At 68.3% G+C, this 111,425-nt stretch carries 113 protein-coding genes and 1 riboswitch (2 of these 114 cut by a window edge); of the genes, 46 read left to right on the top strand and 67 right to left on the bottom strand.

Translation table 11 applies throughout. From position 1 onward, the window contains the following. The 3 genes in view from WG903_RS11565 to WG903_RS11555 are tightly spaced (at most 25 nt apart) and all read right to left on the bottom strand, a layout consistent with a single transcriptional unit that may run on beyond the window. A protein-coding gene (locus tag WG903_RS11565; RefSeq protein ID WP_340075426.1) for a M20/M25/M40 family metallo-hydrolase crosses the window boundary here: on the bottom strand, window positions 1-1,425 show its 5' portion. The gene continues 117 nt to the left of window position 1, outside the view; 1,425 of the gene's 1,542 nt are visible here — the first part of the coding sequence; its start codon is at window positions 1,423-1,425; the stop codon falls past the left edge of the window. Window positions 1,426-1,450: 25 nt separating this feature from the next. Next, entirely contained in the window at window positions 1,451-2,110 is a 660-nt protein-coding gene (locus WG903_RS11560; protein WP_340075424.1) for a cupredoxin domain-containing protein, read from the bottom strand. 7 nt (window positions 2,111-2,117) lie between these two features. Continuing rightward, window positions 2,118-2,585, bottom strand: a complete 468-nt coding sequence (locus WG903_RS11555) for a COG4315 family predicted lipoprotein (RefSeq protein WP_340075422.1) — start codon at window positions 2,583-2,585, stop codon at window positions 2,118-2,120. A gap of 184 nt (window positions 2,586-2,769) precedes the next feature. Between WG903_RS11555 and WG903_RS11550 the strand changes: the two genes are divergently transcribed. The 3 genes from WG903_RS11550 (at window position 2,770) to WG903_RS11540 (ending at window position 5,534) form a co-directional block, all read left to right on the top strand. Then, on the top strand, window positions 2,770-3,576 hold the full coding sequence (locus WG903_RS11550; protein WP_340075420.1) for a dioxygenase family protein: 807 nt from the start codon (window positions 2,770-2,772) through the stop codon (window positions 3,574-3,576). Then, window positions 3,573-4,181 carry an esterase gene (gene ypfH, locus WG903_RS11545; protein WP_340075418.1) on the top strand — a complete coding sequence of 203 codons (609 nt, stop codon included), beginning with the start codon at window positions 3,573-3,575 and terminating at the stop codon, window positions 4,179-4,181. The genes WG903_RS11550 and ypfH overlap by 4 nt, the downstream gene beginning before the upstream one ends. A gap of 90 nt (window positions 4,182-4,271) precedes the next feature. Beyond that, window positions 4,272-5,534 carry a phospholipase D-like domain-containing protein gene (locus tag WG903_RS11540; protein WP_340075416.1) on the top strand — a complete coding sequence of 421 codons (1,263 nt, stop codon included), beginning with the start codon at window positions 4,272-4,274 and terminating at the stop codon, window positions 5,532-5,534. Here WG903_RS11540 and WG903_RS11535 read toward each other — a convergent pair. Further along, entirely contained in the window at window positions 5,531-6,085 is a 555-nt protein-coding gene (locus WG903_RS11535; RefSeq protein WP_340075414.1) for a histidine phosphatase family protein, read from the bottom strand. The genes WG903_RS11540 and WG903_RS11535 overlap by 4 nt on opposite strands. Before the next feature lie 64 nt (window positions 6,086-6,149). On the opposite strand from WG903_RS11535, the gene WG903_RS11530 reads away from it, so the two are divergent. Both WG903_RS11530 and WG903_RS11525 read left to right on the top strand, forming a co-directional pair. Next, on the top strand, window positions 6,150-7,229 hold the full coding sequence (locus WG903_RS11530) for a glycosyltransferase family 4 protein (protein ID WP_340075412.1): 1,080 nt from the start codon (window positions 6,150-6,152) through the stop codon (window positions 7,227-7,229). Further along, window positions 7,226-9,409: an amylo-alpha-1,6-glucosidase gene (locus WG903_RS11525; protein WP_340075410.1), complete on the top strand. Its 2,184-nt coding sequence runs from the start codon at window positions 7,226-7,228 to the stop codon at window positions 9,407-9,409. Before WG903_RS11530 ends, WG903_RS11525 begins: the two co-directional genes overlap by 4 nt. A gap of 3 nt (window positions 9,410-9,412) precedes the next feature. Here the strand turns inward: WG903_RS11525 and WG903_RS11520 are convergent, their stop codons facing one another. Then, a complete protein-coding gene (locus WG903_RS11520; RefSeq protein ID WP_340075408.1) occupies window positions 9,413-9,634 on the bottom strand; it encodes a hypothetical protein in 222 nt (73 codons plus the stop codon). Window positions 9,635-9,956: 322 nt separating this feature from the next. On the opposite strand from WG903_RS11520, the gene rsgA reads away from it, so the two are divergent. Continuing rightward, window positions 9,957-11,000, top strand: coding sequence for a ribosome small subunit-dependent GTPase A (gene rsgA, locus WG903_RS11515; protein WP_340075406.1), 1,044 nt, complete (start codon window positions 9,957-9,959; stop codon window positions 10,998-11,000). On the opposite strand, the gene WG903_RS11510 is transcribed toward rsgA, so the two are convergent. Genes WG903_RS11510 through WG903_RS11500 form a run of 3 tightly spaced genes read right to left on the bottom strand, consistent with a single transcriptional unit; the run spans window position 10,997 to window position 13,307 of the window. Further along, window positions 10,997-11,386, bottom strand: coding sequence for a RidA family protein (locus tag WG903_RS11510; protein ID WP_340075404.1), 390 nt, complete (start codon window positions 11,384-11,386; stop codon window positions 10,997-10,999). The two genes, rsgA and WG903_RS11510, sit on opposite strands and share 4 nt — an antisense overlap. Further along, complete coding sequence (locus tag WG903_RS11505) at window positions 11,376-12,509, bottom strand: DSD1 family PLP-dependent enzyme (protein ID WP_340075402.1); 1,134 nt, start codon at window positions 12,507-12,509, stop codon at window positions 11,376-11,378. Before WG903_RS11505 ends, WG903_RS11510 begins: the two co-directional genes overlap by 11 nt. A 3-nt stretch (window positions 12,510-12,512) precedes the next feature. Further along, window positions 12,513-13,307, bottom strand: coding sequence for a crotonase/enoyl-CoA hydratase family protein (locus WG903_RS11500; protein ID WP_340075401.1), 795 nt, complete (start codon window positions 13,305-13,307; stop codon window positions 12,513-12,515). A 56-nt stretch (window positions 13,308-13,363) separates the two neighbouring features. On the opposite strand from WG903_RS11500, the gene WG903_RS11495 reads away from it, so the two are divergent. Next, the gene (locus tag WG903_RS11495) at window positions 13,364-13,732 is read left to right on the top strand and encodes a hypothetical protein (RefSeq protein ID WP_340075399.1); all 369 of its coding nucleotides are present in this window, start codon (window positions 13,364-13,366) and stop codon (window positions 13,730-13,732) included. Here the strand turns inward: WG903_RS11495 and WG903_RS11490 are convergent, their stop codons facing one another. From WG903_RS11490 to WG903_RS11480, 3 genes are read right to left on the bottom strand one after another with little or no spacing between them, the layout of a single operon-like run. Continuing rightward, a complete protein-coding gene (locus WG903_RS11490; protein ID WP_340075397.1) occupies window positions 13,733-14,695 on the bottom strand; it encodes an NAD(P)H-dependent flavin oxidoreductase in 963 nt (320 codons plus the stop codon). A 33-nt stretch (window positions 14,696-14,728) separates the two neighbouring features. Then, entirely contained in the window at window positions 14,729-15,097 is a 369-nt protein-coding gene (locus tag WG903_RS11485) for a VanZ family protein (protein WP_340075395.1), read from the bottom strand. Next, complete coding sequence (locus WG903_RS11480; protein WP_340075393.1) at window positions 15,094-15,960, bottom strand: ion transporter; 867 nt, start codon at window positions 15,958-15,960, stop codon at window positions 15,094-15,096. The genes WG903_RS11485 and WG903_RS11480 overlap by 4 nt, the downstream gene beginning before the upstream one ends. A 104-nt stretch (window positions 15,961-16,064) precedes the next feature. On the opposite strand from WG903_RS11480, the gene WG903_RS11475 reads away from it, so the two are divergent. Then, the gene (locus WG903_RS11475; protein ID WP_340075391.1) at window positions 16,065-16,766 is read left to right on the top strand and encodes a hypothetical protein; all 702 of its coding nucleotides are present in this window, start codon (window positions 16,065-16,067) and stop codon (window positions 16,764-16,766) included. Window positions 16,767-16,779: 13 nt separating this feature from the next. Here WG903_RS11475 and WG903_RS11470 read toward each other — a convergent pair whose 3' ends face one another. The 5 genes from WG903_RS11470 to WG903_RS11450 all read right to left on the bottom strand — a co-directional run bounded on the left by WG903_RS11470 (window position 16,780) and on the right by WG903_RS11450 (window position 18,421). Then, window positions 16,780-17,133, bottom strand: a complete 354-nt coding sequence (locus WG903_RS11470; protein ID WP_340075389.1) for a DUF1428 domain-containing protein — start codon at window positions 17,131-17,133, stop codon at window positions 16,780-16,782. 12 nt (window positions 17,134-17,145) lie between these two features. Next, entirely contained in the window at window positions 17,146-17,367 is a 222-nt protein-coding gene (locus tag WG903_RS11465) for a hypothetical protein (RefSeq protein ID WP_340075387.1), read from the bottom strand. 82 nt (window positions 17,368-17,449) lie between these two features. Then, entirely contained in the window at window positions 17,450-17,896 is a 447-nt protein-coding gene (trxC, locus tag WG903_RS11460; RefSeq protein WP_340075385.1) for a thioredoxin TrxC, read from the bottom strand. Between the two features lie 5 nt (window positions 17,897-17,901). Further along, window positions 17,902-18,120: a hypothetical protein gene (locus WG903_RS11455; protein WP_340075383.1), complete on the bottom strand. Its 219-nt coding sequence runs from the start codon at window positions 18,118-18,120 to the stop codon at window positions 17,902-17,904. Window positions 18,121-18,241: 121 nt separating this feature from the next. Continuing rightward, the gene (locus tag WG903_RS11450; protein WP_340075381.1) at window positions 18,242-18,421 is read right to left on the bottom strand and encodes a hypothetical protein; all 180 of its coding nucleotides are present in this window, start codon (window positions 18,419-18,421) and stop codon (window positions 18,242-18,244) included. A gap of 83 nt (window positions 18,422-18,504) precedes the next feature. On the opposite strand from WG903_RS11450, the gene WG903_RS11445 reads away from it, so the two are divergent. Further along, complete coding sequence (locus tag WG903_RS11445) at window positions 18,505-19,644, top strand: NADH:flavin oxidoreductase/NADH oxidase (RefSeq protein WP_340075379.1); 1,140 nt, start codon at window positions 18,505-18,507, stop codon at window positions 19,642-19,644. Window positions 19,645-19,652: 8 nt separating this feature from the next. Here WG903_RS11445 and WG903_RS11440 read toward each other — a convergent pair whose 3' ends face one another. Continuing rightward, window positions 19,653-20,444 carry a hydroxyacylglutathione hydrolase gene (locus WG903_RS11440; protein WP_340075377.1) on the bottom strand — a complete coding sequence of 264 codons (792 nt, stop codon included), beginning with the start codon at window positions 20,442-20,444 and terminating at the stop codon, window positions 19,653-19,655. Between the two features lie 3 nt (window positions 20,445-20,447). Further along, the gene (locus WG903_RS11435) at window positions 20,448-21,554 is read right to left on the bottom strand and encodes an S-(hydroxymethyl)glutathione dehydrogenase/class III alcohol dehydrogenase (RefSeq protein WP_340075375.1); all 1,107 of its coding nucleotides are present in this window, start codon (window positions 21,552-21,554) and stop codon (window positions 20,448-20,450) included. A gap of 319 nt (window positions 21,555-21,873) precedes the next feature. Here WG903_RS11435 and WG903_RS11430 point away from each other — a divergent pair, with 319 nt between their 5' ends. Together WG903_RS11430 and WG903_RS11425 are read left to right on the top strand one after the other, a co-directional pair. Continuing rightward, window positions 21,874-23,400: an AAA family ATPase gene (locus tag WG903_RS11430; protein ID WP_340075373.1), complete on the top strand. Its 1,527-nt coding sequence runs from the start codon at window positions 21,874-21,876 to the stop codon at window positions 23,398-23,400. Further along, on the top strand, window positions 23,363-24,286 hold the full coding sequence (locus WG903_RS11425; protein WP_340075370.1) for a DUF4435 domain-containing protein: 924 nt from the start codon (window positions 23,363-23,365) through the stop codon (window positions 24,284-24,286). The genes WG903_RS11430 and WG903_RS11425 overlap by 38 nt, the downstream gene beginning before the upstream one ends. Before the next feature lie 9 nt (window positions 24,287-24,295). Here WG903_RS11425 and WG903_RS11420 read toward each other — a convergent pair whose 3' ends face one another. After that, on the bottom strand, window positions 24,296-25,486 hold the full coding sequence (locus tag WG903_RS11420) for an aminotransferase-like domain-containing protein (RefSeq protein WP_340078229.1): 1,191 nt from the start codon (window positions 25,484-25,486) through the stop codon (window positions 24,296-24,298). 75 nt (window positions 25,487-25,561) lie between these two features. Beyond that, window positions 25,562-26,278, bottom strand: a complete 717-nt coding sequence (locus tag WG903_RS11415) for an SRPBCC family protein (RefSeq protein ID WP_340075368.1) — start codon at window positions 26,276-26,278, stop codon at window positions 25,562-25,564. Between the two features lie 189 nt (window positions 26,279-26,467). Here WG903_RS11415 and WG903_RS11410 point away from each other — a divergent pair, with 189 nt between their 5' ends. Then, entirely contained in the window at window positions 26,468-27,679 is a 1,212-nt protein-coding gene (locus tag WG903_RS11410; RefSeq protein ID WP_340075366.1) for a YihY/virulence factor BrkB family protein, read from the top strand. Between the two features lie 3 nt (window positions 27,680-27,682). Here WG903_RS11410 and WG903_RS11405 read toward each other — a convergent pair whose 3' ends face one another. Then, entirely contained in the window at window positions 27,683-28,294 is a 612-nt protein-coding gene (locus WG903_RS11405) for a hypothetical protein (RefSeq protein ID WP_340075364.1), read from the bottom strand. 136 nt (window positions 28,295-28,430) lie between these two features. On the opposite strand from WG903_RS11405, the gene WG903_RS11400 reads away from it, so the two are divergent. Genes WG903_RS11400 through WG903_RS11380 form a run of 5 tightly spaced genes read left to right on the top strand, consistent with a single transcriptional unit; the run spans window position 28,431 to window position 30,932 of the window. Next, the gene (locus tag WG903_RS11400; protein WP_340075362.1) at window positions 28,431-29,012 is read left to right on the top strand and encodes a TetR/AcrR family transcriptional regulator; all 582 of its coding nucleotides are present in this window, start codon (window positions 28,431-28,433) and stop codon (window positions 29,010-29,012) included. Window positions 29,013-29,029: 17 nt separating this feature from the next. Further along, a complete protein-coding gene (locus tag WG903_RS11395) occupies window positions 29,030-29,545 on the top strand; it encodes an SRPBCC family protein (RefSeq protein WP_340075360.1) in 516 nt (171 codons plus the stop codon). Continuing rightward, a complete protein-coding gene (locus WG903_RS11390) occupies window positions 29,535-29,948 on the top strand; it encodes a PaaI family thioesterase (protein ID WP_340075357.1) in 414 nt (137 codons plus the stop codon). The genes WG903_RS11395 and WG903_RS11390 overlap by 11 nt, the downstream gene beginning before the upstream one ends. 18 nt (window positions 29,949-29,966) lie before the next feature. Continuing rightward, window positions 29,967-30,698 carry a dienelactone hydrolase family protein gene (locus WG903_RS11385; RefSeq protein ID WP_340075355.1) on the top strand — a complete coding sequence of 244 codons (732 nt, stop codon included), beginning with the start codon at window positions 29,967-29,969 and terminating at the stop codon, window positions 30,696-30,698. Window positions 30,699-30,752: 54 nt separating this feature from the next. Next, window positions 30,753-30,932, top strand: coding sequence for a DUF3606 domain-containing protein (locus WG903_RS11380; RefSeq protein WP_340075353.1), 180 nt, complete (start codon window positions 30,753-30,755; stop codon window positions 30,930-30,932). Here WG903_RS11380 and WG903_RS11375 read toward each other — a convergent pair whose 3' ends face one another. From WG903_RS11375 to WG903_RS11365, 3 genes are read right to left on the bottom strand one after another with little or no spacing between them, the layout of a single operon-like run. Beyond that, on the bottom strand, window positions 30,933-31,355 hold the full coding sequence (locus tag WG903_RS11375; protein ID WP_340075351.1) for a PaaI family thioesterase: 423 nt from the start codon (window positions 31,353-31,355) through the stop codon (window positions 30,933-30,935). Between the two features lie 3 nt (window positions 31,356-31,358). Then, a complete protein-coding gene (locus WG903_RS11370) occupies window positions 31,359-32,966 on the bottom strand; it encodes a gamma-glutamyltransferase family protein (RefSeq protein ID WP_340075349.1) in 1,608 nt (535 codons plus the stop codon). Between the two features lie 3 nt (window positions 32,967-32,969). Next, on the bottom strand, window positions 32,970-33,938 hold the full coding sequence (locus WG903_RS11365; RefSeq protein WP_340075347.1) for a Bug family tripartite tricarboxylate transporter substrate binding protein: 969 nt from the start codon (window positions 33,936-33,938) through the stop codon (window positions 32,970-32,972). Between the two features lie 32 nt (window positions 33,939-33,970). On the opposite strand from WG903_RS11365, the gene nth reads away from it, so the two are divergent. Then, on the top strand, window positions 33,971-34,615 hold the full coding sequence (gene nth / locus WG903_RS11360) for an endonuclease III (RefSeq protein WP_340075345.1): 645 nt from the start codon (window positions 33,971-33,973) through the stop codon (window positions 34,613-34,615). A gap of 116 nt (window positions 34,616-34,731) precedes the next feature. Here nth and WG903_RS11355 read toward each other — a convergent pair whose 3' ends face one another. The 15 genes from WG903_RS11355 to WG903_RS11285 all read right to left on the bottom strand — a co-directional run bounded on the left by WG903_RS11355 (window position 34,732) and on the right by WG903_RS11285 (window position 54,752). Beyond that, window positions 34,732-35,532 (bottom strand): class I SAM-dependent methyltransferase, encoded by an 801-nt coding sequence (locus WG903_RS11355; protein ID WP_340075343.1) that lies wholly within the window; start codon window positions 35,530-35,532, stop codon window positions 34,732-34,734. Between the two features lie 57 nt (window positions 35,533-35,589). Then, entirely contained in the window at window positions 35,590-36,975 is a 1,386-nt protein-coding gene (locus tag WG903_RS11350) for an efflux transporter outer membrane subunit (RefSeq protein ID WP_340075341.1), read from the bottom strand. Further along, window positions 36,972-40,211 carry an efflux RND transporter permease subunit gene (locus WG903_RS11345; protein ID WP_340075339.1) on the bottom strand — a complete coding sequence of 1,080 codons (3,240 nt, stop codon included), beginning with the start codon at window positions 40,209-40,211 and terminating at the stop codon, window positions 36,972-36,974. The genes WG903_RS11350 and WG903_RS11345 overlap by 4 nt, the downstream gene beginning before the upstream one ends. Beyond that, the gene (locus tag WG903_RS11340; protein WP_340075337.1) at window positions 40,212-43,316 is read right to left on the bottom strand and encodes an efflux RND transporter permease subunit; all 3,105 of its coding nucleotides are present in this window, start codon (window positions 43,314-43,316) and stop codon (window positions 40,212-40,214) included. A 10-nt stretch (window positions 43,317-43,326) separates the two neighbouring features. Continuing rightward, complete coding sequence (locus WG903_RS11335) at window positions 43,327-44,967, bottom strand: efflux RND transporter periplasmic adaptor subunit (RefSeq protein WP_340075335.1); 1,641 nt, start codon at window positions 44,965-44,967, stop codon at window positions 43,327-43,329. 219 nt (window positions 44,968-45,186) lie between these two features. Continuing rightward, window positions 45,187-46,677: an acid phosphatase gene (acpA, locus tag WG903_RS11330; protein ID WP_340075333.1), complete on the bottom strand. Its 1,491-nt coding sequence runs from the start codon at window positions 46,675-46,677 to the stop codon at window positions 45,187-45,189. Between the two features lie 36 nt (window positions 46,678-46,713). Next, window positions 46,714-47,370 (bottom strand): class I SAM-dependent DNA methyltransferase, encoded by a 657-nt coding sequence (locus WG903_RS11325; RefSeq protein ID WP_340075331.1) that lies wholly within the window; start codon window positions 47,368-47,370, stop codon window positions 46,714-46,716. 7 nt (window positions 47,371-47,377) lie between these two features. Then, window positions 47,378-47,815, bottom strand: coding sequence for a universal stress protein (locus WG903_RS11320; protein WP_340075329.1), 438 nt, complete (start codon window positions 47,813-47,815; stop codon window positions 47,378-47,380). A 66-nt stretch (window positions 47,816-47,881) separates the two neighbouring features. Continuing rightward, a complete protein-coding gene (cobT, locus tag WG903_RS11315; RefSeq protein ID WP_340075327.1) occupies window positions 47,882-48,913 on the bottom strand; it encodes a nicotinate-nucleotide--dimethylbenzimidazole phosphoribosyltransferase in 1,032 nt (343 codons plus the stop codon). Beyond that, a complete protein-coding gene (locus WG903_RS11310) occupies window positions 48,891-49,670 on the bottom strand; it encodes an ABC transporter ATP-binding protein (protein ID WP_340075325.1) in 780 nt (259 codons plus the stop codon). The genes cobT and WG903_RS11310 overlap by 23 nt, the downstream gene beginning before the upstream one ends. Further along, on the bottom strand, window positions 49,667-50,653 hold the full coding sequence (locus WG903_RS11305) for a FecCD family ABC transporter permease (protein WP_340075323.1): 987 nt from the start codon (window positions 50,651-50,653) through the stop codon (window positions 49,667-49,669). The genes WG903_RS11310 and WG903_RS11305 overlap by 4 nt, the downstream gene beginning before the upstream one ends. After that, on the bottom strand, window positions 50,650-51,450 hold the full coding sequence (locus tag WG903_RS11300) for an ABC transporter substrate-binding protein (RefSeq protein ID WP_340075321.1): 801 nt from the start codon (window positions 51,448-51,450) through the stop codon (window positions 50,650-50,652). Before WG903_RS11300 ends, WG903_RS11305 begins: the two co-directional genes overlap by 4 nt. After that, on the bottom strand, window positions 51,447-52,010 hold the full coding sequence (locus tag WG903_RS11295) for a bifunctional adenosylcobinamide kinase/adenosylcobinamide-phosphate guanylyltransferase (RefSeq protein WP_340075319.1): 564 nt from the start codon (window positions 52,008-52,010) through the stop codon (window positions 51,447-51,449). The genes WG903_RS11300 and WG903_RS11295 overlap by 4 nt, the downstream gene beginning before the upstream one ends. A gap of 4 nt (window positions 52,011-52,014) precedes the next feature. Further along, window positions 52,015-52,830 carry a cobalamin-binding protein gene (locus WG903_RS11290; RefSeq protein WP_340075317.1) on the bottom strand — a complete coding sequence of 272 codons (816 nt, stop codon included), beginning with the start codon at window positions 52,828-52,830 and terminating at the stop codon, window positions 52,015-52,017. A 2-nt stretch (window positions 52,831-52,832) separates the two neighbouring features. After that, window positions 52,833-54,752, bottom strand: a complete 1,920-nt coding sequence (locus WG903_RS11285; protein WP_340075315.1) for a TonB-dependent receptor — start codon at window positions 54,750-54,752, stop codon at window positions 52,833-52,835. Between the two features lie 73 nt (window positions 54,753-54,825). Beyond that, window positions 54,826-55,079: riboswitch (cobalamin riboswitch) on the bottom strand. Between the two features lie 34 nt (window positions 55,080-55,113). Between WG903_RS11285 and WG903_RS11280 the strand changes: the two genes are divergently transcribed. Continuing rightward, window positions 55,114-55,323 (top strand): DUF904 domain-containing protein, encoded by a 210-nt coding sequence (locus WG903_RS11280; RefSeq protein WP_340075313.1) that lies wholly within the window; start codon window positions 55,114-55,116, stop codon window positions 55,321-55,323. Further along, a complete protein-coding gene (locus WG903_RS11275) occupies window positions 55,320-55,643 on the top strand; it encodes a cell division protein ZapA (protein ID WP_340075311.1) in 324 nt (107 codons plus the stop codon). The genes WG903_RS11280 and WG903_RS11275 overlap by 4 nt, the downstream gene beginning before the upstream one ends. 329 nt (window positions 55,644-55,972) lie before the next feature. Here the strand turns inward: WG903_RS11275 and WG903_RS11270 are convergent, their stop codons facing one another. Both WG903_RS11270 and WG903_RS11265 read right to left on the bottom strand, forming a co-directional pair. Continuing rightward, window positions 55,973-56,161, bottom strand: a complete 189-nt coding sequence (locus WG903_RS11270; RefSeq protein WP_340075309.1) for a zf-HC2 domain-containing protein — start codon at window positions 56,159-56,161, stop codon at window positions 55,973-55,975. Continuing rightward, window positions 56,158-56,733 carry a sigma-70 family RNA polymerase sigma factor gene (locus WG903_RS11265; protein ID WP_340075307.1) on the bottom strand — a complete coding sequence of 192 codons (576 nt, stop codon included), beginning with the start codon at window positions 56,731-56,733 and terminating at the stop codon, window positions 56,158-56,160. Before WG903_RS11265 ends, WG903_RS11270 begins: the two co-directional genes overlap by 4 nt. A 107-nt stretch (window positions 56,734-56,840) precedes the next feature. On the opposite strand from WG903_RS11265, the gene WG903_RS11260 reads away from it, so the two are divergent. The 4 genes from WG903_RS11260 (at window position 56,841) to WG903_RS11245 (ending at window position 60,383) form a co-directional block, all read left to right on the top strand. Next, window positions 56,841-57,122 (top strand): hypothetical protein, encoded by a 282-nt coding sequence (locus tag WG903_RS11260; RefSeq protein ID WP_340075305.1) that lies wholly within the window; start codon window positions 56,841-56,843, stop codon window positions 57,120-57,122. A gap of 68 nt (window positions 57,123-57,190) precedes the next feature. Then, on the top strand, window positions 57,191-58,603 hold the full coding sequence (locus tag WG903_RS11255) for an adenylate/guanylate cyclase domain-containing protein (protein ID WP_340075303.1): 1,413 nt from the start codon (window positions 57,191-57,193) through the stop codon (window positions 58,601-58,603). A gap of 27 nt (window positions 58,604-58,630) precedes the next feature. Then, a complete protein-coding gene (locus WG903_RS11250) occupies window positions 58,631-59,431 on the top strand; it encodes a sulfite exporter TauE/SafE family protein (protein ID WP_340075301.1) in 801 nt (266 codons plus the stop codon). 7 nt (window positions 59,432-59,438) lie between these two features. Further along, window positions 59,439-60,383: a methionyl-tRNA formyltransferase gene (locus tag WG903_RS11245; protein ID WP_340075299.1), complete on the top strand. Its 945-nt coding sequence runs from the start codon at window positions 59,439-59,441 to the stop codon at window positions 60,381-60,383. On the opposite strand, the gene WG903_RS11240 is transcribed toward WG903_RS11245, so the two are convergent. Continuing rightward, on the bottom strand, window positions 60,286-61,296 hold the full coding sequence (locus WG903_RS11240; protein WP_340075297.1) for a LysR family transcriptional regulator: 1,011 nt from the start codon (window positions 61,294-61,296) through the stop codon (window positions 60,286-60,288). The two genes, WG903_RS11245 and WG903_RS11240, sit on opposite strands and share 98 nt — an antisense overlap. Window positions 61,297-61,405: 109 nt before the next feature. Here WG903_RS11240 and WG903_RS11235 point away from each other — a divergent pair, with 109 nt between their 5' ends. From WG903_RS11235 to WG903_RS11215, 5 genes are all read left to right on the top strand, one after another. Beyond that, on the top strand, window positions 61,406-61,603 hold the full coding sequence (locus WG903_RS11235) for a hypothetical protein (RefSeq protein WP_340075295.1): 198 nt from the start codon (window positions 61,406-61,408) through the stop codon (window positions 61,601-61,603). 119 nt (window positions 61,604-61,722) lie between these two features. Then, window positions 61,723-62,733 carry a Bug family tripartite tricarboxylate transporter substrate binding protein gene (locus WG903_RS11230; protein WP_340075293.1) on the top strand — a complete coding sequence of 337 codons (1,011 nt, stop codon included), beginning with the start codon at window positions 61,723-61,725 and terminating at the stop codon, window positions 62,731-62,733. A gap of 1 nt (window position 62,734) precedes the next feature. After that, a complete protein-coding gene (locus WG903_RS11225) occupies window positions 62,735-63,244 on the top strand; it encodes a tripartite tricarboxylate transporter TctB family protein (protein WP_340075291.1) in 510 nt (169 codons plus the stop codon). Between the two features lies 1 nt (window position 63,245). After that, the gene (locus WG903_RS11220) at window positions 63,246-64,775 is read left to right on the top strand and encodes a tripartite tricarboxylate transporter permease (protein WP_340075289.1); all 1,530 of its coding nucleotides are present in this window, start codon (window positions 63,246-63,248) and stop codon (window positions 64,773-64,775) included. A 10-nt stretch (window positions 64,776-64,785) separates the two neighbouring features. Continuing rightward, the gene (locus WG903_RS11215) at window positions 64,786-65,619 is read left to right on the top strand and encodes a cytidylate kinase family protein (RefSeq protein ID WP_340075287.1); all 834 of its coding nucleotides are present in this window, start codon (window positions 64,786-64,788) and stop codon (window positions 65,617-65,619) included. Here WG903_RS11215 and WG903_RS11210 read toward each other — a convergent pair. After that, a complete protein-coding gene (locus WG903_RS11210) occupies window positions 65,616-66,224 on the bottom strand; it encodes a Crp/Fnr family transcriptional regulator (RefSeq protein WP_340075285.1) in 609 nt (202 codons plus the stop codon). The genes WG903_RS11215 and WG903_RS11210 overlap by 4 nt on opposite strands. Window positions 66,225-66,319: 95 nt before the next feature. On the opposite strand from WG903_RS11210, the gene oxc reads away from it, so the two are divergent. Genes oxc through fdhF form a run of 5 tightly spaced genes read left to right on the top strand, consistent with a single transcriptional unit; the run spans window position 66,320 to window position 76,009 of the window. After that, window positions 66,320-68,044 (top strand): oxalyl-CoA decarboxylase, encoded by a 1,725-nt coding sequence (gene oxc, locus WG903_RS11205; protein ID WP_340075283.1) that lies wholly within the window; start codon window positions 66,320-66,322, stop codon window positions 68,042-68,044. 18 nt (window positions 68,045-68,062) lie between these two features. Next, window positions 68,063-69,310, top strand: coding sequence for a formyl-CoA transferase (frc, locus tag WG903_RS11200; protein ID WP_340075281.1), 1,248 nt, complete (start codon window positions 68,063-68,065; stop codon window positions 69,308-69,310). A 15-nt stretch (window positions 69,311-69,325) separates the two neighbouring features. Continuing rightward, entirely contained in the window at window positions 69,326-71,458 is a 2,133-nt protein-coding gene (locus tag WG903_RS11195; RefSeq protein WP_340075279.1) for an acetate--CoA ligase family protein, read from the top strand. Between the two features lie 10 nt (window positions 71,459-71,468). After that, entirely contained in the window at window positions 71,469-73,178 is a 1,710-nt protein-coding gene (locus WG903_RS11190; protein WP_340075277.1) for an NAD(P)H-dependent oxidoreductase subunit E, read from the top strand. Next, window positions 73,175-76,009 (top strand): formate dehydrogenase subunit alpha, encoded by a 2,835-nt coding sequence (fdhF, locus tag WG903_RS11185; RefSeq protein ID WP_340075275.1) that lies wholly within the window; start codon window positions 73,175-73,177, stop codon window positions 76,007-76,009. Before WG903_RS11190 ends, fdhF begins: the two co-directional genes overlap by 4 nt. 19 nt (window positions 76,010-76,028) lie before the next feature. Here the strand turns inward: fdhF and WG903_RS11180 are convergent, their stop codons facing one another. The 7 genes from WG903_RS11180 to WG903_RS11150 form a co-directional block, all read right to left on the bottom strand. After that, window positions 76,029-77,219 (bottom strand): sensor histidine kinase, encoded by a 1,191-nt coding sequence (locus WG903_RS11180; protein ID WP_340075273.1) that lies wholly within the window; start codon window positions 77,217-77,219, stop codon window positions 76,029-76,031. Between the two features lie 116 nt (window positions 77,220-77,335). Next, window positions 77,336-78,127, bottom strand: coding sequence for an alpha/beta fold hydrolase (locus tag WG903_RS11175; protein WP_340075271.1), 792 nt, complete (start codon window positions 78,125-78,127; stop codon window positions 77,336-77,338). Then, window positions 78,114-78,320: a hypothetical protein gene (locus tag WG903_RS11170; RefSeq protein WP_340075269.1), complete on the bottom strand. Its 207-nt coding sequence runs from the start codon at window positions 78,318-78,320 to the stop codon at window positions 78,114-78,116. Before WG903_RS11170 ends, WG903_RS11175 begins: the two co-directional genes overlap by 14 nt. A gap of 76 nt (window positions 78,321-78,396) precedes the next feature. Further along, entirely contained in the window at window positions 78,397-79,176 is a 780-nt protein-coding gene (locus WG903_RS11165; RefSeq protein WP_340075267.1) for an enoyl-CoA hydratase/isomerase family protein, read from the bottom strand. Beyond that, a complete protein-coding gene (locus tag WG903_RS11160) occupies window positions 79,173-80,375 on the bottom strand; it encodes a CaiB/BaiF CoA transferase family protein (RefSeq protein ID WP_340075265.1) in 1,203 nt (400 codons plus the stop codon). The genes WG903_RS11165 and WG903_RS11160 overlap by 4 nt, the downstream gene beginning before the upstream one ends. Further along, entirely contained in the window at window positions 80,372-81,337 is a 966-nt protein-coding gene (locus tag WG903_RS11155; RefSeq protein ID WP_340075263.1) for a Bug family tripartite tricarboxylate transporter substrate binding protein, read from the bottom strand. The genes WG903_RS11160 and WG903_RS11155 overlap by 4 nt, the downstream gene beginning before the upstream one ends. 31 nt (window positions 81,338-81,368) lie before the next feature. Beyond that, complete coding sequence (locus WG903_RS11150; protein ID WP_340078228.1) at window positions 81,369-82,598, bottom strand: pyridoxal-phosphate-dependent aminotransferase family protein; 1,230 nt, start codon at window positions 82,596-82,598, stop codon at window positions 81,369-81,371. Between the two features lie 109 nt (window positions 82,599-82,707). On the opposite strand from WG903_RS11150, the gene WG903_RS11145 reads away from it, so the two are divergent. The 4 genes from WG903_RS11145 to WG903_RS11130 are packed head-to-tail and all read left to right on the top strand — an operon-like array spanning window position 82,708 to window position 87,588. After that, the gene (locus WG903_RS11145; RefSeq protein ID WP_340075261.1) at window positions 82,708-83,400 is read left to right on the top strand and encodes a GntR family transcriptional regulator; all 693 of its coding nucleotides are present in this window, start codon (window positions 82,708-82,710) and stop codon (window positions 83,398-83,400) included. Beyond that, window positions 83,397-86,462: an FAD-binding and (Fe-S)-binding domain-containing protein gene (locus WG903_RS11140; RefSeq protein ID WP_340075259.1), complete on the top strand. Its 3,066-nt coding sequence runs from the start codon at window positions 83,397-83,399 to the stop codon at window positions 86,460-86,462. Before WG903_RS11145 ends, WG903_RS11140 begins: the two co-directional genes overlap by 4 nt. A 15-nt stretch (window positions 86,463-86,477) precedes the next feature. Further along, entirely contained in the window at window positions 86,478-86,927 is a 450-nt protein-coding gene (locus WG903_RS11135) for a GNAT family N-acetyltransferase (RefSeq protein WP_340075257.1), read from the top strand. A gap of 10 nt (window positions 86,928-86,937) precedes the next feature. Continuing rightward, on the top strand, window positions 86,938-87,588 hold the full coding sequence (locus WG903_RS11130; protein WP_340075255.1) for a glutathione S-transferase family protein: 651 nt from the start codon (window positions 86,938-86,940) through the stop codon (window positions 87,586-87,588). 7 nt (window positions 87,589-87,595) lie between these two features. Here WG903_RS11130 and WG903_RS11125 read toward each other — a convergent pair whose 3' ends face one another. From WG903_RS11125 to WG903_RS11115, 3 genes are all read right to left on the bottom strand, one after another. Continuing rightward, window positions 87,596-89,011, bottom strand: a complete 1,416-nt coding sequence (locus WG903_RS11125; RefSeq protein WP_340075253.1) for a homospermidine synthase — start codon at window positions 89,009-89,011, stop codon at window positions 87,596-87,598. A 152-nt stretch (window positions 89,012-89,163) separates the two neighbouring features. Continuing rightward, complete coding sequence (locus tag WG903_RS11120) at window positions 89,164-89,349, bottom strand: ribbon-helix-helix protein, CopG family (RefSeq protein WP_340075251.1); 186 nt, start codon at window positions 89,347-89,349, stop codon at window positions 89,164-89,166. Between the two features lie 86 nt (window positions 89,350-89,435). Further along, on the bottom strand, window positions 89,436-89,615 hold the full coding sequence (locus WG903_RS11115) for a ribbon-helix-helix protein, CopG family (RefSeq protein ID WP_340075249.1): 180 nt from the start codon (window positions 89,613-89,615) through the stop codon (window positions 89,436-89,438). Window positions 89,616-89,938: 323 nt separating this feature from the next. Here WG903_RS11115 and WG903_RS11110 point away from each other — a divergent pair, with 323 nt between their 5' ends. After that, on the top strand, window positions 89,939-91,807 hold the full coding sequence (locus WG903_RS11110) for a hybrid sensor histidine kinase/response regulator (protein WP_445263628.1): 1,869 nt from the start codon (window positions 89,939-89,941) through the stop codon (window positions 91,805-91,807). 24 nt (window positions 91,808-91,831) lie between these two features. Here the strand turns inward: WG903_RS11110 and WG903_RS11105 are convergent, their stop codons facing one another. Next, the gene (locus WG903_RS11105; RefSeq protein WP_340075245.1) at window positions 91,832-92,656 is read right to left on the bottom strand and encodes a beta/gamma crystallin-related protein; all 825 of its coding nucleotides are present in this window, start codon (window positions 92,654-92,656) and stop codon (window positions 91,832-91,834) included. 180 nt (window positions 92,657-92,836) lie between these two features. Here WG903_RS11105 and WG903_RS11100 point away from each other — a divergent pair, with 180 nt between their 5' ends. After that, window positions 92,837-93,226 (top strand): hypothetical protein, encoded by a 390-nt coding sequence (locus WG903_RS11100; RefSeq protein WP_340075243.1) that lies wholly within the window; start codon window positions 92,837-92,839, stop codon window positions 93,224-93,226. 9 nt (window positions 93,227-93,235) lie between these two features. Here WG903_RS11100 and WG903_RS11095 read toward each other — a convergent pair whose 3' ends face one another. The 6 genes from WG903_RS11095 to WG903_RS11070 form a co-directional block, all read right to left on the bottom strand. Next, window positions 93,236-94,750, bottom strand: coding sequence for a malonate--CoA ligase (locus WG903_RS11095; RefSeq protein WP_340075241.1), 1,515 nt, complete (start codon window positions 94,748-94,750; stop codon window positions 93,236-93,238). Beyond that, complete coding sequence (locus tag WG903_RS11090; RefSeq protein WP_340075239.1) at window positions 94,750-95,742, bottom strand: Bug family tripartite tricarboxylate transporter substrate binding protein; 993 nt, start codon at window positions 95,740-95,742, stop codon at window positions 94,750-94,752. Before WG903_RS11090 ends, WG903_RS11095 begins: the two co-directional genes overlap by 1 nt. A gap of 34 nt (window positions 95,743-95,776) precedes the next feature. Beyond that, window positions 95,777-97,045: a malonyl-CoA decarboxylase gene (locus WG903_RS11085; protein ID WP_445263593.1), complete on the bottom strand. Its 1,269-nt coding sequence runs from the start codon at window positions 97,043-97,045 to the stop codon at window positions 95,777-95,779. A gap of 8 nt (window positions 97,046-97,053) precedes the next feature. After that, entirely contained in the window at window positions 97,054-97,722 is a 669-nt protein-coding gene (locus WG903_RS11080; protein ID WP_340075235.1) for a GntR family transcriptional regulator, read from the bottom strand. A gap of 66 nt (window positions 97,723-97,788) precedes the next feature. Beyond that, the gene (gene lgt, locus WG903_RS11075) at window positions 97,789-98,625 is read right to left on the bottom strand and encodes a prolipoprotein diacylglyceryl transferase (RefSeq protein WP_340075232.1); all 837 of its coding nucleotides are present in this window, start codon (window positions 98,623-98,625) and stop codon (window positions 97,789-97,791) included. A 4-nt stretch (window positions 98,626-98,629) separates the two neighbouring features. Next, window positions 98,630-99,538 (bottom strand): LysR family transcriptional regulator, encoded by a 909-nt coding sequence (locus WG903_RS11070; RefSeq protein WP_340075230.1) that lies wholly within the window; start codon window positions 99,536-99,538, stop codon window positions 98,630-98,632. A 71-nt stretch (window positions 99,539-99,609) separates the two neighbouring features. On the opposite strand from WG903_RS11070, the gene ilvD reads away from it, so the two are divergent. Next, on the top strand, window positions 99,610-101,295 hold the full coding sequence (gene ilvD / locus WG903_RS11065) for a dihydroxy-acid dehydratase (protein WP_340075228.1): 1,686 nt from the start codon (window positions 99,610-99,612) through the stop codon (window positions 101,293-101,295). 9 nt (window positions 101,296-101,304) lie between these two features. On the opposite strand, the gene WG903_RS11060 is transcribed toward ilvD, so the two are convergent. Continuing rightward, the gene (locus tag WG903_RS11060) at window positions 101,305-101,553 is read right to left on the bottom strand and encodes a TIGR04438 family Trp-rich protein (protein WP_340078226.1); all 249 of its coding nucleotides are present in this window, start codon (window positions 101,551-101,553) and stop codon (window positions 101,305-101,307) included. Between the two features lie 79 nt (window positions 101,554-101,632). Here WG903_RS11060 and WG903_RS11055 point away from each other — a divergent pair, with 79 nt between their 5' ends. Then, entirely contained in the window at window positions 101,633-101,935 is a 303-nt protein-coding gene (locus tag WG903_RS11055; RefSeq protein ID WP_340075225.1) for a c-type cytochrome, read from the top strand. Window positions 101,936-102,024: 89 nt separating this feature from the next. On the opposite strand, the gene acs is transcribed toward WG903_RS11055, so the two are convergent. After that, on the bottom strand, window positions 102,025-104,010 hold the full coding sequence (gene acs / locus WG903_RS11050) for an acetate--CoA ligase (protein WP_340075223.1): 1,986 nt from the start codon (window positions 104,008-104,010) through the stop codon (window positions 102,025-102,027). Between the two features lie 97 nt (window positions 104,011-104,107). Next, window positions 104,108-105,487, bottom strand: coding sequence for a class II fumarate hydratase (gene fumC / locus WG903_RS11045; RefSeq protein ID WP_340075221.1), 1,380 nt, complete (start codon window positions 105,485-105,487; stop codon window positions 104,108-104,110). A 126-nt stretch (window positions 105,488-105,613) separates the two neighbouring features. On the opposite strand from fumC, the gene WG903_RS11040 reads away from it, so the two are divergent. Next, window positions 105,614-105,808, top strand: a complete 195-nt coding sequence (locus tag WG903_RS11040) for a hypothetical protein (RefSeq protein WP_340075219.1) — start codon at window positions 105,614-105,616, stop codon at window positions 105,806-105,808. A 6-nt stretch (window positions 105,809-105,814) separates the two neighbouring features. Here the strand turns inward: WG903_RS11040 and WG903_RS11035 are convergent, their stop codons facing one another. After that, on the bottom strand, window positions 105,815-106,663 hold the full coding sequence (locus tag WG903_RS11035; protein ID WP_340075217.1) for an aldo/keto reductase: 849 nt from the start codon (window positions 106,661-106,663) through the stop codon (window positions 105,815-105,817). Next, complete coding sequence (locus tag WG903_RS11030) at window positions 106,597-107,433, bottom strand: hypothetical protein (RefSeq protein ID WP_340075215.1); 837 nt, start codon at window positions 107,431-107,433, stop codon at window positions 106,597-106,599. The genes WG903_RS11035 and WG903_RS11030 overlap by 67 nt, the downstream gene beginning before the upstream one ends. 158 nt (window positions 107,434-107,591) lie before the next feature. Here WG903_RS11030 and WG903_RS11025 point away from each other — a divergent pair, with 158 nt between their 5' ends. From WG903_RS11025 to murI, 3 genes are all read left to right on the top strand, one after another. Next, window positions 107,592-107,786: a hypothetical protein gene (locus tag WG903_RS11025; RefSeq protein ID WP_340075213.1), complete on the top strand. Its 195-nt coding sequence runs from the start codon at window positions 107,592-107,594 to the stop codon at window positions 107,784-107,786. Between the two features lie 63 nt (window positions 107,787-107,849). After that, entirely contained in the window at window positions 107,850-109,391 is a 1,542-nt protein-coding gene (locus WG903_RS11020) for a fumarate hydratase (protein ID WP_340075211.1), read from the top strand. Beyond that, window positions 109,388-110,041, top strand: coding sequence for a glutamate racemase (murI, locus tag WG903_RS11015; RefSeq protein ID WP_340075209.1), 654 nt, complete (start codon window positions 109,388-109,390; stop codon window positions 110,039-110,041). Before WG903_RS11020 ends, murI begins: the two co-directional genes overlap by 4 nt. On the opposite strand, the gene WG903_RS11010 is transcribed toward murI, so the two are convergent. Both WG903_RS11010 and WG903_RS11005 read right to left on the bottom strand, forming a co-directional pair. Then, a complete protein-coding gene (locus WG903_RS11010) occupies window positions 110,038-111,339 on the bottom strand; it encodes an MFS transporter (RefSeq protein ID WP_340075207.1) in 1,302 nt (433 codons plus the stop codon). The genes murI and WG903_RS11010 overlap by 4 nt on opposite strands. A gap of 37 nt (window positions 111,340-111,376) precedes the next feature. Continuing rightward, a protein-coding gene (locus WG903_RS11005) for a DUF6806 family protein (RefSeq protein WP_340075205.1) crosses the window boundary here: on the bottom strand, window positions 111,377-111,425 show its 3' portion. 578 nt of this gene lie beyond the right edge of the window; the window shows 49 of its 627 coding nt (coding positions 579-627); the start codon falls outside the window, past its right edge; it ends in the stop codon at window positions 111,377-111,379.

Genomic DNA, 111,425 nt, shown 5'->3' with positions numbered 1-111,425 from the left:
CAGGCCGAAGCCCTCCAGCACCGGCTTGCCCGATTGCCCGGCCCACGCGGCGTCGGTGGCGCCGAAGGCGCGCGGGCCGATCTCCAGCTCGCCGCCCAATTGCCGGTTGATCGCGATCACCGTCTCCGCGATGGCGCGCGCCTGCGCGTTCATGTTGTACGGCGGGAAGGCCAGCAGCTCGCTCGCGGCGAGCGAGGTCGACGCGAACTTCTTCTCCTCCACCCTGTCGCGCACGATCTTCGTGAGCGTGGCAAAAGCTTCCGGCGTGGGCACGCGGATGTCGGCGGAAGCGAAGACGTCGCCGCCGCTACCGGCGGGCGCCGGGCCCGGCGTGACTTCCACGGTGACCTGCGCGCCCGGCAGGCCGGGCTGGCTGCCCACCTGCGCCAGGGCGGCGGCTGCCTCCTGCACGTTCGGCGCCGCGATCTCGACTTGCGCCAGGCCCTGGTCGGGAATGATGTTCGACACCTGCCCGCCCGTCAGCGCGCGCCACTGCAGCCGCACGCCCGGCATCGTCGCGGCGGCTTGCGTCACGCGCTTGACAAGGAGCGCGCCCTCGACCACGGCGTTGATCCCGAGGTGCGGCGTGACGCCGGCATGCGAAGGCCGCCCCTTGATGCGCCAGGTGATCGTCGCGGCCGCGTCCTTCAGCGCCGTCGTGTCCTCCACGCGCGCGATCGTCCAGTTCATGCGCGTCTCGGGTACCTGCGTGAACAGCTCGCGCGTGCGCAGCACCGTGTCGGAGGCTTCCTCGACCATGCGGTCGCCGCGGCGGAACACCACGCGCAGGCCGCCCGCCCCCGAGGTGCCGATGACCAGCGTCTCGCGCGGGCCGCTCGATTCGCCGCTCAGGATCACGTCGTGCCGCGACGCCTGCGAGCGGATCAGGTCGCGCGAGCCGAAGCTGCCCTGCTCCTCGTCGCTGTTGAAGACCAGCGTCACGCGCTCGTAGTCCGCGAAGCCGCGCGCCTTCAGCAGCTTCATCGCATGCAGGAACACCGCCACGCCGCCCTTGTCGTCGCCGATGCCCGGCGCGATGGCCCGGTTGCCGTCCAGCCGGAAGGGCCGTGCGGCCGCGGTTCCCGCCACGTACACGGTGTCCATGTGCGCCATCAGCATGATGCGCCGCTGCCCCGTTCCCTTGAAGGTGACCACGAGGTTGGGGCCGATGACGTTGTTCGCGGGCGTGACGCGCTGCACGTCGGCGCCCAGACCCTTGGCAAAGCGCTCGACCTGCTCGGCCACCGCCGCCACGCCCGCTTGGTTGGTGCCGCTGTCGACCGACGTGAGCTGGCGCAGCGTCTCGAGCACGGCCGGCGCCTCGCGCTGCGCCAGCGCTGCGATCTCGGGGTCCAGCGCGACGGCCTGCGCCTGCGCAAACGAAGCGAACGCCAGGCCGGCGATGGGAAGGATGCGCTTGAGCACCCCCCATCGTAGCCCGGCCATGGCCTCAGGTGCGTTTGCGGCGCGGCACGACGGTGAGGTGGACGGTGGTGCTGGCGGGCGTGGCGCCCAGCGTCATCTGCCGCGGCGGCACGTCGATCAGCTGGTCGGCCTGCCACACGCGCACGAACACCGGGCCCTCGGGCACGGCGTCGAAGCTCGCGGTTCCGTCATCGCCCGTGAGCGCGGCCCAAGGCGTGTCGCTCACGTACACGTGGCCCTTCATCGACGCATGCAGGTGGCAGCCGACCAGGACCGGCCCCGGCTTGTCGAAGGTCGCGACCGCCGTCTTCGCCGGCTTGCCATCGGCCTTGCCTTCCAGGCGCAGCTCGAAGCCGCCGCTGCCGCCGTCGTCGAAGCTCTTGATGCCCGCGGCGCTGGCGCGCACGTGGTGCTCCCACGGGTCGTTGTTGACGAAAGTGCCTTTCGCGCCCACGGCCACGAGGGCCACCGCGGGCACGAAGCGCATCTTCTCCTGGTTGATGGTCACCTGCGTGGGCAGCGCCACCTTGGGCGCCGCGGCACGCGAAGGCACCAGCGCCACGACCGCGTCGGGCACGGGCTTGCCTTCCTTGTCCATCACGACGACGTTGAGCGTGCCCGCCACGGCCGCGGCCAGCGGCGCGAGCGCGAGGGCCAGCAGGACGGCCAGCGGACGGCCCTTCATGCGCCGCTCACTGCGGCACGACATGCCAGGCCTTCAGGTAGTTGTCGCCGTACTTGTCGCCCGGCTCCTGGTCCTCGGGCCACGTGTACACGGGCTTGCCCTTGTAGGCCCACTGGCGGCGGCCGTCGTCGCGCGCGACGACGGTGTACGCGCCCTGCGCGTCGTCCGACGCAGCGGCCAGCACCGGCGGCCACTGCACCGCGCAGTCGCCGTTGCAGCTGGAGCGGCCGCTGCCCGCGACGTCCTTGTCGAAGGTGTAGACGGTGATGCCCTTCTTCGTGACGACGAGGCCGTCCTTGACCATCAGCGGCAAGCCCGCAACGACGGGGGCGGCCGCGACCTTGGCGACGGGCGCGGGTGCGGGCGAGCCGTAGTCGGACCCGCCATAGCTGCCGGACGACGCATAGGTCCCGCCGGTCGTCGCGCAGGCGCCGAGCAGGGCCGGCAGTAAGGCAGCGGTAAGCAACTTCTTCATTCGAGTTTCTCCTGTGGGGGTTTCGGGGTGCGTACGGGCGGATGAACACGGCGCGGGGCCGGTCTATTCCCGCGCACCGCCCGAATTGCGTGAAGTCCTGCACGCACGCAGCATTCAGTCGATTGCAACGCTGCGTTCAACGGCGCCGCCCCACGAAAGCCGCGCGCGCGACCACAATGAGCCCATGACCCGCATGCCCTCGCTCTTCATCTCGCACGGTTCGCCGACGTTCGCCATCGATCCCGGCAAGGCCGGCCCCCTGCTCACCCAGCTCGGCCGCGAGCTGCCGCGGCCCAAGGCCGTGCTCGTGTTCTCGCCGCACTGGACCACGCGCGGCCTGCGCGTGGCCACGACGGCCACGCCGGAGACCATCCACGACTTCGGCGGTTTCCCCGACGAGCTCTATCGCATCCAGTACCCGGCGCCCGGCGCTCCCCACGTCGCGGCGCGGGCGCTGGAGCTGCTGAACGCCGACGGCTGGAACGCGGTCGCCGACAACGAATGGGGCATGGACCACGGCGCCTGGGTGCCCGTGCGCCATCTCTTTCCGAAGGCCGACGTGCCCGTGTTCCAGGTGTCGATGCCGCACACGCTCGACGGCGAAGGTGCCGTGAAGCTGGGCCGCTCGCTCGCCCCGCTAGCGGAAGAAGGCGTGCTGATCGTCGGCTCGGGCAGCATCACGCACAACCTGCGCGAGGTGGTGTGGGGCGCCGGCGAGGAGAACGCCGGCCCCACCTATGCCACCGAGTTCGTGGACTGGGCCCGCAAGGCCGTGAAGGCTCACGACGGCGCCGCGCTCGCCAACTACGCGACGTCGGCCCCGCATGCGCGCCGCGCGCACCCGACGCCGGACCACTACCTGCCGCTGCCCTTCGCTTTCGGCGCGGCGGACCCGGACGCGCCGGTGCGCGTCATTGACGGCGGCATGACCTTCGGCGTGCTCGCGATGGACGCCTACGTCTTCGGCGAAACGGCGAAGGTGCCGGCGTGAAGGAGCCCGTCGTCGTTCGCGAAGTGCCCGGGGCACAGCAGCTGATCCTGCTGTTCCACGGCGTCGGCGCGACGGCGGACGACTTGGTGCCCATCGGCGAATTCCTCGCGCGCGCCTTCCCGAACGCCAGCGTGGCGTCGGTGCCCGCGCCCTTTCCCTCCGATTTCGGCAGCGGGCTGCAGTGGTTCTCGATCGGCGGCGTGACCGAGGCCAGCCGGCCCGCGCGCATCGAGCAGGCCATGCCGCTGTTCGTGCAGGCGGTCCATGAGCTGCAGCAACGCTTTGGCGTGAAGCCCGAGGCGACGGTGATCGTGGGCTTCTCGCAGGGCGCGATCATGGCGCTCGAATCGGCGCGGCTCGGCCACGCGCTGGCGGGCCGCATCGTGTCGCTGTCCGGGCGCTTTGCCATCGTGCCCGCCACGCCGCCCGCGAACACGCGCTTCCATTTCCTGCACGGCCAGGACGACGGCGTCGTGCCCGTCTCCCACGCCATCGAGGCTGCGCGCCAGCTGGGGGCCAGCGCGACCATCGACGTCTTCCCCGCCACCGGCCACGGCATCAGCATGCCGATCGCGCAGCGCGTCGTCGAACGGCTGCGCGCGTAGGCGAACCAGCCCATCCGTTCGCAAGCGCCGTCCCGCTGACGCGGCATTGGCTGACTCGGCGCTGCCGCGCGCGGCGGAACAATCCCATCCATGGTGGCATCCCTCTGGACGCTCGGCTTTCTCGCGGTCATCGCCTTGCTGGTGATCGTGATCTGGTCCATCCGCCGGCACCGCGATCCCAAGCTCGAGGTGCAGTGCGACGCGCCGATCGACGACCTGGTGACCTCGCTGGCCGGGATCACCCTGAGCACGCCCGTCGATGGGAATTCCGTGGAACTGATCGAGAACGGGCGCTTCTACGACGTGATCCTCGAGCGCATCGCCGCCGCGCGGCAGCACGTCCACTTCGAGACCTTCCTCTGGAAGGACGGCCAGCTGGGCCGCAAGCTGGCCGCGGCCTTCATCCACCGCGCCCGCGCCGGCGTCCACGTGCGCATCATGCTCGACGACACCGGTTCGCGGAACATGGGCAAGGACGTGCTGAAGCAGCTGCGCGACGCCGGCTGCAAGGTGCGCTTCTTCCACAAGCGGTCGCTGCGCAACCTGGGCGTGCTCAACAACCGCGACCACCGCAAGCTGATCGTGATCGACGGGCGCGAGGCCTTCGTCGGCGGCCACTGCATCGTGGACGAATGGCTGGGCGACGCGGAGGACGGCTGCCACTTCTCGGACCTGAGCGTCTGGCTGCACGGCCCCATCGTGAACAACCTGCAAGGCGTGTTCAGCGAGAACTGGACGGGCGATTCGGGCGAACTGCTCGTCGGCGAGGGTTTCTTCCCGAAGCTGGAGCGCGCCGGCGACGTGACCATGCACCCGGTGTTCGTGAAGCCCGAGAACTCGGCGCCGACCATCAAGATCCTGCACCACACGGTGATCTGCCTGGCGCGCAAGCGCATCTGGATCCAGAACCCCTATTTCATCCCCGAGCCCGAGGCGATCAAGGCGTTCGGCGCGGCCGTGAAGCGCGGCGTGGACGTGCGCGTGCTGATGCCGTCGACCAGCGGCAGCGACAACCCCATGGTGCAGCACGCGGGGCACCGCAACTTCGAGATGCTGATGGAGCACGGCGTGAAGCTCTTCGAGTACCCGCACACGCTCCTGCACCAGAAGGTGATGACGGTGGACGGCATCTGGAGCGCCATCGGTTCGACCAACTTCGACGACCGCAGCTTCGAGACCAACGACGAGATCACGCTGGCCATCCTCGACAAGGACCTCGCGGGCCAGCTCGACGGCGTGTTCGAGAAGTACGTCAAGCGCGCGGAAGAGATCGACCTGGACCGCTGGCGCCACCGCTCTTGGCGCCACAAGGCGATCGACAACATGTTCTACCTGTTCAAGAGCTTCTTCTAGGGCGCCTGGATCGTCCCGGCGACGGCCAGTTCGCCCTTCGCGTCCTTGCGCACCACCACCGCTTCGGCGGACGCCGTGGGCACGCCGGTGATGGCGTGGATGTTGATCTGGTGCGACACCACCACCAGGACGCCCGGGCCGCTCCAGCGCCTCAGCACGTCGCGGGCCTTCTTGAGCTCGCCTTCGCTTTCCACCGGCACCTGCCCGAACCACGAGTTGAACGATGGCTCGTCGCGCGCGGCGATGCCGGGAAACGCGAGCTTCGCCGTGTCGCGGGTGCGGCACCACTGCGAGGTGAGCACCGCGCCGATGCGCACGCCGCGCCGCTTCATCTCCTCGCCGAACCGTCGCGCTTCGGCCCGGCCCGCATCACTGAGGTTGCGCTGCGTGGCGCAATCGTCCAGCTTGAAGCCCGGCGGGTCGCCGACGCCCGGCGCGCTCGCGTGGCGCAACAGCACGATGTCGCCGCTGCGTAGCTCGACGTCGGCCGCGTGCGCGGTGAACGGCGCCAGCGCGAAAACAAGCACAAGTTGAAGAAAGCGGTAGGCCATCGACTACAAGAATGCCAGCAGTGCGGCGATGCAACAAGACTCGGTAAGCAGATAGCTTTGCCGGATGAAGAAAACCCTGAGGATCGCGCAAGTCGCCCCCCTGTTCGAAAGCGTCCCGCCCAAGGGCTACGGCGGCACCGAGCGGGTCGTTTCCTACCTCACCGAGGCGCTGGTCGAGCAGGGCCACCAGGTCACGCTCTTCGCCACCGGCGACTCGATCACGTCCGCCGACCTGGTGTCGGTGTGCGAACACGGCATGCGGACCGCGTCGGCGCGCACGGGCTGGATGGCGCGCCAGACCATGCTCAACGACCTGGTGTTCCAGCGGGCGAACGAGTTCGACGTGATGCACTTCCATGTCGACTGCCTCCACTACCCGATGTCGCGGGTTTGCCCGACGCCCAGCGTGACCACCTTCCACGGGCGCCTGGACGCGCCTTACCTCAAGGCCCTGCACGAGCAGTTCCGCGACCACCCGGTGGTGTCGATCTCCGACCACCAGCGGCAAGCGCTGCCGGATGCGAACTACGTCGCCACCGTGTACCACGGCCTGCCCCTGGGGCTGTACGACTTCTCGGCGCAGCCGCTCGACTACTTCGCCTTCATCGGCCGCATCTCGCCCGAGAAACGCCTGGACCGTGCGATCGAGATCGCCGTCGCCTGCAACACGCGGCTGGTCGTGGCCGCCAAGATCGACGATGCCGACCGCGAGTACTACGAACGCGAGATCGCCCACCTCATGGAGCACCCGCTCGTGAAGTACGTGGGCGAGGTGGACGACGCCGGCAAGAACGTGCTGCTGGGCGGCGCGCGCGCCCTGCTCTTTCCCATCGACTGGCCCGAGCCCTTCGGCCTGGTGGTGATCGAGTCGCTCGCCTGCGGCACGCCCGTGGTCGCCTACGGCATGGGCTCGGTGCCCGAACTCCTGGACGACGGCGTCACCGGCTTCGTCGTGGACAACCAGAAGGCCGCCATCGCCGCCGCGCAGCGCGTCGGCGAGATCGACCGTGCCGACTGCCGGCGCGTGTTCGAGCAGCGCTTTTCCTCGCCGCACATGGCGCAGGCTTATGTCGACGTGTACTCGCGCCTTGCGGGGCATCGCATGGAACGCGAGGGCGACGTCGAGGAATCGAGCCCCGCATGAGCAAGCGCGAGACGCAAGCCATGGGCCTGCAGGCCGACCGCATCCGCATCGGCAACGAGTGGTACGTGTCGGCGAAGGCGGCGCGTGCGGACGAGAGCCCGCACGTGCTCAAGGAAGGCAACAGCTTTTTGGTGAGCGACCGCTATGGCGACGTCGACGGCACCGGGCTGGGCGAGGAAGGCCTGTTCTACGAGGACACGCGGCACCTGAGCGAGATGCGCCTGACGGTCGAGGGCGTGCGCCCCATGTTCCTGGGCTCGAGCGTGCGCGAGGACAACAACGTGCTGGTCGCCGAGTTCATGAACCCCGACCGCGGCGACATCGGCAAGGGCTCCATCCACATCTTCCGCGCCAAGCTGCTGTGGCAGGACTGCGTGCGCGAGCACATCCGCATCACCAACCACGGCACCGAAGCGGCCTTCATGCGCCTGGGCCTGGCGTATTCCGCCGACTTCGCCGACCTGTTCGAGGTGCGGGGCATGGCGCGCGTGAACCGTGGCCGCACGCTGCCTGCGCGGGCGGCAGCGGACCACGTGCTATTCGCCTACGAGGGCCTCGACCAGGTGGAGCGTCGCACGCGCATCCACTTCGAGCCGGCGCCGCAGTCCCTGACCGAAGACAGCGCGGTGTTCGAGGTGCAGGTGGCGCCGGGCGAGGAATGGCACCTGTACTGTTCGGTGGAGTGCGAGCGCAGCGACGTCCCGGCGAAAACGGGGCGCATCCCCTATGTCGAGGCCTACCGCGCCAACGAACAGGTGCGGCGCGAGATCGAAGCCGAGAGCTGCGCGCTCGTCACCTCGCACCCGCAGATGGACCTGTGGCTGCGGCGCTCCTTCGCCGACGTGGTGATGCTGTGCACGAAGCTCTCCACGGGCCTGTACCCGTATGCGGGCGTGCCGTGGTACTCGACCACGTTCGGCCGCGACGGCGTGATCACCGCGCGCGAGCTGCTGTGGATCGACCCTGCGCCGGCGCGCGGCGTGCTGGCGTTTCTCGCCGAGACGCAGGCGCGCGAGAGCGACCCTTCGCGCGATGCCGAGCCCGGCAAGATCCTGCACGAGGCGCGCAACTGCGAGATGGCCACCACGCGCGAGGTGCCCTTTGCGCGCTACTACGGCAGCGTCGATTCGACGCCCCTCTTCGTCGGCCTGGCCGGCGCGTACCTGCGGCGCACCGGCGACCTCGCCTTCATCCGCTCGATCTGGCCGAACGTGCGCGCCGCGCTGGACTGGATCGACCGCATGGCCGACGCCGACGGCTTCGTCGCCTACGCGCGGCGCAGCAGCGACGGCCTGGTGCAGCAGGGCTGGAAGGACTCGCACGACTCGGTGTTCCATGCCGACGGCCGCATGGCCGACACGCCCATCGCGCTGTGCGAGGTGCAGGGCTACGTGTACGAAGCGCGGCTGCAGGCGGCCGAGATTGCCGATGCGCTGGGCGAAACCGCGATGGCCAAGACCCAGCGCGAAAAGGCGCGCAGCTTGCGCGAAGCCTTCGCCGCGCGCTTCTGGTCGGAGCACATGGGCCTGTACGCCATCGCGCTGGACGGCCACGGCGAGCGCTGCGAGGTCGCCACTTCCAACGCCGGCCACACGATGTGGAGCGGCATTGCCCTGCCCGAGCACGCGGCGCGCATGTCCGAACGCCTGCTGGAACCCGACTTCTTCAGCGGCTGGGGCATCCGCACCGTGGCCGAGGGCCAGGCGCGCTACAACCCCATGTCGTACCACAACGGGTCGATCTGGCCGCACGACAACGCGCTGATCGCCGCGGGCATGGCGCGCTACGGCCACACGCTGCAGGCCATGCGCGTCTTCAGCGGCATGTTCGATTCGAGCCTGCACTTCAACCAGCACCGCCTGCCCGAACTCTTCTGCGGGTTCCCGCGGCGCGGCAGCGCCGGGCCCACGCTGTACCCGGTGGCGTGCTCACCGCAGGCGTGGGCCGCCGCCGGCGTCTACGCCATGCTGCAGGCCTGCCTGGGGCTGGACGTGGACGCGGGCAACGGCGAGGTGGCGCTGCACGCGCCGCGCCTGCCGCACTTCGTCGAGTGGATGGAGATCCTGCGGCTGGACGTGGCGGGCGCCAAGGTGGACATGCGGCTGCAGCGCTACGGCAACCACGTGGGCATCGACGTCACGCGCAAGTCGGGCGAGTGCGACGTGCGCGTGCGGATGTGAGGCTCAACGCCGCTCGGGTTTGAGCGACGCGGTGCGTGCGTGGGCGCGGAACTCGCGCTCGGTCATCGTGTAGACGGCGACACGCGGGTACGTGCCCTTCATCTCGGCTTCGATCACGAACTGGCCTTCGGGGCCGGGGCGCTGGGCGCGCACCAACCAGCGTTGGCCGTCGCGGTCGCGAAAGCTCTGGCCTTGCAACATGGGGTGGACTGCTTTCTTCAACATTGGACGGCCATCCTCAGGTTGAGCACCGCAGCGTGTCTGTAGGACGCGAGCTTGGAGGCTGTACGTTTTCTCCTACAAATCCTTGACCGTCCGGTCGGTCGCTGGCACACTCGCGCCTTCGTTTCTTCCACCCAACCGCACAAGGAGATGACCATGAGCCAAACCAAGCCTGTCGCCCCCGTGCCGGTTGCGGCCTGAGCCCCGCGCTTCACCCGATCCCTCACCGGGTCCATTGATCGCCGCGCTCGCCGCGGCCGGCTTCCAAACCCCCAGTTCCACGCGCTTTCCTGCGCGTGGCGGAAGCATTCATCCATGGACCCCCATGTTCGAACACATCGATTTCGACAACCTGCGCGCGATCGGCCTCACCCAGGGCATCGTCAACCGCGTCGCACAACTGGCGGACACCCCGCCGAACGCGCGCCTGGCGCGCATCACTGAAACCCAGCGCGATACCTTCGCGCTGCACGACGGCCTGCACGAGGGAACGGCGCGCAGGCTGCGCCACGACACGCAACTGACCGTCGGCGACTGGGTCGTCGTGCAGGAAGACGAGCATGGCGACCTCTGGATCGCCGATGTCGTCGAGCCCGTGACGCAGATCGCGCGCCGCGCCAACGACGGCCGGCGCCAGCCGCTCGCCAGCAACGTGGACACCGCGCTGCTGGTGATGGGGCTGGACGCCGACTTCAACCCGCGCCGCATGGAGCGTTACCTCGCCATGGTGCGCGCGTGCGACGTGGTGCCGGTGGTCGTGCTCACCAAGGCCGACATCGCGCCCGATGCGCGCGAGCGCTACGCCGACGTGTGCCGCCGCCTGCCCGCGACGGTGCCGGTGCTCGCGGTCAACGCGCTGTCGGGACAGGCACGCACGGAGATCGGGCCGTGGCTGCACGCGGGCCAGACGCTGGTGCTGCTCGGCTCGTCGGGCGCGGGCAAGTCGACGCTGACCAACACGCTCACCGACGCCGGCCAGGCGACGGGCGGCGTGCGCAGCGGCGACGGGCGCGGGCGCCACACGACGACCGCGCGTTCGCTGCACCTGTGCCCGCAAGGCGCCTGCATCATCGACACGCCGGGCCTGCGCACGTGGCGGCCCGATGCCGATGCGGAGACGCTGGCCGCGACATACGAGGACGTGCAGTCGCTCGCGCTGCAGTGCCGCTTCGCAGACTGCCGCCATGAGGGCGAGCCCGGTTGCGCGGTGCGCGAGCACGTGGACGAAGACCGGCTGCAGAACTACCACAAGCTCCTGCGCGACGCGCAGCGCGTGGAGATGGGCGCGCTGGACCGCATCGCGCTGCGCAAGAAGTGGGCGGCGCTGGGCAAGGCCGGCGCGCGGCGCTCGCGCGAAAAGCGCGCCTAGACGGCGGCGACGGCTTCGACCTCGATCTTGAAGCCGTAGTGCAGCGCGCCGGTGGGCACCACGGCGCGGCTGGGCCGGCTCGCGCCCGCCCACTGCGCGTAGATCGTGTTGAACTCGGGCCAGTTCGCGACGTCGTCGACGTACACGCGCACCTGCACGAGCCGGTCGACGCCGCTGCCGGCCGCCTCGAGGACGGCTTGCACGTTAGCCAGCACCTGCCGTGCCTGGTCGGCGAAGCTCGCGCCATTGAGCTTGGTGCCGTCGCGCGCGATCGGCAGCTGCCCCGACACGAACACGAAGCCGTTGGCGACGGTGCCGTGCGAGTAGTGGCCGCCCGGCTTCGCGTTGGCGCCCGGGTTCACGGAGCGGGGCAGGTCACCAGCCATAGAAGCGCGGCCAGGTGGCGATGCGGCCGTCCGCCAGGATCGCGTGGTACTCGGGGTGCTGCGCCGCAGTGGCGCACGCATGGTTCGGCAGGATGCGCAGCCGCGTGCCCACGGGAAAACGCGCGGCGATCTCCCTGTCGACGCCACCCGCGCGCGACAGGATGCCGTGCTCCTGGTTGGCGCCGCTCAGCACGTAGCCTTCGAGGGGCGCACCGTCTTGCGTGCACACCAGCCCGTAACCGAAGTCGCACTTCTGCCTTTCGGTGCCGCGGTCGCGGCTCATCGCCATCCAGCCGGCATCGACGATGGCCCAGCCCTTGTCTTCCTGGTGGCCGATGACCGTGGTGAGCACGCTCAGCGCGATGTCGTCGAAGGCGCACACGCCCACGTTGCGCATCACCAGGTCGAAGAAGACGTAGACGCCGGCGCGCACCTCGGTCACGCCTTCCAGCTGCGTGGCCGAAAGCGCGGTCGGCGTCGAGCCCACGCTGACCACCGGGCACGGCAGGCCGGCATCGCGCAGGCGCTGCGCCGCGCGCACGGTGCCGCTGCGTTCCTGCTCCGCGACTTTCTGCAATGCTTCGGGATCGTCGAACTCGTAGCTGGAGCCGGCGTGCGCCATCACGCCCCCCAGCTTCATGCCGCCTTCGTGCAGCGCGCGGCCCACGTCGATGAGCATGTCGCTCTCCGGCGGGATGCCCGAGCGGTGGCCGTCCACGTCCACCTCGATCCACACCTCGAACACCTCGCCCTGCTCGCGCCCGAACGCAGCGATCGCCTGCGCGGCCGCCACGCTGTCCGTAATCACCTTCAGGTCGCAGCCAGCGCGGCGCAGGCGCAGCACGTGCGGCAACTTGCCCGGCGCCATGCACACCGCGTACAGGATGTCCGTGATGCCGGCTTCGAAGAACTGCTCCGCCTCCTTCAGCGTCGAGACGGTGATGCCGTGCGCACCCGCCGCCAGCTGCGCCTGGACCACCGGCAGCGACTTGCTCGTCTTCACGTGCGGGCGGAAGCGCACGCCCAGCACGTCCAGGCGGTCCTGCATGCGCGCGATGTTGCGTTGCATGCGCCGCGCATCGACCAGCGCGGCGGGTGTGTCGAGTTCGGCCAGGTTGCCCATGTCCTAACGATACATCGCGGCGCGCCCCTGCATGCCGGCCAGCACGGCCTCGCGCTGGTTCGGGCTGCCGACGAGCTTCTGCTGTTCCATTGCCTCGGCCTGCAGCACGCGCTGTGCATCCACGGGCGAGGCGGCGTTGAGCAGGCGCTTGGCGGCGCGGATCGCATCGGGGCTGGACGCGGCGATCTGAGCGGCAAGCTTCATGGCCTCGTCGAGCGGATCGGCCGCCACGCGCGTGGCCAGCCCGAGCGCCACCGCCTCGTCGCCCTTCACGACGCGCCCGGTGTAGACGAGATCGCGCACGACGTCCGCGCGCATCAGCTCCAGCATCAGCACGCAGCCCGCCATGTCGGGCACCAGGCCCCAGCGGATCTCCATCACCGACAGCTGCGTATCCGGATGCACGATGCGCACGTCGGCGCCCAGCGCGATCTGCAGGCCGCCGCCGAAAGCAACGCCGTGCACGGCGGCGATCACCGGCACCGGCACCTGGCGCCAGCCCCAGGCGACGTGCTGCCAGCGGTTGGCCAGGCCATGCGTGCGCGGCTCCAGGTTGTTGATAGAACTTGACCCCTCGCCGGCGAGGCCCGACAAGCTGGACTTGTCGAGGCCCGCGCAGAAGGCGCGGCCGTCGCCGTGCAGCACCACCGCGCGCAGCCCGCTTTCCTTCTGCAGCCGCGCGATCGTGGCGTTGATCGCCTCGAACATCGCGTCGTCCAGCGCGTTCATCTTGTCGGGCCGCGCGAGCGTGACGCGCGCGACGCCGGCGGCCGTGATGTCGACAGAAACTCGTTCCATGGGTGCCTCCGGGGAGACAGTATGCTTCGCCGTCCGCGAACCAGAAGGAAACCCCGGTGGCATCCCTGAAGTCTTTCACCCTCAACCCCGACGGCCGCCTGCTCGAACTGACCTTCGAGAAGAAGGTGCAGGTACTGCGCGCCGACGAGCTCGATTCGCTCATCGCGCAGCTGGGGCAATTGCGCTCGCGCATGGAGCCGGCCATCCCCACCAGCCAGACCAACGTCGGCAGCGCACACCCCGTGGAGCACTTCTACTTCCGCCGCATGGGCCAGGGCACCAACGCCGTGCCGATCGCGTCGGGCGGCCTCTTCCTGTTCCAGAGCCCGCGCTTCGGGTGGTTCCAGTTCCCGGCCAGCGCCGAGCTGTGCGCCGGGATGGCGAAGTGGCTGGTGACGGGCAACCCCGAAGGCGCCGGCGCCTGACTAGGCGGCGACGCGCTTGCCGAGCAGCGCCTCGGCGTCCGCTGCGACGCGTTGCACGATCGTCGCGGCAGGCAGCACCTCCTTGACGAACGCGGCGGCTTCGCCCGCGATCACGGCGGCGACGTCGAAGTCGCCGTCCGAGCGGGCGCGCGCATAGCGGTCGGCCTCGGCGCCGATGTTCTGCATCAATTCGACCTCGCGTCCCAGCCAGCGCTGCAGGTACGCGTTGCGCAGGCAACGCCCCGTGAACGGCGCGGGCCACACGTTGCGCCGCGAGATGTCGAAGACGATGCTGCGCACCGAGTCGTCGCCGCCGGCGCGGCACACGCGCTCCTTGGCGGCGGCCGCCGCGGGCGATTCATCGGTCGCGTAGAAGCGCGTGCCCATCAGCACGCCGGATGCGCCCAGCATCATGGCAGCGGCCATCGCACGGCCGTCGGCAATGCCGCCTGCCGCAACCACGGGTGTCTTGCCCGCCGCATCGACGACCTCGGGCAACAGCGTGAACAGGCCGCGCGCGGCGCCGTGCCCGCCCGCCTCCATGCCTTGCGCGACGAGGATGTCGGCGCCGGCGGCCAGTGCCTCCTTCGCCATCGCGAGCGTCTGCACCTGGCAAATGACGAGAGCGCCCGCGCGATGGATGCGCGGCACCAGTGACGCGGGGTCGCCGAACGAGAGCATGACGGCCGCGGGCCGGTGCTCGAGCACCAGGTCCAGCAACGGCTCCTGCTTCTGCAGGCTCCATGTGATGAAGCCCACGCCGAAGCGCTGGCCCGATGCGGCCAGCAGCGGCAGTTCGCGCGCCAGCCATTCGCCGTTGCCATAGCCGCCGCCCAGGATGCCGAAGCCGCCGGCGCCGCTGACCGCCGCCGTGAGCCGCGCATCGGCCACGACGTCCATCGGCGCGAGGAGGATCGGGTGCTCGATCTTGAGCAGCTTCGTCAGTGCGGTCGCCAGGGCCATGGACTTCTCCTCGTTCGCCGGATCGGCCAGCGATCATGGCGCGGCGCGGCGCCGGCGTCTACGGTGTTTCCAGGCGAGGTACGCGGCCGCGACGGCGAGGCCTGCCACGTCGGCCAGCCAGTCGATCCATTCGCCCATGCGCGTTTCGGTAAAGGTCTGCGCGATCTCGATCGCGCCGCCGTAGGCCGCCAGCGCCACCAGCACGCGGCCGTTCATCGACGGCCAGCAGGCCGAGCCCAGCAATGCCAGCACGGCGAACGCGAGGGTGTGGTTCGCCTTGTCCCAGCCGGTCGACGGCAAGGGCATCGTCGCGGGCAACAGCGCGAGGACCGCGATCACGACGAGGGCGAGCCAGAAGGCGGCCAGGAGCAGGCGCCGCGGCAGGCGCTGGAACACGTTCATTCCGCGCCGGCGGGTTCAGGCAGCGACGCGCCGCAGTTGCGGCAAAACCGCGCGTCGGCCTGGTGTCCGCCCACGCCGCACTTGTCGCAGCGCCCGGCGCGCGAGCGGAACACGCCAATGCCCCGCCGCGCCGTCATCTCCGCGGTGACGATGCCCGTGGGCACCGCCAGCGTGCCCCACCCGATCAGCATCATCACCGACGCGATGAAGCGGCCCACGTCGGTCTTGGGCGTGATGTCGCCGAAGCCCACGGTGGTGATCGTGGTGACCGCCCAGTACACCGACGTGGGGATGTTTTTGAAGCCGTGCTCGGGCCCTTCCACCACATACAGCAGCGTGCCCAGCACCAGCACCACCATCAGCACGACCGACAGGAACACCAGGATCTTGCGGCGGCTGGCGGCCAGCGCCTCGCCGAGCATCTGGTATTCCTCCACGTACTGCGTGAGCCGGAAGATGCGGAACACGCGCAGCAGCCGCAGCACGCGCACGTCGATCAGCGCGTGCGTCTCCGGGAAGAGGATGGCCAGGTAGGTGGGCAGCACCGACAGCAGGTCGACGATGCCGTAGAAGCTGCGCACGTAGCGCCACGGCTTCTCCACGCTGACCACGCGCGCGATGTATTCGACGGTGAAGAGGATGGTGAAGAACCACTCGGCGGCGTCGAACAGGCGGCGGTTGCGGCTGCTCCACTCCTGCACGCTGTCGGCCACGACGACCGCCACGCTGACCAGGATGGCGGCGACGATGAACTTGTCGAAGGCCCGGCCCGCGGGCGTCTCCGATTCGAAGATGACTTCGTAGGCGCGGCGGCGCCAGCCGGCGGGCGGGCGGCCCAGGTCGCTTTCGTCGCCGGGGGTCATGGCGCCGATGCTACGCCAGACCTAAGGGCAAGCCCTGCCCCCGCCCGCGCGGCGCGGTCCTACGATGGCATGCCAACTTTCCACCAGCCCATCAAGGAACCGCTATGCGTACGAAGCATTGGATCGGCCTCGCAGCCGCAGTGAGCGTCATCGGCGTCGCCGGATGTGCGGGCATGCAGTCGGGCCCCACCGGCATGAGTTTCTTCGTCACCAGCTCCAACCCCGGCAAGGGCGCGGACTTCGGCGGCATCGCAGGTGCAGACCGGTTCTGCCAATCGCTGGCGCAAGCGGCCGGCGCGGGCAACCGCACCTGGCGCGCTTACCTGAGCACGCAGGCCTCCACCCTCAACGGCACGGACTTCGTGAACGCGCGCGACCGCATCGGCACCGGCCCCTGGTACAACGCCAAGGGCGCGCTCATTGCGCGCAACGTGGCTGAGCTGCATTCGGACGCCAACGGCATCAACGTGCAGACGGCCCTGGACGAAAAGGGCAACGTCTCGATCAACGACCGCACCAAGCAGCCCAACCAGCACGACATCCTGACCGGCTCGCGGGCGGACGGCACGGCCTTCGTGGGCGGAGCGGGCGGCGGCGCGCCCTTCCCCGACATGACTTGCGGCAACTGGACGAAGGGCACCGACGAAGGCTCGGCGATGGTCGGGCACTTCGACAAGTCCGGCCCCCACCCCACGGTGCCATGGTCCGTTTCGTGGAACTCCAGCCACCCGACGATCGGCTGCAGCATGGCCAAGATTCGCCCCACCGGCGGTGACGGCCGCCTGTACTGCTTCGCGGCGAACTGAACGCGGCGCGGGTTCAGGCCTGCGAGATCACCTCGAACCCGCCGTAGATCATCCGCTTGCCGTCGAACGGCATGGCCTTGGAGAACTTCTCCATGCGCGAGTCGGCCATGAGCTTCTGCCACCCCTGGTCGCGCGCCGCGCGCGACGGCCAGGTGATCCAGGAGAACACGACCGTCTCGCCCTCCTCGCGCTTCACGGCCATCGTGAACGACGTGAGCTTGCCTTCGGGCACGTCGTCGCCCCAGGTGTCGGTCACCTGCAAGGCGCCGTGGTCCTTGAAGAGCGCCGCCAGGTCCTGCGCGTAACGCAGGTAGGCCGCCTTGCTGGCGGTGGGCACGGCGCACACCATGCCGTCGATGTAGTTCATGGCGATTTCCTTTCAGCCGTGTTCGTCGACCCAGTCGCGCCCCTTGGCGGCGGCGTGCTCGATCGCCTCGTCTTCGCTCGCGAAGGCGCTTGCCTCCAGCGGCACGGGCGTCCTTTCGCTCGCGTCCCCGTGCGAGATCGCGACCATCAACGTGGCGCCGAAGCCGCCCCCGGCCGAAGGCGTGGCCGAGCAGATCAGCTCGTAGGGCCCGTACTCGAATGTCTTCGTTTGCATTGGCGTCCCCTCCAACCCGCGCAGTATGGGGATGAAGGGGCGCGACGCCGCTCGGGGTTGACCCGAGCGGGCGGCGGTGGCCTCAGGCCGCGCTCTTGGGCCGTTCGGCGTAATGCTTCGCCCACTGCTGGATTTGCAGCGGCGACGTCAGCGCGCCGGCCTGGCGCGCCACCTCGTGGCCGTCCACGAACAGGACCAGCGTGGGAATGCTGCGGATGCGGTACCGCTGGGCGATGACGGGCACGGCCTCGGTGTCCACCTTGGCCAGGCGCATGTGCGGCTCCAGCCGCGCGGCGGCCTGTTCATACGCCGGCGCCATCGCGCGGCACGGGCCGCACCACGACGCCCAGAAGTCCACCAGCACGGGGATCTGGCTGCGCGAGACGTGCTTGTCGAACGCGGCGCTGTCGAGAGCCACCGCATGCCCCGTGAAGAGGCGCTGCTTGCAGCTGCCGCAGGTGGGCGACAGCCCCAGCTGGTCGGGCTGCACCCGGTTGGTGGTGTGGCAGTGCGGGCAAACGATGTGCACGGGAGCTACCCCTTGCCACCGCCCATCGAGCCCTGCAGCACCTTCACCAGGTGCTGCTTCGCCTCAGCCAGCTGCGCCTTGTCGGCGTCGTGCACCTTGCGGAAGAACGCCGCGCATTCGGGCGAGCCGGCGCCTTCGGCGTCCTTGATGTACTGGTCGTAGGCCATGAGCGCCTGGGCCTTGTTCTGGATGAGGGTGATCCAGTCGTAGGCCAGGTCGCTCAACGGGTGTTTGTCGGCTGATTTTTCCTGCATCGATTTGCTCCCTGATTTCTTGAAATAAGGGTACGGCAAATCGGCAGGGCCATGTGGCCCAGCCATTCGCAGGCGACGGAGCGGGGTTGCGCTATCGCGCGCCCAAGGCGCGCAGCACGGCTTCACGCTCCGGGCCACGCACCTTCATGGCATTGAGCACCTGCACGCGGCTGCGGCCGGTCTGGCGCATCAGCGCGTAGACCTCCTGCTCGCGTTGCGCCTGGTTCAGCATCTCGAGCTCGGACTGCTCTGTGGACTTGGCGCGGGGCATGGGAACCTTTGGAGTGGTGCCGGAGTGTGACAGGTATTGCTGGGCCGTGCGCTCGATGACGCCTCTTCACGCATGATGTGGACATGCATTCCAACGGACCTGCCCCCGCACCCCGCCTCTTCACCCCTTGGCACCTCGGCCCCCTCGAGCTCCCCAACCGCATCGTCATCGCCCCCATGTGCCAGTACTCGGCGCAGGACGGCTCGGCCACCGACTGGCATGACGTGCACCTGGGCCACCTGGCACTATCGGGCGCCGGCCTGTTGATCCTGGAAGCCACGGCCGTCAGCGCGCGCGGCCGCATCTCGCCCACCGACCTGGGCCTGTACTCCGACGACAACGAGGCGGCGCTCCAGCGCGTGATCGGCACGATCCGCAAGCATTCGCCCATCGCGCTGGCCATCCAGATCTCGCACGCGGGCCGCAAGGGGTCGAGCGAAGCGCCATGGGACGGCGGCGCGCAGATCAAGCCCGATGAACCACGCGGCTGGAAGACCGAGGCGCCCAGCGCGGTGCCGCACGCGCAAGGCGAAGACCCGCCCGAGGCGCTGGACCGCGCCGGCATGGAGCGCATCAAGGCTGACTTCGTGCAGGCCACGAAGCGCGCGGCGCGCCTGGGCTTCGACGGGTTGGAGGTGCATGGTGCGCACGGCTACCTGCTGCACCAGTTCCTGTCGCCCATCGCGAACAAGCGCACCGACGACTACGGCGGCACCCTGGAGAACCGCATGCGATTCCCGCTGGAGGTGTTCGACGCCGTGCGCGCGGCGTTCCCGGCCGGCAAGCCGGTGTGGATGCGCATTTCCGCCACCGACTGGGTGCCCGGCGGCTGGGACATCGAAGGCACGGTGGCCATGGCCAAGGTGCTCAAGGGCAAGGGCTGCGCGGCGATCCATGTAACGACGGGCGGCGTCTCCCCGCAGCAGGCGATCAAGCTCGGGCCTGGCTACCAGGTGCCGTATGCGCAGCGGGTGAAGTCCGAAGCGCAAGTGCCGACGATCGCGGTGGGCCTGATCACCGAGCCCGAGCAGGCCGAGGCGATCATCGCGAACGAAGAGGCCGATGCGGTGTCATTGGCGCGGGCGATGCTCTACGACCCGAGGTGGCCGTGGCACGCGGCGGCGAAGCTGGGCGCCAAGGTGTTCGCGCCCAAGCAGTATTGGCGCTGCCAACCGCGCGAGTACAAGGACTTGTTCGACGGGATGAGGTTCGGGCAGCGCTAGCGGCCCGTTCACCAGCTGTTGCGAAGCTGCCGCAAGCGCGTGAACACCGTCTTCGCATCCGGCCGCTCTGGCAGCTCCGGAAACTTCTCGCGCAGCCTGGCCGCGACGCTCGGGCTGGCCAGCCGCATGAACGTATTGATCCGCTTCTCGTCCGCCAGCGTGGTGACGATGGAAGTGGCCGGGTCGTGCCCCGTCACCTTCGGCAGCATCTCCTGGGCCGCGGCGTTGTCGGGCTCCCTATCGAGCGTGAAGCGCAGGTTGTTCTCGATGTAGTCGTGCCCCGGATAGACGCGCGTGTTGTCGGGCAGCTTTGCCAGCTGGTTGACGAACGTGGCGAACAGGTCGTCGACGTTGCCGCCGTTGTGCACGTTGCCGGCGCCCGCGTTGAACAGTGTGTCGCCCGAGAACAGCGCGGGCTGGTCGGTGTGCGAGCGCAGGCAGATGTGGCACATCGTGTGGCCCGGCGTGTCCAGGCATTCCAGCTCGATGTGCTTGCCCACCTTGATCACGTCGCCCGCCTTCACGCCGCGGTCCACGCCGGGGATGACGCCGGCCGCCTTGTGGTGCGCGATGACCTTAGCGCCCGTGGCGGCCACCACCGCGGCGTTGCCGCCGATGTGGTCGTGGTGTTCGTGCGTGTTGAGCACCTGCGTGATCTGCCAGCCCTTCACGCGCGCGGTGGCCAGCGTCTTTTCGCTGTCCAGCGGGTCGATGGCCAGCGCCTCGCCCGTCTCGGGGCACGCCACCAGGTAGTTGTAGTTGCGCAGCGAATTGCCCGTCCAGATGCGTTCGACGATCATGATCTAGAACTCCACCACCGAGCGGATCGACTCGCCGGCCTTCATCAGCTCGAAGCCCTTGTTGATGTCTTCGAGCTTGAGCTTGTGCGTGATGAGCGGGTCGATTTTCAACTTGCCCTCCATGTACCAGTCGACGATCTTCGGCACGTCGGTGCGGCCGCGCGCGCCGCCGAACGCCGACCCCTTCCACTGCCGGCCCGTGACCAGCTGGAAGGGACGCGTGGCGATCTCGGCGCCGGCCGGGGCCACGCCGATGATGATGCTCTGGCCCCAGCCCTTGTGGCAGCACTCCAGCGCCTGCCGCATGGTGGTGGTGTTGCCGATGCACTCGAAGCTGTAGTCCGCGCCGCCGTCGGTCAGCTGCACGATGGCGTCGACGATGTTGGCGTGGTCCTTGGGGTTGAGGAAGTGCGTCATGCCGAACTGGCGCGCCATCGCCTCGCGGCGCGGGTTGACGTCCACGCCGATGATCTTGTCGGCGCCCACCATCGCGGCGCCCTGGATCACGTTGAGCCCGATGCCGCCCAGGCCGAACACCACCACGTTGGCGCCCGCCTCCACCTTGGCCGTGAAGATCACCGCGCCCACGCCCGTGGTGACGCCGCAGCCGATGTAGCAGACCTTGTCGAAAGGCGCGTCGCTGCGGATCTTCGCCATCGCGATCTCGGGCGCGACGATGTAGTTGCTGAACGTGGACGTGCCCATGTAGTGCAGCACCGGCTTGCCGCCGAGCGAAAAGCGCGCTGTGCCGTCCGGCATCAGGCCCTTGCCCTGCGTGCCGCGAATCAGCTGGCACAGGTTGGTCTTGCGCGACAGGCAGAACTTGCACTGCCGGCACTCGGGCGTGTAGAGCGGGATGACGTGGTCGCCGGGCTTGAGCGAGGTGACGCCTGGGCCGACGTCGACCACAATGCCCGCGCCTTCGTGGCCGAGCACGGCAGGGAACAGGCCTTCGGGGTCGGCGCCGGAGAGCGTGAACCAGTCGGTGTGGCAGATGCCGGTGGCCTTGATCTCGACGAGGACCTCACCGGCGCGGGGGCCGTCGAGGTCTAGGGTTTCGATGGTGAGGGGTTGGCCGGACTGCCAGGCTACTGCGGCTCGGGTTTTCATTTGCGTTCTTCCAAACTCGCGAAAGAATACAGTAGCACCTTAGAGCATCGGCTTTCCTCCCGGGAGCAACCTGCTCGCGCTGCAGTCGCGCGCCTGAGATCCCTAACCGACAAGCCAGCACAGACGTGCATCTTCGCCAGCGTCTGGTGGCTGGCGAGTGCAACAGCAAAGGCCCGGTACGCGAGGCGTAGGGTTCAAGCACGAAGGCCGCGCCGCCCAGCATGGTGCTCGGCCAGTTCCGACGCAGCACCCCTTCACTGGGGCCTTTACAAACTAACAAGAATCGGGAAACTACATCGTTTTCGCGACCCGAGCAGACATGGAACCAAAAGATCAAGACGACAAGGTGGATAGCGATTCGCATGCTGCGGATGCCATTCGCATTACAAGCATCTCCATCGGAAAGCTCTTCGGGTCGTACGACTATGAGCTTAAACTCGCGGCGCCGCACATCGGTGAGCAAGTCAGAATCCTCTACGGAGAGAATGGCCTGGGTAAGACGAATATCTTGGCTATCCTTTTTCACCTGCTGTCACCCCACGAGCGTCGAAACCATCGCAACTCGCTCGCCAAGATCAAATTCCAATCAGTTCTCGTCTCGCTGTCCAATGGAATACAAGTCTCTGCGCGACGGCCAGAAGGCAAACTGGATGGCGGATTTCGCTGTGAAGTCACTACTAAGCGAGGCTTGAGGCTTCTTGGCGGATGGAATTTTGTCCTTGAAGGTGAGACCCCAAAGCCCGAAATCGCCGAATTCCTTCATAACGCGTCTCCCGAAACGCTTCGACTCCTAGAAGACGCGACTCCATCCAAGAGTTCAAAAGCGCGATCAAAGGCTCTAACTGCCACCAGAAAATCAGAGTTGGTGGCGCAGCAGGTCGCCTTGAACGAATTGGTACTCCGATATTTCAAGAGCGAAACCAATCCATTGATGGGAGAGCAGCCGTTTTTGCAAGCTCTCGCAGCAAGTGTCCCCCCTGTCTACTTCTTAAGCGCGGATCGAATTTTTTCATCTGACAAGATCGAACGCGACGAAGGTACAGCTGACACCGACCTGCGTCCTGGTCGTATGTCCACGGAACTCTTGCTTACCAAAGGGCGGGAGCGAACTCTTTCTCGAGCTATTAAGGCTGCCTCCGATGCACTTTCAACGCGTGCCGTCACCGCCACAAGATTCGGTTCATCGACTATGCATAGCATTTATGCGGGGCTGATCGAGCGGCTCGCCTCGCGCCACGCGACTCGCGAAACTCTGGCAACCCCAGTCGACCAGCTGGTTTCAACTCTCGAGGGGCTTCAAGGGCAATACGATCGTTTTTCCACCTACGGCCTATCTTCTTCACTCAATGCCGTTTCGATCATCAAGAACTTGCGAGCGGTGAAATCTGCGGAGCGCGAGGTGGCGAGCGATATCTTGCAACCGTACGTCGACAGCCTTACGGAGCAAGCCAAGAGCTTAGAGGATGCATACGGGCCGATTCATAGACTCGTGTCCACTATTAACCAGTTCTTGTATGACAAACAAGTGGGTTTCACGCTCGGACGGGGCTTGTATGTAGCAAACGGCCGCGGAGAGGTTCTTGCGCCGAAAGATTTGTCTTCAGGCGAACAGCAACTTCTTCTGCTCTTTTGCCATATCACGATTGCGCACAACACAGGCGGAATCTTTATCGTCGACGAGCCGGAGCTTTCCTTGAACATCAAGTGGCAGCGGAGGCTCGTGCGCTCGCTATTAGAGCTCGACACGCATAGAAACCTGCAGTTCATTCTTGCGTCGCACTCTATGGAGGTCATCACAGCATTTCGAGATGAGGTCGTTGTACTGGAAGAAGCAAAAAATGGCTAAGGGGTTACCGAAGAGACTAATCGAAGAATTGATTACCCGATGGAAGCTGGAGCAACTGCGCCAAGTGTTGCTCGAGGGCGATTTGGATCATCGTTTCCTGCGTCTTATTAGTCGAGAATCACACTGTCCGAACTCGCTGAAGGAACTGGATCACATCCCCATAGATGCCGTCCATGTGTCCGATGAGACTCTATCCGCTTTCGGTCTCACACAAGGCAATAAACAACGAGTAGTAGCTGTTGGACGGTATGTCCAAAGGGAGGGCGTTTCCGAAGGGTTTCGGTGCATCGTGGACGCTGACCTCGATAGATTGCGAGGGATCAATCTCTCCTCGGAATCTGTTGTCTACACCGATTACGCATGCATGGAGTCATATATGTGGCACCAGACGGCGCTTCGGCAGACGCTCCATTACTTTCGCTGCGAGGAGAGTGTCAAATCTGATGCCGACGTCCAGTCTTTGTACGACTCGATCTCTGCCGTTTGCAAAATGCTCGCGGGTATTCGGCTCATACACGCCGAAAATCCGCAGTGGAACTTGGAATTGCATCGCTCGAACGCGAGCTTGTCAATTTCCCAGTTAACTGTAAACATTGACTTGGCCGCTTACTTAACGCAGTGCAAGCCACGAAAGCAGGATCGAGCTGAGATAGACAAGAAATTGTCGGATGCATTGAGGATGATGGACGCGCACCGTGCAGTTTCCGTACTAAATGGTCACGACCTGATCTGGCTCGTTGCGTTCGCGATTAAGGAGTTGACCGCGGGGCCGAAGCGCGTGGTGGAAGAAGAGCAGGTGCTCCAATCTATGTTGGTGCACGCAGTTGCAAAGCCGGAACTGATGCATCAGCCCCTTTTTGAGAATCTGGTGTCATGGGCCACGTAGCGACCTTTATTAAATGCTTTTCCCTATGCGTTGTACCCCCTCAACCATCCGATCTACCCCTACCGTCGCAAACGACAACCTAAGCGTCGCTCGATCCGGCTCCCTCGCATAAAACGGCGCCCCCGGCACAAACGCCACCCCCTTCTCAATCGCCCTCTTCGCCAACTCCCCCGCATCCTTCACCTTCCCGCCCGCCCCCGTCAGCTGCGCCCAGAAGAACAACCCCCCATTCGGCCGCGTGAACTCGATCGCATCGCCCAGCTCCTTCTCCAGCGCATCCCCCATCGCCTGCGCCCGCTCCGCATAAACCTTCCGCACACGCGCCAGCGTGTCCGGCATCCGTCCCGCCTTCAGGTACTGCGCCGCCGTCGCCTGCGCGAACGTGCTCGTGTGCGCGTCGCTGAACTGCTTGCACATCGTCGCCTTGGCCAGCAGCTCGGGCGGCGCGATCATCCAGCCCACGCGCAGGCCGGGGCTCAGCACCTTGCTCATGCTCCCGCAGTGCGCGATCCACTCGCGGCTGCCGGGCACGTCGCTGCTCAGGGCCAGCAGGCTCGGGGGCGGCGGCTCGCCGAAGTAGAGGTCGCCGTACGGGTCGTCCTCGACCACCAGCGTCTTGTACCTGGCCGCGAGCTCCAGCACCTTCAGGCGGCGCTCCTTGCTCAGCGTGGCGCCGCTCGGGTTGCCGAAGGTGGGGATCAGGTACACGAACTTCGGCTTGTGCTGCTTGATCAGGGCCTCGAGCTTGTCCACCTGCACGCCGTTGGCGTCGATGGGCGCGGTGACCAGGTCGGCGCCATAGAGGCGGAAGCACTGGATGGTGGCCAGGAAGGTGGGCGCTTCGACGATCACCTTGTCGCCCGGGTCGATGAGCGTCTTGCCCAGGAGGTCCAGCGCCTGCTGGCTGCCGGTGGTAACGATCAGGTCGTTGGGCTGCAGGTCCTTCACGCCCTTGGTGTGCATGAAGGCGGCCAGCTGCATGCGCAGCGGCTCGTAGCCTTCGGTGGCGCCGTACTGCAGCGCGCCGCCGGGTTCTTCCTTCAGGGCCAGGTTGGCCGCTTCCTGGATGCCGGCCACGTCGAACATGGCGCTGTCGGGGAAGCCGCCGGCAAAGCTGATGATGCCGGGTTTGCCGAGCAGCTTGAACAGCTCCCGGATGGCGGAGGTTTCGACGTTGTTGAGGCGGGCTGCGAAAGGGATTTGGCTCATGCGCACATTGTGCGACATGAGCCAAAGGAAAGACGCTGGGTCCCGGCCTGCCGGGACGACAGGGGGTCAGTGCGCCGGGGCGATTTCGCCGCGCCAGGCGCCGGTTTCGGCGCCGCGGCGTTCCAGCAGCTGCTTGAAGCGCTTCAAGTTGCCCTTAGCCGTCAGCTTCACGCCACCCAGCAAGCCGCCGGCCTTTTCGGTGGCGTCCTCGGGCGAGTACCAGAGGCGCAGGCACACGCGCGTCTTGTTCTCGCCGATCTTGTCGAAGGTCACGGTGCCGCCGTTCTTCACGCCGCCGGTGCTGCGCCATTCGATCAGCTGGTCGGGGATCTGCTGCGTGATCTCCGAATCCCACTCCTTCATCTTGCCGGCCACCTTGGCCTTCCAGTGCAGGTGCGCGTCGTCCAGCTGCTTCACCGATTCGACGGTGGGCATGAAGCGCGGGAACTCCTCGAACTGCGTCCACTGGTTGTAGGCGGTGCTCACCGGCACGTTGATGTCGATGGTCTCTTCGGTCTGCTGGATGCCGCCCTCGGTGGTTCCGCGGTCACGCTTCAGCGCCCACAGCAGCAGGCCGGCCAGGCCCACGGTGACGGCGGCGCCGGTGTACATCTGCTCGGGCGACACGCGCGCGAGGTCGCGGGTGTGGGCCAGCGCGATGTCGTTGTCGATGGTGCGGTAGACGCGCACGCCCTGGTCTCGCATCAGGTAGGCGGCAGCGCCGGCAAGCGCCGCGGCGCCCGCGATCCAGCCGATGTTGGTGGCGGTTCTTCTGTATTGCATAGGTGTGCTCCGTAAAAATGCTTAGCCTTTCCATTCTTGACGGTTGGGCAGGCGGGGCTGTCGCCGGGTGTTGGGGATGTGGGTAGGCGATGGGCGACTCAGCGGTTTTGAAGACACTGGGTCCCGGCCTGCGCCGGGACGACGAAGCTTCTGACAACGCTTGCGCTGGCAGCGATCTAAAAGAAGTGCATGAAGCTGCCCCTCCACCCCAAGCACGTGTTCAAGCTCTTCATCCAGGCCGTCAAAGCCTGGTCGGATGACTACGCGCCCAGCATGGGCGCGGCCATCGCGTACTACACGGTGTTTTCGCTGGCGCCTCTGCTGGTGATCGTGATCGCCATCGCCGGCGCCGTGTTCGGGCAGGAGGCCGTGTCGGGCGCCATCGTGGGCCAGCTCAGCGGCCTGATCGGCGAGCAAGGCGCGGTGGTCATCCAGAAGCTGGTGGAGGCCTCGGCCCTGTCGGACAAGAGCGGCATCGCCAGCGTGATCAGCGGCTTCGTGCTGGTGATCGGCGCCACGACGGTGTTCGCCGAGCTGCAGAACGCGCTGGACCGCATCTGGCACGTGCCGCCGGCGCAGAAGCCCAAGGGCATCTGGGCGCTGCTGCGCGCACGCATCATGTCGTTCGGGCTGATCATCGGCTTGGTGTTCCTGCTGATGGTGTCGTTGGCCGTCAGTGCGGCGGTGGCGGCGCTGGGCTCGTTCACCTACACGCTGCTGCCGGGGCAGGAGGTGCTGCTGCTGGTCATCAACGAAGCGGTGGCCGTGGGCATCTTCACCGCGATGTTCGCAATGATCTACAAGCTGATGCCCAGCACGCCCATCGCCTGGCGCGACGTGTGGGTGGGCTCGTTCACCACGGCGGTGATGTTCGAGGTGGGCAAGTTCCTGATCGGCCTGTACCTCGGCAAGAGCAGCATGACCGAGACGTTCGCGGCCGCCGGCTCGCTGGTGATCCTGCTGGCATGGGTCTACTACGCGGCGCAGATCTTCCTGCTGGGGGCGGAGTTCACCAAGCTGCACGCGCAGCACAACGGGTCCACCGAGGCCAGCCGGGCGATGGACCGCACCAAGGCCACGGCGGCCATCGGCATCCCCACCGAAGGGCCCGCGGGCAGCAACCAGTTGCCGCAGGGCGCGGTGGCGAAGATTGCGGAGACGCAGCGCAGCATCGAGCGCAACGAGCCGCCGCGCGACCCGGCGATGGAAGCACCGGTGTTCCGCGCGACGGAGGTGGGCCTGAAGGCGGCCTTGGCAGGCCTCTACACGGAGATCGCCGCGCTGGTGGTGGTGACCATCGCCGGCAGCGTCATCCACCGCAAGCGCCAGAAGCTGCAGGACGGGATGCGGCTGGCGATGAAGGACACGCGCCGCCAGTCGAAGCGGCGCCTGGCGCTGTAGCGATTACTTGGGCCGGTCGCGGTCCGTGTGCGTCATCGGCGCAGCATACGCGCGCTCTTCGCGGTCTTCCTTCATCTGCTTGCTCACCTGCCCCGCGCGGTCGGCCAGCAGGCTTTCCTCGCGCAGGTGGCGGGCATTCACCAGGTCCTTCATCGTCGGCGCTTCGCGCTCGTACATGCGCACGCCCGGGTGCACGGGCTGGCCGCCGCTGGAGTCGCGGTCGTCCACGTCGATGGCGCCGCACTCGTGCAGCGTGACGGCGGCCGCTTCGGCCTCGGTGTCGGTGCGCGCATCGACCACCACCACTGAGTGGCCGCGGCCGACGTGCTCGCCATAGGTGCCGCTGGCGGCTGCGCCCTTGTCCTGGCCGAACAGGCTGATGAAGAAGTGGCCCAGCGCCTCGAGCGCGCCGCGGTCGACCGCGACCTCGCGCTCGGCCGACTGCATGGTGTGGTCGGCCAGCTCCTGCACGGCTGGGTCCTCGCCGGTCACGCGCGCGGCTTCGGCGCCTTCGTGCATGTGCACGTCGCCGGCGCCGAAACCCTGCTGCTTGAGCCGCTCGCACGCCTTGCGCGCGTCGTCACGGTCGTCGAAAACGCTGATCAATGTCTGCATGGCAACCCCTGGAAAGTCTTCAGCCCATTTTTCGCGGCGGGCGCCGCCGGCCTGTAGTCGGGCCCCGGCAGCACGGGTCAGCCCGGGACTACCCCTGCTCTTGACCAGAGTATTGCTCTGGAGTGATACTCTAGCCATGGAAGTTGCCGCCCCCACCCGCGACAAGCTGCTCGATGCAGCCGCGCAGCTGTTCTACGAGCAGGGCTACTCGGCCACCTCGATGGACCAGGTGCGCCAGGCCGCGGGCGTGAGCAACGGCAGCCTGTACCACCACTTCCCCACCAAGGCGCAGCTGGCCGACGCGCTGTACGTGCAGACGCTGCACGACTTCCACGGCGCGCTGCTGGCGCCGATCGCCCGCGACGTGACGGCTGAGGCAGGCGTCAAGGCGCTGGTGCGCGCGCACGTCAACTGGGTGCTGAAGAACCCCGCGCGCGCCGCGCTGCTGCACAAGCTCAAGCGCGAGGGCGAGGTCACCGACAAGTCGGCCGACATCAGCGCCGCCAACACCGAGGCCTACGCCACGCTGCGCGCCTGGGTCGACCGCAAGACCGAGGCCGGCGAGATGCGCGCCGTGCCCTTCTACCTCTGGATGTCGCTCGTCTTCGCGCCGGCCATGGGCCTGAACGCCCGCTGGACGAAGGAGCCCAACGTCAACGTGCCGCCGAAAGTGCGCGCCGCGCTGGAACACGCGGCGTGGATGGCGGTGGCGCCCTGAACACACAGGAGCAAAGCATGAAGATCCTCAACGTCCACCAGCGGCTGCTCAATGCCGCCCCCGAGCGCGTGAGCGCCGTGCTCGCCACGCTGGGCCAGCCCGGCGACCTGGCCTGGCCGGGCCGGCACTGGTCGCGCATGAAACTGGACCGCCCGCTCTCCGTCGGCGCTGTCGGCGGCCACGGCCCCATCCGCTACTTCGTCGAGGCGTGCGAGCCGCAGTTCGTCGCCTTCCGCCTCACCATGCCCGGCGTCGACGGCTGGCACGGCTTCGAGATCCTGGACGCGACCGCCAGCTATTGCGTGCTGGAGCACCGCATCGAGGCCGACGTCAAGGGCGCCTTCTTGCTCAAGTGGATCTTCGCCATCCGCGCGCTGCACGACGCGTGCGTGGAGGACGTGTTCGCGCAGATACAGGTGGCGCTGGGCGAGACGCCGCGCTACGTGCCGTGGTCGCCCTACGTGCGCTTCCTGATGTGGCTGTTCTCGCGCGGCGGCAAGTCGCGCGCCACGAGGAGGCCGCATGCAGCCTGACCTGCTCCACTGGGGCCGGCAGGTGCTGAAGCAGCAGGCCTTCAGCGAACTGCTGGGCACGGAGCTCGACGTGTTCGAGGCCGGACAGGCGCAGCTGTCGCTGGTGCTGGCCCCCAAGCTGCTGCAGCAAAACGGCTTCGTGCACGGCGGCGTGCTGGCGTACCTGGCCGACAACGCCCTCACCTACGCGGGCGGGTCGGTGCTGGGGCCGGTGGTGCTCACGTCCGAGTTCAAGATCAACTACCTGCGGCCGGCCAGGGACTGCGACAAGCTCGTCGCCGTGGCCACCGTGGTGGGCAACGGCAAGTCGCAGGCCGTGTGCCGCTGCGACGTGTTCATGGAGACGCGCGGCGAGCGCAAGTTGTGCGCCGCGGCGCAAGGCACCATTCGCAAAGCGGACTGAAACCGCTACAGTCGCGCGATGATCGAAAAAGAACTCGACATCGCCACCGCCGATGGGCACATGAACACCTTCATCTGCTACCCCGACGAGAAGGCGCCCTTCCCCGTCTGCTTCTTCTACATGGACGCGCCCGGCTACCGCGAGGAACTGCGTGACATGGCGCGGCGCATCGCGTCGGTGGGCTACTACGTGGTGCTGCCCAACCTGTACTACCGCCGCACGCGCGACTACTGGCTGCGCGAGCGCACCGAGCCGGCGATGGCCGTGATGTTCGAGCACATGCGCGCCACCACCACCGACCTGATCATGCGCGATACGGCCGCCATGCTGAAGTTCGTCGATGCGCAGCCCGAAGCCAACGCCAAGAAGATCGGCGCGGTGGGCTACTGCATGAGCGGGCCCTTCGTGATGGGCGCGGCGGCCACCTTCCCCGACCGCATCGACTGCATCCTGTCGATCCACGGCGCGAACATGGTCACGGACAAGCCGGATTCGCCGCACCTCTTCGCCCCTAAGATCAAGTGCGAGAGCTACTTCGCGTGCGCCGAGACGGACAAGTGGGCGCCGCCCACCGACATCGCGGCGCTGGAGAAGGCGCTGAAAGAGGCCAAGGTGCCCTACCGCATCGAGTGGTACCCCAACAGCGAACACGGCTTCGTCTTCCCGCAGCGCGCCGTGTTCCACAAGCCCAGCGCTGAGCGGCACTGGGAGAGGCTCTTCGAGATCTTCGGCCGCGTCCTACAGCACTGACGCAGCGCTCGTCCCAAGATTCGGCTCATCGAGTTGAATCACCGGAGACGAACCATGTCCGACGACAAGAGCAAGGCCAGCGGCCAGGACCGCGAGCGCATCAACGTCAACCAGGACTACGAGCTGCGCGACTGGGCCAAGAGCCTGAACACCACGCCCGAGCGCGTGAAGGAAGCCGTGGCGGCGGTGGGTGACCGCGCCGAGAAGGTGCGCGAGTACCTGCGCGGCAAGTAACTAGTCGCTGACCGCCGGCTCCGTCCACTGCGCATCCGTCTTGCGACGGAAGATCGAGAACGTGCCCGTCGCCTTCGAGACGAGCTGCTCGCCGTTGTGGATGGTCGCCTCCAGGCTGGCGATGCTCTTGCCCTTGTTCAGCACCACGGCCTCGCACACCAGCGGGCCGTCGAAGACCGGCTTGAAGTAGCCGATCTTGATCTCGATCGTCGCGCAGATCTCGCCGGGCTCCAGCGAGTTGTAAAGCGCGGCGCCCATCGCCGTGTCCGCGAGCGTGAACAGCACGCCGCCGTGCGCTACGCCCGTGCCGTTGCGGTGCTTGTCCTCGATGGTGATCGAGGCGCGTGAGCGGCCCGGCGTGGCCTCCTCGATCGCCAAGCCGACGTGCTTGGTGAAGCGGATCTTCTTCTTGGCGTCGGCCATCGTTCAGAAGCCTGCGGCCAGGCCGTCGCGGCGCGCATCGGACGCGGCCACGTAGCCTTCCTTGCCCGGGTCGCCGGCGCGCCAGATGAACTGGCCCGCGCCGAAGTCCTGGTAGTTGTCGTTGATGACTTCCATGCGGTGGCCGCGCGAGCGCAGCTCGGCGATCACCTCGGGGTTCATCTGGTGCTCCACGTTCAGCTCCAGCCCCGCGTTGAAGCGCCAGCGCGGCGCATCGCAGGCCGACTGCGGGTCCTGCGCGTAGTCGAGCATGCGCACCAGCGTCTGCATGTGGCCCTGCGGCTGCATGTTGCCGCCCATCACGCCGAAAGACATCACCGGCTGGCCATCCTTGGTGAGGAACGCCGGGATGATCGTGTGGAAGGGCCGCTTGCCCGGCGCCACCTGGTTGGCGCCGGGGCGCAGGCTGAAGCCGTGGCCGCGGTTCTGCAGGCTGACGCCGAAGGTGGGCTCCACGCAGCCCGAGCCGAAGCCCATGTAGTTGGACTGGATGAAGCTGACCATCATGCCGCTCTCGTCGGCGGCGGTGAGGTAGATGGTGCCGCCCTTCACGGGGTTGCCCGGCGCGAACTCCTGCGCGCGCTCCATGTCGATCTTCTTCGCTCGGCCGGCCAGGTACGCGTCGTCGAGCATCTGGTCCGTCGACACTTCCATCGCGCGGCGCTCGGCGACGTAGCGGTACACGTCGGCGAAGGCGAGCTTCATCGCTTCGATTTGCACGTGCGTCGAGTCGGCGCCGTCCAGCGGCATCTTCGACAGGTCGAACTTCTCCAGGATGCCCAGCGCGATCAGCGCGGCGATGCCCTGCCCGTTGGGCGGGATCTCGTGCAGCGTGTAGCCGCGGTAGTCGCGCGTGATCGTCTCGACCCACTCGGGCTTGAACGCCGCGAGGTCCTTGGCGGTCAGAGCGCCGCCGTTGTCCTTGGAGAACTTCTCCAGCGCCTGCGCGATCTCGCCGCTATAGAAAGCTTGGCCCTTGGTTTCGGCGATGAGGCGCAACGCGCGCGCGGCGGCCCGGAACTGGAACAGCTCGCCGACATTGGGCGGGCGGCCGTGCGGCAGGAAAGCCTGCGCCCAGCCCGGCTGCCCCTTCAGCTCCGGCGTGGCCAGCACCCATTTCTGCTGGATGATCACCGGCACCAGGTAGCCGCGCTCGGCGATGTCGATGGCGGGCTCCAGCAGGTCGGCGAAGGGGAGCTTGCCGAACTTCTCAGACATCGCCATCCAGCTCGCAACCGCACCGGGCACCGTCGCAGAATCGATGCCGCGCTTGGGCGGCGCGCTGGCGTCACCGTACTTGCGCGAGAAGTACTCGGGGTTCCACGCCGCCGGCGCGGGGCCGGATGAATTCAGGCCGTGCAGTTTCTTGCCATCCCACAGGATCGCGAAGGCGTCGCTGCCCAGGCCGTTGCTGCACGGCTCGCAGACCGTCATCACGGCCGCGGCGGCGATGGCGGCATCCACCGCGTTGCCGCCCTTCCACAGCATGCGCAGCCCCGCCTGCGCGGCGAGCGGGTGCGAAGTGGAGACGACGTTGCGCGCGAACACCGGCATGCGCGTCGTGGTGTAGGGGTTGTTGAAGTTGAAATGCATGGCTTACTGCTCGGCGGTGAGCTTTCGCTCGGTGATGATCTTCTTCCACTTGGCGCGGTCGGCGTCGGTCATGCTCGCGAAGGCTTGCGGCGTGCCGCCGGCCGGCTCGATGCCCAGCCGCGCCAGGCGGTCCTTCACGTCGGCGTCCTGGAGGGCCTGGTTGACGCCGGCATTGATCTTCGCCACCAGGTCAGCGGGCAGGTTCTTCGGGCCATACAGGCCGAACCAGGTGACCGATTCGAAACCCGGAATGGTCTCCGCGACCACGGGCAGGTCGGGCATCAACGGGGAGCGTTTCAGGGTGGTCAGCGCGAGCGCCTTCACCCGCCCTTCCTTTACGTGCGGCAGCGCGCTGGGCAGCGAGTCGAACAGCAGGTCGACCTTGCCGCTGATCAGGTCGGGCATGGCCAGCGCCGTGCCGCGGTACGGGATGTGCACGAGGAACAGGCCCGCCTGCGCCTTGAAGTATTCCGCGGTCAACTGGACGATGGTGCCGTTGCCGCTGCTCGCGTAATTGAGCTTGCCGGGGTTCTTGCGCGCGTAGGCGATCCATTCCTTCACGTCCTTCGCCGGCGCGGCATTGGGCACGACCATGATGCTCGGGGCGTTGCCCACGTGCGAGATCGGCGTGAAGTCATGCACCGCGTCGTACGGCAGGTGCCCGCCAAAGCTCGGCCCGATGGAATGCGTGCTGGTCGTCGAGAGCAGCAGCGTGTAGCCGTCGGGCACGGCCTTGGCCGCGATGTCGCTGCCGATCGTGCCGCCCGCGCCCGGCTTGTTGTCCACGACGATTGTGGTGCCCAGTTTCTCGCCGAGCTTTTGCGACACGGCGCGCGCGAAGATGTCGGTCGCTCCACCGGCTGGGAAAGGCACCACCAGGCGGATCGGCTTGTTGGGATAGCCGCCGGTTTGCGCGAGCAGCGGTGCGGCAGCCGTAGCGCCCAGGGCGCCGAGCAAGGTACGTCTTTTCATGTCAACGGCCATTATCCGTAGACTTCGCGTGGATGAGAAAACAGGACATCGAGCCCTTCTTCGCCACGCTGCGGGCGGCGAACCCGCTGCCGACGACGGAACTCGAGTTCACGACACCTTTCGAGTTACTCACGGCCGTGCTGCTGTCGGCCCAGGCCACCGACGCGGGCGTCAACAAGGCGACGCGCCGGCTTTTCCCCGTCGCGAACACGCCGCAAGCGATCCTGGCGCTCGGCCTGCCGCGGCTGGAGGACTTCATCAAGACCATCGGCCTGTACCGCAACAAGGCGAAGAACCTGATGGAGACGTGCCGCATCCTGGTCGAGCAGCACGGCGGCCAGGTGCCGAACACGCGCGAGGAACTGCAGGCGCTGCCCGGTGTCGGCCGCAAGACGGCGAACGTGGTGCTCAACGTGGCCTTCGGCGAGGAGACGATGGCGGTGGACACGCATATCTTCCGCGTCTCGAATCGCACGGGCCTCGCGCCGGGCAAGGACCCGCTCGAAGTCGAGCAGAAGCTCTTGAAGGTGGTGCCGAAGGAGTACCTGAAGGACGCGCACCACTGGCTGATCCTGCACGGCCGCTACGTGTGCGTGGCGCGCACGCCCCGCTGCTGGGAGTGCGCGGTCATCAAGTACTGCCCCTACAAACCGAAGACGCCGCCGCCGAAGGCGTGAAGGGTCATCAGGACCATCACCACGATGGCTGCGGCAGCCTTGACCTTCGCGGGTTGGCGCGCGAAGGCTTCCTTGTTGAAGGTCGCGTCGTCGACCAGCTGCGACGCAGCGCGGGGCTACAGGCCGCGCCGGCCTCGCACCGCCCATGCGCGCGCCGGCAAGGCGATCGAACCGTCCGCCGCGGGCCGCAGCCTGTCGCGCAGCAGCTCGCGGATGCGGCCCTGGTCCTTCTCGTCCAGGGAGGCCAGATAGGTCGGCGCCGAGCCCTGCCGCCCGAGGAACGGCAGCCAGTAATCGTCGAAGTCGCGGAACACCATCGTGAAGTCGAGCGGGCGCGACGCGACGTCCTCCAGTCCCGTTTCCACGAAGAGGCTTTCGAGCGCGTCCGGCCGGCAGATGGGGAAGCGCTCGGCCTGGTCCATGGCGGTGTCCCCGCCGCGCAGCTCGATCGCGGCATCCCAGAAGCTGCGCACCATCTTCATGCCGCCCGAGTAGTCCCACACGTAGGCCGCGACGACCGCGCCGGGGCGCGCCACGCGCGCCATCTCCGCGGCCATGCGCTGCGCCGACGGCACGAAGTTCAACACCAGCCCCGATACGACGGCATCGAACGACGCGTCGGGCCAGGGCAGTTGCTGCGCATCGGCTTCGACGAAGCTCGCGCGCGGATCGGCGATGCGCCGCGTCGCGTCCTCGACGTAAGCCGCCGAGCGGTCAGCGCCGGCCACGCGCCCGGGTGCGCATTGATCCAGGATCGCTTGCACCAGCGCGCCCGTGCCGCAACCGACGTCCGCCCACTCGCGCTGCGCGGGCACTGCCAGCCACTCGAGGAAAAGCCGCGCCAATGGACGGCTCCAGCGCCCCATCCAGCGCTCGTAGGCATCACCCGACCCCCAGGACTCGCGCTCGACGCTCATGCCGTTGCCTCCTTCGCGCCAGTGTGCGGCGCCGGCCCGCGCAACGCAAGGCGGCGATCAAAGGCCCTTCCAGCCCCCGCCCAGCGCGTTGATCAGCGCGACAGCAGCGACGTCGCGGTCGGCAATCGCCTGCGACAGCGCGCGGCGCGCATTCGCCGCCGTGACCTGCGCGTTCACCACCTCGGTGAAGCTCACCTGCCCCGCCAGGTAGCGGTTGAGCACCTGCTGCTCGACCAGGTCGGCGGCGCGCGAGGCTTCCTCGCGCAGCACCAGCTGCTGCTGCAGGATGCGCGATGCGACCAGCTGGTCCTCGACGTTCTGGAAGGCCGCCAGCACCGTCTGCCGGTACGCAGCGGAGGCTTCGCGCAGGCCGGCGCGCGCCTGCTCCACGCGCGCGCTGGTCGCGCCGGCGTCGAAGAGCGTCTGCGCCAGCGACGCGCCGATGGACCACACCAGCGCCGAAGGATTGAAGAGGTCCGCGATGCGCGCCGCACTCGATCCGCCGCTGCCGCTCAGGCGCAGGCTGGGGAAGTAGCCCGATAGCGCGATGCCGATCTGGTCGTTGGCCTGCGCCACGCGCCGCTCGGCCGCCGCGATGTCGGGCCGGCGCTGCAGCAAGGTCGACGGCACGTCGAAGGGAATTTCGGGGACGACGGCCACCCACGTGGGGCGCGGCACCAGCGTGAAGTTGCCCGGCGCGCGGCCGACCAGCACGGCGATGGCGTGCTCGAGGTTCGCGCGTTGGCGCTCCAGCGACAGCATGTCGGCGCGCGCGTTGGCCAGCTGCGTCTGCGCCTGCAGCAGGTCGGTGCGCGCGACGATGCCGGCGTTGTAGCGGTTCTGCGCGATGGTGAAGGAGCGCTCGTAGCCCTTGATCGTGCCGGCCTGCAGCGTGATCGCCGCATCGAGCTGGCGCAGGTTGAAGTAGTCGGTGGCCAGCTCCGTCTGCGCGGAGAGCTTGGCCGATTGCAGGTCCGCTGCGCTGGCCTGCTCGCTCGCGCGCGCGGCGTCCACCGTGCGGCGCAGGCGCCCCCACAGGTCGGGCTCCCACGACGCGCCGACGGACACCGAGAAGTTGTTGCGCTCGGGCGTGTCGCCGCGGCCGCCGCTGCGCGTGGCGCCGCCGGTGAGGTTGACGCTGGGAAAGAGCGACGCGCGCTGCTCCGCGACGATGGCGCGCGCCTGGTCGTAACGCGCCACGGCCTGCGCGACGTTCTGGTTGTTCACCTCGACCTGCGCCGCGAGCGTGTTGAGGTCGGCGTCCTGGAACAGCTCCCACCACGGGCCGCGCTCCAGCATGTCGGCGGGCACGGCCTTCACCCACGCGCCCTGGCCCTCCTTGAAGGCAACGGGCGTCTCGACGTCGGGGCGCACGTACGCGGGGCCGACAGCGCAGCCCGCAAGGGCAAGGGCGATGGCAAGGGCGAGGGTCGTTCTTTTCATGTGGATTGCGGCTCGGCGCCGCGCGCCAGGGCCCGCTCCTGCGGGCTGCGCCTGCGCAGCTTGTCGAGGTAGAGGTAGACGACGGGCGTCGTCAGCAGCGTGATCACCTGGCTCGCGATCAGGCCGCCGATGATGGCCACGCCCAGCGGCCGTCGCAGCTCGGCGCCTTCGCCGAAGCCGATGGCCAGCGGCAGCGCGCCCAGGGCCGCGGCCAGCGTCGTCATCAGGATGGGGCGGAAACGCAGCAGCGATGCCTCGCGCACGGCGGCCAGCGGCGACAGGCCGCGTGAGCGCTCGGCCTCCAGCGCGAAGTCGATGATCAGGATGGCGTTCTTCTTGACGATGCCGATCAGCAGGAACAGCCCGATCAGCGCGATGATCGACAGCTCCATCTTGAACATCAGCAGCGCCAGCACGGCGCCCACGCCCGCCGACGGCAGCGTCGACAGCACGGTGATCGGGTGCACCAGGCTTTCGTACAGCACGCCCAGCAGGATGTAGATGACGACGATGGCCGCCAGGATCAGCAGCGGCTGCTGGCCCTGCGATTCCTGCGCCGCGCGCGCCGTGCCCTGGAAGCTGCCGCGCACGTTGATCGGCAGCCCCACCTCGGCCTCGGCCTGGCGCACGGCCGCCTGCGCGTCGGAGAAGGTGTGGCCCTCGGCCAGGTTGTACGAGATGGTGGTGGCCAGTTCCGCGTCCTGGTGGTTCACCGCGCTTTGCGTGGGCCGCTCGGCGAAGCGCGCAATGGCCGACAGCGGCACCATCGTGCCGACGTCGGTGCTCACCGGCTGGCCGGTGGCCTGGTCGCGCAGCGCCGGGTTGATCACCGCGGTGGACTTGGCCGCCGTCGTCGTGGTCCCGGTGTTCACCGGTGTCGTGATGTCGCCCGGCGTGCCGCGCGCGGGCACGTAGATGTCCTTCAGCGCATTCGGCGACAGCATGTAGCGCTGCGCCACGCCCAGCACCACGCGGTACTGGTTCAACTCGTCGTAGATCGTGGCCACCTGGCGCTGGCCGAAGGCGTCGTACAGCGCGTTGTCGACGTCGCGCATGGTGATGCCCATGCGCGCGGCGGTGTCCTTGTCCACGTCCACGTACACCTCCACGCCGTTTTCCTGCTGGTCGGTGTCCACGTCGGTCAGCGCGTCCTGCTGCTTCATCTGCTCGGCCAGGCGCGCGGCCCAGCGCCGCAGGTCGGCCACGTTGTCGCTCTTCAGCGTGTACTGGTAGGTGCTGTTCGATTGCCGCCCGCCCATGCGGACGTCCTGCACGGGGTTGAGGAACAGGCTCACGCCCGTCACCTGCGCCAGCTTGGGCCGCAGGCGCGCGATGACCTGCGTGCCCTTCACGTCGCGGTCGCGGGCCGGCTTCAGGCTGACCGAGAGGAAGCCGCCGCCCGCGCGCGAGCCGCCGGTGAAGCCCACCACCGTGTCCACCGCAGGGTCGGCCTTGATGATGTCCACCAGCGTGCGCAGCTTCTCCTGCATGGCCTGGAACGAGATGCTCTGGTCGGCGCGCAGGCCGCCATTGAGCTGGCCGGTGTCCTGCTGCGGGAAGAAGCCCTTGGGGATCTGCACGAACAGGTAGACGTTCAGGCCGATCACCAGCACCAGTACGAACAGCACGAGCCAGCGCGCGGCCAGCGCCCAGTCCAGGCTGTGCTCGTACATCTTCTGCGTCCACGCGAAGCCGCGCTCGAAGAAGCGCGAGACGCGGCCCGGCTGCTTCACGTGCGCCTTGGGGTCGAGCAGCCACGCGCACATCATCGGCGTGGTGGTCAGCGAGATCACGAGCGAAATCATCACCGCCGCCGACAGCGTGACGGCGAATTCGCGGAACAGGCGCCCCACCTGCCCGCCCATGAACAGCAGCGGGATGAACACGGCCACCAGCGACAGGCTGATCGACAGCACGGTGAAGCCGACCTCGCGCGCGCCCAGCAACGCGGCCTTGAATCGGTCCATGCCCGCCTCGATGTGGCGCGCGGTGTTCTCCAGCACGACGATGGCGTCGTCCACCACGAAGCCCGTGGCCACGGTCAGGGCCATCAGCGACAGGTTGTTCAGCGAGAAGCCCAGGAACCACATCACGCCGAAGGTGCCCAGCAGCGAGACGATGGTGGCGATGGCGGGGATGAAGGTGGCGCGCGCGCTGCGCAGGAAGGCGCTGACCACCAGCACCACCAGCGCGATGGCGATCACCAGCGTGATCTCCACCTCGTGCAGCGACGCTCGGATGGACTTGGTGCGGTCGCTCGCCACCTGCAGCTTGATGTCGTGCGGCAGCTGGTCCTGCAGCTCCGGGAGCAGCTCCTGCACCTTGTCGACCGTCTCGATGGCGTTGGCGCCGGGCTGCAGCGTCACCAGAACGATCACGGCCGGCTGGCCGTTGAACAGGCCCAGCGTGTTGATGTTCTCCTGCCCGTCGCTCACCGTGGCCACGTCCGTGAGGCGGATGCCGGCGCCGTTGCGCCAGGCCACGACGATGTCGCGGTAGTCCTTGGCCGTGGGCCGGCCCGCGGCGTCACTCGCGCGCGTGCTGCTGTAGATCTGCAGCTGGCGGCCCGCGCCCTCGATCGTTCCCTTCGGGCGATTGGCGCTGCTGGACTGCAGCGCCGCGCGCACATCCTCCGCCGACACGCCGTACTTGTTCATGGCGAAGGGGATCATCTCCACCCGCACCGCGGGCAGCGAGCCGCCGCCCAGCTCCACGTCGCCCACGCCCGGCACCTGCGAAACCTTCTGCTGCACGACGTTCGACACCGAGTCGTAGATCTGGCCCGGCGTCTTGGTCGGCGACGTGAGCGCGAGGATGACCACCGGCGCCGCCGAGGGGTTGGCCTTGCGGTAGGTCGGGTTGCTGCGCAGGTTGGACGGCAAGTCGCCGCGCGACGCGTTGATCGCCGCCTGCACCTCGCGCGCCGCCGAATCGATCTGCCGGTTCAGGTCGAACTGCAGCGTGATGCGCGTGGAGCCGACGCCGCTGGAGGACGTGACCTCGTTGACGCCCGCGATCGTGCCCAGCCGCCGCTCCAGCGGCGTGGCGACGCTGGTGGCCATCGTCTCCGGCGACGCGCCCGGCAGGCTGGCGGAAACGGACACCACGGGGTAGTCCACCTGCGGCAGCGGCGCCACCGGCAGCACGAAGAACGCGCCTATGCCCGCCAGCGCCAGCCCGATCGTCAGCAGCACCGTGGCAATGGGCCGCTCGATGAAAGGCCGCGAGAGGTTCATCTACTCGGCGCTCCGCAGCTCGGCTTCGGTGCGCTTGCGCCCCCAGCGCCGCGCCGCCTTGTCGAAGCCGAGGTAGATCACCGGCGTGGTGAACAGCGTGAGCATCTGGCTCACGATCAGGCCGCCGAAGATCGCCAGGCCCAGCGGCCGGCGCAGCTCGGCGCCCTCGCCCCAGCCGAACATCAGCGGCAGCGCGGCGCCCAGCGCGGCCAGCGTCGTCATCAGGATGGGCCGGAAGCGCAGCAGCGCGGCCTGGTGGATGGCCTCGCGCGGGCTCTTGCCCTCGGTGCGCTCGGCGTCGATGGCGAAGTCGATCATCATGATCGCGTTCTTCTTGACGATGCCGATCAAGAGGATGATGCCGATGATGCCGATCACGCCCAGGTCGTTGCCCGTGAGGATCAGCGCCAGCAGCGCGCCCACGCCGGCCGACGGCAGCGTCGAGAGGATCGTCAGCGGGTGGATGTAGCTTTCGTACAGCACGCCCAGCACGATGTAGACGCAGATCACCGCGGCCAGGATCAGCCACAGCTCGTTGGCCAGCGAGGCCTCGTACGCGCCCGACGCGCCGACGAAGGTCATGGTCACCGCCGCCGGCAGGTTGATGTCCTTGGCGGCGTCGCGGATCGCCTTGACGGAAGTGCCCAGCGCGACGCCCGGCGCCGTGTCGAAGTTGACGGTGGTCGCCGGGTACTGGCCCACGTGCGTGATTTGCAGCGGCGCGGGCCTTTCGACGATGCGCGCGATGGAGCCGAGCGAGGTCGAGTCGCCCGAGCCCGTCTTCAGCTGCACCATGCCGATGGACGCCGGCGACGCCGCGCTGTCGGGCGTGGATTCGAGGATCACGCGGTACTGGTTGGTCTGCGTGAAGATGGTGGAGACGATGCGCTGGCCGAAGGCGCTGTACAGCGCGTCGTCGATGGCCGATGCCGACACGTTCAGGCGCGCGGCCGTATCGCGGTCGATCTCGACGTACACGGCCGAGCCGCTGGCGTTCGCGTCGGTCTCCACGTTGCGCACCTTGTCCACCGTGCGCAGGCGCTCGACCAGGCGCGTGGCCCAGTCGGTCACCACCAGGCGGTCGGCCCCCTCCATCGAGATGCGGTACTGCGTGGGGCCGGTCTCGGCGTCGATGGTCAGGTCCTGCGTGGGCTGCAGGAAGATGGCGACGCCGGCGATGCGCGAGGCCTTCTCGCGCAGGGCCTCGATGATCTTTTCCTGGTTGCGGTGGCTCTTCTTCAGGTTGATCAGCATGCGGCCGGTGTGCAGCATTGTGTTGTTGGCCGCGTCCACGCCGACGAAGCTTTGCAGCGTCTCGACGTCGGGGTCTTCCATGATCGCCCGCGCCACGTCCTGCTGCAGCCGCGCCATCTCGGTGTACGAGATGGATTCGCCGGCCTGCACGCGCGCCTGCAGCTGGCCGGTGTCCTGCGTCGGGAACAGGCCCTTGGGGATGAAGACGTACAGCAGCACCGTGAGCACGAGCGTGGCGAACGCCACCCACAGCGTGAGCCGCTCGCGCTCGATCACCCAGGTGAGCCAGCGGTCGTAGTGCTCGATGACCTTGTCGATCTTCTGCTGGATCCTGCCGCCGATGCCCGTCTCGCCACCCGGGTGCGCCTTGAGCCAGCGGCCCGACATCATGGGCACCAGCGTCAGCGAGACGACGGCGGAGATCAGGATGGTGATGGCGAGCGTGACGGCGAACTCGCGGAACAGGCGCCCCACCACGTCGCCCATGAACAGCAGCGGGATCAGCACCGCGATGAGCGACACCGTCAGCGAGATGATGGTGAAGCCGATCTCTGTGGCGCCCTTGTACGCGGCGTCCAGCGGCGGCTCGCCGGCCTCGATGTGGCGCGAGATGTTCTCGATCATCACGATGGCGTCGTCGACGACGAAGCCGGTGGCGATGGTCAGCGCCATCAGCGACAGGTTGTTCAGCGAATAGCCCAGCAGGTACATCGCCCCGCAGGTGCCGATGAGCGAGATCGGCACCGCCAGGCTCGCGATCACGGTGGCGCGCGTGCTGTGCAGGAAGGCGAAGATCACGAGCACCACCAGCACCACGGCCAGCACCAGCTCGATCTGCACGTGGTGTACCGAGGCGCGGATGCCCGTGGTGCGGTCCGACAGCACGTCGACGTGGATCGACGCCGGCAGGCTGCCGGTGAGTTCGGGCAGGCGCTGCTTGATGGCGTCGACCGTCTGGATCACGTTGGCGCCGGGCTGGCGCTGCACGTTCAGGATCACCGCGGGCTTCAGTTCCCCGCCGACCATGGCCCACGCGCCGAGCTTGACGTTCTCGGCGCTCTCCACCGCCTTGGCGATGTCCTTCAGCCGCACCGGCGCGCCGTTCTTGAAGGCGACGACGAGGTTCTGGTAGTCGGCCGCGGTGACCAACTGGTCGTTGGCATTGATCGTGTAGGCGCGCGTCGGGCCGTCGAGGCTGCCCTTGGCGCCGTTGGCGTTGGAGCCGGTGATGGCCGTGCGCACGTCGGAGAGCGTGAGGCCGTACGAGGCCAGCGCGCGCGTGTCGACCTGGATGCGCACGGCCGGCCTCTGCCCGCCCGACAGCGTGACCAGGCCCACGCCGCTCACCTGGCTGATCTTCAGCGCGATGCGCGTGTTGGCGATGTTCTGCACGTCGGTGAGCGGCATCGAGTCCGACGTGATCGCCAGCGACAGCACCGGCGCGTCGGCCGGGTTGACCTTGGCGTACACCGGTGGCGCCGGCAGATCTGCCGGAAGAAGCGACGCGCCCGCATTGATCGCGGCCTGCACCTGCTGCTCGGCGATGTCGAGCGCCAGGCCCAGCGTGAACTGCAGCGTGACGATGGACACGCCCGCGGCGCTGGTCGAGCTCATGCGCGACAGGCCCGCCATCTGGCCGAACTGGCGCTCCAGCGGCGCGGAAACGGTCTGCGCCATCACCTCGGGGCTGGCGCCGGGGTACAGCGTCTGTACCTGGATGGTCGGGTAGTCCACCTGCGGCAGCGCGGCGAGCGGCAGCATGCGGAAGCCGACCAGGCCGGCCAGCACGATGGCCAGCATCAGCAGCGAGGTCGCGACCGGCCGCTGGATGAAGGGACGCGACGGGCTCATGGCGCTCGCGTCACTGCGCGGCCCCGCCTTCGCGCCGGCGCTGCTGCATCGCGCGCCAGCGCTCGATGGCCTGCGGGTCGCCGCGGTCGAGCGCGTCGAGGAAGCGCTTGCGGCGCTCGAGCTGCTCGGCATCGCCCTGCGCGGAGTCGAGCATGCGCTGGCGCTGCTCGGGCGTGGGCTTGTCGGACGGGCCGGCGCCGGCGGTTGCTGTCGCCGCGGGCGGCGCGGCCGCGGCGCCCGTGTCGCCGGACGCCGCGCCACGCCGTGCCATGCGCGGCTGGCCTTGCTGCTGTTGCGGGGCCTGCGCGGGCGAGCCTTCGGGCAACGCGGGGGCCGACCCGGCACCGGCCGGCGCGCTCGCACCTTGCCTGCGCCGGCCACCACCGCCGCCGCCCGCGCCCGGCGCGTCGCCCGGCAGCACCACGCGCGAGCCTTCGCGCAGGCGGTCGGCGCCTTCGGTGATCACGCGCTCGCCCAGCTGCAGGCCGCTGGTGACCTGCACCTTGTCCACCGTCTGCTGGCCGGTCTTCACCGTGCGCATGGACACCGTGCGGTCCTGGTTCAGGACGAACACGAAGTCGTTGTTGTTGGCGCCGTGGCGCACCGCCGCGACAGGCACCACCACCGCGTCCTTGATCGTGCGCACGTTGACCTGCACGTTGACGAACTGGCTGGGGAACAGCACGCCGCGCGCGTTGTTGAAGCGGGCCTTGGCGCGCACGGTGCCGGTCTGCACGTCCACCTGGTTGTCCAGTGACGCGAAGGTGCCCGTGTCGAGCACGGCCTGGCGCGTGCGGTCGAACGCCTTCGCCTCCATGAACGCGCCCATGTTCTGCTGCATCCACGCCGCCTGGTCCTGCGGGATCGCGAACTCCACGTCGATGGGCGACAGCTGCGTGATGAGCGCGACGCCATTGGCATCCGACGAGCTGACGACGTTGCCGACGTCCACCACGCGCAGGCCCACGCGCCCCGCCACGGGCGCGACGATGCGCGTGTAGCCCAGGTTCAGGCGCGCGGTGCCTTCGTTGGCGCGGTCGACGACCAGCGTCGCCTCCAGCTGCTTGACCAGCGCCTCCTGCGTGTCGACTTCCTGCCGCGCGATGGAATCCTGCTTGAGCAGTGTGCGGAAGCGCTCCAGCGTGACCTTGGCCGCCTGCAGCTGCGCCTCGTCCTTCATGCGCGCGCCGGTGGCCTGCTGCAGGGCCATCTCGAACTGGCGCGGGTCGATCTGCGCGAGCAGGTCGCCCTTCTTGACCATTTGCCCTTCCTTGAAGTTCACCTGCTGCAGCACGCCCGACACTTGCGGGCGCACCTTGACCGTGGCCAGCGGCACGACGGTGCCCAGCGCATCGATGGTGACGGGAAGGTCCGCGCGTTCGGCAGCGGCGACGCCCACGGTGGTGGGCGGGCCGCCGCGGCCGCCGCCTCCGCCGCCGAAACCGCCGCCGCCCCCACCACCCGCACGTGCACCGGATGCGCCGGATGCGGCGCCCGAGGCGCCGCCGGATGAATGGGTGAGGTCCCAGGCCAGCCAGCCGAGGCCGGCGACGACGAGCACGGCGATGACGCTGCCGATGATGCGGGCGCGCGCGCTCACGCGCGGCAGTGCGGGTTCCTGTTGTTGGTCTTCTTGCGGCGTGGGATCCATGCTCTTCCTTGTTCCGGCCCGGAACAGCACGCCGGTGCCGTACTTTGCAACGCAGCATGATGCCTCAGCATCGGCGCTCCACGCGTAGTGGCGTAGGCCCATTCCTTCGAATGGGCGGGAACTTTACTGGCGGTTTACGGGCTGTTCACCGGATGTGCATCGCATTGAACATCCGGGTGATGGTCCGGACCGGGACGGGTGGTGCCAGCCCGACGAAAACTACTCGAGTGCAGCCGAGAAGTCCCCCATCTTCGGCCGCACGCCCGGCAGCTGCGACAGCCCCCAGCGCTTCGAGATGAACTGCAGGATCGACGTGGTGTCGTACGCCGTGTGGTCGACGAAGCCCTTGCGGACCGAAGGCCCGATGAGCAGCGTCGGGATGCGCGAGCCGGGGCCGAAACGGTCGCCCCAGCCGGGGCCGGTGGGTGGCGCCACGTGGTCCCAGTAGCCGCCGTTCTCGTCGTAGGTCACGACGACCAGCATGTCCTTCCACTGCGGGCTGGCCCTGAGCTTGTGCAGCAGCGCGTCGATGTGGATGTCGCCGGTGACGATGTCGGTGTACGACGGGTGCTGCGTGTCGCGGCCGGCGGGCTTGTAGAAGCTCACCGCCGGCAGCGTGCCGCCTTCGATCGCCTTCACGAAGTCGTCGCCGTCGAGCAGGTGCTTGGCGCGGTCGGCCGTGCCCGGCGCGAAACGCGCGTAGTAGTTGAACGGCTGGTGGTGCGGCTGGAAATTGGGCGAGTTGTTGTCGCGGGTGTAGATGATCGAGCGCTTCGCACTGGGAGGCTGCTGCCCGTCGGCCAGCGCCTGGTTGTACGCGCCGGCGTACCAGGCCCACGACACGCCCTTCTGCGACAGCAGGTCGCCGATCGTCGCCGCGGTCTGCGGTGGCACCGGCTGGCCGGAGCCTTGCGTGCCGGCGGGGTCGGCCATCTCCTTCGGGCCGTTGGCCGCTGGCGGGATGCCGCTGGGCTGGTACGCGGGCTGCGAGGTGTTGAGCGACCAGCCATCGGGGCTCACCTGCCCGCCACCGGAGCTGAACACGCGCACCGCGCCTTCGTTGGCCGAGGGCGAATCGGGGCGCTTTTCGAGCTTGCCCCTGGCATCGAGGCGCACGCGCATGGAGTCCGGCGCGTTGTCGTGCTTCGGTGCGCAGGCGCAAACGAGGTACTGGTGGTTGAGGTACGAGCCGCCGAACGCGCCCATGAAGAAGTTGTCGGCCAAGGTGTAGCCCTTGGCCCATTGCCACAGCTTGAACGAGCTGCCGTCGTAGTAGCCCATGGTCCAGCCGCCCACGTTGGACATGGCCGCGAACATGTTGTTCTTGCCGCCGTTGATCTGCTCGATGTTGTGCCAGAACACGTGGATCGGGCTGGGCACGATGGTGGTGGGCGGGCGGTTGACCGGCGGCGCGTCGATGCGGAACGGCTTGTTCGGCATGCGCGGGAAGGCCGGGTTCGGCTTGCCGTCGGAGCCGAACACGATCAACTCCTTGAGCGGCTGGCCGTCGTGGTCGAGCTGCGTGTACTGCTCGGGCGTCGCGTTGGCCACGCCGTTGGCGCCCGGGAACATGCCGTACATGTTGTCGAAGCTGTGGTTCTCGGCGTAGATCACCACCAGGTTCTTCACCTTGCCCAGCTTGTCGGACGAAGGCGGCGTGGCGCAGCCCGCCAGGACGAGGGCCGCGAAGACGAGTGTGAGTTTCTTCATGCGCGCGACACTAGCACGCGCATGCGCTCCCGTTGATCAGTGGTGACGAGGATCGAACGTGCCGGAGGCGACGTAGATGCCGCCCAGCACCGTGTGCTGAACACGGAAGTTTTCGAGGCGCGGCGCGAGCCGGCTCCAGGGGTGGCCCAGGCCCTCCAGCGAGGTCGTCGAATACAGCGCAGCCATCATCACGAAGCCATTGGTGGGCCAGGCCCACGGCGGCGCCCACTGCAGGCCCGCGGCGACCACACGGGCGCCGGGCTTCAGGTGCGCGAACACGTTGGCCACCGCCGCCTCCTCGCGCAGGATGTCGTGCGTGAAGTGGAACAGCGCCGCGTCGGCCAGGCCGTCGATGCGCGCCGTCGCGACGGGGGCCGTCACCAGGTCCACATTCGTCCAGCGGTGCTGCGCGACCTTTTCCTTGGCCTGCGCCATCATCTCGGGGCATTGCTCGACGCCGGTGATGCGGCCGATCTTGCCGACACGGCTGTGCAGGCGGTCGAAGCTCAGGCCGGTGCCGCAGCCCACGTCGATGACACGGTCGCCCGGGTGCAGCTGCAGCAGCGCGATCGCCTCGGCCCGGATGGGCTCGAAGAGCATGAGCTCGGTGTCGTAATAGCGGGCGCGCCCCTTGTACTGTTTGAGGGCGGCTTGCCGGTCGGGCCGGCGGCCCGGCTCGATTCTCGGGCGCATGGTGTTCTTACTGGGTGATGACGACGAGCACGCTGCAGGGGGAATGCTCGATCAGCGCGCCGGAGATCGAGCCGCGCCACCAGCGCGCGGCCCAGCTGTCCAGGTGCTTGTGGCCGACGATGATCAGGTTGGCGTCCACCTTGCGGGCGTACTTGGTGATCTCGTCGATGGCTTCGCCCACCACCACCTCGCCCTTGGCGCTGGTGCCGATCTCGGCCAGGCGCCGCACGCCGTCGTCCAGCACGGCCTGGTGCTTTTTCTTCTCGCGCTCCTCGAGTTCGATGTCATAGACACCGCCTTCGAGGCCCACGAAGCTCATCGCCGAGGGCATCACGGCTATCAAGAAGAGCTCGGACTGCCCCCACTGGCAGATTTCCTTGCAGTCGAGCAATGCCCTCTGCCCGGCGTCGGAGCCGTCGTAGGCGAGCAGGATGCGCTTGTACATGGCGTTCTCCGGGCTTGGATGGCGGGAGGATAGACCCGCCCGGCCCGTTTGTCACAACCGTTCGTATCAGTGCTTGCCCGAGACTTGAGCCGAATCAAACGTGGCCATGTCGCAAAGCAACATGCAGGCCGACACGACCAGCGGCCAGGCCAGCGCGGCGCCCGATCCCTCGCCCAGGCGCAGGTCCAGCTCCAGCAGCGGGCGCGCGCCGAGGGCGCCCAGCATGAGTGCATGGCCCGGCTCGGCCGAGCGGTGCGAGAAGATGCATCGTTGTACGACATGTGGCGCCACCGCATGGGCGACGAGCAGCGCGGCGCCGGTGATGAAACCGTCCATGACGACGATACGGCGCTCGCTCGCGGCCTGCAGGATCGCGCCCGCCATCGTGGCGATCTCCAGCCCGCCGAAAGCCGCCAGCGCGTCCAGCGGCGCGCGCGCATCGGCATGGCGGTCGAGCACGCGCTGCAGCACGTCCTTCTTGCGCTGCAGGCCCGCGTCGTCCAGCCCGGTGCCACGGCCCACGCACTCGCCCAGCGGTGCGCCGGTGAGGCGCGCGAGCAGCAGCGCCGCGGGGGACGAGTTGGCGATCCCCATCTCGCCCACCAGCAGTGCGTTGCCCGGCAAGCCTTGCACCAGTTCCATGCCGTGGCGCATCGCTGCCTCGCATTGGCCGCGCGACATCGCCGGGCCCGTTGCCGGATCCGCCGCGCCCTTGGCGACCTTGAGCGGCCGCAGCTGCGGATGCGGCTCGAAGTCGCACGCCACGCCGCAATCGACGACCGTCATCGCCAGCCCGTGCTGGCGCGCGAGCACGCTCACCGCCGCGCCGCCGGCCAGGAAGTTGCGCACCATCTGGCCCGTCACCTCCTGCGGGAAGGCCGAGACGCCGTGCGCGGCGATGCCGTGGTCGGCGGCGAAGACGACCAGCTGCGGCTGCACCAGCTTCGGCTTGTCGGTGCCGAGCACGCGGCCGGCCTGCAGCGCCAGCTGCTCGATGCGGCCGAGCGAGCCCTGCGGCTTGGTCTTGTGGTCGATCGCACGCTGCAGCGCGGCGTCGAGCGCGGCGTCGCGCAGGTCAGGGATGGGCGGGAGTTTCATCGGGCAAGGCGACGGGGCGGCCGTCGATTTCGCGCACGCGCACGCGCCCGCCGAACACGCGTTCGACCGCGCGGTGCGTGGCGGTGTCGGCGCAGGCGCCGTGGTGGACGATGCGGCCGGCATCCATCACCACCATCTCGTCGGCGTGCAAGGCCATGGTGATCTCGTGCAGCACGGCCACCGCGGTGCCGCCACGCTGCACGTGCTCGCGCACGATGCGCAGCCAGTCGGCCTGGTGCGGCGGGTCCAAATTGGCCAGCGGCTCGTCCATCATCAGCACCGGCGCGCGCACGGCCAACGCGCGCGCCAGCAGCACGCGCTGGCGCTCGCCGCCGGACAGTTGCCCGAGCGGGCGCTCGCGCCAGTCCCAGCACTGCGTCTGCTCCATGGCCGCCTGCGCGGCGGCATGGTCCTGCGCCGTCGCGGGCCCCAGCCATTCCTGGTGCGGCAGGCGGCCGAGCATGACGACGTCGCGCGCCAGCAAGTCCTCGGCGCCGCCTTCGTTCTGCCCCAGCCACGCGATGCGGCGGGCGCGCTCGCGCATCGGCAGCGCGCGGGCGTCGCGGCCGAGCAGCTCGATCGCGCCGCGCGAGGGCGTGAGCTGCGCCAGCGCCTTGAGCAGCGTGGTCTTGCCGGCGCCGTTGGGCCCGACGATGGACGTCCACTTGCCGCCCGGCAGCACGACGTCGACGCCGTGCAGCACCTCGACGCCGCCGAGGCTGGCGTGCAGGGCTTGCGCGCGGATCGCCGCGTTCACACCGGTCTCCGGTGCATCAGCCAGATCAGGTAGCCGCCGCCCAGCACCGCCGTCAGCACGCCGACCGGGATCTCCTGCGGCGCCAGCAGCCAGCGCGCCAGCACGTCGGCGGCCAGCAGCAGCACGCCGCCGGCCAGCGCCGACAGCGGCAGCAGCCAGCGGTGCGTGGGCTTGGCCAGCGCGCGCATCAAATGCGGCGCGACGAGGCCGATGAAGGCAATGAGCCCCACCTGCGCGACGGCGGCGCCGGTGGCCAGCGCCATCGCCACGACGAGCACGACGCGCACCGGCGTGAGCGCAACGCCCAGGCTGGCGGCGGTCACCTCGCCCAAGGCCAACGCATCGAGCGCGCGGCTGAAGCCCAGCGCCGCGACGGTCGCGACCACCAGCACCACCGCCAACAGCCCGGTGCTGCCCCAACCGAGGAAGCCCGTGGTGCCGAGCAGGAAAGCCTGCATCGCCCGCATGATTTCCGGGTCCCAGAACATCACGAGCGCCGACAGCGCGCCGAACACCATGCCGACGACCACGCCCGAGAGCAACAGGCGCAAGGTGTGCTGCACGCCTTGCGCGAGCACCAGCGTGACGAGCACCGCGGCCATCGCACCGACGAAACCCGCGAGCGTCAGGCCCCAATGCGCGAGCCAGTCGGGCGCCGCCAGCGGCGAGATGCCGATGGCCACGAGGCACAGTGCGACGCCGAACGCGGCGCCCGTCGCGCTGCCCAGGAGGTAGGGATCGGCCAGCGGGTTGCGGAACAGGCCTTGCGCCACCGCGCCGGCGAGCCCGAGCAGCGCACCCGCCAGCCACGCGCCGAGCGTGCGCGGCAGGCGGATCTCCCACAGGATCGCGAAACGCGGCCCGTCGGTGCGGAAGAAGAGCGGCTCCCAGCCCTGGCTGCCGACCGCGGTGCCGCAGACGACGAGCGCCGCGCTCAGCGCCAGCAGCGCGAGGAACAGCGAGACGGGGTTGGCGGGCTTCATCGCGAGAGGCACCCCGCGAGGATGCGCGCGGCGTCGGCCAGCCGCGGGCCGGGGCGCGCGACGACGTCGCCCTGTGCGCTGTCCAGCGTGCACACGCGGCCTTCGCGGATGGCGCTGATGCGTTCCCAGCCGGGGCGGCGGCGCATCTCGGCGGCTTCGCGCGCGCCGATCATGATCACCTGCGGGTCGGCGCGCACCACGAACTCGGGGTTGAGCTTGGGCACGCTGCCCAGGCTGGCCGGCACGATGTTGGCGGCGCCCAGGCGCTTGAGCAGCTCGCCGATGTGCGAGATCTCGCCTGCTGCGTAAGGGCCGCTGTCGACTTCGAAATACACGCGCACGCCCTTGCGCGACGCGGGCACCGCGTGGGCTGCCTGCGCGATGCCGTCGTTCATGCGCATCCACTCGCGCTTGGCCGCTTCGGCTTCGCCCAGCAGCGCGCCGACCTTCTCGAACGCCACGCGCACGTCGTCCAGCGTCTTGGGCTCCATCGCCACCACCTGGATGCCCAGCGCCTGCAGCCGGGCGGCGGCGCGGCTCGACGAGGTGAGCAGCACCAGGTCGGGCTTGAGCGCGACGATGCGCTCGATGTTGGCGTCCTCCAGCCCGCCGACGTGCGGCAGGCGCTTGACGGAGTCGGGCCAGTTGGAGAAATCGTCGACCGCGACGAGCGCGCTGCAATGGCCCAGCACGCACACGGTTTCGGTCAGGGACGGCAGCAGCGAGACGATGCGCCTGGGTTGCGCGTGGGCGTGCAAGGCACACAGGGCCAGCAAGGCGAAGAGCCAGCGCGTCATGCCGTGCCCTTCAAGGTGATCGCGAGCCCCGCCGACATCAGCGTCACGCGCTCGCTCGCGGCGGCCGCTGCCTGGTTCAGCGAACCGAGTGCGTCGACGAACTGGCGCGAGTCGCGGCCCATGGGCACGACGCCCTGGCCGATCTCGTTGCTGATCAGGATGATGGGGCCGGCACAGCGCGCCAGCGCGCGCGGGATCTCGTCGCCGTCCACCGGCTGCGCGTCGCCGGCGTGCGGCATCAGCCGCGCGGTCAGCCACAGCGTCAGGCAATCCACCACGATGAGCGTGTCGGCGCGGCTGTTCGCGCCGATCGCCTGCGCGAGCTCGTGCGGCTCCTCCACCGTCTCCATGCGCGGCACGCGCCGGGCCCGGTCCAGCCGGTGGCGCGCGATGCGCTCGCGCATCTCCTCGTCCCAGGCTTGCGCGGTGGCGATGTAGATCGCGCGGTGCGACGGCGATTGCACGAGCCACGCGGCGGCGAGCTCCTCCGCGCGGCGCGTCTTGCCGCTCTTCTGGCCGCCCAGGATCAACTCGCTGCGTGCGACGTTCTTTTCAACCATGTTTTCAGCCATGGTGCTTGGCCCAGTCCATGACGATGCGGTGCAGCTGCTCGACGCCGTCGGTGAGCGCCGCGGGGCCGGGCTGCAGGATGTCGGCCGACTTGATTTCGTGCAGTTGCTGCGTCTTCACCGCGTTCACCTCGGTCCAGCCGGGACGCGCGGCGACCTTCTCGGGCCGGAACTTCTTGCCGCACCACGAGCCGATCACGATGTCGGGATTGCGGCGCAGGATCTCGTCGTCGTTGGCGAGGATGCGGTCCTTGCCCAGTGACTGCAGCGACAGCTCCGGGAAGATGTCGTCGCCCCCGGCGATGCCCGCCAGCTCCGACACCCAGCGAATCGCGCTGATGCGCGGCTCGTCCCATTCCTCGAAGTACACGCGCGGCCGGCGCTTCAACGCCGCGGCCTCGCGCGCGATCTCGTCGAGCCGCGCGCGCATCTTCGCCAGCAGCGCCAGCCCGTCATCCGCGCGCCCCACCATCGCCGCCACCTGGTACAGCATCGAGAAGATGTCGTCCACGCTGCGCTGGTTGAAGATCGTCACCTGCACGCCCTGCTTCACCAGCTCCGCCGCGATGCCGGCCTGCAGGTCGGAGAAGCCGAACACGCAATCGGGCTGCAGTTCCAGGATCTTGTCGGTCTTGGCGGAGAGGAAGGCGCTGACCTTCGGTTTTTCCTGGCGGGCGCGGCGCGGGCGCACCGTGTAGCCGGAGATGCCGACGATGCGCGCCTCCTCGCCGAGCAGGTACAGCCACTCCGTCGCCTCCTCGGTGAGGCAGACGATGCGCCGGGGCGCGTACGGGGTGGCTGCGTTGCCCATGCTCAGAACTTCACGCGCACGGCCGCCGTGAAGGCGCGGCCGGGTTCCGGGTAGATCGCCGAGGGCTGGCTGCCGGCGCACGCATAGGCCTGCGTGTAGAACTTGCGGTCGGCCAGGTTGGTCACGCCCAGCGAGAACTCGGCGTGCTTCCAGGCGTAGGCGTAGCGCGCATCCACCGTGGTGTACGCCGGCATCGTGCAGGCATTGTCGAAGTCCGGATGCTGCGAGCCGACCCACACCACCCCGCCACCCACGCGGTGGTGCGGCGCCGGCGCCCAGTCGGCGCGCACGGCCAGCGTGCGTTGCGGCACCAGGGGCACGTCCTTGCCTGCATAGGGGCCGGAGCGGAACGTGGCATCGCGCACGTTGGCGTTGACGCGCACGCCCAGGCCGGCGGTGACGCGGTGGGTCGCATCGACTTCCAGGCCCTGGCGGCGCGTCGGGTCGAAGTTGACGTTCGCGCCGAAGAAGCCGAACGGGCCGGCGGCAGCCGGGTCGAAGCCGAGTTCGTTGGAGATGTCGTTGCGGTACAGCCGCGCTTCGACCTTCCCCGCCGCGTGCTGCCAGCGCGCGCCCAGTTCGAAGTCGCGCGAGGTCTGCGGCGCGAGGAGCGCGCCCGGGGCCGTGAAGCTGAACTCGTCCACGTTCGCGAAACGGAAGCTGCGGCCGAAGCGCGCATACGCCGTCACCGCGCCGAAGGGCTGGCTCGCGCCGAGCTCCCACGCGTTCTCGCGCGCGTCGACAGCGCCGCCCATCGTGTTGCTCTTTTCCGCGCGCTCCGTGCGCCAGCCCGCGCCGATGCGCGTGCCGCCCGCGAGCGTGACGTCGTCCTTGATGAACCAGGCGCGCGAATCCTGTTTCGCGGTGGAGCCGAACGCGCCCAGCACGTCACGGGTCCACCGCAGGTTGTCGGTGCCGACGACCAGCAGGTTCTTCGCGCCGCCGAAGTCGTGGCTGCCGCGCGCGCGCAGCGACCAGGTGTCGGCCGAGATGTCGTAGTCGTAGGAGCCGAAGGCCGACACGCTGCGCAGCTTCTTGTCGCGTGTGCCGCCTTCCAGCACCACCTGCCAGCTGGCGAATTGCAGTTCCGCCGCCCCGCTGGTGCGTGCGTTCCGGAAGTTGGCGTGATCGCCCGGCGTGTTCGTCTGCCGGGGGTCCTGCGCGTACTGGTCGGAGCTGAGCGCGCCGGGCAGCCCGGTGTCCAGCCTGTCCTCGCTGTGCTGCGCGTTGACGCGCAGCCACTCGTTGGCCCACGAGCCCGAGAGCGACCCCGCCTCGGTGCGCGAGCGGAAATTGTCGCGGTGGCCGTTGCTGTCGCGCTTTTGCAGCGCGGCGTCCACCGTGAAGCCGCCCGCGCCGAAGTTGCCGTTGGTGCGGAAGTCGCGCAGCCCGTACGAGCCGGCGCCCGCGTACGCGGAGCCGCCGTTCGCGCGCGTCTTGCCGGCGCCGGCCTTCGTCGTGATCACGATGACGCCGCCCGTGGCGCCCTCGCCGTACAGCACCGACCCGCTGCCGCGCAGCACCTCGATGCGCTCGACCGATTCGATCGGGATGCCCGCCAGGCGCGTGCCGCCGAGGTCGGCCTCCGACAGGCGGATGCCGTCGACGATGACCACCTGGTTGTTGTCCGCGGTGGAGCCGAAGCCGCGCAGGTCGACGGCGTATTCGCCGCCGCCCCACAGGTCGACGCGGCCGACGACGCCCAGCACGCGCATCAGCGCCTCGTTGACGGTGGAAGCGCCCGAGCGCTCGATCTCCTCGCCGGAGATGACGCTGACACCGAACGGCAGCGACTGCGAGTTGTCCGGGAAGCGCGTGGCGGTGATGGTGGTGGGAGCAAGCGTTGCGGCGGTCTGCGCGAACGCGATCAGCGGCAATGCGGCGGCCAGTGCGGCGGCGCGTGATGCCTTCGGTTTCTTCATGGCTTTTCTCTGACGATGGATACCCGGGCCGGCTTCCCCGCCGGCAAGTGGGCGTCACGGCGCCACGCTTGCGCGCGGCGCCACCGTGTTGGCCGGTATCCGGGCTGGCGGCGTCGCTTCCATCGCCTTCCCAGGTGCGCGGTTACGCGCAAACACCCAGTGGCTTCGTGTGATGGAACGGGAAATCGCGCGCAAACGCGAAATCCGACCGCTGACCGTTGCGGGGGCAGCGCAGGTTGGCTCGGTGCCGTAACACGTCGCTTCCTGCTTCCCGTTGAACTGCGGCATGCGAACCACACCGCGAGCACCAACCCCTCGATTTTAGAGCCGAAACTGTCACAAATCCCTACAATGCGCCGGTATGAGTGCCGCGCAGATGGAGCAGCTTGCGGAGAGGGTCGAGCGCCTCCTGGTTCGCTACGAGGAGCTTCAGCGCACCAACGCGCTGCTGGCCGAACAGGTCGATGTCCTCACGCATGAACGCGACTCGCTGAAGTCGCGCCTGGCCGCTGCCCGCGCGCGCGTCGACGCGCTGCTGGAGCGCCTGCCCGAAATCAAGAGCGCTGCGTGAAACAGGTCGAAGTGCAGATCATGGGCCAGAGCTACCTGCTCGCGTGCCCCGAAGGCGGCGAGCAGCGCCTGCTCGAAGCCGTGGAAAAAGTCGACACCGCCATGTGCCGCATCCGCGATGCGGGCAAGGTGAAGGCGCGCGACCGCATCGCGGTGCTGGCGGCCCTGAACCTCGCGTTCGACGTGGCCGACAAGGTGCCCGCGATCGCCGCCACGGCCCTCGTGCATGCGCCTGTCAACGGCGACGCGGCCGACCCCCGCCTGGGCGCGCTCATGCAGCGCCTGGACCGCGCGCTGGGCGACGACGGCCGCCTCATTTGAGCTGACACAGTTGGGCTTCGCGCGGCCCTGTCAAGCCGCGGCGCGCAACTCTTTCGAAGCATGCGGATTTGCGGCGCAAAGCTCGCCACCGCGCCGCGCATCGTCCTAGAATCATCCCGTCTGCAGTGAGTTTCGGGCTTTATATTTCCTTGAACCAATGCTCTTTGAGCGCGGGCTTGGAACATCCCCTGGCGGGCGTGAACGTCTCGCGTCAGATGATCCCAACGCCAGGTTGACCTCGCCCACCTGAACCCCGGTTCAGGATGCGGCCCGGAGCCGCGGCAGACACCTCTACCCGAAGGCCGGACCCGTTCCGGCCTTCTTTCGTTTCAGGCTTCGTAGTTGCGCCACTGCTTCATCGCGTTGCGCATCGTGAGCAGCTGGCGTTCGAACTTCGGGCAGGCGGCGCAGGCGGCCAGGTGCAAGCGCAGCGCCACGCGCTCCAGGACCGGCAGGTCGCGGTCCTCCCGGGCCACCAGCAAGGCGGCCACTTCCCTGCAGGTGCGGCGAAGGATCATGGCGAGGCGGCTTTCCGGCCGAACCAGTTGAGCTCCAGGCACTCCCGCAAGCGCAGGCGCGCCCGGTGCAACTGGACGTAGAGGTTGGTCGGCGTGAGCTGGAGTTCCTTACAGATTTCGTCGCTGGACAGCTCCAGCCACTCGCGCATCAGGAACACGCGGCCCATCGCCGCCGGCAATTTGTCCGTGCATGCCTCCAGCACCAGGAAGAACTGGCGCGAGTTCAGCTCCTGCTCGGGGTTGCCCCAGTCGGCGGGCTGCTGCACGTAGTGGCCGTCGGCCTTGAACATCAGCGCGTCGAGTTCCGCGCCGCCGTCGCCGTCGTCGTCCACCAGCTGCACCTCGCGCTGGCGCTGGCGCAGGATGTCGATGACCTTGTGCTTCAGGATGCCCACGAGCCAGGTCTTGAGCTGGCTGCGGTTGCCGAACGACTGGGGCTTGGACAGCGCGGCCAGCAGCGTCTCGGACACCGCGTCTTCCGCCCACGCATCGTTGCGCAACTGCAGCCGCGCGAACCGCAGCAGGTAGGCGCGGTGTTCGGCCAGCTGGTGCTCGATCGCGGCGGTGCTCATCCGCCGGAATCATCGCACAGGCGTAAGAAAGGGCCGGCCGCCCCGACTCACCGCCGGCACCGGCAACACCGCTGCCTCCAACCACCCACGACAGGAGAAAACGTTCGATGAAAGCCAAGCACCTCGCATCCCTCGCCATTGCCGCCGCCGCCCTGTGCGGTACCGGCACCGCCCTCGCCGCCGGCGAAACCGGCGACTTCTACATGTTCAGCGAGATCATGGGCATGAAGATGATGGACAAGAACAAGGACGGCATGGTCTCCAAGAAGGAATACATGGACATGATGTCCAAGGCCTGGGACATGAACGCAAGGAAGATGGGCGTCAAGGGCGACAAGATGACCACCGACCAGTTCAAGGACCTCATGACGTACATGCAGGGCAAGTAAGGCACTGCGTTGCGCCGGCGCCCGCCGTCGGCGCACAATGCCGCGACGGCCCCCGAAGGAGCTTTGCCATGAGCGAAACCGAAGCGCGTTTCTCGGTCCTGCGCAAGTCGGCCGACGGCGAGGTCGTCGCGGCCCTCCAGAAGTACGTCCGGGAGGCGAGCGACGTCGAGCTCAATCGCATCAACGTCATCGACTTCGCCGCCCGCCACCAGCTGGCCGAAGGCGCGGTGCTCGATGCCTTCCTGCACGCGTCCCAGATCGGGCTGTTCGACATGTCGTGGAACGTGCTGTGCCCCGGCTGCGGCGGCGTGCTCGGCGCGAACGCCTCGCTGCGCAGCATCCACAAGGGCCAGTATTCGTGCGCGATCTGCGCCGCCGGCTACGAGCCCACGCTCGACGAGATGGTGGAAGTTTCCTTCACGGTCAACCCGCGGGTGCGCCAGATCGCGGCGCACACGCCCGAGCAGCTGCCGATGTGGGACTACGTGCGCCAGATGTTCTGGAGCTCCGGCATCGAGTTCCCGCAAGGGGTGAACCACGCCGAGTACATGAAGCGCTTCGTCATCGACTGGGCCGAGCTCGGGCCCGGCGAGAAGGCGACGATGTCGCTGCAGGTGGCCGAAGGCTTCCTGATCGTGTTCGAGCCCGTCACGCACGCGGCGCACTTCCTGGACGTGAAGGGCGAGCCGACCACCGACCGCCAGGAGTTCGGCGTGGTGTTCAACAACGTGTTCTCGCCCACGGGCACCGCCGAACTGCGGCCCGGGCCGCTACGGCTGACGCTGGAAAACCGCACGAAGAGCCGCGCCCTGCCGGCGCTGTACGTCGCGGGCGACGAGCTGCACCACCTGCTGGGCCACCGCAAGCGTTTCCTCACGGCGCGCACGCTGCTCACCAACCAGACCTTCCGCAACCTGTTCCGCACCGACATGCTGGAGGTGGACCAGCGGCTGAAGATCACGAGCCTGACCTTCGTCTTCACCGACCTGAAGGCGTCGACCGAGCTGTACGAGCGGGTGGGCGACCTCGCTGCCTACGACATGGTGCAGGACCATTTCGCGGTGCTGAACGACGTCGTCGCCCGCGAGTCCGGGGCGGTCGTGAAGACCATCGGCGATGCGGTGATGGCGAGCTTCCCCACGCCCGACCGGGGCATGTCGGCCGTGCTCGCCATGCGCGACGCGATGAAGCAATTGAACCGGCGCCGCGAGTGCGACGACCTGATCCTGAAGATCGGCATCCACGAAGGGCCGTGCCTGGCGGTGCAGCTGAACGACCGGCTCGACTACTTCGGCCAGACGGTGAACATCGCCGCGCGCGTGCAGGGGCTGGCGACGGCGTCGTCCATCTACGCCACCGAGCCGGTGGTGCGCGACGCGAAGACGGCCTCCGTGCTGAAGGACGCGGGCGCGCAACCCATCGCGCAGCAGCACGCGCTGCGCGGCATCAGCGAGACGCTGACGGTGTACGAAATCCCGTAACGGCCTCTGCGACAATCGCCGGGCTGTATGCCCGTCGAACCCCTCCTCCTCGCGGAACTCGCCGCCCTCGGCATCGCCACCGGCTTCCTCGCCGGGCTCCTGGGCATCGGCGGCGCGATGATCATGGTGCCCTTCGTCACCATCGTGCTCACGCACCGGGGCTACCCGGCCGACTACACCGTGAAGATGGCGGTGGCCACGTCGCTCGCCACGATCTGCTTCACCTCGCTGTCGTCGATGCGCGCGCACCACCAGCGCGGCGCGGTGCTCTGGAAGGTCGTGGCCGTGCTCGCGCCCGGCATCATCGTCGGCGGCCTGGTCGGCGCGCAGATCAGCGCGGCGCTGCCGGGCAAGTCGCTCGGCGTGCTGTTCGCGATCTTCGTGGCCTTCTCGGCGACGCAGATGCTCATCGACCGCAAGCCCAAGCCCACGCGCACGCTGCCCGGCCCCCTGGGCATGTTCGGCGCGGGCACGCTGATCGGCGTCGTCTCGTCCATCGTCGGCGCCGGCGGCGCGTTCATCTCCGTGCCGTTCATGACCTGGTGCAACGTCAAGATCCACGACGCCGTGGGCACCGCGTCGGCGCTGGGCTTCCCCATCGCGCTCGCGGGCACCGCCGGGTATGCGTGGGCCGGCCGCGACCTGCCCGGCATGCCGCCCGGCTCCATCGGCTACATCTACCTGCCGGCGCTGCTGGCGATCTCCGCCGCCAGCGTCCTGCTCGCCCCGGTGGGCGCGCGCGTGGCGCACCGCATGGACATCCGGCCCCTGCGCCGCCTGTTCGCCGTGGTGCTGTACATCCTGGCGGCCTACTTCATCCTGCGCTGACGACACCATGAAAATCGCGATCATCGGGCAAGCGGATTTCGGCAAGGCCGCCTTCGAGGCGTTCACCGCGCGCGGCGACGAGGTAGCCGCCGTGTTCTGCGCGCTCGAGAAACCCGGCGCGAAGCCGGACGCGTTGCGGGCCGCCGCCGAAAAGGCCGGCGTGCGCGTTCACCAGTTCAAGAGCCTGCGCTCGCCCGAGGCGCACGACGCGATGCGCGCCGCAGGCTCCGAGCTGATCGTGATGGCCTACGTCACGCAGTTCGCGCCGCAAAGCCTGGTGACCATCCCGCGTTTCGGCGCGATCCAGTACCACCCGTCGCTGCTGCCGCGCCACCGCGGGCCGTCGGCGATCGGCTGGGCGATCGCGCACGGCGAGAAGCACACGGGCCTGACGATCTTCCGCCCCACCGACGGCCTCGACGAGGGCCCGGTGATCCTGCAGAAGACCTGCGACATCGGCCCCGACGACACGCTCGCCGACGTGTATTTCAAGAGGCTCTTTCCGCTGGGCGTGACGGCGCTGCTGGAGGCGGCCGACCTGGTGGTGAGCGGGCAGGCGGTGGAGCACGTGCAGGACGAGGCGTACGCCGGCTACGAAGGCTGGATGCACGAGGAGGAAGCCCAGGTGCACTGGGCGATGCACGTGGACGTCATCTACAACCTGGTGCGGGCGTGCAACCCTTCCCCCGGCGCATGGACCTGGATCGGCGGCGCGAAGGTGCGCATCTACGACGCGCGGCGCACGCTGGTGAAGACGCACGGCGAGGTGCAGGGCGCACCCGGCACCATCGCTTCCATCGACGGGCGCGGCATCACCGTGAACGCGCACGGCGGGCGCATCGAGATCCTCGTGGTCAGGCCCGAGGGCGGCGCGAAGGTGCCGGCCGCCGAGTTCGCGAAGCAGCAGCAGCTGGCGCCCGGGCAGAAGATCGGGACGGCGCCGGGGGCCTGAGCGCCTGCTCGATCTGCGCGGCGCCCTCGCCCTGCAGGAAGCGAAGGAAGGCCTGCGCCACCGGCGGCAGCCGCTTGGTGCGCCGGTGCACCACGTACCAGTTGAGCATCAGCGGGAACCCCTGCACGTCCAGCACCACGAGGCTGCCCGACTGCAGTTCGCGGCTGACGGTGTGCGCCGACAGGAAGCTGATGCCCATGCCGGCGATCACCGCCTGCTTGATCGTCTCGGTGCTCTTGATCTCCATGGCGATGTTCAATGACCCCACCGCGTCGCCGAAACCTTCGAGCATGGAGTTCCACGTGTCCGAGCCCTTTTCGCGGACGATGAAGGGCTCCTTCGTGATGCGCGCGACCCGGATGCCCCGGCGCCCGGCCAGCGGGTGCGACGGCGGCGCGACGATCACGTAGGGGTGCGGTGCGAACGCGAGCGCCACGGTGTCGGATTCCGCGGGCGGCGGCGGGCGGACCATCACCGCGAGGTCGGTGAGGTTCTCCGCCAGCCGGCCCAGGAGCTCCTCGCGGTTGCACACGCCGAAATTCAGCGTGACGCCCGCGTGCCGCTGCGCGAACGCGACCAGCAGCGCCGGGAAGAAGTAGTCGCCGGCGCTGATCACGCTGACGTTGAGCTTGCCGCCGGCCACGCCCTTGAAGGCCGAGAGCGCCTCCTCGGCTTCGTGGAACTTCTGGATGATCTCGCGGCTGGACAGGAGCATCTGCGCGCCCGCCGGTGTGAGGTGCACTTTCTTGCCGAGCTGCTCGAACAGCGCCAGCCCGGCGTGCTCCTGCAGCTTGCGAACCTGCGTCGACACCGCCGGCTGCGTCAGGTGCAGCTCTTCCGCGGCGCGCGAAAAGCTCAGGTGCCGGGCCACCGCCTCGAACACCTTGAGCTGCCGCAGGGTCGCGTTGCGCATGGCACAAACTATAAGTGACGAGGAATGGAATCGATCAAAAACATTGACTTTCATGAATCGTCCGCCGCACCTACATTGGCTGCAGGCAGTTCGGATCAAGGAGACATCCATGCAAGCTCGACAGCAAGTGCAAGGCAGCGAGCGGTACCTGCTCGCCTTCGAGGAACTCGGGCTCGACTTCCACTGGGACGGCCGTGAGCCGGTGCGCGCGTACATCGAACGCGAACACCCGCAGCTGCTGCGCGTGTACGACGCGGAGTTCCTCGTCAGTGCGATCGAAAGCATCAGCGCGCGCGGCACTGCCTGAACGTATGCTGAACAGGGGTCTCGGGACAAACCCTGAATTTCCGCAATCTTGACTTTCGTCAAGAGCATCCGTGCGTTGTTGGGAGGAGCATCCGCTCGCATAACGCAGGAGACAAAGCGATGAGTACCCGAGACAGGTTCGTCCGCATCGCGGGCGCACTCGCCGTGGCATCCATGGCATTCGCTTCTTCCGCCGCGCTCGCCGCGTGGGAGCCCACCAAGCCCGTCGAATTCGTCGTCCCCGCCGGCACCGGCGGCGGCGCCGACCAGATGGCCCGCCTCATCCAGGGCGTGGTGGCCAAGCACAACCTCATGAAGCAGCCGCTGGTGGTGGTGAACAAGTCGGGCGGCGCGGGCGCCGAGGGCTTCCTCGACATCAAGGGAGCCAAGGGCGACCCGCACAAGATCGTCGTCACCCTGTCCAACCTCTTCACGACGCCGCTCGCCACGGGCGTGCCGTTCAACTGGCGCGACATGACGCCGGTGTCGATGATGGCGCTGGACAACTTCGTGCTGTGGGTCAACGCCGAAACGCCGTACAAGACCCCGAAGGACTACCTCGCCGCCGTGAAGGCCGCGGGCCCGAGCAAGATGAAGATGGGCGGCACCGGCTCCAAGCAGGAGGACCAGATCCTCACCGTCGGCATCGAGAAGATTTCCGGCACCAAGTTCATCTACGTGCCCTTCAAGGGCGGCGGCGAAGTGGCGGTGCAGCTGGTCGGCAAGCACGTCGATTCCACCGTGAACAACCCGATCGAGGCCGTCGCGCAATGGCGCGCCAAGCAGCTGCGCCCGCTGTGCGTGTTCGACGAGAAGCGCATGCCCTACCCCGCCAAGATCACCGACACGCAGTCGTGGCAGGACATCCCGACCTGCAAGGAATCGGGCCTGGACACCAGCTACACCATGCTGCGCGGCATCTTCATGCCCCCGGGCGTGACCGACGACCAGAAGAAGTTCTACGTGGAGCTGCTCAAGAAGGTGCGCGCCACGCCGGAATGGAAGGACTACATGGAAAAGGGCGCGTTCAACCAGACCTACATGGACGGCGACGCGTACTTCCAGTGGCTGGGCAAGGCCGAGCAGATGCACCGCGAACTGATGAAGACCGCCGGCTTCCTGTCCAACTGAGATGGAAGAAGCCACCACCGGCGGCGAAGGCCGCGGCCTGACCACGCACACGGTCGAACTCGTCGTCGCGGTGCTGGTGTTCGCGCTGGGGCTGACGGTCCTCATCGGCAGCTGGAAGCTCGGCTCCAAGTGGACGAGCGACGGCCCCGGGCCGGGCTACTTCCCCTTCTACATCAGCCTGATCATGTGCATCTCGGGCGCCGGCATCTTCGTGCAGGCGCTGCGCAAGCACCCCGAAGGCACCTTCGCCGACCGGCAGCAGCTCAAGCAGGTGCTGATCGTGCTGCTGCCGGCCGCGCTCTACGTGCTGGCGGTGCAGATCGTGGGCGTGTACATCGCCTCGGCCGTGTACATCGCCCTCTTCATGACGCTCCTGGGCAAGTACTCGCCGGTGAAGAGCGGCATCGCCGCCGTGGTGATCATGGCGATCTTCTTCCTGCTGTTCGAAGTGTGGTTCAAGGTACCCCTCTACAAGGGCGCATTCAACCTGCTCGGTTTCACGGGGTACTAGCTTGGACGAACTCAGCGCACTGTTCCACGGCTTCTCGGTCGTGCTCACGCCCCTGAACATCGGGCTGATGCTCGTGGGCATCGTCCTCGGCGTGCTGATCGGCGTGCTGCCCGGCCTGGGCGGCGCCAACGGCGTGGCCATCCTGCTGCCGCTCACGTTCAGCATGTCGCCCACGTCGGCGATCATCATGCTGTCGTGCATCTACTGGGGCGCGCTCTTCGGCGGCGCCATCACGTCGATCCTGTTCAACATCCCGGGCGAGCCGTGGTCGGTGGCCACCACCTTCGACGGCTACCCGATGGCGCAGCAGGGGCAGGCAGGCCGTGCCTTGACGGCGGCGTTCACGTCATCGTTCGTCGGCGCCTTCATCGCCGTGGTGATGATCACCTTCCTGGCGCCGCTGGTCGCGAAGTTCGCGCTGAAGTTCGGGCCGCCGGAATTCTTCGCGGTCTACCTGCTCACCTTCTGCAGCTTCGTGGGGATGGGCAAGGGATCGCCGTTCAAGATCCTCGCGTCGATGTGCATCGGCTTCGCGCTCGCCGCCGTCGGCATGGACACGGTGACCGGCCAGCTGCGCCTGACCTTCGGCATTCCCGACCTGATGCGCGGCTTCGACTTCCTGATCGCCGTGATCGGCCTGTTCGGCATCGGCGAGATCCTGCTGTCCATGGAGGAAGGCCTGGCCTTCTCGGGCAAGAGCGCCAAGCTCGACCCCAAGGTGGTGTTCCAGACCTGGAAGGAGCTGCCCCGCTACTGGGTCACTTCGCTGCGCAGCGCCGCGGTCGGCATCTGGATGGGCATCACGCCCGGCGGCGCCACGCCGGCCTCGTTCATGTCGTATGGCCTGGCCAAGAAGATGTCGCGCGACGGCGCGAAGTTCGGCACCGGCCAGATCGAAGGCGTGGTCGCGCCGGAAACCGCCGCGCACGCGGCCGGCACGAGCGCGCTGCTGCCGATGCTGGCGCTGGGCATCCCCGGCTCGCCCACCGCCGCGGTGCTGCTCGGTGGCCTCTTGATCTGGGGCCTGCAGCCCGGCCCGCTGCTCTTCGTCGAACAGAAGGATTTCGTATGGGGCCTGATCGCCTCCATGTACCTGGGCAACATCGCGGGCCTGCTGGTCGTGCTGACCACCGTCCCGCTCTTCGCCGCCATCCTGCGCGTGCCCTTCTCGATCATCGCGCCGGTGATCATCGTGATCTGCGTGATCGGCGCCTACACGGTGCACAACGCGATGCTGGACGTGTGGTTCATGATGGCCTTCGGCGTCATCGGCTACGTCTTCAAGAAGCTCGACTACCCGCTCGCGCCGCTGGTGCTGGCCCTGGTGCTGGGCGACAAGGCCGAGGACTCGTTCCGCCAGGCCATGCTGGTGTCGCAGGGCGACCTGGGGATCATGTTCGCCAACCCGCTGGTCGGCACGATCACCACGCTGGCGCTGCTGCTGCTGCTGTGGCCGCTGCTGGCCAGGGGCTGGGCGCGCATCCGCAAGCCCAAGCGCGTCGAGTTCGCGCAGGAACAACCGGTCGACTGAAAGCCACGCCATGCCCGTCATCGCACTCACGCAGGAGATGGGGTCGCTCGCGAAGGACGTCGCGCTGCGCCTGGGCGAGCTCGGCAAGCTGCAGGTCACGCGGCACGAGGTCGAGGAAAACGTGGCCAACCGCATGCAGCTGCCCACCAGCCTCATCCGCCGGCTGCGCGGCGGCAAGGCCGGCCTGCGCGAGCGGCTGGGGACCGACCCGCAGCGCATGGGCGTCTACACCGCCGAGGAAGTCTTCTCGCAGGCGCGCCGCGGGAACGTGGTGATCCGCGGCTGGGGCGCCACGCTCTTGCTGCGGCCGGTGCCGCACGTGGTGAGCGTGCGCATCACGCGCCCGTTCGAGCAGCGCGTGGAGTGGCTCATGGACAACCTGGGCACGGACGACCGGCGCCTGGCGGAAGCGGAGGTGCGCCGCAGCGATTCCGCGCACGCCACGCGCATGAACGCGCAGTTCGGCGTGACCTGGGGCGACCCGCTGCTGTACGACGTGGTGATCAACATGGACCGCGTCGGCGTCGACAGCGCCGCCACGCAGATCCTCGCGCTGGCCGCGCGCCCGGAATTCCAGGAGACCGACGCCTCGCGCGCCGTGCTCGAAGGGCTGAGCCTGTCAGCGCGCATCCGCGCGGCGCTGATGGCCACCGAAAGCACGTCCGAGACCAACGTGGACATCGCCGCGGTGGACGGCAAGGTGACGTTGAACGGCCTGGTCGTGAACGACGCCGAACGCACCGAAACCGAGCGCATCGCCAAGACGGTGGCCGGCGTCGGGAACGTGGACAACCAGCTGCGCGTGATGACGGTGTCGCGCCGCTTCACGCATTCGAAGACTTAGATCTTGCCGCGTTGCTTGAGCCGCGAAAGCGTCTCCGCGGAAAGATTGAGGTACGACGCCAATTCCTTTTTAGGGATGCGGTCGAAGAGGTCCGGATGCTTTCGCATGAAGCGCCTGAATCGCCCCGGTGCATCGTGAAGGTGCAAGGTGATGGTGTGCGCCATGATTTCGCTCATGTGGTGCATCACCTCGTATTCGAAACTCTGCTTGAGGCCCGGGTGGCGCTCGATGAAGGCCACCCAGTCGCGCAAAGGAAGCTTCGCCACGCGCGCCTTCGTCACGCACACGATGCTGTAGGGCGCCGGCGTGCCCAGCCGCCATGCCGCGTAGCTCGTCTCCATCTCGCCTTCGTGCGCGAAGCGCAGGATCATCTCCTTGGCTTCCTGGTTGCTCACCACGCGCTTGAGGATGCCGTCGAGGATGAAGTACTGCTCCATCTCGTGCACGCCCTGCTGCAGCAGCCCCTCGCCCTTCTGGCAGTCGACGACGACCAGGTGCGGCTCCAGCTCGGCCATTTGCGCCACCGTCATGCCCTTGAGCACCACGTTGTGCGCGAGCTGCACGCGGATGACGTTTTTTTCCGGATGGTTCTCGATGGCTGCCACAGGCGGCAAATTTCCAAAAATTGACTGCGGTCAAGAAGGATTCGCGAAGGCGATTCCTATGATAGCCGCGACCCTTTGAAGAGTATTGGCAAGCCATGAACACCGAAACGCAAGCCGCCGAAACGACCGATGGTTTCCACCTGATCATCGATGCGCTGAAGCTCAATGGCATCGACACGATCTATGCCCTGCCCGGCATCCCGATCACCGATTTCCTGCGCATCGCGCAGGCCGAGGGCATGAAGGTCATCTCCTTCCGCCACGAGCAGCACGCGGGCAACGCAGCCGCGGCGCACGGCTTCCTCACGGGCAAGCCGGGCATCTGCTTCACCGTGTCGGCGCCCGGTTTCCTCAACGGCCTGACGGCGCTGGCGAACGCCACGACCAACTGCTTCCCGATGATCCTGGTGTCCGGTTCCTCCGAGCGCGAGATCGTCGACCTGCAGCAAGGCGACTACGAGGAGATGGACCAGCTCGCCATCGCCAAGCCGCTGTGCAAGGCGGCCTTCCGCGTGCTGCATGCCGAGGACATCGGCGTGGGCATCGCACGCTCGATCCGCTCGGCACTGTCGGGCCGGCCGGGCGGCGTGTACCTCGACCTGCCCGCGAAGCTCTTCGCGCAAAGCATCGCCAAGGATGCGGGCAGGAAGTCGCTGATCGAAGTGGTCGATCCGGCGCCCAGGCAGATTCCGGGCGACGACGCGGTGAAGCGCGCCGTCGACCTGCTCAAGTCGGCCAAGAAGCCGCTGGTGATCCTCGGCAAGGGCGCGGCCTATGCGCGCGCCGACGCCGAGATCAAGAAGTTCATCGAAACGACCGGCGTGCCTTACCTGCCGATGTCGATGGCCAAGGGCCTGCTGCCCGACACGCACCCGCAGTGCGCATCGGCCGCGCGCTCGTACGTGCTGGCCGAAGCCGACGTGGTGATGCTCGTGGGCGCGCGCCTGAACTGGCTGCTCTCGCACGGCAAGGGCAAGACCTGGGGCGCGGGGTCGTCGAAGGAGCCGACGAAGGCCAGGATCATCCAGGTCGACATCTCGCCGACGGAGCCCGACAGCAACGTGCCGACGGCCGCGCCCGTGATCGGCGACATCGGCTCGTGCATCGCGGCGATGAACAAGGCGATCGGTTCGGGCTTCGGCAAGCCGCCGGGCGACTGGACGGGCGCCATCGCCGAGCGCAAGGACAAGAACCTCACCAAGATGGCCGAGACCCTGGCTAAGGACACGAACCCGATGACCTTCCAGACGGCGCTGTCGGTCATCAAGGACACCATCAAGGCCCGCCCCGACGCGATCCTGGTGAACGAAGGCGCGAACACGCTGGACTTCTGCCGCTCCATCGTCGACATGTACGAGCCGCGCAAGCGCATCGACGTGGGCACCTGGGGCATCATGGGCATCGGCATGGGCTACTCGGTGGCCGCCGCGGTCGCCACGGGCAAGCCGGTGATCGCCGTGTGCGGCGACAGCGCGTTCGGCTTCTCGGGCATGGAGGTCGAGACGGTCTGCCGCTACGACCTGCCGGTCTGCGTGGTCGTCTTCAACAACAACGGCATCTACAAGGGCACCGACACCAACCCGCGCGGCACGGAAGTGGCGCCCACGGTGTTCGTCAAGGACGCGAAGTACGAACTGATGATGCAGGCCTTCGGCGGCGTGGGCGTGCGCGCAGCATCGCGTACAGAACTGAAAACCGCGATCGACGAAGCCGTGTCGTCCGGCAAGCCGACGCTCATCAACGCGATCATCGACGAGACGGCGGGCACCGAGAGCGGGCGCATCACCAGCCTGAACCCCGCGGCCGCGAAGAAGAAATAACTTTTGAAGGAAACCAAGATGGGCAAAGCTCTCGACGGGGTCAAGATCCTCGACTTCACGCACGTGCAATCGGGCCCGACCTGCACGCAGCTGCTGGCGTGGTTCGGCGCCGACGTGATCAAGGTGGAAAAGGCGGGCGAAGGCGACGCCACCCGCGGCCAGTTGCGCGACATCGACGGCGTGGACAGCCTCTACTTCACGATGCTGAACCACAACAAGCGCTCGATCACCATCAACACCAAGGACCCCAAGGGCAAGGAAGTGCTCGAGCGCCTGGTGAAGGAATGCGACGTGCTGGTCGAGAACTTCGCGCCCGGCGCGCTCGACCGCATGGGCTTCGGCTGGGAGCGCATCCAGCAGCTGAACCCGCGCATGATCATGGCCTCCGTCAAGGGCTTCGGCCCCGGCCCCTACGAGGACTGCAAGGTGTACGAGAACGTCGCGCAGTGCGCGGGCGGCTCCGCCTCCACCACCGGCTTCGACGACGGCCCGCCGCTCGTCACCGGCGCGCAGATCGGCGACTCGGGCACCGGCCTGCACCTGGCGCTGGGCATCGTCGCGGCGCTGTACCAGCGCAACACCAGCGGCAAGGGCCAGCGCGTGCTGGCCGCCATGCAGGACGCCGTGCTGAACCTGTGCCGCGTGAAGCTGCGCGACCAGCAGCGGCTGGAGCGCCGCAAGGTGCTCGAGGAGTACCCGCAGTTCCCCGAGACGGAGTTCGGCGAAGCGGTGCCGCGCGCCGGCAATTCGTCGGGCGGCGGGCAGCCGGGCTGGATCCTCAAGTGCAAGGGCTGGCAGAACGACCCCAACGCCTACATCTACTTCATCACGCAGGCGCCGGTGTGGGAGGCGATCTGCAAGGTGATCGGTGAGGAGCACTGGATCACCGACCCGAGCTACGCGACGCCTAAAGCGCGCCTGCCGCACCTGAAGACGATCTTCGCGCGCATCGAGGAATGGACCAAGACCAAGACCAAGTTCGAGGCCATGGACATCCTGAACAAGTACGACATCCCCTGCGGGCCCATCCTGTCGATGAAGGAGATCGCCGAGGAGCCGTCGCTGCGCGCCACCGGCACGGTGGTCGAAGTGGACCACCCCAAGCGCGGCAAGTACCTGACGGTGGGCAACCCGATCAAGCTGTCGGACAGCCCCACCGAAGTCACGCGCTCGCCCCTGCTGGGCGAGCACACCGAGGAAGTGCTGAAGCAGCTCGGCTACACCGAGTCGCAGATCGCGGGCCTCCGCGAAGCCAAAGTCATCTGAACGAAGGAAAGCGCCATGGACAAGAGCAAAGTTCGCGAAATCCTCGACAAGGTCAAGGCCGACAAGCGCGACGCGCTGACCGCGCCCGAGGGCAAGCTGGTCTGCGACGCCTACGGCATCAAGGTGCCCGGCGAAGGGACGGCTTCGAGCGCCGCCGAGGCGTCGAAGATGGCGCAGGGCATGGGCTTCCCGGTGGTGATGAAGATCGTGTCGCCCGACATCCTGCACAAGACCGAGGCCGGCGGCGTGATCGTCGGCGTGAAGTCGGCGGACGAAGCCGCATCGGCCTACGAGCAGATCATCGCCAACGCGAAGAAGTACAAGTCCGACGCCAAGATCGTCGGCGTGCAGGTGCAGCAGATGATCAAGGGGGGCCAGGAAGTGATCGTCGGCGCGATGACCGACGACAGCTTCGGCAAGCTCGTGGCCTTCGGCATGGGCGGCGTGCTGGTCGAGGTGCTGAAGGACGTGACCTTCCGCCTCGCCCCCGCATCGAAGGACGACGCCGCATCGATGCTCGACTCGATCCAGGCTGCCGAGATGCTCAAGGGCGTGCGCGGCAGCAAGCCGGTGAACCGCGAGGCGCTGCAGGACGTGATCGTGCGCGTGTCGCAGCTGGTCTCCGATTTCCCCGAGATCGCCGAGATGGACCTGAACCCCATCTTCGCCAGCGAGACGGGCGCGATCGCCGCCGACGTGCGCATCGTCGTCAACTTCGCGCCGAAGGCGCCGCGCTACCGCCCCGACGAGAAGGCCGTCGTCACGTCGATGAACCGCATCATGAAGCCGAAGGCGGTGGCGGTGGTCGGTGCCTCGAACGAGGCCGGCAAGATCGGCAATTCGGTGATGAAGAACCTGATCAACGGCGGCTACAAGGGCAAGATCTACCCGATCAACCCGAAGGACGCCGAGGTGATGGGCATCAAGGCCTTCAAGAGCGTGAAGGACGTGCCTGACGAGATCGACACGGCCGTCTTCGCCGTGCCGGCCAAGCTGGTCGCGGGCGCGCTGAAGGAATGCGGCGAGAAGAAGATCGCCGGCGCCATCCTCATCCCCTCGGGCTTCGGCGAGACGGGCAACATCGAAGGCCAGGAAGAGCTGCAGAAGATCGGGCGCGAGTACAACATCCGCCTGATGGGGCCGAACATCTACGGCTTCTACTACACGCCGGCGAACCTGTGCGCCACGTTCTGCACGGCCTACGACTACAAGGGCTCCACCGCCCTGTCGTCGCAGTCGGGCGGCATCGGCATGGCCATCATCGGCTACTCGCGCTCGGCGAAGATGGGCGTGTCGGCGATCGTCGGCCTGGGCAACAAGTCCGACATCGACGAGGACGACCTGCTGCTCTTCTTCGAGCAGGACGACAACACCAAGGTGATCGCGCAGCACGCGGAGGACCTGAAGGACGGCCGCGCGTTCGCCGAAGTGGCCAAGCGCGTGTCGAAGAAGAAGCCCGTCATCATGCTCAAGGCCGGCCGCACCGCCATGGGCGCGGCGGCTGCCGCTTCGCACACCGGCGCCGTGGCCGGCACCGACCGCATCTACGACGACGTGCTGCGCCAGTCCGGCGTGATCCGCGCCAAGAGCCTGCGCCAGATGCTGGACTTCGCGCGCGGCGTGCCTATCCTGCCGACGCCCAAGGGCGAGAACGTGGTGATCATCACCGGCGCCGGCGGTTCGGGCGTGCTGCTGTCCGACGCGTGCGTGGACAACGGGCTGAAGCTGCTCAAGCCGATGCCCGCCGACCTGGACGCCGCCTTCCGCAAGTTCATCCCGCCGTTCGGCGCCGCCGGCAACCCGGTGGACATCACCGGCGGCGAGCCGCCCATCACCTACATGAACACGGTGCGCCTGGGCCTGGAAGACGAGCGCATCCACGCGCTGATCCTGGGGTACTGGCACACCATCGTGACGCCGCCCATGGTGTTCGCGAGGAACATGGTGCAGGTGGTCAACGAGATGAAGGAAAAGGGCAAGGTCAAGCCCGTGGTGGCTTCGCTCGCGGGCGACGTCGAGGTGGAGGAAGCCGCGCAGTACCTGTACGAGAATGGCATCCCCGCCTACGCGTACTCCACGGAGATCCCGGTGGAGATCCTCGGCGCCAAGTACCAGTGGGCCCGGGCCGCGGGCCTGATGCCCAAGTAAGAAGGACGAAGTGCAAGCGCGAGTCATCCCCATTGCCGCCAGCGGCGAAGACCAGCGCGAGCGCAAGCGCCGCGGCCCCAAGGGCCGCCGCGCCGACGCGTCCGTGCTGGCCGAGGTGCGCGAGCTGCTGGGCGATGCGCCGCGCCGCCGCGACCTGCTGATCGAGCACCTGCACAAATTGCAGGACCGCTACGGCCATCTCTCCGCCGCGCACCTCGCGGCACTCGCCGAAGACATGCGCATGGCGCAGAGCGAGGTGTTCGAGGTCGCTTCGTTCTACCACCACTTCGACATCGTCAAGGAAGGCCAGGCCGCGCCCGCGCAGCTGACGGTGCGCGTGTGCGACGGCCTGTCGTGCGAGATGGCCGGCGCGCAGAAGCTGCTGGCCAAGCTCCCTGCCCTGCTCGGCGCCGACGTGCGCGTGATCCCGGCGCCTTGCATCGGCCGCTGCGAACAGGCGCCCGCCGCCGTCGTCGGCCAGCATCCCGTGCCCTGCGCCACCACCGAGAAGGTGGCCGAGTGCGTGAAGTCCGGCGCGACCCGGCACGAGCCCGAAGGCTACGTCGGCCTGTCGCAGTACCGCGCCGCCGGCGGCTACAGGACCCTGGAGGAGTGCCTCGCGGGCAAGCGCAAGGTCGACGACGTGATCGCCACGCTCGAATCGTCGGGCCTACGCGGCCTGGGCGGCGCGGGGTTTCCCGCCGGGCGCAAGTGGAAGATCGTGCGCGCCGAACCGGCGCCGCGCCTGATGGCGGTGAACATCGACGAAGGTGAGCCCGGCACGTTCAAGGACCGCGTGTTCCTGGAGCGCGACCCGCACCGCTTCCTCGAAGGCATGCTGATCGCCGCGTGGGCCGTGGGCATCGACGCCATCTACATCTACCTGCGCGACGAATACCACGGCTGCCGCGCGCTGCTGCAGCAGGAGCTCGACCGCCTGCAGGCCGCCCCGCCGTCCGCCGGCTTGCCGAAGATCGAGCTGCGCCGCGGCGCCGGCGCCTACATCTGCGGCGAAGAGTCCGCGATGATCGAATCGATCGAAGGCAAGCGCGGCATGCCGCGGCTGCGCCCGCCCTACGTCGCGCAGGTGGGCCTGTTCGGCCGCCCCACGCTCGAACACAACTTCGAGACGCTGTACTGGGTGCGCGACCTGCTCGAGCGCGGCGCCCAGTGGTTCTCGTCGCAGGGCGCGAACGGCCGCAAGGGCTTGCGTTCGTTCTCCGTGTCGGGCCGTGTGAAGAACCCCGGCGTGAAGGTCGCACCGGCCGGCGTCACGATCCAGGAGCTCATCGACGAACACTGCGGCGGCATGCTGGACGGCCACCGGTTCTATGGCTACCTGCCGGGCGGCGCTTCGGGCGGCATCCTGCCGGCATCGATGAACGACATCCCGCTGGACTTCGACACGCTGCAGCCCTACGGCTGCTTCATCGGCTCGGCGGCCATCGTCGTGCTGTCCGACAAGGACACGGCCAGTGCCGCCGCGCGCAACCTGATGCGCTTCTTCCGCGAGGAGTCGTGCGGCCAGTGCACGCCGTGCCGCGCCGGCACCGCCAAGGCACTCGCCATCATCGAGAAGCCGAAGTGGGACCTGCCGCTGCTCGCCGAGCTGTCGCAGGTGATGCGCGACGCCTCCATCTGCGGCCTGGGCCAGGCCGCGCCGAATCCGGTCGACTGCGTGGTGAAGTACTTCCCGCAGGAACTGGGAGAACAACGATGAACGCCGTGACGCGCGCCGAACTCGCGCAGGTGGAAGCGCCCACCGTCACCTTCAAGCTCGATGGCCGCGAGGTCACCGCGCCCGCCAATCGCACGATCATCGAGATCGCCGACGAGATGGGCGTGCCCATCCCCCGGCTTTGCTACAAGCCGGGCCTGGACAAGGTGGGCAACTGCCGCTCGTGCATGGTCGAGGTCAAGGGCGAGCGGACGCTCGCCGCCAGCTGCTGCCGCCACCCGGCCAACGGGATGGAGGTGACGACCAACAGCGAGCGCGCCGTGGCGTCGCAAAAGCTCGTGCTGGAGCTGCTGCTCACCGACATGCCCGAGCGCGAGTACACGCGCCACAACGAGCTGGACGAGTGGGCCGCGAAGCTGAATGTCGGCAAGCCGCGCTTCGCGCAGCGCGGGCAAGTGGCCGCGGACGTGTCGCACCCCGCCATCGCCGTGAACCTGGACGCGTGCATCCAGTGCACGCGCTGCCTGCGCGCCTGCCGCGACGAGCAGGTGAACGACGTGATCGGCCTGGCGTACCGCGGCGAGCACGAGAAGATCGTCTTCGACATGGACGACCCCATGGGCGTGTCCACCTGCGTGGCGTGCGGCGAATGCGTGCAGGCCTGCCCCACCGGCGCCCTCATGCCCGCGCGCGACGTGGCGCTGGCGGTGCCGGACAAGCAGGTCGAATCGGTGTGCCCGTACTGCGGCGTGGGCTGCCAGCTCACCTACAACGTCAAGGACAACAAGATCCTCTACGTCGAGGGCCGCGACGGCCCGGCGAACCACGGCCGCCTGTGCGTGAAGGGCCGCTATGGCTTCGACTACGCGCACCACCCGCAGCGCCTGACGAAGCCGCTGGTGCGCAAGGCCGGTGTGGCCAAGGACCCGCGTGCGCAGCTGGACCCGGCGCGGATGATGGACTTCTTCCGCGAAGCGACGTGGGAAGAAGCACTCGAACTCGCCGGCGGCAAGCTGCGCGACCTGCGCGATGCGCACGGCCCGAAGTCGCTGGCCGGCTTCGGCTCGGCCAAGGGCAGCAACGAAGAGGCCTACCTGTTCCAGAAGCTGGTGCGCACGGGCTTCGGCAGCAACAACGTCGACCACTGCACGCGCCTTTGCCATGCGTCGTCCGTCGTCGCGCTGCTCGAAGGCATAGGCTCCGGCGCGGTGTCCAACCCGGTGATGGACGTCGCCAAGGCCGAGGTCGTGGTGCTGATCGGCGCCAACCCGACGGTGAACCACCCGGTGGCGGCCACGTGGATGAAGAACGCCGTCAACAACGGCACGAAACTGGTCCTGCTGGACCCGCGCAAGTCCGACCTGGCGCGGCACGCGCACCGCTACCTGCAGTTCAAGCCCGACACCGACGTCGCGATGCTCAACGCGATGATGCACGTGATCGTGCACGAAGGGCTGGTGGACGAGGCGTTCATCGCCAGCCGCACCATCGGCTACGAGGACTTGAAGAAGAACGTCGAGGGCTACAGCCCCGAGGCGATGGCGCCGATCTGCGGCATCGACGCCGAGACGCTGCGCTACGTCGCGCGCCTGTACGCGACGTCCAAGGCCTCGATGATCCTGTGGGGCATGGGCGTGTCGCAGCACGTGCACGGCACCGACAACGCGCGCTGCCTGATCGCGCTGGCGCTGATGACGGGCCAGATCGGCCGCCCCGGCACCGGCCTGCACCCGCTGCGCGGGCAGAACAACGTGCAGGGCGCGTCCGACGCGGGCCTCATCCCGATGATGCTGCCCGATTACCAGCGCGTCGATACGCCCGGCGTGCCGGAGCGGTTCGAGAAAGCCTGGGGCATGAAGCCCGGTTCGCTGGACAAGAAGCCCGGCCTGACGGTGGTCGAGGTGATGCACGCCATCAAGGCCGGCACCGTCAAGGGCATGTACATCATGGGCGAGAACCCCGCAATGTCGGACCCGGACGCGAACCACGCGCGCGAGTCGCTCGCCGCGCTGGACCACCTGGTCGTGCAGGACATCTTCTTCACGGAAACCGCGTACCTCGCCGACGTGATCCTGCCCGCGAGCGCCTTCCCCGAGAAGACCGGCACCTTCACCAACACCGACCGCATGGTGCAGCTGGGCCGGCAGGCGATCGAACCGCCGGGCGATGCGCGACAGGACCTGTGGATCATCCAGCAGCTGGCCAAACGCCTCGGCCTGCCGTGGGACTACAAGCACGTCAGCGAAGTGTTCGACGAGATGCGCGGCACCATGCCCAGCATCGGCGGCATCACGTGGGACCGCCTCGAGCGCGAGCACTCGGTCACCTACCCTTGTCGCGCCGAAGGCGACCCCGGCGAGCCGGTGGTGTTCGTGGAGAACTTTCCGCGCCCGGATGGCCGCGGCCGCTTCGTGCCGGCGGACATCATCCCGGCGGACGAGAAGCCCGACGCCGAATACCCGGTCGTGCTGATCACGGGACGCCAGCTCGAGCACTGGCACACGGGCAGCATGACGCGGCGCGCCAGCATGCTCGATGCGATCGAGCCGGATCCCGTCGCACTGATCCACCCGCTGGACTTCGAAGGCTTCGGCATCCGGCCGGGCGACGTGGTGACGATCGAATCGCGGCGCGGCAAGGTGAGCCTGTATGCGCGCGCGGACGACAGCTCGCCGCGCGGCGCGGTGTTCACGCCGTTCTGCTACTACGAAGCGGCGGCGAACAAGCTCACGAACCCGGCACTGGACCCGTTCGCGAAGATCCCGGAGTTCAAGTACTGCGCCGTGCGCGTGACGCCGGGCGGGCCGGTGCCGGAGCAATCGAGCTTCGGCGGCGGGCAGGCGCTGGCGGCCGAAATGTCATCGCGGGCTTGACCCCGCCGGCCGGCGCGTTTCAGGAAGCGGCTTGCTGCGCTGCCGGGACCGCGTCCGGGCCGGTTACCACGGGCAGCGACGCGACGAACCTCGTGCCCTCGCCGGCATCCGAGGCGACATCCAGCGTGCCCCCGTGGGCCGTCACGATCTCCCGGCAGATGTACAACCCCAGGCCCAGGCCTTCGGGCCGGCGGTGCTCCTCGCCCGAAGTGCCGCGAGCCAGCGCCTCGAAGATCCTGCGCCGGTCCTCGGGCGGGATGACCCGCCCGCGGTTGCGCACCTCGGCGGTCACGGTATCGCCCGTGCGCACCAGGCGAAGCTGGATGGGTTCACCCCGCGCGCCGTATTGCACCGCATTGGCGAGCAGGTTCGAGAAGAGCTGGCCCATGCGGCCTCCGTCCCATTGCGCGACGAAAGGCCCTTCGCCGATCGCCAGTACGAGGTCGGCATCGGGATGGCGGATCCGCGTCTCGATCACGATGTCGGCTGCGACATCGGCGAGGTCCAGCCGGGTGCGCTGGATCGGCATCGCCCGGCCGGCCTGGCCGCGCGTCACGTCCACGACCTGTTCGGTCAACACGCTGATCCGCTGGACGCTTTGCCGGATGGGGCGGGCCGCCGCGGCATCCAGCTTGCCGGAGCGCACCAGGTACTCGGTTGCCATCAGGATGGTCCCCAGCGGGTTGCGGATGTCGTGCCCCAGGATGCCGATGAAGAGGTCGCCGGCACGCTTGGTCTGGCGCGTGTAGCGCGACACCGACTCGGCGATCGCCTGGTCGATGGCCTCGTTGAACCGGGTGATCTGTTCGATGTCCTCGAGCTCCGCGCGTTGCGTCCTGTGCGACCACAGCCGCAGCACGCTCGCCCGGAGCGCGCGGTACTCCGTGATCATGGCGCCCACGGCGAACCCCGCGCCGATCCGGGTCTCCGCATGCGCTTCGGCCGCGGTGTCGCGGGCGCCCGTGATCGCCACCACTTCCCCGCGCGATTTCGCCTCCTGCGCGGAAGGCGACTGCGGCCGGTCCATGTCGGCGGCGATCGCTTCGAGGATCTGCGCCGCGTGGTCCCGCAGCCCCTTCATGTCGAGCTCACCGCCCTCATGCTCGACGGTGGACGCGAATTCATCCCACGCACTCAGGATCTCCTCGGCGTTGTCGCGGAGGAAGGAGGGGAACGTCTTGCGGGGAACGGTGTGGAGTGAAAGTGCCATGGCGCGCCTGGTCGGTGCGCTGACAATTGGACTTCGCCCTTGGGGCCGCCGGTTAGAGGCACGAGAGGAACCGGCAAGTTCTGCGGCCCAGTCTACCAGCACCCCACTGTCGAGCATCACGCCGCTGCGCGCACGAGCCGCTCCAGCGTGGCCAGCACCACGCCGGGCTCCGACAGCTGCGGGAAATGCCCGCTGCGCCTGGCCACCACGTGCTCGCTGTGCGGCGACAGGCGCGCCAGATCGCGCTGGTGCGCCAGCCGCGCCTGCAGCGCCTCGCCTTCCATGATCCACTTCGGCGGCGGCGCGCCGCCGGTGATGACGGCCAGCGGCACGGGCGGGAACGGGCCGGCGCCCTCCACTTCCTTCACCACGTGGCCCACCGCTTCGACCTCCGCATGCAGGTTGTCGCGGAACACCCACTCGGGCAAGGCCATCACCCGGCGCAGCGCGCGCGTCAGCTGCGCCTCGTCCATCTGCAGCACGTCGTGGTCGCCGGGGTGCGTGGCTTCCAGCAGCAGCACGCCCGCGACCTCTGCCGGGTGCAGGCGCGCGAACAGGTTGGCATAGAGCCCGCCCAGCGAATGCCCGACCAGTACGAAGGGCGGCGCCAGCCCCGCGTACGACAGCAGTTCGCGCACCGACGCGATGACGACCGCGCCGCTTTGCAGGCCGGGCGGATCGTCGCTGCCTTCCATGCCGAAGCGGTTCCACGCCAGTACCGCGCCCAGGGATTCGATATCGGGGTACAGCGCGCGCCAGCCATCGAGCGCGACGCCGGCGCCGTTGAAGAGGACGATGGCCGGCTCGCCTTCGCCCGAGATCACGTATTCGAGTGCACCGCAGCGGGTCTGCAGGCGCTGGACCGGCGGGAGATCGCCCAGCCGGAAGGGCTTGTCACGCGCCCCCACGGTCCTCCATGACGGTTCCGGTGCCGCCGCACCGGGGACATCGGTTGCCCGCGACGGCGCCGCTGCCGCCGCAATCGGGGCAGATGCCTTCCCCGTCTGCCGGGGTGCGCGCGGAACCGATGTCGTTGGATGCGCCGGGGTCTTCCTCGCCGGCGACCGATGTCTGCAGGTCGACGGGTGGCGTCGAGCTCATCTGGGCCTCCTTGGGATGCCCTTCCTTATCGCGCGGATGGGCAGCGGTGGCGATCAGCCGCCGGCTACAGGCGCTGTCAGCGCCCGCGCCAGCCGGGCTGTCGCTTCTGCGTGAACGCGGCCACGCCTTCGCGGAAATCCTCGCTGCCGTAGGCGCGGCGGATGAGGTCGTCGGCCTCGGGCAGGCCTTGCACCAGCAGGCGCCGCAGGGCTTCCTTGCTGACCGCCTGGGTCACGGGCGCGAGCGATGCGAGCTGTTGGGCGCGCTTGGCGAGGTCCTCGTCGATGTGCTGCGCGTCCACCACCTGAGCCAGGTAACCACAGCCGCGGGCTTCGTGCGCCTCGATGAGCTCGGCCGACAGCAGCATGCGCTGCACGCGCGGTCGGCCGAACGCCGCGATGAGCCGCGCGATGTTCGCGATCGACAGGCAGTTGCCGAGCGTGCGGGCGATGGGCACGCCGAACTTCGCCGTGGGCGTGGCGATGCGGATGTCGCACGCCGTGGCCAGCGCCAGGCCGCCGCCGACGCACCAGCCGTCGATCACGGCCAGCGTCGGCATGGGCAGCGCCTCCATCTTCGCGATGCCGCTTTCGATGTTCTTCTCGTACGCGACGCCGTCGTCCCCGCCCTGGAAGGCGAGGAACTGTTCGATGTCGGTTCCGGCCACGAAGGCCTCGCCACCCGCGCCACGAAAGACCGTGCAGCGCACCGACGGGTCGGCCGCGAGCTGGTCGCAGATGCGCGCCAGGTCGGCGTACATGTCCCAGGTCATCGCGTTTCGCGCCTGCGGGCGGTCGAAGGTGACGTGCGCGACCGCGCCGTCCATGCTCAGCGTGACCGCGCCCTTGTCGCTCATGCGGCGAACGCGCCCTGCGCTTCCAGCGCGGCGCGCTCCTTCTCGCCGATGCCGAACTCGGCCAGCACCTCGGCCGTGTGCTCGCCCAGCAGCGGCGGATGGCGGCGCACCTGCTGCGGCGTCTCCGACAGCTTCACCGCGAAGCCGATGTTCGGCACCGTGCCTTCGATCGGGTGGTCGATCGGCATCTTCATGTTGCGGGCCTTCGCATGCTCGCTGTCGAAGGCTTCGGGGTAGGACAGGATCGGGCCCGCGGGGATGCCGGCCTCCAGCAAGGTGTCGACCCAGTAGTCCTTGCCCTGCGTGCGGAAGGTCTTCTCTAGCTCGTGTTCGAGCGCCGCGCGATTGTTCAGGCGCAGCGAGATCGTCGAGAAACGCTCGTCGGCCAGCAGCTCCTCGCGGCCCATCAGCTTGCAGAGCTTCTCCCACAGCTTCTGGTTGTTGGCGCCCATCACGAAGTAGCCGTCCGAGCAGGCCATCGCCTGGTAGGGCGCGGTCATCTTGTTGCTCGTGCCCAGCGGCTGCGGCGGCTTGCCGGTGCCCCAGTAGTCGCAGATGTCCCAGACCGAGAAAGCCAGTGCGGTGTCGAACAGCGACGCGTCGACGTACTGCCCCTGCCCCGTGTTCTTCACGCCGATGTAGGCGGCGAGCGTCGCGTAGATCGCGAACAGCGCGCAGCCGATGTCGGCCACGGGCACGCCGCATTTCACGGGCGGCGAATCGGGATAGCCCGTCACGCTCATCACGCCCGACATTGCCTGCGCCATCAGGTCGAAGCCCGGGCGGTCGGCCCAGGGCCCGTTCTGGCCGAAGCCCGAGATGCTCGTGTAGACCAGTCGCGGGTTGACCTTGCGCAGCTCCTCGTAGCCCAGCCCCAGCCGCTTCATCGCGCCGGGCCGGTAGTTCTCGATGAGGATGTCGGCGTCCTTCGCCAGCCGCTTGATCAACTCGCGCCCGGCATCGGTCTTCAGGTTGACCGCGATGCTGCGCTTGTTGCGGTTCATGTTGAGGAAGCCCATGGAGTCGGGCCCCTTCATCTTGAACCCCATGGAGCCGCGCGTCTGGTCGCCGCCGCCGGGCGGCTCGATCTTGATCACGTCGGCGCCCAGGTCGCCGAGCAGCATGCACGCATACGGCCCGGCCATCACCTGGGAGATGTCGAGGACGCGCACGCCCTCCAACGGCAACTTCTTGGTCACGCTTCGCCCTTGACCCCGCCGTCCTTGATGATCTTGGCCCACTTGACCTGCTCGGCGGCCATGAACTCGCCGAACTTCTCCATGGAGCCGCCGCCGTCCTGCGCGCCCGAGGCTTCGAGTTTCTCGATGACGTCGGGCATCTGCATGACCTTGTTGACGTCCTCGTTCATGCGCTTGGCCAGCGCAACCGGCATCTTGGCGGGACCCGCGAGGCCGTACCACGTGGTGGCTTCGAAGCCGGGGAAGCCCGACTCGGCCATCGTCGGCACGTTGGGGTAGGCCTTGACGCGCTGCAGGCGCGTCTGCGCGATCGCGATCGCCTTGCCGCTCTTCACGTGCGGCGTCGCGGCCGTCATCGTGTCGAAGCTGTACTGGATCTGCCCGCCGATCAGGTCGGTGAGCATCGGGCCCGAACCCTTGTACGGCACGTGGATGGCCTTCACCTTCGCGGCCAGCATGAACATCTCCAGCGCCAGGTGCTGCGCGCTGCCCGTGCCGGCGGAGCCGAAGCTCACCTTGCCGGGGTTGGCGCGGCACAGCTCGACGATGTCCTTCACCGTCTTGGCCGGCTGCTGCTCGTTGCAGATCAGCAGGTTGGGCGTGACACCCACCAGCACGATGGGCTGGAAGTCCTTCGCCGGGTCGTAGTTCACCTTCTGCAGCGCGGGCGTGATGGCCTGGCTGTTGATGTGCGCCATCAGCAGCGTGTTGCCGTCCGGCGCCGCCTTGGCGACGTAGTCGGCGGCGATGGTGCCCGAGGCGCCCGCCTTGTTCTCGACGATGACCGTGGTCTTCCACATGTCCTGCAGCTTCAGGCCGATGGTGCGCGCGAGGATGTCCGTGCCGCCGCCGGGCGAGAAGCCGACGATGATGCGGATGGGGCCCGCGGGCAGCTGCTGTGCGCGCAGCATCGGCGCGGCCAGCGTCGCGGCGGTGGCGATGGTGAAAGTACGGCGTTTCATGGTTTGTCTCCTGGGTCCTACCTGGTGATGCTTAAGCGGCCTTCTTCATCACCGCGGGCGCGGGATGCGAGGCAAAGAAATCCATGGCGGCCTGCACGCCCGAGCCCGCGAGCTTCACGCCCGAGAGCTTCAGGCCCATCTCGCAGCCCGACAGGGCGGCCATGAGCGTGAGGTCGTTGCAGTCGCCGAGGTGGCCGATGCGGAACATGCGGCCCTTGACCTTGCCCAGGCCCATGCCGAGGGACAGGTCGAAGCGTTCGTAGATCAGGCGGCGCACGGCGTCGGCGTCGACACCTTCGGGCAGCATCACGCCCGTGAGCACCGGCGAGTACACGGAAGGATCGGTGCACTGGATTTCCAGGCCCCAGGCCTTCACGGCAGCGCGCACGCCCTCGCCCCAGCGCTTGTGGCGCGCGAACACCGCGGGCAGGCCGCCGTGCTGCGGGTCCAGGACCATGTCGCACGCCTCGGCCAGGCCGTAGAGCAGGTTCGTGTTGGGCGTGTACGGGAAGTAACCCGTCTTGTTCATCTCGATCATCTCGTCCCACGCCCAGAAGGACTTGGGAAGCTTCGCGGCCTTGCTCGCCTCGATGGCCTTGGGCGAGACGGCGTTGAAGCTGATGCCCGGCGGCAGCATCAGGCCCTTCTGCGAGCCGCTGATGGACACGTCCGCGCCCCACTCGTCGTGGCGGTAGTCGGCGCAGGCCAGGCCCGAGATGGTGTCCACGAGCAGCAGCGCGGGATGCTTCGCCGCGTCGATCGCGCGGCGCACGGCGGGGATGTCGCTGGTGACGCCGGTGGACGTCTCGTTGTGCACGACGCACACCGCCTTGATCTCGTGCTTCGTGTCCTTCTTGAGGCGCTCTTCGATCATCTGCGCCTGCACGCCCTTGCGCCAGCCTTCGATGCCGGGCAGGCCCAGGACTTCGGTCTTCAGCTGCAGGCGGTTGGCGAGCTTGATCCACAGCGCGGCGAAGTGGCCGGTCTCGTACATCAGCACGTGGTCGCCGGGACTGAGCGTGTTCGCAAGCGCGGCCTCCCATGCGCCCGTGCCCGATGCCGGGTAGATCACGACGGGCTGCTTCGTCTGGAAGACCTTCTGCATGCCGCGCAGCACGCGCAGGCCCAGCTCGCCGAACTCGGGACCGCGGTGGTCGATCGTCGGCAGGCTCATCGCGCGCAGGATGCGGTCGGGCACCGGCGAGGGCCCGGGGATGGCGAGGAAGTGGCGGCCGGTGGGGTGGTAGTCGAGGGTGACCATGGGCATCTCAGGTTTTGGCCGATTTTTGCATACAAAATTCGCTTGTCAATGGCGTCCTACTCTGCCGCAAGGGTTTGACCTGAGCCAATTTTGAATACAAAATCGCGCCATGACGGCCGAAATCATCGCGATCCCGCGCGCCAACCTGCATGAGCAGGTGGCCCAGAAGCTGCGCCAGATGCTGGTGGAAGGCCGCATCCCGCCGGGGGCCAAGCTGAACGAACGCGAGCTGTGCGAGGTGCTGGACGTTTCGCGCACGCCGCTGCGCGAGGCGATCAAGATGCTGGCCGCCGAAGGCCTGGTCGAGCTGCTGCCCAACCGCGGCGCCATCGCCGTGTCGCTGGGCGAAGACGACATCCGCCACACCTTCGAGGTCATGGCCGGGCTCGAGGGCCTGTCCGGCGAACTGGCCGCGCAGCGCATCACCGACCAGGAGCTCGCCGAGATCCGCGCCCTGCACTTCGAGATGATGGCCGCGTGGACGCGGCGCGACCTGTCCAACTACTACCGCTTGAACGCGCTGATCCACCGGGCGATCAATGCCGCGGCGAAGAACCCGGTGCTGTCGGCCACCTACGACCGCGTCAACGCGCGCTTGCATGCGCTGCGCTTCCGCTCCAACCAGGACGAGGAGAAGTGGAAGACCGCGGTGAAGGAACACGAGCAAATGGTCGAGGCGCTGGCCGCGCGCGATGCGAAGGCGATGCGGGCCGTGCTGTCGGCCCACCTGCAGAACAAGCTGGAGGTGGTGCTCGAGCAGATGCGCGCAGCCAAGCCCGCCAAGAAGAAAGGCACGCGATGAACGCGCGCGTCCCGGTCAACACCGCCTCCTTCACGCCCGCGGGTACGTACGAAGCCGTTGCCCGCGCGGGCAACGAGATCGCCGGCCGCCTGGCGCAGCGGCTGAAGCAGGAGACGCAGGGCGAGGCGCTCTTCTCCCCCGGCGACCGCGGCCGCTACGCCACCGACGCGTCGATCTACCAGGTCGTGCCCGTCGGCGTGCTGGTGCCGAAGACGCACGAAGACGTGCGCGCGGCCATCGACATCTGCCGTGACCTGAAGGTGCCCGTCGTCGCGCGCGGCGGCGGCACCAGCCAGTGCGGGCAGACCGTGGGCGCGGGCCTCGTCATCGACCACTCGAAGTACCTGCGCAAGATCGTCAATTTCGATGCCGCCGCGCGCACGGCCGAGGTCGAGCCCGGCATGGTTCTGGACCACCTGAACCTCGCGCTGAAGAAGCTGGGGCTGTGGTATCCGGTCGACGTGTCCACCAGCGCGCAGGCCACCCTCGGCGGCATGGCGGGCAACAACTCGTGCGGCAGCCGCAGCATCGCCTACGGCAACATGGTGCACAACGTGCTGGGCATCGATGCCTTCACGCCCGACGGCCAGCTGCACCGCTTCGAGCAGTACGAGGCCTGCACGGGCTTCGCGCGCGACGTCGGCGACACGGTCAAGGCGCTGGCCGCCGCGCTGGCGCCCGAGATCGACGCGCGCTGGCCCAAGGTGCTGCGCCGCGTCGCCGGCTACAACCTCGACATCTTCCGCAACCAGAACGAGAAGCCTTACACGAGCGACGGCTCGGTGAACCTGGCGCACCTGCTCGTGGGCAGCGAGGGAACCCTCGCCCTGACGAAGTCGATCAAGCTGCAGCTCACGGAACTGCCCAAGGCCAAGGTGCTGGGTGTCGTGAACTTCCCGACCTTCTACAAGGCGATGGACTCGGCGCAGCACATCGTGAAGCTCGGGGACGACGGGACGCTCACCGCCGTCGAGCTCGTCGACCGCACGATGATCGAGCTGTCGCTGGCCAACCCGGCTTTCGCGCCGGTGATCCGCACGGCGGTGATCGGCCAGCCCGACGCCGTGCTGCTCGTGGAATTCTCCGGCGCCGACAAGGCGGAACTGGTGCGCAAGCTGGACCAGCTGGTGGAGCTGATGGGCGACCTGGGCTTGCCCAAGTCCGTGGTGCGCATGGAAGACGACACGCCCCAGAAGGCTCTGTGGGAAGTGCGCAAGGCGGGCCTGAACATCATGATGAGCCTCAAGGGCGACGGCAAGCCCGTGAGCTTCATCGAGGATTGCGCGGTGCCGCTGGAGCACCTGGCCGAATACACGGACGAGCTCACGCAGGTGTTCCGCAAGCACGGCACGCGCGGCACCTGGTACGCGCACGCCTCGGTGGGCACGCTGCACGTGCGGCCCATCCTCGACATGCGCACCGACGGCGCCCCGCGCATGCGGCAGATCGCCGAGGAAGCGTCGGCGCTGGTGCGCAAGTACAAGGGCGCGTACAGCGGCGAGCACGGCGACGGCCTGTGCCGCGGCGAATGGATCCAGTGGCAGTTCGGGCCGAAGATCGACGAGGCCTTCCGCCAGATCAAGCAGAAGTTCGATCCCGAGCGCCTCTTCGCGCCGAACCGCATCGTCGACCCGCCACGCATGGACGACACGCGGCTGATGCGCTTTCCGCCCAGCTACCGCGTGGTGCCGCTGCAGCCCGTGCTGGACTGGAGCGCGTGGGACGTGCAGAACGACCCTGCGACCGAGCGCGTCACCGCACCGGGCACCGGCAACGACCCCGCGCGCGGCTACGCGAAGGCCGTGGAGATGTGCAACAACAACGGGCACTGCCGCAAGTTCGACGCCGGCACCATGTGCCCCAGCTACCGCGTCACGCGCGACGAGATCCACTCGACGCGCGGGCGAGCCAACACGTTGCGCCTCGCCCTCTCGGGCCAGCTCGCGCCCGCCGCAGTCGCCGACGAGGCGGTGAAGGAAGCGCTGGACCTGTGCGTCAGCTGCAAGGGCTGCAAGCGCGACTGCCCCACCGGCGTGGACATGGCGCGCATGAAGGTCGAGTTCCTGCACCACTACAAGGCCAGGCACGGCCACACGCTCAAGGACAAGCTGGTCGCGCGCCTGCCGGACTACGCGCGCACCGCCAGCCGCTTCGCCGGCCTGTTGAACCTGCGCAACCGCAGCACGCTGCTGGCGAAGCTGGGCGAGAAGATCCTGGGCTTCTCGGCGCAGCGGTCGCTGCCGCAGTGGCAGGGCGAGCATTTCTTCAACGACATCCCGGTCACCGTCACGCGCATGGAGCTGATGCGCGCGGCGAGGCCCGTCGTGCTCTTCGTCGACACGTTCACGGGCTACTTCGAGTCGCTCAACGCCCGCTGCGCCGTGAAGGTGCTGCAGGCCGCCGGCTACACGGTGCACGTCGCGACCAAGCAGGTGGAGGACGGCAAGCACCTGTGCTGCGGCCGCACCTACCTGGCCAGCGGCATGGTCGACGAGGCCAAGGCGAAGGCCGGCGAGGTGATGGCGGCCCTGCTGCCGTTCGCCGAGCGCGGCATCCCGGTGGTCGGCCTGGAGCCCTCGTGCCTGCTCACGCTGCGCGACGAGATGCTGGCCATGGGCTTCGGCGAAGCGGCCAGGCGCGTGGGCGACAACGCCTTCCTGTTCGAGGAGTTCCTGGCGCGCGAAGCGCAGGCCGGCGCCCTGGAGGACTTCAAGGGCAAGCTGCAGCCGCTGGACAAGCGGGTGATGCTGCACGGCCACTGCCACCAGAAGGCCTTCGGCGCGGTGAACGCCATCCTCCAGGTGCTCCGGCTGATTCCGGGCGTGGAGCCGGAACTGATCGAGTCCAGCTGCTGCGGCATGGCGGGTGCGTTCGGCTACGAGGCGAAGCACCACGAGGTGTCGATGCAGATGGCGGAACTGAGCCTGCTGCCCGCCATCCGCAAGTACCCCGGCGCGATCGTCGTCGCCGACGGCACCAGCTGCCGCCACCAGATCGCGGACGGCGCGCAGCGCGAAGCCGTGCACGCCGCGGTGCTGCTGGCGGCGCAATTGCCGGGCTGACGCTACGATAGGCAGATGGCCGCACCGACCATCCGCTCCGCCCTGCCCTCCGACGAGGCGGCCTGGCGCAAGCTGTGGCGCGGCTACTGCGACTTCTACGAAGCGCGCGTGTCCGAGGAGGTGACCAACCGCACCTGGAAGCGCATCCTCGACCCGGATTCCGCGGTGATGTGCATCGTCGCCGAGGTCGACGGCCAGGTGTACGGCTTCGCCAACTGCGTGGTCCACGAAAACACCTGGGAGACACAGCCGGTCTGCTACCTCGAGGACCTGTTCGTCACGCCGTCGGCGCGCGGGCACGGCATCGGCCGCGCGCTGATCGAGTGGCTGCGCAACGCGATGCGGGCCGAAGGCTGGGCGCGGCTGTACTGGCACACGCGCGAGGACAACTCGCAGGCGCGCAAACTCTACGACCGCTTTGCGGAAGCCGACGACTTCGTGCGCTACGTGATCCGCCAGAAATAGGAGAGACCGCATGTACCGCCTGCATTGCTTCGCCCAGTCAGGCAACTGCTTCAAGGTGGCGTTCGCGCTGGAGGCCATGAAGCAGCCCTGGGAGGCCGTCCCCATGGACTTCGCGGGCTTCGTCGCGGGCACCACGCGCGACCCGTCGTGGCGCGCCAGCGTCAACGAGATGGGCGAGGCGCCGGTGCTCGAGGACGACGGCAAGCGCCTGACGCAGTCGGCCGCGATCCTGCTGCGCCTGGCCGAACGCCACGGGCGCTTCGGCGGTCGCGACGAGGACGAACGCTTCGAGGTGATGCGCTGGCTGTTCTTCGACAACCACAAGTTCACCAGCTACTTCGCCACGTGGCGCTTCACCAAGTCGTTCGGCGCGACGGCGCCGGATCCCACCATCGAGAAGTTCCTGCGCGGCCGCATCGACAACGCGCTGGGCATCGTCGAGAAGCACCTGGCCACGCAGCCCTACATGGTGGGCGACGCGCCGACCCTCGCCGACATCTCCATGTGCGCCTACCTGCTCTACCCGAAGGAAGAGCACGGCTACGACATCGCGGCCACGCACCCCAACATCGCGAAATGGCTGGACCGGGTGCGCGCGATCGAAGGCTGGCAGCACCCCTACGACCTGCTGCCCGGGGAGCGCGTCGCGCCGAAGTGGTGATGCGCGGCTAGGCCACGCGGAAGTTCACGAACTGCCAGGGATCGCCGGCGTCCTTTTCTTCCGCGAAGAGCTCGCTGCGGTCCTTGAGCGGCGTCCAGTCGCCCCACACGCCGACCACCTCGCCCAGGAACGGGCGCGCGACGTCGAGCACGAGCTCGTGGTCCACGTCTTCCGGCTCCACCAGCCCGGCCCTGGGGTTCTGCAGCGCCCAGACCATCCCGCCGAGGATGCCCGCCACCACCTGCAGGGTGGTCGCGCTGTTGCACGGCGCGATCTCGCGCGCTTCCTGGATCGACAGGCGTGAGCCATACCAGTAGACGCCGCGCGGGTTGCCCATGAGGAGCACGCCCAGCTCGTCGATGCCCGAGCCGATCTCGTCGCGCAGGATGCGGTGCTTGCGCTGCAGCTTCCAGTTCGCGCCGGCAAGCTCGTGCACGGACAGCACGGCGTCGTCGCACGGGTGGTAGGCGTAGTGCACGGTGGGCCGGTATGCGACGCGCCCGCCTTCGCGCAGCGTCAGGTGGTCGGCGATGGACACCGACTCCGCGTGCGTCACGAGGAAGCCGTGGTAGGGACCTTGCAGCGGCGTCCAGCTGCGCACGCGCGTGGCCAGGCCCGCGCGCTGCAGGTAGATGGCCGCGTCGCAGCCCGTGGCGTGGCGCGCGCCGTCATCGGGCAGCACGCGCTCGTGCGTGCCCCAGCCCAGTTCAGCGGGCTGCAGGCCCTCGTCGACGAAGGCTTCGACCGACCAGGTGTTGACGAACTCGCCGACCGCCTTGCGCTTCGTGGCCACCTGCGTGTCGCGCTCGGCGACGTGGATCACCTTGACGCCGAGCTCGCGTGCCAGCGCCGGCCAGTCGCGCGACGCCGCCACGCCGGTCTCGCGCGCCATCTGCGTCAGCGCCTGCTTGACGAACTGCGACACGAGGCCGGGGTTGGCGCCCTGCGTGAGGAGCGCCGTGGGCCCGTTGCGGTTCGCGCGACCCCAGCCCAGCGCTTCCTCGCGCAAGGCGTAGTTGGAGCGCTCGGGGACGGACAGCTGCGCGTCGACGTAACGGCCCAGCCACGGCTCGGTGCAGGTGTCCAGGTAGAACGCGCCGCGGGCGCTGCAGAAGCGGATCAGCTCCAGGCTCGCCACGTGGACGGAGGTATTGAGCAGGAAGTCGCCGGCGCCGAGCAGCGGGCCCAGAACGGCTTCGAGGTTGCCGGGATAGACCCCCGTGGGGATCACGCGCGCCGCGAATTCAGCGGCCTCCCCTTCGTGGCGCGCGTCGGGTGACACGACCGTGATGCGCGCGGGCTCGACGCCGAGGACCGGCTCGAGCAGCGGCAGCACGCCGCGGCCCACGCTCCCGAAACCGAGGATCACGACCCGTCCGCCGAAGAAGGCGCGGCGGGCCGCCTGGACGCGCCGCCCCGTCACGGGCCGAGGGGCGGCTGCGCCGCGTCGACCAGGCGGGTGCGATTGCAGTTGGCGGGAATGGTTCGTGTACGCATGCGGCCTCCGCGGCGTCTTGTGGATGCGCCTAGCGTAGCAAGTTTGCCGCGCGGCGGGTCGCGCCGGGCGGGGGCGCGCTACTTGCGCGCGGCGGCCTTCTTGGCCGCCACGCCCCAGTGGACGCCGTTGGCGGTGAGGTAATCGCGGATCAGGCGCCGCATGACCTGGGAGGGGGTCATGTCCTGCGCGTGGCACAGCTTCTCGAAAGCTTCCTTGCGCGCGGGATCGATCAGGACCGTGAGCCGGGCTGTCTTGTTCTCCATGGCGGGCTCAATGTTAACCGAATGATAATCGGACGTGGCCCGGGAGCGTCGCGCGCCCGCGACGCGGCAATGGCTGCGCGGCGCCGCTACTTGCGCGGCTTCTTCTTCTCGGCGGCCATGTAGTTGACCCCGTGCTTCTCGAGGTACTGCCGGATGAGTTGCCTGACCATCTGCGAAGAAGTGATGTCCTGCGAGGAGCAGAGTTCCTCGAAGGCCTTCTTCTTGGCCGGGTCGATCAGGATCGTCAATCGCGCTTTTTCTTCCATCCGCTCACCAAGACTGCCGGTTAACAACATGATAATACTGTGCGCTTAACCTGACCGCTGGATGGTAGTGCTTTTGCGCCGGATGCGCTAGGACTCGGCCTCGGATTTGCGTTGTGCCGCCACTACGCGGGTGTCCGAAAATTTCTGTGAACCCGGCTGCGCGTCCGACACGCGTGAGCGAATTCGCCGTCGACCCGGCTGTAGGACAAAGCCGCAACCGCCGTCGGCCACCTGCCCATGCCGAGCGGCAAAGCCATAATCTCCCGGTGTCCGAGGCCAACTCATCAGCCCGTGACGAGGGCTCGTCGCGGCGCGACGATTCCATCGAAGCCCGCTTCCAGCTCCTGATCGAAGCTGTCACGGACTACGGGATCTTCATCCTCGACCCGCAGGGCCACATCGCGTCGTGGAACACGGGCGCGCAGAACATCGAGGGCTACACGGCCGACGAGGTGATCGGCCGCCACTTCTCCATCTTCTACCCGCCCGAGGCGGTGGCGCGCGGCTGGCCCGAGGAGGAGCTGCGCCGCGCCGTCGAGTTCGGCCGCCTCGAGGACGAAGGCTGGCGCGTGCGCAAGGACGGCACGCGCTTCTGGGCCAACGTCGCCATCACGCCGATCTACGACGGCTCGGGGCAGCTCACGGGCTTCGCGAAAGTCACGCGCGACCTGTCGGAGCGCCGCGCCCACGAGGAGCAGTTGCGCGCCGGCGAGGAACGCCTGCGCCTGCTGGTGGAGAACGTGCGCGACTACGCCATCTTCATGCTCGACGAGGACGGCATCGTGCGCAGCTGGAACCAGGGCGCGCGCGCGATCAACGGCTACGAAGCCGACGAGATCATCGGCAAGCCCCTGTCCACCTTCTACACACCGCAGGACCGCGACGCCGGCAAGCCCGACGCGGAGCTCGAGGCCGCGCGCCTGTTCGGCCGCGTCGAGAACGAAGGCTGGCGCGTGCGCAAGGACGGCACGGTGTTCTGGGTCAACGCCGTGGTCAGCGCCATCCGCGCGCCCGACGGCAAGCTGATCGGCTTCGCCAAGGTCACGCGCGACATGACGGAGCGCCGCCGCCTCGAGGAGCTGGAGCGCTCCAGCCGGCGCATGAACGAATTCCTGGCGATGCTCGCGCACGAGCTGCGCAACCCGCTGGCGCCGATCCGCAACGCGGTAACCGTGATGCAGCTCGAGGAGTTGCCTTCGCCCGCGCTGCGCAACTGCCGCGACATCATCGACCGCCAGCTCACGCACGTCACGCGGCTGGTGGACGACCTGCTGGACATCGGGCGCATCTCCACGGGCAAGGTCAAGCTGCGCCTGGAGGTCGTGCGCCTGGGCGAGGTGATCTCGCGCAGCGTCGAGGCCGCCAAGCCCCTGGTGGAGTCGCGCCGCCACCAGCTCGAGGTCGACATGCCGCCGGAGCCGGTCTACGTCAACGCCGACCCGACGCGGCTCGCGCAGATCCTGCAGAACCTGCTGGTCAACGCCGCCAAGTACACGCCCGACGGCGGGAAGATCGCGGTGAAGGTGCGCTCGGCCGAAGGCTTCGTGATGCTGTCCGTCACCGACAACGGCCGCGGCATCTCGCCGGACGACCTCGAGACCATCTTCGAGCTGTTCCGCCAGGCGCATACCGACTCGCCGAACGAAAGCGGGCTGGGCATCGGCCTCACCCTGGCGCGATCGCTGGCCGAGATGCACGGCGGCACGCTGGAGGCGAAGAGCGCCGGCCCGGGCCAGGGCAGCACCTTCTCGGTCCGCCTGCCGGCCGTCGAGACCGCCGGGGCGGAAGCCTTCCCCGCGTCCAAGCCGGAGACCGAGGGCCGCCGCGTGCTGGTCGTGGACGACAACCGCGACTCCGCCGACACGACCACCGCCATCCTGCGCCTGCTGGGCAACGAGGTCGAGTCGGCCTATTCGGGGTCGGCAGCCATCGACGTCGGGCGCCACTTCCGGCCCAACGTCGTGCTGCTGGACATCGCCATGCCCGGCATGGACGGTTTCGAAACCCTCAAGCGCATGCGCGCCATGCCGGGGCTGCCGAAGCTGTTCGCGATCGCGATGACCGGCTACGGCACGCAGGAAGACAAGCGCCGCACGCTGGAGGCGGGCTTCGACGCCCACCTGACCAAGCCGGTGGAGCTGGACGCGCTGGTCAACCTGCTGAACGAAGCGCGCGCCGGCGCAACGGCCTGAGGCCGCCGCGCCGCGCGCCCTTGCCTACTGCCGCGGTTCGCCGCGCGCGTTCACGCGGATGGTCGGGCCGGGCGGGTACTTCATCTGCACGTGGTGTTCCGTGTTGTTGTGGAAGTACACGACGTCGTAGTACTCCGGCTGCGCATTCGCCACGTTCTCGCAGCGCTGCACGTCGCGATTGACCACGCGCGAGCCGCCCGCGTTGTTGTTGGCGATGTTGGAGCCGACCACGGCGCCGGCGACGGCGCCGCCGGCCGTGGCGAGGTCCTTGCCCGTGCCGCCGCCGACCTGGTGGCCCAGGATGCCGCCGACAATGCCGCCGATCACCGCACCGCCGATGTTCGGCTCGTTGCTGCGCGCCGGCGCCGCTTCCGCGACCTGCTGGCGCTCGACCCAGCAACGCTGGCTGGGCGGGCCGGAGATGCCGCGCACCTGCGCCACCGGCACCTCGTACGTTTCCTCGCCGCCGCGCACGCGCCAGCGCGGCTCGGGCGCGGGCATGGGCACCGCGGCCACCGGCTCGGCGCGGCTGCGGCCTTCGAACGGGCGCACGGAGGAGATCGAGTTGTTCAGGCCCGCTTCACGCAGCGACGGGTAGCTGCCGCGGCGCAGGACCACGCAGCGGCCTTCGAAGCGCGCGTGCTCGCAGACTTCCCAGCGGCCGCGGTCGACGATGATGGACGAGACGCGGTCGTTCATGCCGGTGCGCTGCAGGTTCCACAGCTTCTCGTTGGTGGTGATGGCCCGGCCGCGGAAGCCCTCGCCTTCGTACAGCGTGATCTGCGCGGCGGCCTGCCCGGCCGCGACCAGCGCGGCGGCGGCCATGATGGCGTGGAGGGTACGTTTCATTTCTTCGGCTCCTGTTGTTGGGCTCCTGTGCCCGGTGCCTATTCAACGGCCATCACGGCCGGGCTGTCGACAGGCGCAGGTAACTGCTGAGTGAAGATGTGTTACTGCAGTGCAGCTTGATGAGCTGGCGCCGCGGCCTTATGGTCGCGCTGCCGCGCTGGGCGGCGAGGAGGATTCAGCATGAAAAGAGAGCAGTTCTTCGCGATCTCGGGCGTGATCGGCGCCCTGTTCGGTCTTGGCTTCCTGCTGCTGCCCGACCTGTCGCTGCGCAACTACGGTGTCCCCACCGACCCGTTCAACCTGATGCAGGCGCGCTACTTCGGCTCGGCGCTGCTGGCGGTGGGGCTCATCACCTTCCTCGCACGCGAGACGCAGGACGCCGTCGCCGTGCGCGCGCTGCTGCTGGGCAACCTGGTGGGCGACGCCGCCGGCGGGATCGTCACGCTGATGGCGCTGGGCATGATGAACGCCATGGCGTGGAGTTCGGTCGTCATCTACGCCCTGTTCGCGGGCGCCAGCGCGTACTACCTGTTCGCGACGAAACCGCAGGCCCAGGCCGCGTCGGCCTGAAGCCGCGCGCTACTGCGCGAAGAGGTCCTTGTACTTCTCGCGCAGCAGGTTCTTCTGCACCTTGCCCATGGTGTTGCGCGGCAGCTCGTCGACGACGAAGCAGCGCTTGGGGATCTTGAAGTTGGCCAGCTGCGACTTGAGCGTCGCGACGACTTCGTCGCCCTCCAGCGCGGCGCCGGGCTTGGGGATCACCACCGCCACGCCGACTTCGCCGAAATCGGGATGCGGCACGCCGACGAGCGCGCTCTCGGCCACGCCCGGCATCTCGTTGATGTAGCCCTCGATCTCGGCCGGGTAGACGTTGTAGCCGCCGCTGATGATCAGGTCCTTGCTGCGCCCGACGATGGTCACGTAGCCGTCGGCGTCGATCTTGCCGACGTCGCCGGTCCTGAACCAGCCGTCGTCGGTGAACTCCTCCTTCGTCTTCTCGGGCATCCGCCAGTAGCCCTTGAACACATTGGGTCCGCGCACCTGGATGCCGCCGATCTCGCCGGTGTGCAGCGCGCCGCCCTGCTCGTCGCGCACGCGCACGCCGACGCCCGGCAGCGGGTAGCCCACGGTGCCGCCGCGCCGCTCGCCGCCGCTGTAGGGGTTGGAGGTGAGCATCACGGTCTCGCTCATGCCGTAGCGCTCGAGGATGGTGTGGCCCGTGCGCTCCTGCCACTCGTTGAAGGTCTCGATCAGCAGCGGCGCCGAGCCCGAGACGAACAGGCGCATGTTCTTCACCGCTTCGCGGTCGAGCGTTTTCTCGCCGAGCATGCGCACGTACAGCGTCGGCACGCCCATGAAGACGGTGGCCCGGCGCATGGCCGCCACCGTCGCCTTCGGGTCGAACTTGCCGAACCAGATCATCTTGCTGCCGTTGAGCAGCGCGCCGTGCAGCGCGACGAACAGGCCGTGCACGTGGAAGATGGGCAGGGCGTGGATCAGCACGTCGCCTTCGCGCCAGCCCCAGTATTCCTTGAGCACCTGCGCGTTGGACAGCAGGTTGCCGTGCGTGAGCATCGCGCCCTTGCTGCGCCCGGTGGTGCCGCTGGTGTACAGGATGGCCGCGAGGTCGTCGGCCTCGCGCGCAACGGCCTCGTGCACGTCGCTGTGGTGCGCCGCGCGGTCCAGCAGCGAGCCGGTGCGGTCGTCGTTCAGCGTGAAGACGTGCTTCGTGCCGGCCTTGAACGCGATGCGGCTGACCCAGCCGAAGTTCTTGCCGGTGCACACGACGACGGCGGGTTCGGCATTGCCGACGAAGTACTCGATCTCCGCGCCCTGGTAGGCGGTGTTGAGCGGCAGGAAGACGTAGCCCGCGCGCAGCGTCGCCAGGTACAGCATCATGGCCTCGACCGACTTGTCGACCTGCACGGCGATGCGCGAGCCTTCCGGCAACGCCAGCGCGCGCAGCAGGTTGGCCATCATCGCCGTGGCGCGGTCGAGGTCGCGCCAGGAATACACGAGGCCGCCGTCGGTCTCGACGGCCGGCTGGTCCAGGTTGGAAGGGAAAGCGGCGCGGAGCGCGGAGAACAGGTTCATCAGTCGAGTTTCGCACCCGAGGCCTTCACGACCGCCGCCCAGCGCGTCACCTCGGAGTGGATGAACGAGCCGAACTGCTGCTGCGACATGTTGGGGAAGTCCGCGCCGTTGCTGGCCCAGATCGCCTTGAGTTCGTCGGTCTGGATGGCCTTGCGCACCTCGTCGACGATGCGCGCCTGCAGGTCCTGCGGCATGCCCTTGGGCGCCCACAGGCCGTACCACGTCGTCACGGTGTAGTCGGGCAGGCCGACTTCGGCGGCGCACGGCACGTCCGGGAACGCGGGGTTGCGCTTGGCGCCCGCGACCATCAACGCCTTGATGCGGCCGCCCTTGATGTGCGCGGACGACGAACCCAGGCCGTCGAACATCATGTCGACGTTGCCGGAGATCAGGTCCTGCAGCGCGGGACCGGCGCCGCGGTACGGGATGTGCGTGATGAAGGTCTTGGTCTGCTGCTTGAACAGCTCGCCCGCCAGGTGGTGCGACGTGCCGCTGCCGGCCGACGCGTAGTTGTAGCGCCCGGGGCTCTTGCGCAGCAGCTCGATGAAAGCCTTGTAGTTGGCCGCTTCGATGCGCTTGGGGTTGACCACGACGACCTGCGGCACCATCGCGACCAGCGTGAGCGGGATGAAGTCCTTCTCCAGGTCGTAATCGAGCTTGGGGTACATCGACGGCGCGATCGTGTGGTGCACCGCGCCCATGAAGAGGTTGTAGCCGTCGTTCGCCGCGCGCGACGCAATGCTCGCGCCCACCGTGCCGCCCGCGCCGCCGCGGTTGTCGATCACCAGCTGCTTGCCCGTCTGCTTGGCGAACTGCGCCGCCAGCGGCCGCGCGAACGCGTCGGTGCCGCCGCCCGCGGGGAACGGCACGACCATCATGACGGGCTTGGACGGCCACGCGGACGCTTGCGCGTGCGCGGCGAAGGGCGAAGCCAGGGTGCCGGCGGCCGCCGCGCACAGGAGCTCGCGCCGGGTGAGGCGGGCGTGTTGCATGTTTGTCTCCTTGTCCTTGTGAATCGGCTGCGAATCAAAGATAGAGGTCTTCGATCGCGCCAGAAATCGGGATTTGTCCTTGCGCGAGCATCGACCGGTGCTTGTCGAGCCGCTTGAGGTCATACAAATAGTTCACCATGAGCCCATAGGACTGCTTGAGACCCTTGGCCGATGGATCCGCGGCCCAGTTCAGCCGCTCGACGCGCGCGCCATTGCCGAGGTGGAAACGCGCGACGGGATCGAGCGGGCGCCCCTCCTGTTTTTCCTGCCCGAGGTAGCGCGCAGCCCATCCGAGCAGCTGCCGCCGTTGCGGTGACTTCGCCGGCAACGCCAGCGGATCATCGAGTGCAGCGACCAGCTCAGCCGGCGCGTTCTTCTGCACCCACGAGCGCAGGCCCGGGATGGGCGACAGCGTGGCGAAGCATTTGAGGCGCGGGAATTCCGCCTTGAGGATGTCGACCACGCGCTTGATCAGCGAATCGCCGAAGCTCACGCCGCGCAGGCCCGGCTGCGTGTTGCTGATCGAGTAGAAGATCGCGGTGGTCGCGCGCTCGAGGTCGGCCGGCGCGCCCTCCTCGTCGAGCAGCGGCGTGATCGAGTCGGCCATCTCGTCGACCAGCGCCACCTCCACGAAGATCAGCGGCTCGCCCGGCAGGCTGGCGTGGAAGAAGCCGTAGCAGCGGCGGTCGCTGTCCAGGCGGTTCTTCACGTCGCTCCAGCTGCGGATGTCGTGCACGGCCTCGTACTTGATCAGTTTTTCCACCAGCGACGCCGGCGAGTCCCAGCTGATGCGCTGCAGGTCGAGGAAGGCCACGTCGAACCAGGTCGAGAACATGTATTCCATCTCGACGTCGAGGGCGAGCAGGCGACGGTCGGACTTGAGCGCGGCCTGCATCTCGGCGCGCATCTCCACGAGGAAACGGATGCCGCCCTGCGCGGCGCTCATGCGCTGCAGGAGCCGCCGGCGCGGCGAGACGGTCGCGCGGCGGTACATCACTTCCGCGGCCGCTTCATCGGGCGTGCCGACGGCCGCGTCGTAGATCGCGCGCGCCTCCTTCACCCGCTGCGGGTCCTGCAGGAACTGCTCGCTCATGAGCAGCCACATGTCGCGGCGCTGCTCGGGCGTCGCGTGCTGGTACCAGTCGATGACGCCCTGCGCGCGCCGGCCGCCTTCGACCTCGCCTACCTGCGCGTCGACGACGGCCTGCAATTCGGCAAGCGTGCGGCGTAGCACGCGCGGCGACAACGCCTCTTCGCCGCGGCGCAAGGTCGCCTTGAGTCTTTCGCGGGTCGATCGCTGCATCACTTCGCTCATGGAGAGAGCCTCGTTCGTTGCTGGCGGGCGAGTTCGCGCAGCGCCTCGCGCTGGCGGTTGAGGTGCGTGCGCATGGCGGCGTCGGCGCCGTCGGGGTCGCGCGCCTTCAGGGCCGCGAACACCGCCATGTGCTCCGACAGGCTCTGGTCCAGCCGGCCGGGCGCGCTCAACTGCTGCAGCCGCGCGAGCTTCAGGATCTTGCGCAGGTCGCCGATCACCTGCGCGAGCCAGCGGTTGTCGGCCAGCTGGATGATCGCCTCGTGGATCGCGAAGTTGGCGGCGTAATAGTCGGCGATGCGCTTGGCCTTGGCGTGGCGCTGCAGCTTGTCGTGCAGCGCCTCGAGCGCCTGCAGGTCGGCATCGGTGGCGTGCTCGGCCGCGAGGCGCGCGCACTGCCCTTCCAGCAAGGCGATGACCGGGAAGATCTCGTCGAGGTCCTGCACCGTCACCTCGTTGACGAAGCTGCCGCGGCGCGGCTCGTGCCGCACCAGGCCCTCGGCGGTGAGCACCTTCAGCGCCTCGCGCAGCGGCGTGCGCGAGATCTTGAGCTTGCCCGCGAGCTTCACCTCGTCCAGGAACGTGCCCGGCATCAGCTCGCCGGCGAAGATCCGGTCGCGCAGCTGCGCCGCGACTTCGTCGTGGAGGGAGTTGTGGACCAAGCGCATGCCGTAATTATGGGTAATTACGGGTAATCATGGCAAGGGGAAAACCCGTGCCGGGGCCTGTGGAAACTACGGACGGGCGGGGACGGGCTGCGGCCGGCGCGCGGCCCACACCCACAGCGCGATGCCGGCGACCACCATGGGCACGCACAGCCATTGCCCCATGGTCAGGCCCGTCGACTGCTGGAGCGCAACCAGGTGCGCGTCGGGCTCGCGGAAATACTCGGCAATGAAGCGCAGCAGGCCGTAGCCGATGAGGAAGGCCGCGGACACCTGCGCCTGCGGCCGCGGCTTGCGCGCGAACAGCCACAGCACCACGAAGAGCAACAGCCCTTCGAGCAGGAACTGGTACACCTGCGAGGGGTGGCGGGGCACCATCGAGCCGCTTTGCGGGAACACCATGGCCCACGGCAGGTCGTCCGGCGCCGGGCGGCCCCACAGCTCGCCGTTGATGAAGTTGCCCACGCGCCCCGCCGCCAGCCCCGGCGGCACGCAAGGCGCGATGAAGTCCATCACCTGCCAGAACGGCCGGCCGCGCGAGCGCGCGAACCACCACTGCGCCACGATCACCCCGAGCATGCCGCCGTGGAAGCTCATGCCGCCCAGCCACACGGCGAAGATCTCCAGCGGGTGCGTGAGGTAGTACTCGGGCTTGTAGAACAGGCAGTAGCCCAGCCGCCCGCCGACGATGACGCCGAGCACGCCGAGGAAGAGCATGTCCTCCACGTCCTTGCGCGACCACGCGCCGAGGCCCTGGATGGACGCGTACGGCTCGTGCCGCAGCCGGCGCGAGGCCAGGAACATGAACAGGCCGAAGGCCGCGAGGTACGTGATGCCGTACCAGTGGATGGAGACCGGCCCGAGGTGGACCGCCACCGGGTCGATCCGGGGATACATCAAAGCCATGCGCTTATTGTGCCCGCTTGAGTTGCGGGCGGGCGAAGGCGAGGAAGCGCTCGAGCGCCGGCGGCACGCGCGCGCCCGCCCACACCAGGCTGGTCTCGCATTCGGGCACGCGCTGCACGGCGCGGTAGACCACGCCGGCCCTGCGGAACTCGCGCACGCTGTCGGGCACCCAGGCGATGCCCAGCCCCGCGGCGACGAGGTTGACGATGGTCTGCATCTGGATCGCTTCTTGCGCAACGTGCGGCATGCGGCCGCGCGCGTGGTACAGGCCGAACACCGCGTCGTGCAGCGAAGGCACGATGCGGCGCGGGAAGATCACGAGCGGCTCGGCCAGCAACGCGTCCAGGCGCAGCGCGCGCGCGCGGGCCAGCGCATGCTGTTCGGGGATGGCGGCGACCAGCGGCTCGCGGCCGATGCGCAAGTGCTGCAGCTGCGGCGGCGCGAAGCCGGGCGAGTGGATGATGAAGCCGGCGTCGACGTCGCCGCGCTCCAGCGCCGGCAGCTGGACGTCGCCCGTGGCTTCGATGAGCTCGAACGCCACCTGCGGATGCTGGGCGCGAAACGCCCTCACCCACTGCGGCAGCAGGCCGAAGCCGACGGTGGAGACGAACGCGAGGCGCAGGCGGCCGATCTCGCCGTGAGCCGCCGCGCGTGCATGCGCGGGCAAGGCCGCCGCGCGCGCCAGCAGCTCGCGCGCCTCCGGGATGAGCGCCGCGCCGGCCGGCGTGAGCTTCACGCTGCGCTTGGTGCGCTCGAACAGGCGCGCGCCGATACGCTCCTCCAGCAGCGCGATCGCCTGTGTCAGCGGCGGCTGGGTGATGTGCAGGCGCAGCGCCGCGCGGCCGAAGTGCAGCTCCTCGGCCACGGCGAGGAACTGGCGCCACAGACGCAGCTCGACGACGGGCTCACTCATATGCCTCGCATATTAATCGATGCTGGAAAACGGATTGGATCGAATGAGGCCAGCGGCGCATACTTGCCGCCATGAAGAAGACCATCCCCCTGCGCTCCGACCACATCACCCAGGGCAAGGCCCGCGCGCCCAACCGCTCCATGTACTACGGCATGGGCTACAAGGAAGGCGATTTCGGCAAGCCCATGGTGGGCGTGGCCAACGGCCACAGCACCATCACGCCCTGCAACAGCGGCCTGCAGAAGCTGGCCGACGCGGCGGTGAAAGGCATCGAGGAAGCCGGCGGCAACCCGCAGATCTTCGGCACGCCGACCATCTCCGACGGCATGGCGATGGGCACCGAAGGCATGAAGTACTCGCTGGTCAGCCGCGAGGTCATCTCCGACTGCATCGAGACCTGCGTGCAGGGCCAGTGGATGGACGGCGTGGTCGTCATCGGCGGCTGCGACAAGAACATGCCCGGCGGCCTGATGGGCATGCTGCGCGCCAACGTGCCGGCCATCTACGTCTACGGCGGCACCATCCTGCCCGGAAAGTGGAAGGGCGAGGACCTCAACATCGTCAGCGTGTTCGAGGCCGTCGGCCAGAACGCCGCCGGCAAGATCAGCGACCAGGAACTCAAGGACATCGAGCAGCACGCCATCCCCGGCACGGGCTCCTGCGGCGGCATGTACACGGCCAACACGATGTCGTCGGCCTTCGAGGCGCTGGGCATCTCGCTGCCCTACTCCTCCACGATGGCCAACCCGCACGACGAGAAGATGAACTCGGCGAAGGAGTCGGCCAAGGTCCTGCTGGAGGCGATCAAGAAGGACATCAAGCCGCGCGACATCGTCACGCGCAAGGCGATCGAAAACGCCGTGGCGGTGATCATGGCCACGGGCGGCTCCACCAACGCGGTGCTGCACTTCCTGGCCATCGCGCATGCGGCCGAGGTCGAGTGGACCATCGAGGACTTCGAGCGCATCCGCCAGAAGACGCCGGTCCTCTGCGACCTCAAGCCCAGCGGCAAGTACCTCGCCGTCGACCTGCATCGCGCCGGCGGCATTCCCCAGGTGATGAAGATCCTGTTGAACGCGGGCCTGCTCCACGGCGACTGCATCACGATCACGGGCCAGACCATCGCCGAGGTGCTCAAGGACATCCCCGACCAGCCGCGCGCCGACCAGGACGTGATCCGGCCGATCTCGAAGCCGATGTACGAACAGGGCCACCTCGCCATCCTCAAGGGCAACCTCTCGCCCGAGGGCGCGGTCGCCAAGATCACGGGCCTGAAGAACCCGGTGATCACCGGCCCGGCGCGCGTGTTCGACGACGAACAGTCGGCGCTGCAGGCGATCCTGGACGGCAAGATCAAGGCGGGCGACGTGATGGTGCTGCGCTACCTCGGCCCCAAGGGCGGCCCGGGCATGCCGGAGATGCTGGCGCCCACGGGCGCGCTGATCGGCGCGGGGCTGGGCGAGAGCGTGGGGCTGATCACCGACGGCCGCTTCTCGGGCGGCACCTGGGGCATGGTGGTGGGCCACGTCGCGCCGGAGGCGGCGGCGGGCGGCACGATCGCCTTCGTGAACGAGGGCGACTCGATCACCATCGACGCACACAAGCTGGTGCTGCAGCTGAACGTGCCGGATGCGGAACTGGCGAAACGCAAGGCAGGCTGGAAGGCGCCGGCGCCGCGCTACACGCGGGGCGTGCAGGCCAAGTTCGCGTTCAATGCGGCCAGCGCCAGCAAGGGCGCCGTCCTCGACAACTACTGAAGTTCCGGATCAGCGCTTGCGGCCCTTGCTCGTGGGCATGCCGAGCGCTTCCTTCTGCTTGTCGATGCGGGCCTGCTTGCGGTCGTTCTCCCGCTCGATGACCTTGCGCTTGGTGTAGCCGGACCAGTCGGCCCAGCTCCACCAGGCCACGGCCAGGCCGAAGGGCGTGAGCACGATCCACCAGCTCCACTCGGCGACCGGGCCCATCTCGAGGTACTTCATCGCGAGGAGGATGATTCCGATGATCAGCAGGTACATGTCGTCAACCGCGTTCACTAGAATGGCGTTGGGGTACTGTACCCCAACCCAACCGTTTGCCCCAGACAGAGGAACGCTCATGAAAAGCGCCGTCATCGCCCTGCTCGCCGCCGCCGCCGTGGCGCCGGCCTTCGCACAGCAGGACCTGGCCCAGGCCAAGGGCTGCTTCGCCTGCCACGCCGTCGACAAGAAGGTCGTCGGCCCGTCCTACAAGGAAGTCGCCGCCAAGTACGCCGCCGACAAGACGGCCGTCGACAAGCTCGCCCAGAAGATCGTCAAGGGCGGCGCGGGCGTTTGGGGGCCGGTGCCGATGCCGGCCAACACGCAGGTCAGCGAGGCGGAAGCGAAGAAGCTCGCGGCGTGGGTGATGGCCCAGAAATGACGCGCTGAGCGCCACGAAAAAGGCCCGCTTCGGCGGGCCTTTCGTTTGGTGCCAAGACACCGGATTCCGGCCTGCGCCGGAATGACAGCTCAGACGTTCTGCGCCAGCTGCTCCAGGATCGCGGGGTTCTCGAGCGTCGTGGTGTCCTGCGTGATGGCCTCGCCCTTCGCGATGGAGCGCAGCAGGCGGCGCATGATCTTGCCGCTGCGCGTCTTGGGCAGGTTGTCGCCGAAGCGGATGTCCTTGGGCTTCGCGATGGGCCCGATCTCCTTGGCCACCCAGTTGCGCAGCTCGTTGGCGATCTGCTTGGCCTCGTCGCCGGTCGGGCGCGAGCGCTTGAGCACCACGAAAGCCACCACCGCTTCCCCGGTGAGGTCGTCGGGACGGCCGACGACCGCGGCTTCGGCGACCAGGTCGGTCTTCGACACCAGCGCCGACTCGATCTCCATCGTGCCCAGGCGGTGGCCCGACACGTTCAGCACGTCGTCGATGCGGCCCGTGATGCGGAAGTAGGCCGTCTTCGCGTCGCGCACCGCGCCGTCGCCGGCGAGGTACATCTTGCCTCCCAGCTCCGGCGGGAAGTAGCTTTTCTGGAAGCGCTCCGGGTCGCCCCAGATCGTGCGGATCATCGACGGCCACGGCCGCTTGATCACCAGCATGCCGCCGGACCCGTTGGGGACGTCGTGCCCCGCCTCGTCGACGATCGCGGCCATGATGCCCGGCAGCGGCAGCGTGCACGAACCCGGCACCAGCGGTGTCGCGCCCGGCAGCGGCGTGATCACGTGGCCGCCCGTCTCCGTCTGCCAGAACGTGTCGACGATGGGGCAGCGCTCGCCGCCGACATTGCGGTGGTACCACATCCACGCCTCGGGGTTGATCGGCTCGCCCACCGTGCCCAGGATGCGCAACGACGTGAGGTTCCAGTTCTTCGGGTGCACCTTCTCGTCGGTGTCGGCGGCCTTGATCAGCGAGCGGATCGCCGTGGGCGCCGTGTAGAACACCGTGACCTTGTGCTTCTCGATCATCTGCCAGAAGCGGCCCGCGTGCGGGAAGGTCGGGATGCCTTCGAAGATCACCTGCGTCGCGCCTGCGGCCAGCGGGCCGTAGGCAACGTACGTGTGGCCCGTGATCCAGCCGATGTCGGCGGTGCACCAGAAGACGTCGTTGGGCCGGATGTCGAACGTCCAGTCCATCGTGAGCTTGGCCCACAGCAGGTAGCCGCCGGTGGAGTGCTGCACGCCCTTGGGCTTGCCCGTGGAGCCCGAGGTGTAGAGGATGAAGAGCGGGTGCTCGGCGCCCACCGGCTCCGGCTTGCACTCGTTGCCCTGCCCTTGCAGGATTTCCGTGAAGGTCTTGTCGCGGCCGGCGACCATGTTGCACGACGTGGCCGTGCGCATGAAGACGAACACCGACTTGAGCGTGTCGCAGCCGCCCATGGCGACGCCTTCGTCGACGATGGACTTGAGCGGCAGCTCCTTGCCACCGCGCATCTGGAAGTTGGCCGTGATCACCGCGACCGCGCCGGCGTCGATGATGCGCTCGTTGAGGGACTTGGCCGAGAAGCCACCGAACACCACGCTGTGCGTCGCGCCGATGCGCGCGCACGCCTGCATGGCGATCACGCCTTCAATGGTCATCGGCATGTAGACGATGACGCGGTCGCCCTTCTTGATGCCTTGCGACTTGAGCGCGTTGGCGAACTGGCTCACCTTGGCGAGCAGCTCCTTGTAGGTGATCTTCGTGACGGCGCCGTCGTCGGCCTCGAAGACGATGGCCGTCTTGTCCGCCACCGCCGTGCCCATGTGCTTGTCCAGGCAGTTGGCCGAGGCGTTCAGCTCGCCGTCCTCGAACCACTTGTAGAACGGCGCGTTCGACTCGTTCAGCGTCTTCGTGAACGGCTTGGTCCACTGCACGTTGTCGCGCGCCAGGCGGGCCCAGAAGCCCTCGAAGTCGGTCTCGGCTTCCTTGCACAGGGCGTTGTACGCGGCCATGCCGGAAATGCGCGCCGCCTTGACGGTGGCCTCGCCCGGGGGGAACACGCGGTTCTCGACCAGGACCGATTCGATGTTGCTCATGGGTGTGTCTCCGCTGCGTTTGGAATTGCGCCCGAATGTCGGCCTTGCCACTTACAAGCCACTGACGGGAAAGGCAAATCTACTCCCAACGGCCCGCCTAGACCATCCGGTCCGGCCGCACCCACTGGTCGAACTGCTCGGGGGTGACGAAGCCGGTGGCGATGGCGGCCTCGCGCAGGCTCAGGCCCTCCTTGTGGGCCTTCTTGGCGATCTGGGCGGCCTTGTCGTAGCCGATGTGCGGGTTGAGGGCGGTCACCAGCATCAGCGAGCGGTCCACGAGCTCGCGGATGCGCTCCACGTTGGGCGTGATGCCTGCCGCGCAATGGTCGTTGAAGCTGGCCATGCCGTCGGCCAGCAGGCGCACGCTCTGCTGGAAGTTGTGCGCGATCATGGGGCGGAAGACGTTCAACTCGAAATTGCCCGAGGCGCCGCCGAAGTTGATGGCGACGTCGTTGCCGAACACCTGGCAGCACAGCATGGTGACGGCCTCGCTCTGCGTCGGGTTCACCTTGCCCGGCATGATCGAGGAACCCGGCTCGTTCTCGGGGATGCTGATTTCGCCCAGGCCGCTGCGCGGGCCGCTCGCGAGCCAGCGCACGTCGTTGGCGATCTTCATCATGGCCGCCGCCAGCGTCTTCAGCGCGCCGTGCGCGTGCACGAGAGCGTCGGCCGCGGCCATCACCTCGAACTTGTTGGGCGCGCTCACGAAAGGCAGGCCGGTGAGGCGCGCGATTTCGGCCGCCACGCGCTCCGCGTAACCTTCCGGCGCGTTGAGGCCGGTGCCCACGGCCGTGCCGCCGAGCGCCAGTTCGCACAGGTGCGGCAGCGCCCCGTGCAGGTGGCGGTCGCACTGCTCCAGCTGCGCGACGTAGCCCGAGAACTCCTGGCCCAGGGTGAGCGGCGTCGCGTCCTGCAGGTGCGTGCGCCCGATCTTCACGATGCCCTGGAACTCCGCGGATTTCGCGGCCAGCGTGGCCTTCAGCTTCGCCAGCGACGGCACCAGGCGGTTGCGGATGGCGTCGACGGCAGCGACGTGCATGGCCGTCGGGAAGACGTCGTTGGACGACTGGCTCTTGTTCACGTCGTCGTTGGGGTGCACCAGGCGGCCTTCGCCGCGCGGGCCGCCCAGAAGTTCGCTGGCGCGGTTGGCGAGCACCTCGTTGACGTTCATGTTGGTCTGCGTTCCCGAGCCGGTCTGCCAGACCACCAGCGGGAATTCCTCGTCGTGCTTGCCTTCGAGCACCTCGTCGCAGGCGGCGATGATCGCGCCGGCCTTGTCCTGTGACAGCAGCCCCATCAGGTGGTTGACCACCGCCGACGAGCGCTTGACCTGCACCAGCGCGCGCAGGATCTCCCGTGGCTGGCGCTCCCCCGAAATGGCGAAGTTCTGCAGGGAGCGCTGGGTCTGCGCCCCCCACAGGCGGTTGGCAGGGACATCGATCGGGCCGAAGGTGTCCTTTTCGGTTCGGGTCTTCATGGGTGTGGCGTGTTGTCGACAGCGGAAAGTGCCTCGACCGTTGAGCTTTTCACGGTCATTGTGCTCCTGCGGGGGTTCCGGCGCGCACCCCTTGGACGGCTGAGCCAGTCGCGGCTTAATGGCGGCGTGCAGCCCTTCCATGAGTTCCTGGTGCGATGGTCCGAAGCGGACGTCTCCGCCATCGCCTACGCGGTCACCCATGCCAACAGCCGCCGCCCCGAGCACGTCTTCCTCGTGGAGCAGCTGCGCATCGTCGCCGAGCGCTGGCAGAAGGGGCTGGACCTCGAGGTGCGGCACATGCAGCAGCGGATGCCGCGCTGATCGAACTCAGCCCTCCAGCTCCCGCACGAACGCCCCGGCCCTCGCGACACCCTCCGGGCGCGTCGAGGTGACCACGAACGCCGCCTGTGCGAGATCGGCAGCCCACCTGTGGGCGAGCTTCTGGCGGTCGGCCGCGTGCGTCGGGCCGGCACCCGTCGGGGGCGAAAAGATTCCATGGATCCACACCGTCCTTCGCGCCAACCGGTCCAGCACGGGGTCGGTGAGGGACTCGAGCGTGTCCAGGTGCAGCTGGAAGCATGCGTCTGCGGGAGCGACCTCGAGCCACGCCTCCATGTCTTCGTTCCGGGGCCCGGACACACCCAGCACATAGCCGCTTGACCTGGCCAGGTCGGACCACGCAGAGACCGCGGCAGCCCCTGGAAAGCGCGGCGGGCTGTGCGCGAACAGGAAACCTTGAGCGCACTTCGAGAGCGCGGCCATGGACGCTGAAAGCTGCGCCGGGGGACGGCGTTGCGCCGCGCAGTCGAATTCGCCGTCCCTGGACACAAGGAGTGCGGGAGGCGGGACAAGGTCGCCGGGCCGGCGGCCGCGCAGGACGCGCACGGCCATGAACCGCAGGCGCGACGGCCGCGGGCTGCCGAACTTGGTCGAAACCCGCATGCCCTCGTCGCCGAGCTCCCCCAGCAGGCGTTCGGCATGGCCCGCACCGTAGAACGGCGCCGTGTCGAATTGGTGGAAGCCGCTGGCGATGGCCTGCCGCAGGACCTGCCGCGCGATGTCCGGGGCGCACTTCGACCCGAGCGACGCGGTCCCGAACACGCCGCGCTTCAGGCGTACCGGATCTGCAATGCCAGCCGGCTGCGCCGGGTCGGCGGAAGCGCGCGATGGAAGCAAGACGTGTCCTCGATGAATCCGCAGCCGGCCTTTCCCTCCACGACCAGCACACGTTGCCGGCCGTACGTCGCGTAGATCTCGTCGTCGCTGCGGCGCGCGCTGCCCAGCAGGTGCATGAGGCGTTTCGACCGATGCGACCCGCGGATCAATTCGTGCGCGCCGGCTTCGCGGTCGACGTCGGAAAGGTAGAAGAAGGCGTAGACGAAGCCGAAACCGTGGACATCGTAGTGGAACATCACGGTCTGGTTCCGCATTTCACGGTACGCCGTGTCGGCGGGCGCCACGAGGCTCTCCTGGACGCGGATTTCGACGCGCCGGGGCTCGCGGCCCAGCAGCTTCGATGCCACGGCGACCAGATGCTCGTCGCGGGCGATTCGCCGCGTGGTCTCCGCAAGGGCCTCCGACACGAAGTCGACGAGGATGACCGGCTCCGCGAGCGTCGCATTGCCGCTGCGCAGTGCGGCGTCGACGATGCGCCGCGGAGGATTGGCTTCGATGCACTGCGCCTGCGCGATGTGGTCCAGGAGTTCCCGCAAGACCTCGTCGCGCAGCTTCAGGCCCGTGTGGACGCTGTCGCTGGCAAGGTCACGCGCCGCGCCGTCGACATCGAAAGGCTCGACGCACCGGCTGCGGGCATCGGCGGCTACACCGGCGAAGCCCAGGCGGGCACGCACCTGGCGCACGAGGGCCCGCAGGATCGCGAACCTGCCAAGGGCGTAAATCGCCGTCTGGGCGAAGGACCGGTTTCCCCACGTGCGGATCAGCTGCATTGCGCCGACGATTCTGTTGGGGCAGCGCGAGGCCGTCAACGTGGCGGTTCGGCCGTGCACCGCCTCTTCGTTGCGCACTAATGCGCGAAGCGGGCCGAAATTCGGCCGTTACCGCAGAGGCACGCCACGTGGCCTGCGTGCGGACTAGAGTTGCGGGGGTGACGACCATGTACGCGACCGGCCAGCCCAAGACCCCGCCACCCGCGGGCGAACGCGACAGGAACCGCCGCGACCGCTCCGAGGGCACCGGCGAAGGAGCGTCGAGCGCCTACGCACGCCTGAAGCGGCAGAGCGAGCAGCGGGCGCGCCAGCGCCCGGCGGAAGACCCTTCGAAGGACCCGTCGCGCGATTGATGCGGGGGCGGTGCGGCTGAGCAGCGGATAATCGGGTTTTCCCGAAGTCCACCCCGCCAGCCCATGCCCACCACGATCCAGGCCGCCGACCTCATCGAATCGATCGCCGGCGCGCTCCAGTACATCAGCTACTACCACCCGGCCGACTACATCGCGCACCTCGCGCGCGCCTACGAGCGCGAGCAAAGCGCCGCCGCCAAGGACGCGATCGCGCAGATCCTGACCAACAGCCGCATGAGCGCGACCGGCCACCGGCCGATCTGCCAGGACACCGGCATCGTCAACGTGTTCCTCAAGGTCGGCATGGACGTGCGCTTCGAGGGCTTCAAGGGCAGCATCGCGGATGCGATCAACGAAGGCGTGCGCCGCGGCTACGAGCACCCGGACAACCGGCTGCGCGCCTCGGTCGTCGCCGACCCGCTGTTCGAGCGGAAGAACACCAAGGACAACACCCCTGCCGTCGTCTTCATGGAGATCGTGCCCGGCGACAAGCTGGACGTGACGGTGGCCGCCAAGGGCGGCGGCAGCGAGAACAAGAGCAAGTTCGTCATGCTCAACCCGAGCGATTCGCTGGTCGACTGGGTGCTCAAGACGGTGCCCACGATGGGCGCCGGCTGGTGCCCGCCCGGCATGCTGGGCATCGGCATCGGCGGCACCGCGGAGAAGGCGATGCTGTCGGCCAAGGAATCGCTGATGGACGACATCGACATGTACGAGCTGCTGCAGCGCGGTCCGAAGGACAAGACCGAGGAGCTGCGCATCGAGCTGTACGAGAAGGTCAACGCGCTGGGCATCGGCGCGCAGGGGCTGGGCGGCCTCACCACCGTGCTCGACATCAAGATCAAGATGTTCCCCACGCACGCGGCCAGCAAGCCCGTGGCGATGATCCCCAATTGCGCCGCCACGCGCCACGCGCATTTCGTGATGGACGGCTCGGGCCCCGTGTACCTCGACGCGCCCAGCCTGGACCTGTGGCCCGACGTCGAGTGGGCGCCCGACTACAACAAGAGCAAGCGCGTCAACCTGGACACCCTGACGAAGGAAGAAGTCGCGAGCTGGAAGCCGGGCGACACGCTCCTCCTGAACGGAAAGATGCTCACCGGCCGCGACGCCGCGCACAAGCGCATCCAGGACATGCTGGCCAGGGGCGAGAAGCTTCCGGTGGACTTCACCAACCGCGTCATCTACTACGTCGGCCCCGTCGACCCGGTGCGCGACGAGGTGGTCGGCCCCGCCGGCCCGACGACGGCCACGCGCATGGACAAGTTCACGGAGATGATGCTGGCGCAGACGGGCCTCATCTCCATGATCGGCAAGGCCGAGCGCGGCCCGGTGGCGATCGAGGCGATCCGCAAGCACAAGAGCGCCTATCTGATGGCCGTCGGCGGCGCGGCCTATCTCGTCTCGAAGGCGATCAAGCAGGCCAAGGTCGTCGGCTTCGCCGACCTGGGCATGGAGGCGATCTACGAATTCGACGTGGTCGACATGCCGGTCACCGTCGCGGTGGACGCGGGCGGCACGAGCGCGCACGTCACCGGCCCGGCCGAGTGGAGCCAGCGCATCGCCAAGGGCGAGTTCAAGGGCATCGCCGTCGCCGCCGCTTGATCGGCGTCTTCGACTCCGGCATCGGCGGGCACTCGGTGCTGCGCGCATTGCGCGCGCAGTTGCCGGACGAGCCCTTCGCCTACTTCGCGGACACCGAACACGCGCCCTACGGCGAACGCGATGAAGCGTTCGTCGCGCAGCGCTCGCTCGCCATCACCCGCAAGTTCATCGAGGAAGACGGCGCGAATCTCGTGGTCGTCGCGTGCAACACGGCCACGGCGGCGGCGATCCACCTGCTGCGCGAGGCTTATCCGCAGATCCCTTTCGTCGGTGTCGAGCCGCCCCTCAGGCCCGCGGTGGCGGTGACGCGCACCCGGCAGGTCGGCGTGATGGCCACGCGCGGCACGCTGGCCAGCGCGAAGTTCCGGGCGCTGCACGAGTCGCTGGCCGCAAGCGGCGTTCGTTTCATCCTGCAGCCCTGCGATGGCCTCGCCCTCGCGATCGAGACGAACGACGCTGCGCGCGTGCGTGAGCTGTGCGAGCGGTACGTCGGCGCCGTGCAGGCGCAAGGCGACGTCGACACGCTCGTGCTGGGCTGCACCCACTACGCGCTCGTCGACGACGTGCTGCAGGCGGCGGCGGGCGACGGTGTGCGCCTGGTCGAGCCGGGCGTGCCCGTCGCGCGGCGCGTCGCCGCCCTGCTCGCCTAGGCCGCGTCGACGGCGCTGCGCCGGCCGCGTTGCACGTCGATCGGCACCAGCAGCACCAGGCCCACGATGAACAGGCCCGCAGTACCGACGATTGCGAGCCGCTGGTTGCCACCGGTGGCCCACGTGATGGCGCCATAGCCCAGCGGCCCGATGATGCTCGCCAGGCGGATCGCGAAGGTCCACAAGCCGTAGAACTCCGCCAGCTGCTTCTGCGGCGCGAACATGCCGGCCAGCGCGCGGCCGGCCGACTGGCTCGAGCCCATGCAAAGGCCCGCGATGGCCGCGGCCCACCAGAACTGGCCCTTGTTCGTCGAGACGGCAGCGATCACGCAGGTCGCCACCCACCCCACCAGCGTCGTCCCCAGCGCGATCTTGTGGCCGATGCGGTCCTGCAGGTAGCCCCACGCGAACGCCCCCAGCGCCGCCGCGACGTTCAGCACGAAGATCAGCACCATCGTCTCCTGCTGCTTGAATCCGATCACCGTTTCGGCGTAGATCGCGGCGAGCGTGATCGCGACCGCCACGCCCGCCTGGTAGAACACGGCGCAGAGCATCAGCCACATGAAGTCCTTGAAGCGGCGCGCCTGGCGGAAGGTGGCGCGCAACTGGTGGAGCGACGCGAGGAAACCCGGTTCACGCATGGAGTCGGGATTGGGCTGCGCGCGTTCGCGCAGCAGCGCGAAGGTCGCGAGCGAGGCGGCCCCATAGATCACGGCGGTGATCACCATCGTGACGGGAACGAACTGCGCGGCGGGGATGCCCTGCCCTTGCGCCCAGATCACGTAGCCCAGGCACACGCCCAGCGCCAGCATCCCGCCGAAATAGCCGAAGCTCCAGCCCCAGCCGCTCACCTTGCCCAGCGACTCCGCCTTCGCCAGCTCGGGCAGGAAGGCTGCGGTCAGGGACTCGCCGTACGAATAGAAGGTGTTGGAGATGACGATCAGCAGGACCGCCAGTGCCACGCTGCCCGGCCCCGCGAGCGCAAGTGCCGCGGTGGACACGACACAGCCCGCCGTGAAAAGCGCCAGCAGCTTCTTCTTGGCCGCGCGCAGGTCCGCGTACGCGCCGATGCTGGGCATGGTGAACATCACGATCGCGTACGACACCGAAAGCGCCGCGGTCCACGCGAACGTCGCCCACTCGGCCTTGCCTGCGATGCCACCGACGAAGTAGGCCGCGAACACCGCCGTGATGACCACCGTGGTGTAGCCCGAGTTGGCGAAGTCGTACATCGCCCAGCCGAACACCTCGCGCTTGCGCACGCCGGGGTTCAGCGCGTCCTGGGAAAAGAGTGCCATCGGCCCCCTCCTTGTTTGGGGCCGATGCTACTTCACGTCAATGCAAGTGGCGTGGCCGGCGGCCGCCGCCATGGCCGCCCCCAGGC

The sequence above is a fragment of the Ramlibacter sp. PS4R-6 genome (assembly GCF_037572775.1).
GTDB lineage: Bacteria > Pseudomonadota > Gammaproteobacteria > Burkholderiales > Burkholderiaceae_C > Ramlibacter.
Note: the sequence above shows the minus strand (reverse complement) of the source record. Positions and strands in the feature narration are given on the sequence as shown.

Coding starts and splice junctions, on each gene's coding strand:
- WG903_RS11560 (WP_340075424.1), bottom strand. CDS start 2,110: ATGAAGGGCCGTCCGCTGGCCGTCCTGCTGGCCCTCGCGCTCGCGCCG.
- WG903_RS11555 (WP_340075422.1), bottom strand. CDS start 2,585: ATGAAGAAGTTGCTTACCGCTGCCTTACTGCCGGCCCTGCTCGGCGCC.
- WG903_RS11550 (WP_340075420.1), top strand. CDS start 2,770: ATGACCCGCATGCCCTCGCTCTTCATCTCGCACGGTTCGCCGACGTTC.
- WG903_RS11540 (WP_340075416.1), top strand. CDS start 4,272: ATGGTGGCATCCCTCTGGACGCTCGGCTTTCTCGCGGTCATCGCCTTG.
- WG903_RS11535 (WP_340075414.1), bottom strand. CDS start 6,085: ATGGCCTACCGCTTTCTTCAACTTGTGCTTGTTTTCGCGCTGGCGCCG.
- WG903_RS11530 (WP_340075412.1), top strand. CDS start 6,150: ATGAAGAAAACCCTGAGGATCGCGCAAGTCGCCCCCCTGTTCGAAAGC.
- WG903_RS11525 (WP_340075410.1), top strand. CDS start 7,226: ATGAGCAAGCGCGAGACGCAAGCCATGGGCCTGCAGGCCGACCGCATC.
- WG903_RS11520 (WP_340075408.1), bottom strand. CDS start 9,634: ATGTTGAAGAAAGCAGTCCACCCCATGTTGCAAGGCCAGAGCTTTCGC.
- rsgA (WP_340075406.1), top strand. CDS start 9,957: ATGTTCGAACACATCGATTTCGACAACCTGCGCGCGATCGGCCTCACC.
- WG903_RS11510 (WP_340075404.1), bottom strand. CDS start 11,386: ATGGCTGGTGACCTGCCCCGCTCCGTGAACCCGGGCGCCAACGCGAAG.
- WG903_RS11505 (WP_340075402.1), bottom strand. CDS start 12,509: ATGGGCAACCTGGCCGAACTCGACACACCCGCCGCGCTGGTCGATGCG.
- WG903_RS11500 (WP_340075401.1), bottom strand. CDS start 13,307: ATGGAACGAGTTTCTGTCGACATCACGGCCGCCGGCGTCGCGCGCGTC.
- WG903_RS11490 (WP_340075397.1), bottom strand. CDS start 14,695: ATGGCCCTGGCGACCGCACTGACGAAGCTGCTCAAGATCGAGCACCCG.
- WG903_RS11485 (WP_340075395.1), bottom strand. CDS start 15,097: ATGAACGTGTTCCAGCGCCTGCCGCGGCGCCTGCTCCTGGCCGCCTTC.
- WG903_RS11480 (WP_340075393.1), bottom strand. CDS start 15,960: ATGACCCCCGGCGACGAAAGCGACCTGGGCCGCCCGCCCGCCGGCTGG.
- WG903_RS11475 (WP_340075391.1), top strand. CDS start 16,065: ATGCGTACGAAGCATTGGATCGGCCTCGCAGCCGCAGTGAGCGTCATC.
- WG903_RS11470 (WP_340075389.1), bottom strand. CDS start 17,133: ATGAACTACATCGACGGCATGGTGTGCGCCGTGCCCACCGCCAGCAAG.
- WG903_RS11465 (WP_340075387.1), bottom strand. CDS start 17,367: ATGCAAACGAAGACATTCGAGTACGGGCCCTACGAGCTGATCTGCTCG.
- WG903_RS11450 (WP_340075381.1), bottom strand. CDS start 18,421: ATGCCCCGCGCCAAGTCCACAGAGCAGTCCGAGCTCGAGATGCTGAAC.
- WG903_RS11445 (WP_340075379.1), top strand. CDS start 18,505: ATGCATTCCAACGGACCTGCCCCCGCACCCCGCCTCTTCACCCCTTGG.
- WG903_RS11440 (WP_340075377.1), bottom strand. CDS start 20,444: ATGATCGTCGAACGCATCTGGACGGGCAATTCGCTGCGCAACTACAAC.
- WG903_RS11435 (WP_340075375.1), bottom strand. CDS start 21,554: ATGAAAACCCGAGCCGCAGTAGCCTGGCAGTCCGGCCAACCCCTCACC.
- WG903_RS11430 (WP_340075373.1), top strand. CDS start 21,874: ATGGAACCAAAAGATCAAGACGACAAGGTGGATAGCGATTCGCATGCT.
- WG903_RS11425 (WP_340075370.1), top strand. CDS start 23,363: ATGAGGTCGTTGTACTGGAAGAAGCAAAAAATGGCTAAGGGGTTACCG.
- WG903_RS11415 (WP_340075368.1), bottom strand. CDS start 26,278: ATGCAATACAGAAGAACCGCCACCAACATCGGCTGGATCGCGGGCGCC.
- WG903_RS11410 (WP_340075366.1), top strand. CDS start 26,468: ATGAAGCTGCCCCTCCACCCCAAGCACGTGTTCAAGCTCTTCATCCAG.
- WG903_RS11405 (WP_340075364.1), bottom strand. CDS start 28,294: ATGCAGACATTGATCAGCGTTTTCGACGACCGTGACGACGCGCGCAAG.
- WG903_RS11400 (WP_340075362.1), top strand. CDS start 28,431: ATGGAAGTTGCCGCCCCCACCCGCGACAAGCTGCTCGATGCAGCCGCG.
- WG903_RS11395 (WP_340075360.1), top strand. CDS start 29,030: ATGAAGATCCTCAACGTCCACCAGCGGCTGCTCAATGCCGCCCCCGAG.
- WG903_RS11390 (WP_340075357.1), top strand. CDS start 29,535: ATGCAGCCTGACCTGCTCCACTGGGGCCGGCAGGTGCTGAAGCAGCAG.
- WG903_RS11385 (WP_340075355.1), top strand. CDS start 29,967: ATGATCGAAAAAGAACTCGACATCGCCACCGCCGATGGGCACATGAAC.
- WG903_RS11380 (WP_340075353.1), top strand. CDS start 30,753: ATGTCCGACGACAAGAGCAAGGCCAGCGGCCAGGACCGCGAGCGCATC.
- WG903_RS11375 (WP_340075351.1), bottom strand. CDS start 31,355: ATGGCCGACGCCAAGAAGAAGATCCGCTTCACCAAGCACGTCGGCTTG.
- WG903_RS11370 (WP_340075349.1), bottom strand. CDS start 32,966: ATGCATTTCAACTTCAACAACCCCTACACCACGACGCGCATGCCGGTG.
- WG903_RS11365 (WP_340075347.1), bottom strand. CDS start 33,938: ATGAAAAGACGTACCTTGCTCGGCGCCCTGGGCGCTACGGCTGCCGCA.
- nth (WP_340075345.1), top strand. CDS start 33,971: ATGAGAAAACAGGACATCGAGCCCTTCTTCGCCACGCTGCGGGCGGCG.
- WG903_RS11355 (WP_340075343.1), bottom strand. CDS start 35,532: ATGAGCGTCGAGCGCGAGTCCTGGGGGTCGGGTGATGCCTACGAGCGC.
- WG903_RS11350 (WP_340075341.1), bottom strand. CDS start 36,975: ATGAAAAGAACGACCCTCGCCCTTGCCATCGCCCTTGCCCTTGCGGGC.
- WG903_RS11345 (WP_340075339.1), bottom strand. CDS start 40,211: ATGAACCTCTCGCGGCCTTTCATCGAGCGGCCCATTGCCACGGTGCTG.
- WG903_RS11340 (WP_340075337.1), bottom strand. CDS start 43,316: ATGAGCCCGTCGCGTCCCTTCATCCAGCGGCCGGTCGCGACCTCGCTG.
- WG903_RS11335 (WP_340075335.1), bottom strand. CDS start 44,967: ATGGATCCCACGCCGCAAGAAGACCAACAACAGGAACCCGCACTGCCG.
- acpA (WP_340075333.1), bottom strand. CDS start 46,677: ATGAAGAAACTCACACTCGTCTTCGCGGCCCTCGTCCTGGCGGGCTGC.
- WG903_RS11325 (WP_340075331.1), bottom strand. CDS start 47,370: ATGCGCCCGAGAATCGAGCCGGGCCGCCGGCCCGACCGGCAAGCCGCC.
- WG903_RS11320 (WP_340075329.1), bottom strand. CDS start 47,815: ATGTACAAGCGCATCCTGCTCGCCTACGACGGCTCCGACGCCGGGCAG.
- cobT (WP_340075327.1), bottom strand. CDS start 48,913: ATGAAACTCCCGCCCATCCCTGACCTGCGCGACGCCGCGCTCGACGCC.
- WG903_RS11305 (WP_340075323.1), bottom strand. CDS start 50,653: ATGAAGCCCGCCAACCCCGTCTCGCTGTTCCTCGCGCTGCTGGCGCTG.
- WG903_RS11300 (WP_340075321.1), bottom strand. CDS start 51,450: ATGACGCGCTGGCTCTTCGCCTTGCTGGCCCTGTGTGCCTTGCACGCC.
- WG903_RS11295 (WP_340075319.1), bottom strand. CDS start 52,010: ATGGTTGAAAAGAACGTCGCACGCAGCGAGTTGATCCTGGGCGGCCAG.
- WG903_RS11290 (WP_340075317.1), bottom strand. CDS start 52,830: ATGGGCAACGCAGCCACCCCGTACGCGCCCCGGCGCATCGTCTGCCTC.
- WG903_RS11285 (WP_340075315.1), bottom strand. CDS start 54,752: ATGAAGAAACCGAAGGCATCACGCGCCGCCGCACTGGCCGCCGCATTG.
- WG903_RS11280 (WP_340075313.1), top strand. CDS start 55,114: ATGAGTGCCGCGCAGATGGAGCAGCTTGCGGAGAGGGTCGAGCGCCTC.
- WG903_RS11270 (WP_340075309.1), bottom strand. CDS start 56,161: ATGATCCTTCGCCGCACCTGCAGGGAAGTGGCCGCCTTGCTGGTGGCC.
- WG903_RS11265 (WP_340075307.1), bottom strand. CDS start 56,733: ATGAGCACCGCCGCGATCGAGCACCAGCTGGCCGAACACCGCGCCTAC.
- WG903_RS11260 (WP_340075305.1), top strand. CDS start 56,841: ATGAAAGCCAAGCACCTCGCATCCCTCGCCATTGCCGCCGCCGCCCTG.
- WG903_RS11255 (WP_340075303.1), top strand. CDS start 57,191: ATGAGCGAAACCGAAGCGCGTTTCTCGGTCCTGCGCAAGTCGGCCGAC.
- WG903_RS11250 (WP_340075301.1), top strand. CDS start 58,631: ATGCCCGTCGAACCCCTCCTCCTCGCGGAACTCGCCGCCCTCGGCATC.
- WG903_RS11245 (WP_340075299.1), top strand. CDS start 59,439: ATGAAAATCGCGATCATCGGGCAAGCGGATTTCGGCAAGGCCGCCTTC.
- WG903_RS11240 (WP_340075297.1), bottom strand. CDS start 61,296: ATGCGCAACGCGACCCTGCGGCAGCTCAAGGTGTTCGAGGCGGTGGCC.
- WG903_RS11235 (WP_340075295.1), top strand. CDS start 61,406: ATGCAAGCTCGACAGCAAGTGCAAGGCAGCGAGCGGTACCTGCTCGCC.
- WG903_RS11230 (WP_340075293.1), top strand. CDS start 61,723: ATGAGTACCCGAGACAGGTTCGTCCGCATCGCGGGCGCACTCGCCGTG.
- WG903_RS11225 (WP_340075291.1), top strand. CDS start 62,735: ATGGAAGAAGCCACCACCGGCGGCGAAGGCCGCGGCCTGACCACGCAC.
- WG903_RS11215 (WP_340075287.1), top strand. CDS start 64,786: ATGCCCGTCATCGCACTCACGCAGGAGATGGGGTCGCTCGCGAAGGAC.
- oxc (WP_340075283.1), top strand. CDS start 66,320: ATGAACACCGAAACGCAAGCCGCCGAAACGACCGATGGTTTCCACCTG.
- frc (WP_340075281.1), top strand. CDS start 68,063: ATGGGCAAAGCTCTCGACGGGGTCAAGATCCTCGACTTCACGCACGTG.
- WG903_RS11195 (WP_340075279.1), top strand. CDS start 69,326: ATGGACAAGAGCAAAGTTCGCGAAATCCTCGACAAGGTCAAGGCCGAC.
- fdhF (WP_340075275.1), top strand. CDS start 73,175: ATGAACGCCGTGACGCGCGCCGAACTCGCGCAGGTGGAAGCGCCCACC.
- WG903_RS11180 (WP_340075273.1), bottom strand. CDS start 77,219: ATGGCACTTTCACTCCACACCGTTCCCCGCAAGACGTTCCCCTCCTTC.
- WG903_RS11170 (WP_340075269.1), bottom strand. CDS start 78,320: ATGAGCTCGACGCCACCCGTCGACCTGCAGACATCGGTCGCCGGCGAG.
- WG903_RS11165 (WP_340075267.1), bottom strand. CDS start 79,176: ATGAGCGACAAGGGCGCGGTCACGCTGAGCATGGACGGCGCGGTCGCG.
- WG903_RS11155 (WP_340075263.1), bottom strand. CDS start 81,337: ATGAAACGCCGTACTTTCACCATCGCCACCGCCGCGACGCTGGCCGCG.
- WG903_RS11150 (WP_340078228.1), bottom strand. CDS start 82,598: ATGGTCACCCTCGACTACCACCCCACCGGCCGCCACTTCCTCGCCATC.
- WG903_RS11145 (WP_340075261.1), top strand. CDS start 82,708: ATGACGGCCGAAATCATCGCGATCCCGCGCGCCAACCTGCATGAGCAG.
- WG903_RS11140 (WP_340075259.1), top strand. CDS start 83,397: ATGAACGCGCGCGTCCCGGTCAACACCGCCTCCTTCACGCCCGCGGGT.
- WG903_RS11135 (WP_340075257.1), top strand. CDS start 86,478: ATGGCCGCACCGACCATCCGCTCCGCCCTGCCCTCCGACGAGGCGGCC.
- WG903_RS11130 (WP_340075255.1), top strand. CDS start 86,938: ATGTACCGCCTGCATTGCTTCGCCCAGTCAGGCAACTGCTTCAAGGTG.
- WG903_RS11120 (WP_340075251.1), bottom strand. CDS start 89,349: ATGGAGAACAAGACAGCCCGGCTCACGGTCCTGATCGATCCCGCGCGC.
- WG903_RS11115 (WP_340075249.1), bottom strand. CDS start 89,615: ATGGAAGAAAAAGCGCGATTGACGATCCTGATCGACCCGGCCAAGAAG.
- WG903_RS11105 (WP_340075245.1), bottom strand. CDS start 92,656: ATGAAACGTACCCTCCACGCCATCATGGCCGCCGCCGCGCTGGTCGCG.
- WG903_RS11100 (WP_340075243.1), top strand. CDS start 92,837: ATGAAAAGAGAGCAGTTCTTCGCGATCTCGGGCGTGATCGGCGCCCTG.
- WG903_RS11095 (WP_340075241.1), bottom strand. CDS start 94,750: ATGAACCTGTTCTCCGCGCTCCGCGCCGCTTTCCCTTCCAACCTGGAC.
- WG903_RS11090 (WP_340075239.1), bottom strand. CDS start 95,742: ATGCAACACGCCCGCCTCACCCGGCGCGAGCTCCTGTGCGCGGCGGCC.
- WG903_RS11085 (WP_445263593.1), bottom strand. CDS start 97,045: ATGCAGCGATCGACCCGCGAAAGACTCAAGGCGACCTTGCGCCGCGGC.
- WG903_RS11080 (WP_340075235.1), bottom strand. CDS start 97,722: ATGCGCTTGGTCCACAACTCCCTCCACGACGAAGTCGCGGCGCAGCTG.
- lgt (WP_340075232.1), bottom strand. CDS start 98,625: ATGGCTTTGATGTATCCCCGGATCGACCCGGTGGCGGTCCACCTCGGG.
- WG903_RS11070 (WP_340075230.1), bottom strand. CDS start 99,538: ATGAGTGAGCCCGTCGTCGAGCTGCGTCTGTGGCGCCAGTTCCTCGCC.
- ilvD (WP_340075228.1), top strand. CDS start 99,610: ATGAAGAAGACCATCCCCCTGCGCTCCGACCACATCACCCAGGGCAAG.
- WG903_RS11060 (WP_340078226.1), bottom strand. CDS start 101,553: ATGTACCTGCTGATCATCGGAATCATCCTCCTCGCGATGAAGTACCTC.
- WG903_RS11055 (WP_340075225.1), top strand. CDS start 101,633: ATGAAAAGCGCCGTCATCGCCCTGCTCGCCGCCGCCGCCGTGGCGCCG.
- acs (WP_340075223.1), bottom strand. CDS start 104,010: ATGAGCAACATCGAATCGGTCCTGGTCGAGAACCGCGTGTTCCCCCCG.
- fumC (WP_340075221.1), bottom strand. CDS start 105,487: ATGAAGACCCGAACCGAAAAGGACACCTTCGGCCCGATCGATGTCCCT.
- WG903_RS11030 (WP_340075215.1), bottom strand. CDS start 107,433: ATGCAGCTGATCCGCACGTGGGGAAACCGGTCCTTCGCCCAGACGGCG.
- WG903_RS11020 (WP_340075211.1), top strand. CDS start 107,850: ATGCCCACCACGATCCAGGCCGCCGACCTCATCGAATCGATCGCCGGC.
- WG903_RS11010 (WP_340075207.1), bottom strand. CDS start 111,339: ATGGCACTCTTTTCCCAGGACGCGCTGAACCCCGGCGTGCGCAAGCGC.